The sequence below is a fragment of the Arthrobacter pascens genome (assembly GCF_030816475.1).
In the GTDB taxonomy this organism is placed as follows: domain Bacteria; phylum Actinomycetota; class Actinomycetes; order Actinomycetales; family Micrococcaceae; genus Arthrobacter; species Arthrobacter pascens_B.
On the sequence record NZ_JAUSXF010000001.1, the window covers coordinates 1311683 to 1427025 of the forward strand.

General features: G+C 62.8%; 101 protein-coding genes, 1 tRNA gene, 1 other RNA gene and 1 riboswitch (2 of these 104 running past the window's edge). Of the genes, 56 read left to right on the forward strand and 47 right to left on the reverse strand.

The window, feature by feature from the left end; all coding sequences use genetic code 11:
- Positions 1–3276 carry the 5' portion of an FtsK/SpoIIIE domain-containing protein gene (locus QFZ40_RS06100; protein WP_306903404.1) on the reverse strand. The gene continues 924 nt to the left of window position 1, outside the view, so the window shows 3276 of its 4200 coding nt (coding positions 1–3276); it begins with the start codon at positions 3274–3276; the stop codon falls past the left edge of the window.
- Between the two features lie 183 nt (positions 3277–3459).
- On the opposite strand from QFZ40_RS06100, the gene QFZ40_RS06105 reads away from it, so the two are divergent.
- From QFZ40_RS06105 to QFZ40_RS06140, 8 genes are all read left to right on the forward strand, one after another.
- Entirely contained in the window at positions 3460–4047 is a 588-nt protein-coding gene (locus QFZ40_RS06105; RefSeq protein ID WP_373427464.1) for an acyltransferase, read from the forward strand.
- Positions 4044–5135 (forward strand): DegT/DnrJ/EryC1/StrS family aminotransferase, encoded by a 1092-nt coding sequence (locus QFZ40_RS06110; protein ID WP_306903407.1) that lies wholly within the window; start codon positions 4044–4046, stop codon positions 5133–5135. Before QFZ40_RS06105 ends, QFZ40_RS06110 begins: the two co-directional genes overlap by 4 nt.
- Positions 5135–6151 (forward strand): Gfo/Idh/MocA family protein, encoded by a 1017-nt coding sequence (locus QFZ40_RS06115; RefSeq protein ID WP_306903409.1) that lies wholly within the window; start codon positions 5135–5137, stop codon positions 6149–6151. Before QFZ40_RS06110 ends, QFZ40_RS06115 begins: the two co-directional genes overlap by 1 nt.
- A 122-nt stretch (positions 6152–6273) precedes the next feature.
- Positions 6274–7494 carry a UDP-galactopyranose mutase gene (glf, locus tag QFZ40_RS06120; RefSeq protein ID WP_306903410.1) on the forward strand — a complete coding sequence of 407 codons (1221 nt, stop codon included), beginning with the start codon at positions 6274–6276 and terminating at the stop codon, positions 7492–7494.
- Entirely contained in the window at positions 7491–9482 is a 1992-nt protein-coding gene (locus QFZ40_RS06125; protein WP_306903411.1) for a glycosyltransferase, read from the forward strand. The genes glf and QFZ40_RS06125 overlap by 4 nt, the downstream gene beginning before the upstream one ends.
- Entirely contained in the window at positions 9483–10352 is an 870-nt protein-coding gene (locus QFZ40_RS06130) for an ABC transporter permease (RefSeq protein WP_306903412.1), read from the forward strand.
- A 1-nt stretch (position 10353) separates the two neighbouring features.
- A complete protein-coding gene (locus QFZ40_RS06135; RefSeq protein ID WP_306903413.1) occupies positions 10354–11124 on the forward strand; it encodes an ABC transporter ATP-binding protein in 771 nt (256 codons plus the stop codon).
- A complete protein-coding gene (locus QFZ40_RS06140; protein ID WP_306903415.1) occupies positions 11121–13340 on the forward strand; it encodes a hypothetical protein in 2220 nt (739 codons plus the stop codon). Before QFZ40_RS06135 ends, QFZ40_RS06140 begins: the two co-directional genes overlap by 4 nt.
- Before the next feature lie 75 nt (positions 13341–13415).
- Here QFZ40_RS06140 and QFZ40_RS06145 read toward each other — a convergent pair whose 3' ends face one another.
- The 4 genes from QFZ40_RS06145 to QFZ40_RS06160 form a co-directional block, all read right to left on the reverse strand.
- Positions 13416–14276: a glycosyltransferase family 2 protein gene (locus QFZ40_RS06145; RefSeq protein WP_306903416.1), complete on the reverse strand. Its 861-nt coding sequence runs from the start codon at positions 14274–14276 to the stop codon at positions 13416–13418.
- Positions 14273–14779: a GtrA family protein gene (locus QFZ40_RS06150; RefSeq protein WP_306903417.1), complete on the reverse strand. Its 507-nt coding sequence runs from the start codon at positions 14777–14779 to the stop codon at positions 14273–14275. The genes QFZ40_RS06145 and QFZ40_RS06150 overlap by 4 nt, the downstream gene beginning before the upstream one ends.
- A 119-nt stretch (positions 14780–14898) precedes the next feature.
- The gene (locus QFZ40_RS06155; RefSeq protein WP_306903418.1) at positions 14899–15855 is read right to left on the reverse strand and encodes an NAD-dependent epimerase/dehydratase family protein; all 957 of its coding nucleotides are present in this window, start codon (positions 15853–15855) and stop codon (positions 14899–14901) included.
- Positions 15845–16900, reverse strand: a complete 1056-nt coding sequence (locus tag QFZ40_RS06160) for a glycosyltransferase (protein ID WP_306903419.1) — start codon at positions 16898–16900, stop codon at positions 15845–15847. The genes QFZ40_RS06155 and QFZ40_RS06160 overlap by 11 nt, the downstream gene beginning before the upstream one ends.
- A gap of 176 nt (positions 16901–17076) precedes the next feature.
- Between QFZ40_RS06160 and QFZ40_RS06165 the strand changes: the two genes are divergently transcribed.
- Together QFZ40_RS06165 and QFZ40_RS06170 are read left to right on the forward strand one after the other, a co-directional pair.
- On the forward strand, positions 17077–19368 hold the full coding sequence (locus tag QFZ40_RS06165; protein WP_306903420.1) for a hypothetical protein: 2292 nt from the start codon (positions 17077–17079) through the stop codon (positions 19366–19368).
- Between the two features lie 117 nt (positions 19369–19485).
- A complete protein-coding gene (locus QFZ40_RS06170) occupies positions 19486–21435 on the forward strand; it encodes a DUF7657 domain-containing protein (RefSeq protein WP_306903421.1) in 1950 nt (649 codons plus the stop codon).
- Between the two features lie 24 nt (positions 21436–21459).
- Here the strand turns inward: QFZ40_RS06170 and rfbA are convergent, their stop codons facing one another.
- Entirely contained in the window at positions 21460–22329 is an 870-nt protein-coding gene (gene rfbA / locus QFZ40_RS06175; RefSeq protein WP_306903423.1) for a glucose-1-phosphate thymidylyltransferase RfbA, read from the reverse strand.
- 57 nt (positions 22330–22386) lie between these two features.
- Between rfbA and rfbB the strand changes: the two genes are divergently transcribed.
- Positions 22387–23385, forward strand: coding sequence for a dTDP-glucose 4,6-dehydratase (rfbB, locus tag QFZ40_RS06180; protein ID WP_306903424.1), 999 nt, complete (start codon positions 22387–22389; stop codon positions 23383–23385).
- Positions 23382–24791 carry a bifunctional dTDP-4-dehydrorhamnose 3,5-epimerase family protein/NAD(P)-dependent oxidoreductase gene (locus tag QFZ40_RS06185; RefSeq protein WP_306906840.1) on the forward strand — a complete coding sequence of 470 codons (1410 nt, stop codon included), beginning with the start codon at positions 23382–23384 and terminating at the stop codon, positions 24789–24791. Before rfbB ends, QFZ40_RS06185 begins: the two co-directional genes overlap by 4 nt.
- A 75-nt stretch (positions 24792–24866) precedes the next feature.
- Here the strand turns inward: QFZ40_RS06185 and QFZ40_RS06190 are convergent, their stop codons facing one another.
- The 5 genes from QFZ40_RS06190 to QFZ40_RS06210 form a co-directional block, all read right to left on the reverse strand.
- Positions 24867–25844 (reverse strand): glycosyltransferase family 2 protein, encoded by a 978-nt coding sequence (locus tag QFZ40_RS06190; RefSeq protein WP_306903425.1) that lies wholly within the window; start codon positions 25842–25844, stop codon positions 24867–24869.
- Positions 25837–26340, reverse strand: a complete 504-nt coding sequence (locus tag QFZ40_RS06195) for a GtrA family protein (RefSeq protein WP_306903426.1) — start codon at positions 26338–26340, stop codon at positions 25837–25839. Before QFZ40_RS06195 ends, QFZ40_RS06190 begins: the two co-directional genes overlap by 8 nt.
- The gene (locus QFZ40_RS06200; RefSeq protein ID WP_306903427.1) at positions 26337–27959 is read right to left on the reverse strand and encodes a DUF2142 domain-containing protein; all 1623 of its coding nucleotides are present in this window, start codon (positions 27957–27959) and stop codon (positions 26337–26339) included. The genes QFZ40_RS06195 and QFZ40_RS06200 overlap by 4 nt, the downstream gene beginning before the upstream one ends.
- Positions 27960–28148: 189 nt before the next feature.
- Positions 28149–30332: a GH25 family lysozyme gene (locus QFZ40_RS06205; protein ID WP_306906841.1), complete on the reverse strand. Its 2184-nt coding sequence runs from the start codon at positions 30330–30332 to the stop codon at positions 28149–28151.
- Between the two features lie 731 nt (positions 30333–31063).
- On the reverse strand, positions 31064–33613 hold the full coding sequence (locus QFZ40_RS06210; RefSeq protein WP_306903428.1) for a chitobiase/beta-hexosaminidase C-terminal domain-containing protein: 2550 nt from the start codon (positions 33611–33613) through the stop codon (positions 31064–31066).
- A 710-nt stretch (positions 33614–34323) separates the two neighbouring features.
- Here QFZ40_RS06210 and QFZ40_RS06215 point away from each other — a divergent pair.
- Positions 34324–35052, forward strand: coding sequence for a hypothetical protein (locus QFZ40_RS06215; protein WP_306903429.1), 729 nt, complete (start codon positions 34324–34326; stop codon positions 35050–35052).
- 620 nt (positions 35053–35672) lie between these two features.
- On the opposite strand, the gene QFZ40_RS06220 is transcribed toward QFZ40_RS06215, so the two are convergent.
- Complete coding sequence (locus tag QFZ40_RS06220) at positions 35673–37019, reverse strand: hypothetical protein (protein ID WP_306903430.1); 1347 nt, start codon at positions 37017–37019, stop codon at positions 35673–35675.
- Positions 37020–37212: 193 nt separating this feature from the next.
- Positions 37213–38871: an FG-GAP-like repeat-containing protein gene (locus QFZ40_RS06225; protein WP_306903431.1), complete on the reverse strand. Its 1659-nt coding sequence runs from the start codon at positions 38869–38871 to the stop codon at positions 37213–37215.
- Positions 38872–39218: 347 nt separating this feature from the next.
- Here QFZ40_RS06225 and QFZ40_RS06230 point away from each other — a divergent pair, with 347 nt between their 5' ends.
- The 5 genes from QFZ40_RS06230 (at position 39219) to QFZ40_RS21610 (ending at position 43801) form a co-directional block, all read left to right on the forward strand.
- Positions 39219–40442 (forward strand): CpaF family protein, encoded by a 1224-nt coding sequence (locus QFZ40_RS06230; RefSeq protein WP_306903432.1) that lies wholly within the window; start codon positions 39219–39221, stop codon positions 40440–40442.
- A complete protein-coding gene (locus QFZ40_RS06235; protein ID WP_306903433.1) occupies positions 40442–41296 on the forward strand; it encodes a type II secretion system F family protein in 855 nt (284 codons plus the stop codon). Before QFZ40_RS06230 ends, QFZ40_RS06235 begins: the two co-directional genes overlap by 1 nt.
- Positions 41293–42177 (forward strand): type II secretion system F family protein, encoded by an 885-nt coding sequence (locus QFZ40_RS06240; protein ID WP_306903434.1) that lies wholly within the window; start codon positions 41293–41295, stop codon positions 42175–42177. Before QFZ40_RS06235 ends, QFZ40_RS06240 begins: the two co-directional genes overlap by 4 nt.
- A 200-nt stretch (positions 42178–42377) precedes the next feature.
- A complete protein-coding gene (locus QFZ40_RS06245) occupies positions 42378–42899 on the forward strand; it encodes a DUF4145 domain-containing protein (RefSeq protein WP_306903435.1) in 522 nt (173 codons plus the stop codon).
- Positions 42896–43801, forward strand: a complete 906-nt coding sequence (locus tag QFZ40_RS21610) for a LuxR C-terminal-related transcriptional regulator (protein ID WP_373427399.1) — start codon at positions 42896–42898, stop codon at positions 43799–43801. The genes QFZ40_RS06245 and QFZ40_RS21610 overlap by 4 nt, the downstream gene beginning before the upstream one ends.
- 11 nt (positions 43802–43812) lie before the next feature.
- On the opposite strand, the gene QFZ40_RS06260 is transcribed toward QFZ40_RS21610, so the two are convergent.
- From QFZ40_RS06260 to QFZ40_RS06300, 9 genes are all read right to left on the reverse strand, one after another.
- Positions 43813–44103, reverse strand: a complete 291-nt coding sequence (locus QFZ40_RS06260) for a hypothetical protein (protein WP_306903436.1) — start codon at positions 44101–44103, stop codon at positions 43813–43815.
- Positions 44104–44396: 293 nt separating this feature from the next.
- A complete protein-coding gene (locus QFZ40_RS06265; protein WP_306903437.1) occupies positions 44397–45542 on the reverse strand; it encodes a phage major capsid protein in 1146 nt (381 codons plus the stop codon).
- 269 nt (positions 45543–45811) lie between these two features.
- Entirely contained in the window at positions 45812–46093 is a 282-nt protein-coding gene (locus QFZ40_RS06270; RefSeq protein WP_306903438.1) for a hypothetical protein, read from the reverse strand.
- 1 nt (position 46094) lies between these two features.
- Positions 46095–46433, reverse strand: coding sequence for a hypothetical protein (locus QFZ40_RS06275; protein WP_306903439.1), 339 nt, complete (start codon positions 46431–46433; stop codon positions 46095–46097).
- On the reverse strand, positions 46430–46756 hold the full coding sequence (locus tag QFZ40_RS06280) for a hypothetical protein (protein ID WP_306903440.1): 327 nt from the start codon (positions 46754–46756) through the stop codon (positions 46430–46432). Before QFZ40_RS06280 ends, QFZ40_RS06275 begins: the two co-directional genes overlap by 4 nt.
- A gap of 260 nt (positions 46757–47016) precedes the next feature.
- Positions 47017–49083: an AAA family ATPase gene (locus QFZ40_RS06285; protein ID WP_306903441.1), complete on the reverse strand. Its 2067-nt coding sequence runs from the start codon at positions 49081–49083 to the stop codon at positions 47017–47019.
- Entirely contained in the window at positions 49080–49292 is a 213-nt protein-coding gene (locus tag QFZ40_RS06290) for a hypothetical protein (protein ID WP_306903442.1), read from the reverse strand. Before QFZ40_RS06290 ends, QFZ40_RS06285 begins: the two co-directional genes overlap by 4 nt.
- Before the next feature lie 130 nt (positions 49293–49422).
- Positions 49423–49722, reverse strand: a complete 300-nt coding sequence (locus tag QFZ40_RS06295) for a hypothetical protein (RefSeq protein WP_306903443.1) — start codon at positions 49720–49722, stop codon at positions 49423–49425.
- Entirely contained in the window at positions 49719–51098 is a 1380-nt protein-coding gene (locus QFZ40_RS06300) for a recombinase family protein (protein WP_306903444.1), read from the reverse strand. The genes QFZ40_RS06295 and QFZ40_RS06300 overlap by 4 nt, the downstream gene beginning before the upstream one ends.
- Positions 51099–51340: 242 nt before the next feature.
- On the opposite strand from QFZ40_RS06300, the gene QFZ40_RS06310 reads away from it, so the two are divergent.
- From QFZ40_RS06310 to QFZ40_RS06360, 11 genes are all read left to right on the forward strand, one after another.
- A complete protein-coding gene (locus QFZ40_RS06310) occupies positions 51341–51607 on the forward strand; it encodes a hypothetical protein (protein ID WP_306903445.1) in 267 nt (88 codons plus the stop codon).
- A gap of 51 nt (positions 51608–51658) precedes the next feature.
- Positions 51659–52027 (forward strand): TadE family protein, encoded by a 369-nt coding sequence (locus QFZ40_RS06315; protein WP_306903446.1) that lies wholly within the window; start codon positions 51659–51661, stop codon positions 52025–52027.
- Positions 52028–52166: 139 nt separating this feature from the next.
- A complete protein-coding gene (locus tag QFZ40_RS06320) occupies positions 52167–52559 on the forward strand; it encodes a hypothetical protein (RefSeq protein ID WP_306903447.1) in 393 nt (130 codons plus the stop codon).
- A gap of 71 nt (positions 52560–52630) precedes the next feature.
- The gene (locus QFZ40_RS06325) at positions 52631–53062 is read left to right on the forward strand and encodes a pilus assembly protein TadG-related protein (protein WP_306903448.1); all 432 of its coding nucleotides are present in this window, start codon (positions 52631–52633) and stop codon (positions 53060–53062) included.
- 57 nt (positions 53063–53119) lie between these two features.
- Positions 53120–54235: a peptide chain release factor 2 gene (prfB, locus tag QFZ40_RS06330; RefSeq protein ID WP_306903449.1), complete on the forward strand. Its 1116-nt coding sequence runs from the start codon at positions 53120–53122 to the stop codon at positions 54233–54235.
- 177 nt (positions 54236–54412) lie between these two features.
- On the forward strand, positions 54413–55207 hold the full coding sequence (gene ftsE / locus QFZ40_RS06335) for a cell division ATP-binding protein FtsE (protein ID WP_306903450.1): 795 nt from the start codon (positions 54413–54415) through the stop codon (positions 55205–55207).
- Positions 55204–56118 carry a permease-like cell division protein FtsX gene (gene ftsX, locus QFZ40_RS06340; protein WP_306903451.1) on the forward strand — a complete coding sequence of 305 codons (915 nt, stop codon included), beginning with the start codon at positions 55204–55206 and terminating at the stop codon, positions 56116–56118. Before ftsE ends, ftsX begins: the two co-directional genes overlap by 4 nt.
- Before the next feature lie 27 nt (positions 56119–56145).
- Positions 56146–57546, forward strand: coding sequence for a peptidoglycan DD-metalloendopeptidase family protein (locus QFZ40_RS06345; RefSeq protein WP_306903452.1), 1401 nt, complete (start codon positions 56146–56148; stop codon positions 57544–57546).
- An 88-nt stretch (positions 57547–57634) separates the two neighbouring features.
- Positions 57635–58105, forward strand: coding sequence for an SsrA-binding protein SmpB (gene smpB, locus QFZ40_RS06350; RefSeq protein ID WP_306903453.1), 471 nt, complete (start codon positions 57635–57637; stop codon positions 58103–58105).
- Positions 58106–58198: 93 nt separating this feature from the next.
- Positions 58199–58567: a transfer-messenger RNA gene (ssrA, locus tag QFZ40_RS06355) on the forward strand.
- A 357-nt stretch (positions 58568–58924) separates the two neighbouring features.
- Positions 58925–59905, forward strand: coding sequence for a S1C family serine protease (locus QFZ40_RS06360; protein WP_306903454.1), 981 nt, complete (start codon positions 58925–58927; stop codon positions 59903–59905).
- Positions 59906–59914: 9 nt separating this feature from the next.
- On the opposite strand, the gene QFZ40_RS06365 is transcribed toward QFZ40_RS06360, so the two are convergent.
- The 9 genes from QFZ40_RS06365 to QFZ40_RS06405 all read right to left on the reverse strand — a co-directional run bounded on the left by QFZ40_RS06365 (position 59915) and on the right by QFZ40_RS06405 (position 67872).
- The gene (locus QFZ40_RS06365) at positions 59915–60049 is read right to left on the reverse strand and encodes a hypothetical protein (protein ID WP_306903455.1); all 135 of its coding nucleotides are present in this window, start codon (positions 60047–60049) and stop codon (positions 59915–59917) included.
- 81 nt (positions 60050–60130) lie between these two features.
- Positions 60131–60499 carry a hypothetical protein gene (locus QFZ40_RS06370; protein ID WP_306903456.1) on the reverse strand — a complete coding sequence of 123 codons (369 nt, stop codon included), beginning with the start codon at positions 60497–60499 and terminating at the stop codon, positions 60131–60133.
- Positions 60500–60586: 87 nt separating this feature from the next.
- Positions 60587–61297 carry a metal-dependent transcriptional regulator gene (locus tag QFZ40_RS06375; protein ID WP_306903457.1) on the reverse strand — a complete coding sequence of 237 codons (711 nt, stop codon included), beginning with the start codon at positions 61295–61297 and terminating at the stop codon, positions 60587–60589.
- Between the two features lie 31 nt (positions 61298–61328).
- Positions 61329–62087, reverse strand: a complete 759-nt coding sequence (locus QFZ40_RS06380) for a class I SAM-dependent methyltransferase (protein WP_306903458.1) — start codon at positions 62085–62087, stop codon at positions 61329–61331.
- A 90-nt stretch (positions 62088–62177) separates the two neighbouring features.
- A complete protein-coding gene (locus QFZ40_RS06385) occupies positions 62178–63584 on the reverse strand; it encodes an aminotransferase class V-fold PLP-dependent enzyme (protein WP_373427465.1) in 1407 nt (468 codons plus the stop codon).
- Between the two features lie 61 nt (positions 63585–63645).
- Positions 63646–63759, reverse strand: a riboswitch (SAM riboswitch).
- A 157-nt stretch (positions 63760–63916) separates the two neighbouring features.
- The gene (gene hisN / locus QFZ40_RS06390; protein ID WP_306903459.1) at positions 63917–64729 is read right to left on the reverse strand and encodes a histidinol-phosphatase; all 813 of its coding nucleotides are present in this window, start codon (positions 64727–64729) and stop codon (positions 63917–63919) included.
- 97 nt (positions 64730–64826) lie between these two features.
- Entirely contained in the window at positions 64827–65942 is a 1116-nt protein-coding gene (gene rsgA, locus QFZ40_RS06395) for a ribosome small subunit-dependent GTPase A (protein ID WP_306903460.1), read from the reverse strand.
- Positions 65926–67317, reverse strand: coding sequence for a 3-phosphoshikimate 1-carboxyvinyltransferase (gene aroA / locus QFZ40_RS06400; RefSeq protein ID WP_306903461.1), 1392 nt, complete (start codon positions 67315–67317; stop codon positions 65926–65928). The genes rsgA and aroA overlap by 17 nt, the downstream gene beginning before the upstream one ends.
- A 6-nt stretch (positions 67318–67323) precedes the next feature.
- Positions 67324–67872 (reverse strand): DoxX family protein, encoded by a 549-nt coding sequence (locus QFZ40_RS06405; protein WP_306903462.1) that lies wholly within the window; start codon positions 67870–67872, stop codon positions 67324–67326.
- A gap of 349 nt (positions 67873–68221) precedes the next feature.
- On the opposite strand from QFZ40_RS06405, the gene QFZ40_RS06410 reads away from it, so the two are divergent.
- Both QFZ40_RS06410 and rsrA read left to right on the forward strand, forming a co-directional pair.
- Complete coding sequence (locus tag QFZ40_RS06410) at positions 68222–68995, forward strand: sigma-70 family RNA polymerase sigma factor (protein ID WP_306903463.1); 774 nt, start codon at positions 68222–68224, stop codon at positions 68993–68995.
- Positions 68992–69252, forward strand: a complete 261-nt coding sequence (gene rsrA, locus QFZ40_RS06415) for a mycothiol system anti-sigma-R factor (RefSeq protein ID WP_306903464.1) — start codon at positions 68992–68994, stop codon at positions 69250–69252. Before QFZ40_RS06410 ends, rsrA begins: the two co-directional genes overlap by 4 nt.
- Before the next feature lie 114 nt (positions 69253–69366).
- Here rsrA and QFZ40_RS21615 read toward each other — a convergent pair whose 3' ends face one another.
- The 5 genes from QFZ40_RS21615 to QFZ40_RS06435 all read right to left on the reverse strand — a co-directional run bounded on the left by QFZ40_RS21615 (position 69367) and on the right by QFZ40_RS06435 (position 75717).
- Positions 69367–69441 carry a 50S ribosomal protein bL37 gene (locus tag QFZ40_RS21615; RefSeq protein ID WP_369299106.1) on the reverse strand — a complete coding sequence of 25 codons (75 nt, stop codon included), beginning with the start codon at positions 69439–69441 and terminating at the stop codon, positions 69367–69369.
- A gap of 123 nt (positions 69442–69564) precedes the next feature.
- Positions 69565–70173, reverse strand: coding sequence for a PadR family transcriptional regulator (locus QFZ40_RS06420; protein ID WP_306903465.1), 609 nt, complete (start codon positions 70171–70173; stop codon positions 69565–69567).
- Positions 70173–71030 (reverse strand): DUF4097 family beta strand repeat-containing protein, encoded by an 858-nt coding sequence (locus QFZ40_RS06425; protein ID WP_306903466.1) that lies wholly within the window; start codon positions 71028–71030, stop codon positions 70173–70175. Before QFZ40_RS06425 ends, QFZ40_RS06420 begins: the two co-directional genes overlap by 1 nt.
- 94 nt (positions 71031–71124) lie before the next feature.
- Positions 71125–71724, reverse strand: coding sequence for a GDSL-type esterase/lipase family protein (locus tag QFZ40_RS06430; protein WP_306903467.1), 600 nt, complete (start codon positions 71722–71724; stop codon positions 71125–71127).
- 153 nt (positions 71725–71877) lie between these two features.
- Positions 71878–75717, reverse strand: a complete 3840-nt coding sequence (locus QFZ40_RS06435; RefSeq protein WP_306903468.1) for a multifunctional oxoglutarate decarboxylase/oxoglutarate dehydrogenase thiamine pyrophosphate-binding subunit/dihydrolipoyllysine-residue succinyltransferase subunit — start codon at positions 75715–75717, stop codon at positions 71878–71880.
- Positions 75718–76295: 578 nt separating this feature from the next.
- Between QFZ40_RS06435 and QFZ40_RS06440 the strand changes: the two genes are divergently transcribed.
- The 5 genes from QFZ40_RS06440 (at position 76296) to QFZ40_RS06460 (ending at position 81447) form a co-directional block, all read left to right on the forward strand.
- The gene (locus QFZ40_RS06440) at positions 76296–77630 is read left to right on the forward strand and encodes a hemolysin family protein (protein WP_306903469.1); all 1335 of its coding nucleotides are present in this window, start codon (positions 76296–76298) and stop codon (positions 77628–77630) included.
- Entirely contained in the window at positions 77627–78709 is a 1083-nt protein-coding gene (locus QFZ40_RS06445) for a hemolysin family protein (protein ID WP_306903470.1), read from the forward strand. The genes QFZ40_RS06440 and QFZ40_RS06445 overlap by 4 nt, the downstream gene beginning before the upstream one ends.
- A gap of 70 nt (positions 78710–78779) precedes the next feature.
- On the forward strand, positions 78780–79766 hold the full coding sequence (locus QFZ40_RS06450; RefSeq protein ID WP_306903471.1) for a metal ABC transporter solute-binding protein, Zn/Mn family: 987 nt from the start codon (positions 78780–78782) through the stop codon (positions 79764–79766).
- A complete protein-coding gene (locus QFZ40_RS06455) occupies positions 79763–80572 on the forward strand; it encodes a metal ABC transporter ATP-binding protein (protein WP_306903472.1) in 810 nt (269 codons plus the stop codon). The genes QFZ40_RS06450 and QFZ40_RS06455 overlap by 4 nt, the downstream gene beginning before the upstream one ends.
- Positions 80572–81447, forward strand: coding sequence for a metal ABC transporter permease (locus QFZ40_RS06460; RefSeq protein ID WP_306903473.1), 876 nt, complete (start codon positions 80572–80574; stop codon positions 81445–81447). The genes QFZ40_RS06455 and QFZ40_RS06460 overlap by 1 nt, the downstream gene beginning before the upstream one ends.
- A gap of 63 nt (positions 81448–81510) precedes the next feature.
- On the opposite strand, the gene QFZ40_RS06465 is transcribed toward QFZ40_RS06460, so the two are convergent.
- Positions 81511–82017, reverse strand: a complete 507-nt coding sequence (locus QFZ40_RS06465) for a Fur family transcriptional regulator (protein ID WP_306903474.1) — start codon at positions 82015–82017, stop codon at positions 81511–81513.
- A gap of 123 nt (positions 82018–82140) precedes the next feature.
- Here QFZ40_RS06465 and QFZ40_RS06470 point away from each other — a divergent pair, with 123 nt between their 5' ends.
- Positions 82141–82797: an MBL fold metallo-hydrolase gene (locus QFZ40_RS06470; RefSeq protein ID WP_306903475.1), complete on the forward strand. Its 657-nt coding sequence runs from the start codon at positions 82141–82143 to the stop codon at positions 82795–82797.
- A 5-nt stretch (positions 82798–82802) separates the two neighbouring features.
- On the opposite strand, the gene QFZ40_RS06475 is transcribed toward QFZ40_RS06470, so the two are convergent.
- The gene (locus QFZ40_RS06475; protein ID WP_306903476.1) at positions 82803–83885 is read right to left on the reverse strand and encodes a PLP-dependent cysteine synthase family protein; all 1083 of its coding nucleotides are present in this window, start codon (positions 83883–83885) and stop codon (positions 82803–82805) included.
- A gap of 92 nt (positions 83886–83977) precedes the next feature.
- On the opposite strand from QFZ40_RS06475, the gene QFZ40_RS06480 reads away from it, so the two are divergent.
- The 3 genes from QFZ40_RS06480 (at position 83978) to QFZ40_RS06490 (ending at position 86529) form a co-directional block, all read left to right on the forward strand.
- Positions 83978–84832 carry a sulfurtransferase gene (locus QFZ40_RS06480; protein WP_306903477.1) on the forward strand — a complete coding sequence of 285 codons (855 nt, stop codon included), beginning with the start codon at positions 83978–83980 and terminating at the stop codon, positions 84830–84832.
- Positions 84833–84919: 87 nt separating this feature from the next.
- On the forward strand, positions 84920–86104 hold the full coding sequence (locus tag QFZ40_RS06485) for an NAD(P)-dependent alcohol dehydrogenase (protein ID WP_306903478.1): 1185 nt from the start codon (positions 84920–84922) through the stop codon (positions 86102–86104).
- Positions 86101–86529 carry an HIT family protein gene (locus tag QFZ40_RS06490; RefSeq protein ID WP_306903479.1) on the forward strand — a complete coding sequence of 143 codons (429 nt, stop codon included), beginning with the start codon at positions 86101–86103 and terminating at the stop codon, positions 86527–86529. The genes QFZ40_RS06485 and QFZ40_RS06490 overlap by 4 nt, the downstream gene beginning before the upstream one ends.
- Positions 86530–86547: 18 nt before the next feature.
- Here QFZ40_RS06490 and hrpA read toward each other — a convergent pair whose 3' ends face one another.
- On the reverse strand, positions 86548–90597 hold the full coding sequence (gene hrpA, locus QFZ40_RS06495; RefSeq protein ID WP_306903482.1) for an ATP-dependent RNA helicase HrpA: 4050 nt from the start codon (positions 90595–90597) through the stop codon (positions 86548–86550).
- A gap of 77 nt (positions 90598–90674) precedes the next feature.
- Positions 90675–90839, reverse strand: a complete 165-nt coding sequence (locus tag QFZ40_RS06500; protein WP_306903483.1) for a hypothetical protein — start codon at positions 90837–90839, stop codon at positions 90675–90677.
- An 81-nt stretch (positions 90840–90920) separates the two neighbouring features.
- Here QFZ40_RS06500 and QFZ40_RS06505 point away from each other — a divergent pair, with 81 nt between their 5' ends.
- Positions 90921–91889 (forward strand): GlxA family transcriptional regulator, encoded by a 969-nt coding sequence (locus tag QFZ40_RS06505; RefSeq protein ID WP_306903484.1) that lies wholly within the window; start codon positions 90921–90923, stop codon positions 91887–91889.
- Here the strand turns inward: QFZ40_RS06505 and QFZ40_RS06510 are convergent.
- A complete protein-coding gene (locus QFZ40_RS06510) occupies positions 91886–92221 on the reverse strand; it encodes a protealysin inhibitor emfourin (RefSeq protein WP_306903485.1) in 336 nt (111 codons plus the stop codon). The two genes, QFZ40_RS06505 and QFZ40_RS06510, sit on opposite strands and share 4 nt — an antisense overlap.
- A gap of 60 nt (positions 92222–92281) precedes the next feature.
- A complete protein-coding gene (locus QFZ40_RS06515) occupies positions 92282–93370 on the reverse strand; it encodes a M4 family metallopeptidase (protein WP_306903487.1) in 1089 nt (362 codons plus the stop codon).
- Positions 93371–93647: 277 nt separating this feature from the next.
- Between QFZ40_RS06515 and QFZ40_RS06520 the strand changes: the two genes are divergently transcribed.
- On the forward strand, positions 93648–95216 hold the full coding sequence (locus QFZ40_RS06520; RefSeq protein ID WP_306903489.1) for an HNH endonuclease signature motif containing protein: 1569 nt from the start codon (positions 93648–93650) through the stop codon (positions 95214–95216).
- A gap of 138 nt (positions 95217–95354) precedes the next feature.
- Here the strand turns inward: QFZ40_RS06520 and QFZ40_RS06525 are convergent.
- The 4 genes from QFZ40_RS06525 to QFZ40_RS06540 form a co-directional block, all read right to left on the reverse strand.
- Positions 95355–95427 (reverse strand) — tRNA-Arg (locus QFZ40_RS06525).
- Between the two features lie 80 nt (positions 95428–95507).
- Positions 95508–97076: a ferredoxin--NADP reductase gene (locus QFZ40_RS06530; RefSeq protein ID WP_306903491.1), complete on the reverse strand. Its 1569-nt coding sequence runs from the start codon at positions 97074–97076 to the stop codon at positions 95508–95510.
- Positions 97073–97945 (reverse strand): FAD:protein FMN transferase, encoded by an 873-nt coding sequence (locus QFZ40_RS06535; protein WP_306903493.1) that lies wholly within the window; start codon positions 97943–97945, stop codon positions 97073–97075. The genes QFZ40_RS06530 and QFZ40_RS06535 overlap by 4 nt, the downstream gene beginning before the upstream one ends.
- A 3-nt stretch (positions 97946–97948) precedes the next feature.
- Positions 97949–98428 (reverse strand): FMN-binding protein, encoded by a 480-nt coding sequence (locus QFZ40_RS06540; protein ID WP_306903494.1) that lies wholly within the window; start codon positions 98426–98428, stop codon positions 97949–97951.
- Between the two features lie 208 nt (positions 98429–98636).
- Between QFZ40_RS06540 and argS the strand changes: the two genes are divergently transcribed.
- From argS to QFZ40_RS06590, 10 genes are all read left to right on the forward strand, one after another.
- A complete protein-coding gene (gene argS, locus QFZ40_RS06545) occupies positions 98637–100286 on the forward strand; it encodes an arginine--tRNA ligase (RefSeq protein ID WP_306903496.1) in 1650 nt (549 codons plus the stop codon).
- A gap of 5 nt (positions 100287–100291) precedes the next feature.
- Entirely contained in the window at positions 100292–101776 is a 1485-nt protein-coding gene (lysA, locus tag QFZ40_RS06550) for a diaminopimelate decarboxylase (RefSeq protein ID WP_306903497.1), read from the forward strand.
- Positions 101777–103093 (forward strand): homoserine dehydrogenase, encoded by a 1317-nt coding sequence (locus QFZ40_RS06555; protein ID WP_306903498.1) that lies wholly within the window; start codon positions 101777–101779, stop codon positions 103091–103093.
- Positions 103094–104200: a threonine synthase gene (gene thrC / locus QFZ40_RS06560; RefSeq protein ID WP_306903499.1), complete on the forward strand. Its 1107-nt coding sequence runs from the start codon at positions 103094–103096 to the stop codon at positions 104198–104200.
- Position 104201: 1 nt separating this feature from the next.
- Entirely contained in the window at positions 104202–105176 is a 975-nt protein-coding gene (thrB, locus tag QFZ40_RS06565; RefSeq protein ID WP_306903500.1) for a homoserine kinase, read from the forward strand.
- Between the two features lie 297 nt (positions 105177–105473).
- The gene (gene rho / locus QFZ40_RS06570) at positions 105474–107717 is read left to right on the forward strand and encodes a transcription termination factor Rho (protein ID WP_306903501.1); all 2244 of its coding nucleotides are present in this window, start codon (positions 105474–105476) and stop codon (positions 107715–107717) included.
- Between the two features lie 186 nt (positions 107718–107903).
- Positions 107904–108977, forward strand: coding sequence for a peptide chain release factor 1 (gene prfA, locus QFZ40_RS06575; RefSeq protein ID WP_306903502.1), 1074 nt, complete (start codon positions 107904–107906; stop codon positions 108975–108977).
- A 12-nt stretch (positions 108978–108989) separates the two neighbouring features.
- Positions 108990–109859 carry a peptide chain release factor N(5)-glutamine methyltransferase gene (prmC, locus tag QFZ40_RS06580; protein ID WP_306903503.1) on the forward strand — a complete coding sequence of 290 codons (870 nt, stop codon included), beginning with the start codon at positions 108990–108992 and terminating at the stop codon, positions 109857–109859.
- A 15-nt stretch (positions 109860–109874) separates the two neighbouring features.
- Complete coding sequence (locus tag QFZ40_RS06585) at positions 109875–110684, forward strand: L-threonylcarbamoyladenylate synthase (RefSeq protein ID WP_306903505.1); 810 nt, start codon at positions 109875–109877, stop codon at positions 110682–110684.
- Entirely contained in the window at positions 110681–111436 is a 756-nt protein-coding gene (locus QFZ40_RS06590) for a WecB/TagA/CpsF family glycosyltransferase (protein WP_306903507.1), read from the forward strand. The genes QFZ40_RS06585 and QFZ40_RS06590 overlap by 4 nt, the downstream gene beginning before the upstream one ends.
- Positions 111437–111458: 22 nt before the next feature.
- Here QFZ40_RS06590 and QFZ40_RS06595 read toward each other — a convergent pair whose 3' ends face one another.
- On the reverse strand, positions 111459–112355 hold the full coding sequence (locus QFZ40_RS06595) for a glycosyltransferase (RefSeq protein WP_306906843.1): 897 nt from the start codon (positions 112353–112355) through the stop codon (positions 111459–111461).
- A 305-nt stretch (positions 112356–112660) separates the two neighbouring features.
- Here QFZ40_RS06595 and QFZ40_RS06600 point away from each other — a divergent pair, with 305 nt between their 5' ends.
- From QFZ40_RS06600 to atpB, 4 genes are all read left to right on the forward strand, one after another.
- A complete protein-coding gene (locus tag QFZ40_RS06600; RefSeq protein ID WP_306903508.1) occupies positions 112661–113773 on the forward strand; it encodes an MraY family glycosyltransferase in 1113 nt (370 codons plus the stop codon).
- Positions 113774–113867: 94 nt separating this feature from the next.
- Positions 113868–114350 carry a hypothetical protein gene (locus QFZ40_RS06605; protein ID WP_306903510.1) on the forward strand — a complete coding sequence of 161 codons (483 nt, stop codon included), beginning with the start codon at positions 113868–113870 and terminating at the stop codon, positions 114348–114350.
- Entirely contained in the window at positions 114343–114687 is a 345-nt protein-coding gene (locus tag QFZ40_RS06610) for a hypothetical protein (protein ID WP_306903512.1), read from the forward strand. The genes QFZ40_RS06605 and QFZ40_RS06610 overlap by 8 nt, the downstream gene beginning before the upstream one ends.
- A gap of 81 nt (positions 114688–114768) precedes the next feature.
- A protein-coding gene (atpB, locus tag QFZ40_RS06615; RefSeq protein WP_214960123.1) for a F0F1 ATP synthase subunit A crosses the window boundary here: on the forward strand, positions 114769–115343 show its 5' portion. The gene runs 226 nt beyond the window's last position; only the first 575 of its 801 coding nucleotides appear in the window; the start codon lies at positions 114769–114771; its stop codon lies beyond the right edge, outside the window.

Below are 115343 nucleotides of genomic sequence, written 5' to 3' on the forward strand. Positions count from 1 at the left end.
GGCCCGCCCCCGCACGCTGGCGGTCTCAGGCATTCGTGGCCAGGAGATGCGGCTGTCCTCGCTGGATCCGACCGGAAAATAGACACGGTTCGGGATCGACCCGAAGAATCTGGCGGATACCAGTTCGCGCTGTCCCGAAAGGAGCATGGTGAGCCCCGCCTTGCCACCGTCCCGGACAAGATCCTGGACCAGGTCCTCGGCCCAGGCCAGGGGACCGGAGCGGAAGGCCGAGACCCAGGACCCCCACCCCGTGATCACCACGACAAGAGGCGTTGTGTCATCGGGAAGGGGACGGGTGAGCCGTTCGGACTGCTCCCGGGCCAGGCGCTCCAGAATGCGTACCGCGCGCCGCAGTTCGTGCAGGCCGGCATGGGCGCCCGTTCTGCCGTGCCCGGCCATGGCGTTGAAGGTGTTGTCGGCGTCGAGAATGTAGAAATGCGATTCCATGGGGTGGCAGGCGAGAGCATCCACGGCGGACGCCAGGGTCTCGCGGGCACCCGACTCTGATCCTCCGATGAGTGCAAGGTGTCCATGGCGGGCGGGTGCCCACGCGACAGGAATTGTCCGCTGCTCGTCGGGTAGGTCCATCAGGCCAAGCCGGATCGACCGGCCGCCGAAGATGCCGTCCTGCTCCGCCGCTGGCAGGCCAGGATATGTCGAGGGCGATTCGCTGCTGGCCGATTCCATCACCTCCCTTTTTGACAGTACGGTCGGAAGCGGCGCCGCAACCGGCCGCCGGACGGCTCTTCCGCCCATAGCAGTCCACAGCCCGGTCATGGCCGTTACTAGGGGAGCTGCGGCCAGTGCAGGCGTGATGAGAGCAGGATCTGTTGCAGGATGCGGGCCGCCGGCCGGCGACTCCAGTGCTTCTGTGGCGAGCCTGACCTTGACTCCTACGCATCTGCGTTCAACCGCAGCGGTGCTGAGTGACGCAGCCTGGAACTCCTGGGGAGCTTCCGTCCCTCGCACAAGGTAGGCCCTCCCAGGTGTGTCCAGGCTGATCCCTGCCGCGGCCTTGGAATTGATGATGTCCAAGGATTCCATCTCCGACTGCACGCGCAGGGCGATGCTGGTGGTCACGTTCGCGCGGATATCCGCCGTCAGTGCACCCTGCGGGCGCTGTGTCGCCATGACCAGGTGAACACCCAGGGATCGTCCGATTGCGGCGATTCTCATCAGCTCACGCAGAGCCTCGGGCGCTTGCTCCACGAGCATGCGGAACTCGTCGATGACCAGGACGAGGTGTGGGAGCGGTGAGTCCTGTCCCGCCTGGGAGGCCCGGTATGACGCCAGGTCAGGTGCCTTGACCGCCGCGAGGAGTTCCTCCCGGAGCCTGATCTCAGCCCGCAGGGACGCCAGCGAGCGTTCGACTTCGTGGCTTGTCAGATCGGTAAGCATTCCAACACAGTGGGGGAGAGCCGTTAGCGGTCCCAGCCCGGACCCGCCTTTGAAATCCACAAACAGGAAGTTGACGCGGTCTGGCGGGTAGCAGAGAGCCAGCGCCATGGTCAGGCTGCGCAGGAGTTCGGACTTGCCGGAGCCGGTGGTGCCGGCGACCAGCAGGTGGGGGCCATCGCTTTGGAGGTCCAGGACCCGTTTTCCCTCAGCGCCCTGTCCAATAGGAACAGCGAGACCAGGGCTCAACTGGCTGCCTGCCCATCGTGAAGAGATGTCGGAAGGCGACAGGGAGAGCGTGGCGCCCAAGGAACACGTTGCCGGAATTGTTGCCTCTGTGTGACCCGGGAGGGCAGCTTCGCGGGCGAACTGACGGCAAAAACGACTGAAGACCTGATCAGGTACAAGATCGGGTACGAAGCGGATGCATTCCGTTGGCGTGTGCAGCAGCGACCGGTGTTCATCAAGTTCGACGTCGGCCGTCGTCGTCCCGCCGTCGCCTCGCCAGAGGCGGATAACCTGCCAGTTCTCCCGGAGAGCGCGTGCGATGTTCCCCGAGCCGGGGTCGGGGCCGTCCTCGCCGCCGTCGAGAAGCAGCACAGCATGGTGATAAGACGGCCCGTATCCCCTGAGCACCAATGCCTCCAGGGCCGCGTGGTCGGGCGCGAGAGTGACGCCGGGCAGGTATCGCCCGGCCAGCGGAAGATGTTCCACGGTGCCATGGACCACCACGAAGGTGTCGTGGCCTCGCGGATAACCGCGCAGTTGCATGAGGACCGACCGGACCAGGCCGTCGATGGCCATACTCGGGCCGCGGACTGTGGTCAGTGGTTTGGTTGGATCCAGCGTCAGCGGCATCAGCCCGGCAGAGGGGATGGCTTTGTCCGGAGTTGCCGGTTCGAACCGGACATTCGCTTCCTGTACGGCTTGGCCCAGCCGGAGCCAGATGCCCTGATCGCTGTCCTCCCGGGCACCCGGACGTTCGAGTGAAAGCCGCCCCGCGATGGCAACGTCAGAAAGCGGGGGCGCGGACCGTCGTCGTCGTTCCTTGTCCTCCCTGACCGCAGACGCAAGCGCTGCGGCGAACGCCCGGCGCTGCCGGCGCCCTGAAAAGACGGGCACCACGATGGAGATCGCCGAGACTGCACTGAACGCCAGGAACATCCACATGCCAGTGAAGACTGCCAACCCGACTCCAAGGACGAGGGGGAGCGCAGCCGTGAGCAGCAGGACCGAACGGTTTCCTGTATCTACATGGCGGCTGACAACCAGGGGCGTCTGGACACAGCTTCCTGCATCATCCAGGTTGGGGCCGGGTGATTCCAGGAAAATGAGTGACAAGGATGAGTTCCCGCAGCGGATGGTGGAGGCCGTCGAAACGACGGCCGTTTTTATCCGCTCACCGTCCACTTCTGTCCCGTTGGCACTGTCGAGATCAACGATCGTGATGGCAGTATCCGTCACAATCAGGCGTGCGTGCTCCCTGGAAAGCTCCGGATCGGGGATGAGGATGTCGGTGCCGCTCCGCCCGATGCTGTAGGTTCCGCGCCTCAGGGGAACCACAGTTCCTGCGCCGGCGCCACTGTGTACGGCCAAGGCAAGGGTAAAGGCGGACCCGGAGTCGGTTCGTCCTGACCGGGGAGAGAACCTGGTACCGGCGCCGTCGACGAGGATCGCACCGTGGACCAGGGGTGGTTCGCCGAGCTTCATCGCAGCCATTCGTAGCCCGTCCACCGCGAGCTGACTGGTTCCGAACCTGGCGGAAATCCCTGCCTCCAGGTCCGCGCCGGACGTCCCGGGCGGGGCATCGATGGTGAGTTCGACGGGCGGGCCCTGCAGCCTGGATCCCGGGCTGCCGGCCAAGGTGCAATGCAGTGGCATGTCACGAGTCCTCATGGTCAGCGTGAATCCACGCTAGCCATCGGACGTCCTGGTTGTCCCGGAGCCGTTGCCGCATGTGGATAATTCGCCAGCTCCGCTTCGCCTGTATGTCTGGGGCCCGCGTCCTGCCAGCTAGTATGAATGACGATGTCGTGAGTCTATGAGGAAGGACATTCACGCGTGATAGTAGTTGCGGACAACGCCGATGTTTCAGCTGAGGCGGTCATCGGTGACGGGTCCAGAATCTGGCATCTTGCCCAGATACGGGAAGAGGCGCGGCTCGGCATGAACTGCATCATCGGCCGGGGCGCCTACATTGGGACCGGAGTCACGATGGGGGACAACTGCAAGGTCCAGAACTATGCCCTGGTTTATGAGCCCGCCCAACTTGAAGACGGAGTCTTCATCGGCCCTGCGGTCGTACTAACGAATGATACTTATCCCCGCGCCATCACGCCGGAAGGCGGACTGAAAAGCGCGCATGACTGGGTTCCGGTCGGTGTCAACATCAAGCAGGGAGCATCCGTAGGTGCACGGGCGGTGTGCGTGGCGCCCCTGACAATCGGCCGGTGGGCAACAATCGCGGCCGGCGCTGTCGTGACGAAGGACGTCCCCGATTTTGCGCTCATGGCCGGAGTCCCGGCGAAGCGCCGCGGCTGGGTCGGAAAAGCCGGATTTCCGCTGACCAGGAGCGGCGGGCAGTGGGTGTGCCCCGAAACCGGTGCAAAGTATGTCGAACACGATGAAATTCTTCGAGAGGTAGAGGTATGAGCCAGGAATTCATCCCCCCAGCCAAGCCCATTATCGGCGACGACGAGCGCAAGGCCGTCGACGCCGTGCTCGCAACAGGTCAGCTGGCGCAGGGGACGGAGGTCGCCGCGTTTGAGCAGGAATTCTCTGACGTCCTGCTGGACGGGCGCGCTGCCGTGGCTGTCAACTCCGGAACGTCCGGCCTCCACCTCGGGCTTCTCGCCGCAGGCATCGGGCCAGGCGATGAGGTCATTGTTCCTTCCTTCACCTTTGCGGCCACAGCCAACTCTGTCGCACTCACAGGAGCAACGCCGGTCTTCGCGGATATCGAGCTGGAGCATTTCACCCTTGATCCGACGTCGGTCGAATCGAAGATCACCGGGAAGACCGCAGGCATCATGCCTGTCCACCTCTACGGCCACCCGTTCGACGTTCAGGCTATAGGTGCAGTTGCGTCAAAGCACGGCGTCAAGGTTTTTGAAGATGCGGCGCAGGCCCACGGCGCCGCCGTCAACGGACGGAAAGTCGGGACATTCGGCGACTTCGCCATGTTCAGCCTGTACCCGACCAAGAACATGACCTCAGGTGAAGGGGGAATGGTCAGCACGGGCCTCCCGGACGTCGAACGGAAACTCCGCCTGCTCCGGAACCAGGGAATGGAACGCCACTACGAAAACGAACTGGTTGGGTTTAATGCACGCATGACAAACATCCACGCCGCCATCGGGCGCGTCCAGCTGACCAAGGTGCTGGGCTGGACGAAGACCCGCCAGGAAAACGCCGCCTTCCTGACTGAAAACCTTGAGGGCGTCGTTACTCCCGTAGTCGCTGAGGGCTGCGAGCACGTTTATCACCAGTACACGATCCGGGTCGCCGATGACCGGGACGGCTTCGCCAAGGCCTTGCGGGCAGAGTACAACGTTGGCTGCGGAATTTATTACCCGATTCCAAACCACCGGCTGGCCCCGTTCCAGACAGAGGATGACCTGCCGGCCACTGATGAGGCGTCCAGGACTGTCCTCTCCCTGCCGGTCCACCCCTCTCTCACCCAGGAAGACCTCGAGCGCATCGTCTCGGCCGTAAATGCCATCGCAAAGGCAGGAAGCTAATGGCGAACTTGCGTGCCGGCCTTGTAGGACTCGGAATGATGGGCCGGCATCACGCCCGGGTCATCCGGGAGCTTGAGGGAGTGGACCTTGTCGCCGTGGCTGATTCTTTCGGCGACCAGCACGGCGCTGCCGATGGCCTGAAGGTATGCGGCAGTGTCGATGATTTGATCGCCCAGGGGATCGACATTGCCGTGGTGGCGGTGCCAACAAACCTCCACGAGGAGGTCGCAATGCAGCTGGCCGCGGCCGGCATCCATTGCCTCGTGGAAAAACCCATCGCTGCTGATTCGGAGTCGGGCGGCCGGATCGCGGCTGAGTTCGAACGCCGGGGGCTGATTGGTGCCGTCGGCCACATCGAACGGTTCAATCCCGCCCTGCAAAGCCTCCGGAAACGGCTGGAGTCGGGGGATCTAGGCGATGTCTACCACATTTCCACCCGTCGACAAGGCCCATTCCCGTCTCGAATCGCAGACGTCGGAGTAGTCAAAGACCTCGCGACGCACGACATCGACCTGACAGCATGGCTGGCTCAAAGTAACTACGTCGACGTGATGGCACACACGACCTCCCGCAGCGGACGCGAACACGAAGACATGGTGACTGCGATCGGACACCTGGGCGGCGGCATCGTCACCAACCACATCGTGAACTGGTTGTCTCCCATGAAAGAACGCACTGCGATTGTCCTGGGTGAACGGGGCGCTTTCGTGGCAGACACCATCTCGGCGGACCTTACGTTCGTAGAGAACGGGACCTTCCAGACCGAGTGGGAATCCATGGCGGCCTTCCGGGGTGTGTCTGAGGGCTCCAGCACCAGGTTCGCGCTGGCCAAGCGTGAACCGCTGAAAATGGAGCACGAGGCGTTTCGGGATGCGGTACTGGGCAAGTCCATGAATATCGTCACCATGGCCGAGGGGTTGGAGACGCTGCGTGTGGCAGAAGCCGTTTTGGAGTCTGCCAGGACCGGCGCCGTCGTTACCCTCCAGGTCCCGGAGAGGGAGCCCCGGAGGCAGTAAATATCAGCTGTTGGCCTGCACCCGGTTTGTTTGCCGCCGCCGGCCGGCCCCGATGTGGAATGCGGCCGGCAACCGTCGGGCGGCCACGTCAAGGTAACCTTGACCAGTAAACCCGGGCACTCGTGTGCCCTGCACCCCACCACACAGGAGAGTTTGTGACTGCTGACCTCGTCATCGTAGGGTCTGGCTTTTTTGGCCTGACAATCGCAGAACAGGCCGCCACCGAGCTTGGTCTGAAGGTTGTCGTCATGGACAGACGCCACCACATCGGTGGCAACGCCTACAGCGAGAACGAAGAGCAGACGGGCATCGAGGTGCACCGCTACGGGGCACACCTGTTCCACACCTCCAACGAGCGGGTCTGGGAGTACGTCAACCGTTTCACCACGTTCACAAACTACGTCCACAAGGTTTACGGGGTGCACAAGGGCGAGGTCTACTCGCTGCCCATCAACCTGGCGACCATCAACCAGTTCTTCCGGGCCAATCTGACTCCAGGCCAGGCCGAGGCCCTGATCCGGGAGCAGGCCGGCGAACTGGCAGGAACGGATCCCCAGAACCTCAACGACAAGGGAATCCAGCTTATTGGCCGTCCGCTGTACGAGGCCTTTATCAAGCACTACACCGGCAAGCAGTGGCAGACGGACCCCAAGGACCTGCCCGCGGGCATCATTTCCCGCCTCCCCGTGCGCTATAACTACGACAACCGCTACTTCAACGACAAGTACGAGGGCCTGCCCACGAACGGTTACACGGCCTGGATCGAAAAAATGGCGGAGCACCCGAATATCGAAGTGAGGCTCAATACGGACTTCTTCGACGAGTCCCACGAGTACAGCAGGAACAGGGTCGTCGGCAACATCCCGGTGATCTACACAGGGCCAGTGGACCGCTACTTCGACTTTGTCGAAGGCGACCTTTCCTGGCGCACGATCGACTTCGAAGAAGAAGTGCTCGACGTCGGCGACTTCCAAGGAACGTCGGTGGTCAACTACAACGACGCGGACGTGCCGTACACGCGCATCATTGAACCCCGGCATTTCCACCCCGAGCGCAATTACCAGACCGAAAAAACGGTCATCATGCGTGAATTTTCCCGCGCCGCCGAAAAGAACGACGAGCCTTACTACCCGATCAACACGCCGACAGACCGGGAACGGTTGCTCAAATACCGTGACCTGGCCGCAGGCGAGGAGAACGTCCTGTTTGGCGGGCGCCTTGGCACGTACAAGTACCTTGACATGCACATGGCCATCGGCTCGGCCCTGACCATGTTCGACAACAAAATCCGGCCGCACTTCGAAAGTGGCGCCAAGCTTGAAAGCGGAGGAGTGGACGCATGAGCCCACAAGAAGCAACTACGGACCGGGCAACAATCCAGCGTGTCATTCTGCCCTCGGCCGATCAGACCGACACGGTGTCCCTCTATGTGGATGCCGGCAGTGCACGCGGCGTACGGCTCCGGGAGACTGACGAACTCGCCCGAACTCCTAAGCTGCTCGAAGACAAGCTGCAGATGGTCAGTTCGGAGAGCCGTGAGGCGCACTTCGAAGACCTCCTGGACCGCCACTCAATGCGCGTCCGCTCGGGCGACCAGATTTCCTTCGGCACATACTTTAACGCCTTCCCGGCCAGCTATTGGCGCCGCTGGACCTCCGTGCGGGACGTCCGCCTGGTCGTTGAGACCAGCGGCCCGGGAACGGTGACCGTCTACAAGTCCAATGCCCGCGGATCGGTGCAGAGGGTCGACGGTAAGCACGTCGACGGCGAAGCCACCTCCGTGTTCGACCTGTCGCTCAAGCCCTTCGGCGACGGCGGCTGGTACTGGTTCGACCTGGCGGCCGGGACCGGGGATCTGTTCCTTAAGAACGGCCAGTGGGAGACGTCGGGCCTGCCTGCCAATAAAGGCCAGGTGACCCTCGAAATCACCACCATGAACAAGCCCGATTTCTGCCTGAACAATGCCCGTATCCTGGCGGAGAACCCTGACGTCCTTGAGAACGTCAAGGAAATTCTGATCGTGGACCAGGGAACGCAGAAGGTTGAGGACCAGGAGGGTTTCGCGGCGGTCCGGGATGCCCTCGACGGTAAGCTCCGGGTCATCAACCAGGCCAACCTCGGCGGCTCGGGAGGCTTCGCACGCGGCATGTTCGAGGCCGTCGAGAACGGCAGCGACTATGCTCTCCTGCTCGATGACGACATCGTCGTCGAACCCGAAAGCATCGTGCGGCTGCTGACTTTCGCTGACTACTGCCGCAAGCCAACAATTGTTGGCGGACACATGTTCGACCTCTACAACCGCAGCATTCTGCACACTTTCGGCGAGGTTGTGGACCCGTACCGGATCGTCCCGGCCTTGCCGCATGCCGACATGGAGACGAGGCACGATTTCAGTGTCTCCAACCTGCGCCAGACCCCGTGGCTGCACCGCCGGGTGGACGTGGACTACAACGGCTGGTGGATGTGCCTTATCCCGACGAAGGTGATCCGGGAAATCGGGCTGTCCCTGCCGCTGTTCATCAAGTGGGACGACGCCGAATATGGCCTGCGCGCCCGTGAAGCGGGCTTTGCCACTGTTTCGCTGCCAGGGGCTGCCGTCTGGCACGTGTCCTGGATCGACAAGGATGACCTCGTTGGCTGGCAGGCCTACTTCCACGCGCGCAACCGGCTGATCACCACCCTGATCCACAGCCCTTATCCCAAGGGCGGAAGGGTCTTGCGCGAGTCAGTACAGACCGACGTCAAACACCTCGTGTCAATGCAGTACTTTACCGAGCAGGGGCGCATCGATGCGCTGCGCGACCTCCTCAAGGGCCCGGATGACTTGCACAAGGTCCTATCGACGAAGCTGCCGGAAATCAATGCCCTGAAAGCACAGTATCCGGACGCGCAGCTGAAGGAAGACGTGGATGACTTCCCGTCACCGAAGCTGGGCCGCGGACCCATGGGCGGCACCGTCGTCGGACTGCCCAGCAAGAAGCAACTGATTCCGTGGGGCATCAAGACGGTCGCACGCCAGCTCATCAAGGCACCCGGACCTGAAAGTGCCGAAAGGCCCCAAGGCTATCTGGCCCACCGCGACAACCGCTGGTACCGGGTGGCGCACTATGACAGCGTCGTGGTCACCAATGCGGAGGGCACGGGCGCGTCGTGGTACCAGCGTGACCCAAAGAAACTCAAAGCGATGTTGACGGAAGCCACCATGCTGCACGCAAAGCTGTTCCGTGAATGGGACAACCTTGCCGGGCAATACCGCCGCGCGGTGGCTGAGATCAGCTCGATCGACGCGTGGAAGAAGACGTTCGAGGCGAATTCCGAGGGTGGCAGCTAAATGGCAGGCGAAGGCGACCAGCTGATCAGGCCGGGGAGCGGCCGTGGTCTCCTGGACGTTTACGGGGACCGGTTCCTTTTGAAGCTGCTGGTACGCAAGGAAATCAAGGTGCGCTACCGGGGCTCAGTACTCGGGCTCTTGTGGTCCTACGTAAAACCGCTGGTGCAGTTCCTCATCTACTTCGTGGCGCTGGGCATCTTCCTGAACCTTCAGCGCGGAACCCCCAACTATGCGATCTACCTTTTTGCGGGCATCGTGCTGGTCAACTTCTTCACGGAGTCGCTGTCCAACGCCACACGGTCGATCGTCGATAACCGCGATCTCATCCGGAAGATCTATCTGCCCCGTGAGCTTTTCCCGGTGGCCACAGTATGGGTGTCGGCGGCGCATTTTCTGCCGCAACTTCTCGTCCTGATCGGCGCGTGCCTTGTTGTGGGCTGGGCGCCGTCGATCTTGCAGCTGGCGGCTGTTGTCCTGATATTCCTGATGGTCTCGGTGCTCGCAACGGGGCTGGGCCTGATCTTCGGCGCGGTTAACGTCTATTTCCGGGATTCAGAGAACATTGTGGACATGATCGTGATGGTGGTGACGTGGGCTTCGCCGGTCCTCTACGTCTGGTCGATGGTTAAAAGCGTGATGGGACCGTGGTTCTGGCTGTATCAGCTGAACCCGATGACAGTCGCCGTCGAAGTCTTCCACTGGGCGTTTTGGGAACCCACGCTCAGAGCGGACCAACTTTCGATCGGACCCATTCCCCCTGACCTTCTGACGATCTGGCTTCCGGTCGCCATTCTCATCTCGCTGGTTGTGCTTTTCCTCGGACAGCTGACTTTCCGCCGCCTCGCCATCCATTTCGCACAGGAGCTCTGACATGACGCCGCATGGCCATGTAGCCATCAGTTGCATTGACCTCCGGAAGCAGTTCGTCCTGCGCCATACCAGATCCCTGAAGGAAGCCCTCGTATGGCTGGTGAAGGGACGTAAAGGGGACCTGTCCAAGAAGTTCCTGGCACTCAAGGATGTCTCCCTTGAAGTAAAACAGGGGGAAACGGTTGCCCTCCTCGGGCTGAACGGCTCGGGCAAGTCAACGCTCCTGAAACTCATTTCGGGCGTTCTGCAGCCTGACGGCGGGACGGTCCGCACCCGGGGACGAGTCGCGGGGCTGATTGAGGTGGGTGCCGGATTCCATCACGACCTCAGCGGCCGGGACAACGTGTACCTCAACGGCGCCATTCTCGGAATGACGGAAAAGCAAATCGACGAAATGTTCGACTCCATCGTTGAGTTTTCCGAGATCGGGGAATTCATTGACACGGAGGTGAAATTCTATTCGTCGGGCATGTACCTCCGGCTCGCATTCTCGATTGCCGTGCACACGGACCCGGAAGTGTTCCTGATCGATGAAATCCTTGCCGTCGGTGACGAACCGTTCCAGCGGAAATGCATCGCAAAGATCAAGGAGCTTTCCGCAAAAGGGAAGACGTTGTTCGTCGTCAGTCATGACCTGGATCTTGTTGCGACGGTGTGCGAGCGTGGCGTGCTCCTGGAACACGGCAACATCATCATGGACGGCGAAGTTCACGAGGTCGTCAGGGAACTGAGGCGGCGTTCCGAACACGCCGAATCCGAGGGCAGTTTGTGAGCCGTTTGAACAGAAGCCGCAGCTTCCTGTGGCTTGCAGGGACCGTAGGCGTCACGTTGCTGGGATCATTGATCCCGCTAACCACTAACAACAGGTTCTATTACTACGACGACACCCAGGCCGGGGCTTTCGGAATCTGGTTCGAAATTGGAACCAAGCTCAGTGCCGGCGAGTGGCCGCTCTTCAGCGACACTGCCTGGGGCGCAGGCAATTACGCTGCAGAGGGCCAATGGGGAATCTGGAATCCTCTCGTCCTCCTGATTGGATGGCTGGCAAGTACGTCCCCCAACATTGTGGTCTTTTCGACGGTTCTGAAGATCACCTGCCTTTGCGTCCTGGCGGCTGGCACTTTCCTGCTTGCCGGAAGCTACAAAGCAAGGCCGGAATGGGCCGCCATTGCAGGTGTGGCAGTCACTTTGACCGGCTTCACGGTGTATATCGACGCCGCCTCCTGGGTTACCGGGCTGATGGTGTTCAGCCTGCTTCCCCTTGCCTGGTTCGGTCTGCGCCGCATGGCGTTCGCTGGCGGTAACCCGATCCTGGCCCTGGTTGCGGCGTACGTGCTGATAACCATCGGCTATGTGCACGGAACGCTCATGCTGGCTGTCCTTTTCCTCGGCCTCTTCGCAGAGGCATGGCTGACGGCCAGGTCCCGGAACGTGATGTTCCGGCTCCTGCTTGCGGGCATGGTTTGCGGGTTTATTGCCCTGGCCGTCTATCTGCCGGGTGTCCTTACCGCTCCTGTAACGGCGCGGACCGGTGGAATCGCGAACAGCGGCTTCCTGACCCCTGACCTCACTGGACTCGCTACAGTCTGGGTTCCGGGAAGCCTGCCACAGATCACGGGCTGGTGGGGCGGTTTCGCGCCTGTTCCCCTTCTGTATGTGGCATGGTTCCTGCCAGTACTCGCAATCGTGGACTACGGGCGGATGTGGGCCGGCGGCAAGGAGCTCGCGGCAATCGGCGTTTTCGGGCTGCTGTCGTTAGGCCTGACACTTGCCCCGAGCGACCTTGGGCCGCTCCGTTTCCCCATCCGGCTCATGCCCTACGTCTCGCTGGCATTGCTGCTGGGGGCGGCTGTACTCCTTTCACGGTACAGAGTTGCCGTCCTGAGCCGGGGACGGCTGGCCGTTACCGCGGCCATCGTCATTTCCGGCCTGTACCTCGCCTGGAGCCAATACCCGTCAATCCGTATGGCTGCTGCTTTCGGACTGCTGTCTGTGGCGGGAATTGGCGGGCTGTACTTCCTGCTTTTCTCTCCCCGGGCCGCGCCGCGTCTTAAATCACCCGCGGCAACGGCCGCCGGCGTCATTCTTGTCAGTCTCGTAGTTGCTGCAGGACAGCACGCTGCATTCAAGGCCTCGCCGCTTCCGGATTACAGGATGCCGGACACCCCGCAAGCGTATTCCCGTCAACTTCCGGGTGCCGAGGGAGGAACTTTCGTGGTGGGGGATCCGACCAAGCTCGGCTCGCAGATATGGAACGAAACCCTGGCATCAAATGCCTGGTATCTGAATTCGGCCCAGGTGCAGAACCTGTATTCACCGATCATGTTCGCTAAATATGCTGAAGACCTCTGCATTACGAGCCACGGATGGACATGCTCCTCTGCAGGGAGAAAGCTTTTCGAGACGGATCCAGCCACCGGCAAAGTTCTGGCGGATCTCCTATCCCTGGATACGGTCCAGATACTGCGGGATCCAGCGGCCACGTCGGACGACATCTTTCGCGATGGCCCTCCGGCGGGATGGCACGAAAGCAGCAGGTCAGCTGATGCTGTCGTATGGATGCGTGACAGGCCGCTCTTAAATACGGGTCAGGTCGTCTGGGCTTCCGACGGCACCCGCCTCTCGCTGGTCTCCGAGAACAGCCAGGAAGTCGTTCTCCGGGTGGACGGACTGGACGGCGGTTCCGGGAAAGCAGTCCTCAGCAGGTTGGCATGGCCGGGGTACAGCGCCCAAGGGGCAAGCCTCGCGGCTCCCCTTCGCGGCTATCTTGTTGAACTGGACATACCCGCGAACTCAGTGGGCAAAAGCATCACCCTGCGTTTTGAACCGCCCGCCTGGCCGGCCGTCGTCGGAAGCATCATCATCGCTATTGTGGTCTCACTGGGCTGGAGCCTTGGCGAACTGGTCCTGTTACGACGCCGTCGTCCAGACAAGGCCTGGGCCGACAGGGCAATGGCAGAGCCAGTGAAAGCAGTGAGTCCCCAATAAAAAACGTTCGGAGGGGTACTGTACCCCTCCGAACGTTTAGCCCTCACTCTTTTCTGAGGGGTTCGAGCTTTCCGGTCAGACGGTGCTCTCTACCGCGTGCTGGTGGCCCATCCGATGATTCAGCCGAATATAGGCCAGACGCCGGGCATACGCGACCGCAATGGCTCGTGCGTTGCCGAGAATCACATCGAAACGGCTCAGCAGGGTGGGGTCGTCTTCCCTCAGCCTGTGGTGGAACGAGATCGCCTGGTCTGACTGCTGCCGGGCGAGACGGACGCTCCACTGGCTTGCGCTGATCCTGAAGGACGCCAGTGATTCCCGAAGTGCCACGAAGTCGCCATGACGGCAGATCCGCGCGAGGGTTGCTTCGTCAATGAGGTAGGGATGCGTGTTATCCCACCACCCCTCCTTGGCGAGGATGTCCCGCCTGAACAGCGAGCATGCGGGTTCGCCGAAAATGTTTGATCCCGCCCGCACTGTTGCCCGGATGGCCTGGCGACCGGACACCCTGCCGCTAACGCCTTGCAGCCCGCGTCCCTTGAGGAACAGCCTCCCGTCAGCATCAACCAGGTCACGAAGTGAAGAGACAATCACTGCGCCGGGATTCGATTCGAGGGCCTCCACCTGGTGGGCGAGTGCATCGCGGGCAATCAGGTCGTCACCGCAAACAAGCTTGAGGTACTCACCGGTTGCCGCCTGGCTGACGCGATTCCAGTTCGCCTGCGCTCCGCCACCAGTCGGAGTGGGGGACAAGACCCGAACTTTGGGATGATCCGCGAACCGGGCGATTACCTCCGCCGTTCCGTCGATCGAAGAGTGGTCAGCAATGACCACTTCATAGTCGTCGAAGGACTGGTTCAGGACAGACTCAAGGGTCTCTTCTATGTACTGGACGTTGTTATACGCCGGAATGACGATTGAGACTTTCGGGCTCATGTTGTACTTTCCTCGGTAGCTTTCGTGGGGGAAGCGGCATCAGGCCGCCTGCGGAAAGAGAAATACTTGTGACCGAAATAATTGATGACAACGGTCACGCAGGTGATGGCGATCTGCGCCGGAATTTTCGGATATCCAAGGATTTCGTGTGCCAGCAGGAGTAGCGCCATGTTCGTGAAGAACATTGTGAGATTGACCAGGGTGAAGCGACCCAGGTCGAGCCAGAAGTGGCCCTTGACCCTGAAGACAAGCTTCCGGTAGATGAAAAACACCGCGATGAGGGAGACGACGAACGCGATACTCAAAACCACTGGCGAGGGAAGGTCCGGGTACAGCCAGGCAATGGCGATAAATAAGCCTGTACTGAAGGCAGTGTTGATTCCGCCCACCAGCAGGAACGCCACTCGCTGGTCCTTGATGATTCTCAGCAGCGGTCCGGGGGGACCGTTGTGGATGCCCTTGACAGCATCCGCTGGGGAATCAGGGTGCTTCGTGGAAGCCACATATTCTCCGAACTTTAAGGCCGATAACCGGCGAACCCCACCCTCTAGACTACCGAAGCGGGGCAGGCGCGTCACAACGGGAGGGACGGTACCAGGACGGGACGCCGTTCCGGAGTAATTCAGAGCCGGCCCGAAAGAGCCAGCCGCTGCACTTCCTGGACCGTGTTGTTAATGCCGACGGCGAGCGGCGTCACAGGGTGTTCGTCCAGTTCAGGCCAAACGACAGAGCGCAACCGGAGGTCAGGCGCCTGGGCTTTGGCGAACGGCGAGGCGCCAAGGATAATCAGCGGACGGCGCTTGAAGATGGCCCGGCAGGCACCGATAAGATTACCGATCGTATCGGCCCGTTGGGAGGCGAGGATCTTCACCACCGTCTCGCCGGGAAGGACATCATCCAGGACGAGGCGGTTGAGTGCGTCCGTTACCAGCCGGCTCGCATCGTCCACGAACAGATAATCGCGCAGCGTGTCCAGGGACACATAGACCGAAACGGGCGCACCTGTCAGGTGTGCTTTTGCGAACACCGAGATGAGGCCTTGGGGCTTCTGGAGATTCTGGCCCGGGCCATAAAGGTTGCTGACCCGGCCGATCAGCGTGCGGACGCCTGTCCTCTTGGCGAACTCCGTGACGGCCGCCTCAGCACGCAGCTTGGCGAAACCGTAGGGTGCCAGAGGCTGGACGGGGCTGGCTTCAGTGAATGGAGGCGTGCTTGATCCGGCGTACACCCCGCCGGCGGAAGACGCGAGGAACATCGAGCCCCTTTGCCCGCCGTCACTGCACAGGACTTCTTCGAATGCCACCAGGGCCTCAGAGAACAACAGGAGTTCGGCTTCCAAATCGGCCTGCGATGTTCCGGTGACGCCGGCACCAGCGCACCAGGCAATGGTCCACAGACCTGAAGCGGCCGCATCACGCAACCGCTCAGCGCTCCTTCTGAATTCCTTGAGGGCAGCTTCGGGGTCGCTCCAGGGGATTTTGCTCGTCAGAACGGGGACATGGCGGGACTGAAGTTCCCTCACGACGGCTCGTCCGAGGAGACCGCCGGCACCGATGACCCAAGTGGGTCTAGCCTGCATCAGCCACCGGGCCGGAGGGCGACTGGACAGGCGCCTTCGGGCGGGTCTTACCCAGAGGACCCAGGGCAGGATCGCTCACAATCAGGTAGGCGGGTTTCCCCATAGCCATGTTCACATTGACGCCCACGTATTCGGCTATTACCCCGAGGGCGAAAAGAATCGCGCCGGTACTCACCAGGAGGACAACCATCGTCGACGTCCAGCCCTGCTGACCCGCCCCGTGGCCCGTCAGGTATGCAATGACGAAGTAAATGGCCAGTCCGATCCCGGCCAACGCGAATATCGCTCCTACGAGACTGACCATCCGAAGACCACGCGTCCCGCTTGAGATCACCATCCGCCAGAAATGCGAGAGCAGCGAGCGCAGGCGGTAACCGGAGCGGCGGTCCCCTTCTTCGCGAAGCACTACCGGACAGGTCGCCGTCTTATCCGCGATCCAGCCCATTGCAACATCAAGGTAGACGCCGTGCCCGGCGTAAGCGGCGACTGAACGGGCTACTTCGCCTGTGACCAGCCGGAAGCTCTGATAGCTCGTTGCGTCGTCGCTGGAGAGCAGGAACCGCACGGCACGTTTCGCGCCTCTTGAAGCTACGTTCCGCAGGAAGCCATGGGGTGCCGGGTTGCTGGGCATGGCATAGGTAACGGAAGCGTTCTGCTCCATCGCGGTGTCCAACAGGTCGCCGATGGCGGCGGGATCGTGCTGGCCGTCCTCGTCCATCGTGACAATCCAGTCGCCTCCGGCAGAGGCCATCCCGGCCAGGGTGGCCGCATGCTGGCCGAAGTTTCTGCTCAACCAGACACCGCGGACGATATCAATCGAGTGCGTCAGCGACCGGATAACCGAAGCCGAATCGTCCGGGCCATGATCGAAAACCAGGAGGACTTCGGAGATTACGTAGTCGTGGCCGCCCTTGCTTGTGGACATCTGCCGGTACGGGAGGAGTTCGTTGACGACGCCAACAAGGGTCTTCTCGCCTTGGTAAACGGGTATGACCACAGAAATGCGGTGGGGCGTGGAGTCAGTCTCCGGTTGAGCCAGTGTCATGTCAGGAGATTCTACCGGCTCCGACCAGCATTGTTGGTTCCGTAACCCGCTGCCGGGGCCGGACGGGAAGTGCGTGGCCGCTGGTGAAGCCCCGCGAAACTCCCCTCGGGTATTATGAACCTGTCCCTCGCGTGCTGTCCTGCGGCGGACGCATGCCCAACGGAACGGATCGTGAATTGCAGCCTGCCCTATCGTCCTCGTCACGCAACAGGAAGTGGCTACTGCTGACCGCCGGATCGGTTTTGGTGCTGAGCCTGATCCCGTTGATCTTCTACAGCCGTTTTTACTTCCAGGACGATACCGAGAACGGTGCCTACGGTGTGTGGTACCACCTTGGCGAAAGCCTCTTCCAAGGGAAGGTGCCGGTCCTGAATCCCTCGGTCTGGTCGAGCGGGAACTATATAGCCGAAGGGCAATGGGGCACCTGGAACCCCCTGGTAATGCTATTCGGCGTGCTCGCCTACCTGAGCCCGAACGCGGTAGTGCTCACCACCGTGTTGAAGGTCGCCATGCTGATCGTTGCGGGCATGGGGACTTTCGTCCTCGCCCGAAGCTATTCAGTGGCACCGGAATGGGCCTTTATTGCCGGGATCGCCGTGCCGCTGAACGGTTTCACGACGTACTTCGACGCACCGTCCTGGGTGACGGGAGCGCTGGTCTGGGCCATCTTCCCGTTCCTCTGGGCCGAATTGCGCAAACTCATGAGCGGCAAGCGAAACCCGTTCTGGGCCTTCATTACCGGGTACTTGATCGTGACTGTCGGTTACGTCGCCGGAACGGTGGCGATTGGCTTCATCCTCCTCGCTGTCGGTGTTGAGGCGTTGATCCGCAGGGCATGGCGGCCAGCAGTCAGGATTGCGGCAACAGGTGTGTCCATCGGGCTTGTCGCCGTCGTCGTCTTCCTTCCGGGGGTCCTGACAGCTGCCGTCACGACCCGCGGAACCACAGGCATCTGGAACGACGACTACATGAGCATCGATTTTACGAGCTTGCTCATGGCTCCCATCGCCACCGCCTATCCGCAGCTTCTCTCGTGGTGGTGGTCAGGCACGGCGTCAACGAGCCCAGCTGCCTATATCGCCTGGTTCCTGCCGGCCATCGCCTTCATCAGTTGGAGCGCATTCAAGAAACTGTCACCTGAACTGCGGGATCTGTTTTTCTTCCTTGCAGCCTCGGCCGCCTTCGTCCTGCTGCCGACGACGATCGGCCCGTTGCGCTATCCCGCCCGCTTTATGCCGTACGTGGCCATGGCTTCAGTTCTCTTTGTGGTTGTTGCGCTGGCCCGTGCGAGACGGGGATCGATCAGCCGTCCGTCGCTCTACCTGGCGCTTGGCCTGGTTGCACTTGGGGCATACCTGGCCTGGGCGCAGGTACCCGCGCGCTTCTTCACGATCACGGTGTGTGCTGTCCTCGTCAGTGTGGCGCTTTCAGCAATGTGGTGGCTCCTGAACCACCCTGAAGTCAAGAAGCATCCGTGGAACAAGCTTGGGCTCAGGGCACTCTCGTTGCTCGCGATCGGCGTGCTGCTTGCGACGACGGCTACTACCCTCCTCCAGCACCGCACGTCGGCCCGAAGCGGCCTGTCCATTGCAAACCAGCCCGCAGACGTGTCGACCTACAAGGGCGTGCTCCAGGGCGTCCAAAATGACACCATAGTCGTCGGTGACCCGTTGGACTACCCACAGGAGAAAAAGACCTGGGAGCAGACGCTGATGGCTAATGCCTGGTACCTCAGTGACGCCAACGTCCTGAACCGTTACCAGTTGGTCGGATTTTCCAAGCTCAACGACCTGCTCTGCCTCCGTTATCTGGGAGGAACATGCCCCGAACTCATCGACAAGCTTTTTGATCGCCGCGCCGAGACCGGGTTGTTGCTCGTTGACGAACTTCACATAGACAACATCCAGATCCTCAAGGAGTCATTTAACAAGCCGCAGGTGGCTATGGCTTCCAACAACTATGTGTCCCGCGACGAGGAAGTCGAGATTCCGAAGGTTCCGGAGGGATGGCACGTCGCTGCAGAGACAGACGGCACAATCCTGTGGAGCCGGAATGTGCCCTTGGGACCGGCTGGAGGCGTGACGTGGACTGATTCGGGAACCAAGCTCAGCGAAGTATCCCGCGACGACACCAAGGTTGTGCTGAAAGTTGATGACGTCCCCGAAAACGGCGGACGTGCGGCACTTAGCAGGCTTCCATGGCCCGGATACAGTGTGGAAGGCGCTCAAATGCTGCAGCGCCCGGTGGGCGGGTACCTGCTTGGCCTGAAAATCCCTGCCGATGCCAAGGGGAAGCTGATCACCATCAGCTTCGAACCGCCCGGGTGGAGGATCGGCATCCCTCTTTGGGGGGCATCGGTTGCGGGAATGCTCATCTGGAGTCTGCTCGCCGTACGACGACGGCGGTCCGTTGGCCCGCTGCGGCGGGAACCTGAATACGACGCGGCGCAACAGCCCGCACCGGTGTAGGGCGGAATAATGGAGGCCCGTACGTCTTGATCTCACCGTCGCCTGGCTAACTGCTTGCGGCCACCAGGTTGCATACATGCCTGAGTTGGTGGAGCGTTTGGAGGATATTAGTTGAAAGTGAAACTTCCTGCGCCGATTGCCGAGGCCAGCAGCCGGTTCAAGCAATGGGTCTGCGTCAACGATCGGGCCGCACGCGTGATCACACTAGTGGTCTTCGCCGTCCTCATCCTGCTCGGGATCACGACATCGTCTGTCGGCATTGCGGACCTCCGGCAAGACCCATCCAACCCCCTGGGGTGGCAATTCGGTATATCGAGGCCGATCCGGTCGGACGAGATCTATGCCTATTCAGCTATTGTGATCTCCATCCTCGCTACGCATGGCGCGCCGAGCCTGAGCCCGCTTGCCGCTCGTGCCGATCTGATCCACAGGTTTCCGACCGATGGCTTCTTCGAGCAATTCGTATTTTTCGATTCCACCATGCTTCGTGCCTCCGGGATCATTCCTGAGAGTATGCTCTTCGCGGCGCATTGGTGGCTGCCTTCGCTGATCCTGCTCCTGGCGCTGCCGACATGGTTCCATCAGCTTGGGCGCTCCCGCCGGTACGGGTGGTTTGCAGCGATCCTGATTGTATTGTCGCCGTCGAGCGCGTGGTGGTCTTTGATGCCGGTGGCTCTCATCGCCTACACACTGGGTGGCTGTGTGCTCATGATCGCCGCCTTCCAGCGCTTCGCACGCGGGCAACGCGTTCTTCCTGTTGCGATGGGAGTCGCCGGCGGAATCCTGATCGCAGGTCTTCCCACTTTCTATGCGCCGTGGTCCCTGATGCTTGGCCTTCCCGTTCTCGGCGCCTCCACTTTGTGGATTTTGCTTCAAAGCGGCGCCTGGGGACCTCGCCTGAAAGCCATCCTCGTCACCGGGGGAACGGCAGCGGTCTTTGGAACGGGCACGCTGGTCGAGAACAGGGAGGGACTCCAGGCCCTCTTGGGGACCGTCTATCCGGGCTTACGCCGGGTGGAAGCGGATCCCCAACCGTTCGGCCGCATCTTCGGCGCACCGGCCCTCGGGCAGCTGCAGTACAGCGAGCCCATCGGTGTCAACGCCAGTGAGCTCTCTTCATCGTTCACAGTCTTCTTCATATGGATGCTGGTCCTGATGCTGGCCGCACCGTGGCGGCTGAAGTTTCGGGAAAACATCGCCGAATGGACATTCGGAGCCTGGTCGGCGTTGTGGATCGTGTGGATCAGCATGGACCTTGGCGTTTCCACGCGGATCATTCCATTGCTGAACCTCGTCACCCCGCCCCGGGCGGCCCAAGTCATCGGCGTGCTCGCCGTCATACTCGTTTGCCTTCTGCTGAGCCGTTGGTCGCCGCCTGTCTCTTGGCGGGTACCTCTGCTGGCCGGAGCCGCCTGCGCCCTACCGACGGGCTACGCGGCCTCGCTTCTGAAAGCCTCGGATTTGCCGGCCATTTCCTCAGGTCTCATCGTTCTCGTCTCGGGAACGGTGGGCCTAATGGTTGCCGTCATAACGAAGTATCCCCAACGTTCCTGGCCCATGATAATCTGTGCCGTCTTCGCTGCGCTGCCCGTGGCCCGTGCAAATCCTATGCTCGCAGGGCTCGGAGATCTGCGCGCATCGGAGACAGCAAAGACCGTGGCTGCACAGGCCCCTGCGGCGAGAGCAGGTGGAAAGCTCTGGGCAGCAGACAACCCCGGGGTGAACACCCTGCTCCTCGCCAATGGCATGCCCTCGCTCTCGGGACTCCAGCGTTCCGGGCCAGACGCGGCCGCTTGGCAGAAGTTGGATCCGCAGTCTGCATTGTCAGATAAGTGGAACCGCGGGGGTGGCTACATCTTCTTCAGCTGGACTCCTGGCCAACCGACGACAATCGGCAGTAACGATTTCGATGCCGTCCTGGTGGGCATTGATCCCTGTACTTTGAAGACCGCCTGGCCAAACCTGGATAAGATCGTCGCTTCGATTCCCCTTAACGCCCCGTGCCTCGGTCTGGATTCAGAGGTGCAATGGCAGGGGAGACCGGCCTACATTTATGCCGTCAGCTGAGGCCGGCCACCGTGCGCGTGTGGATCAACGACCGTCTTCCAGGAGCCCCAGCAGATACGTTCCGTAGCCGCTCTTGCGAAGGGGCTCCGCACGCTGGCGAAGTTCGTCGTCACTGAGGAACCCAAGTCGCCAGGCGATCTCCTCAGGAGCCCCGATCTTCAGGCCCTGGCGGTTCTCTGTCGTGCGGACAAAATTGGACGCGTCGTTAAGGTCGTTGAAAGTTCCCGTGTCCAGCCATGCCGTTCCGCGGGGGAGGATCTCAACCTGAAGCTTTCCTTTTTCCAGATATGTCCGGTTGACGTCCGTGATCTCCAGCTCGCCGCGAGGGGAAGGCTTGAGGTTCCGCGCAATGTCAACGACGTCGTTGTCGTAGAAGTACAGCCCGGGGACGGCATAGTGGCTCTTGGGTTTCTCGGGCTTCTCCTCAAGGGAGATGGCTTTGCCGCTGGCGTCGAACTCCACCACACCGTACGATTTCGGGTCGGCAACCCAATAGCCGAAGACCGCGCCGCCGTCGATGTCCTCAAAACGACGAAGCTGGGTTCCCATACCCTGCCCGTAAAAAATGTTATCGCCCAGGACCAGCGCCACAGGCTCGCTGCCAATGTGGTCCGCTCCCAGGACGAATGCCTGGGCCAGACCATCCGGAGATGGTTGCTGGAGGTAGCTGAGGCTGACGCCGAACTGCGAGCCGTCCCCCAGAAGGCGCTGGAACTGCTCGGCGTCGTGGGGTGTGGTGATGATCAGGATGTCCCGGATGCCAGCCAGAATAAGCGTGGAGAGCGGGTAGTAGATCATTGGCTTATCGAAAACCGGCATCAGCTGCTTGCTGACACCAAGGGTGATCGGATGGAGCCTTGAGCCGGTACCGCCGGCCAGAATGATTCCGCGCATGTAACCCATCTTTCCTGCTGACTCGCGCATCGGCCAAATCCGGTAACCTTTGAAACTATGCAGCGACTTCTAGTAACCGGCGGCGCCGGCTTCATTGGCTCCAATTTCGTCCACTATGCCATGTCCTCGACAGACAACTACGTGACCGTCCTCGACAAAATGACGTACGCCGGTAATCTGGCTTCGCTCACGCAACTTCCCGCCGATCGCTTTCAGTTCGTTAAGGGCGACATCTGTGACCAGCCTCTGGTTGACGAGCTGGTCGCGGCTCATGACGTCGTGGTGCATTATGCAGCGGAATCGCATAACGACAATTCCCTGCATGACCCCCGCCCGTTCCTGGACACGAACATCATCGGCACTTATACGCTGATCGAGGCGGCACGTAAGCACGGCAAGCGGTTTCATCACATTTCCACGGATGAGGTCTATGGAGACCTGGAACTGGATGACCCCGAACGGTTCACCGAGAACACGCCTTACAATCCGTCGAGCCCGTACTCCTCCACGAAAGCCGGCTCCGACCTCCTGGTGCGTGCCTGGGTACGCTCCTTCGGGCTGCAGGCAACCATCAGCAACTGCTCAAACAACTACGGACCGTATCAGCATGTGGAGAAGTTCATTCCACGCCAGATCACTAACGTGATCGACGGGATCCGGCCCAAGCTGTACGGCAAGGGTGAGAATGTTCGCGACTGGATCCACGCCAACGATCACTCGTCCGCTGTTCTGGCGATTATCGCCAAGGGCCGGATCGGCGAAACGTACCTCATCGGCGCCGACGGGGAAAAGAATAACAAGGACGTTGTGGAGCTCATCCTTAAGCACATGGGACAGGCGCCGGACGCGTACGATCACGTCGTGGACAGGCCTGGCCACGACCTGCGCTACGCCATCGACTCGACCAAGCTCCGCGACGAGCTCGGCTGGGAGCCCCAGTTCTCCAACTTTGACGCGGGGATCGAGGACACGATCGCCTGGTACCGGGATAACGAGGACTGGTGGCGGCCGCAGAAGGCAGCAACCGAAGCAAAGTATCAAGAGCAGGGCCAATAGGCGTGGAGTTCCAAAAGAAGCTCGCTGCCACGGAAACACCGATCCCGGGCATGCTGCTTTTCGATCTCCCTGTTCATGGTGATAACCGGGGCTGGTTCAAGGAAAACTGGCAGCGGGAGAAGATGATGGCGCTGGGGCTGCCTGACTTCAGCCCCGTACAGAACAACATCTCATTCAACGATAAAGCCGGCACGACACGGGGAATCCACGCGGAACCCTGGGACAAGTTCGTGTCAGTTGCAACGGGCCGCATCTTTGGCGCCTGGGTGGATCTTCGTGAGGGTCCCACTTTCGGCTCCGTATTCACTGCCGAGCTGGATGCGGGAAAGGCGATTTTCATTCCGCGGGGTGTGGCCAACTCGTACCAGACCCTCGAGGACAATACGTCGTACGTTTACCTGGTCAATGACCATTGGTCTCCCGACGCGGAATATACTTTTCTGAATCTCGCCGACGAAACCGTGAACATCGCCTGGCCGATTCCGCTCGAGCAGGCGGAAGTGTCAGACAAGGACCTGGCGCATCCCCGCCTGGCCGACGTCACTCCGATGGCACCCAGGAAGATCCTTGTGTTGGGTGCCGATGGACAGCTTGGGAAGGCTCTTCGCGCTGAGTATTCGGACGATGCCAGTGTCGAGTTTGCGGATCGAAACACCTTTGACCTCCTCGATCCTGCTTCCTTCCGGACCCGCCATTGGCGGAAATACTCCACGATTATCAATGCCGCAGCCTTCACCGCTGTTGATGCTGCTGAGACGTCCGAAGGACGGCAGGCGGCGTGGGCGCTTAATGTCACCGCAGTTGCTGAGCTGGCAAGAATTGCCCTTGAAGCGGGCATAGTCCTGGTGCATGTCTCCAGCGACTACGTCTTCGACGGCTCCCGCGCGTCGCATGATGAGGCCGAAGGATTTACGCCGCTGGGTGTCTATGCGCAGACCAAGGCAGCGGGTGACGCCGTTGTGAGCGTGGTTCCCCGGCATTATGTCATCCGCACCAGCTGGGTCATCGGTGACGGTCCGAACTTTGTCCGTACGATGGCGTCACTCGCGGAAAAGGGTGTTTCGCCCACGGTTGTCAACGACCAGGTAGGCCGTCTGACCTTCGCAGAGGACCTGGCGGCCGGGATCAAGCATCTCCTGGACGTCGAGGCACCCTATGGCACCTACAATCTCACGAACGACGGCGATCCCCAGTCCTGGGCTGATATTGCTGCTGAGGTTTTTGAATTGTCGGGAAGGGCCCGTAGCAGTGTCACAGGCGTCTCCACGTCGGAGTACTTTCGCGGAAAGACGGCCGCGCCCCGGCCCTCGAACAGCGTGCTTGACCTCGCTAAGATCACCGACACCGGGTTCCGCCCCCAACTGGCGGCAACGCGCCTCAAGAACTACTTGGAGAACAGCAAGTAGAGCGCAGCCACGGCGGGGGACGCCCTCAAAGTGAGAAAGGTGGTCCGCCCGGAATCCGGGCGGACCACCTTTCTTTCAGCGGCCTGTCCTGCCGTGGTGTCTAATGTGGGGGAGACTGGGCGACGAGGGACTGGACTGTATGTCGAGCTGCAGCGCGCTAATCAATAACTGAGTGCCAAGCATCAACGGCAACGCGGCCAGCATGACGGTGGCAGCAGTTGCTACTGTACTGGCCAGAATCTGGAAGCAGACCCAGATACTGATGGCTGTACCCAGCCCGAACAGGATGATTCCCAAGAAGAGCATGAGCGCAACAGGAGAGAAGGACCAGAGGACGTACCGGTACCAGATCCTCTTCCAAAACCCTGTCCCAAGCATATGCAGGAGTTCAGGCACAACTTTCGTCAACCTGATACTGGATACTTCGTCACCATAAACCGCGGGGATGGGAACGTCCACAGCGGGTACCTGCAGGATATTCAGGTTCAGGAGCATATCGTTCTCGAAGCTGTAGCGCTTTGAGATGGAATCCAAGGGTAAGCGCCGGAGAATCTCGGTTCGCACGGCCGTATAACCGTTCTGCGGGTCAAAGAGATGCCAATAACCGGATGCAAGTTTGGTCATGAAGGAAAGCAGGATGTTTCCAAAAATGCGGTACTTGGGCATGCCGGAGAACGATCCAGCAGAGAAGAACCGGTTTGCTTTGGCAAATCCATAGCCGTCGTCCACTACCTTTTCCAATAGATCGGGAAGGTAGGCGGGATCCATCTGGGCATCGCCGGCCATGACTACATTGACATCCGCTCCCAGCTCCATTGCTTTGCGATGACCGGTGATGATGGCACCTCCAACGCCTTGGTTGACTTCGTGACGAATGAGTTCCACGCGTGAGTCTCCGGCTGCACGAACAGCGTCGGACGTGTTGTCCGGGCTGCAGTCATCCACGATGACAATGTGGTCCACGTAGTCGGGCATTGTTTCAATGACACGCCCGATCATTCGTTCCTCTTGATAAGCAGGAACCACAGCCGCGATCCGGGCGCCGTTATACATTGTTGACGAAATCCTTTCGATTATCCTCTACGCCGGGTTTGGTCAATGGGGGCCGTTTGCCTCCGAAAACCCAATGCCTGTAGAGGAAGTAATTCCATAAAGTGGTGGCAGCAGTCGAGACCACTTTTGCGCCGCCATACCCCAGGCCGGTGAGGGACAAAAGCTGAACAATAATGACAGTCGCTATCGTATTGGCGGCGACCAGGATGGCATAACGGACCAAACTTACATGCGTCCGGTGGCCGGATTTGAACGCAAACAGCTTTTGCACAGTGAAGCTGAACGCGAAGCTCAGCAGGAAGGCCGTGGCAGACGCCAGGGCCAGATTCCATCGGAACGCTTCACGGAATAGAACCAGGAGCCCGAAATCAACCAGAAAAGAGAGCCCGCCAAACAAAAGGTACCTGAAGGCACTGTTTCTTGTGGCCGTCAGTACGAGCTGCTTAAATGTACGTTCTTTAGTGCTCCCGACGGCCTCGTGATTATGCAAGGTCATAAGTCCTGTCTGATGGAATCATGACGGGAAGCCGTGGTCGCGCCTGAGGTGGGTTCCTCATTGGAGGCCCCGGAGGTGGGTTCCTCATTGGAGGCTGCGGATTCCCGGGGCGGCAATTCATCTGTATTGATGTGCCGCCGCAGGAGAAGAGCGCCGAGTGCAGTTACCACTGTGAAGATGGCCACCACGGCTAGAGTACCGAGTGGGGGCTGCCACTGGGGGTCAACGACCATCTCAATCCAGCGGACATCGAGGGCAAGACCTGTCGTGTATCTTCGGAGCACCCAAACGAACGTGGACACCTGGGCAACAAATACCATTCCGAGAACAATGGCGAGGGCTTTGCGACCGCCCGGCGGGATAGGATTGGTGGCCGATCTGTCTATCGCGACGCCAGCAAGAAGCATGAATGGTACGAAAACAGCGAGGACATATCGTCCCTGCCAGACAATTCCCTGTTGATTGATTATCTGGGCTTGGAGTATCACAGGCAACGCTACTAGGGAGAGCGACAACAGCAGGGCAGCGGTACGCGCGCGTCCACGCGTGAAGAACAAAACGCCCATTGAAACCGCGAAGATCATCCCCATCCAAAAGGAAATCACTGCAACAGGGGCATTCAGTTCCAGCCATCCGAACTGTCCGATCCAGCCGATCATGTAGGTAAAAGTCCTGTCGAGCATGATTTCAGCGCCGTCGGCAGGACTCATGCCCGCGCCTTCAAACGGCTTGCTGCTCAAACTGTCGTGACGAAGAATCCACATGATGGCCATGACGGAAGAGAGACCTATGAATGCCGCACCAGCCAAGACAGCGGGGTTGGTGACGAGCCGCCGCAACTGGGCGCTGGTGGCGGTGATGGCCACGGCCACGACAACCACCAAAAGCCATAGCAACGAAAGCGCTTTCGTGTTGGCCAGGAGGGCGGCCGCAGCGGTAGTGACCAGGATAGGTACCACCGGAAGCCTGTCCGAAGTGGTCCTCTCCAGCAGCAATAGGAGGTTTGCGGCTATCGCCGCAGTCGTTGCATATTCAAGACTGTTGGGGTTGACTGCCCCATTGAGGAACAGGACCATGGGGGTAATCGCGACCGAAAGTGTCACGAGCGCCCATTTGCGACGGGCCAACAGGCTGACGGCGCCAAAAGCTGACGCGAGGAAAAGACAGCTCAGGAAGGCGCTGCATATCCGCATCACGTAGAAGGCTTTGAGCCCGGAGGTGGTCAGCGACGGCCAACCGATGATTGCATAGTAAACGGGGTTGTACAGGCCCGCGGTTGTGACCGCTGTGACCATTTCATCTGAATTGCCACCCAGCTCTGAAGCGCAGCGGGGGGTCTTGTCGACTTCCCTCGCGAAACATGACATGTCATTGACTTGCGCGATGTAGCGCGGGACTTCCACAGCAAGGAGCGGCCCGTCCGTTCCCGTTTGCGTCCCCAGGAGCTGTCCCCGGGCGACGGCCGCTGCCTTGATGGAATGAGCGGGCTCATCCGGAACGGCACCAACGGGGGAAGCGAGAACCCACGAGAGGCTTAGGCCGAACAAGATCAGGAACGACGGCAAAAACCAAGATCGGCCTATGGCCCGGCGGAATCGGGCTATCCGGGCAGCGATCACTGAAGAAGCCTCCTGTTGGTTTGCGTCTCGAGCCGGAAGGCCCTGAGTGGATTCACCCGGTTTGCAAGTCTACAACAGACAAAAGCCACTTCATCCTGTCGGTCCTGACGCCGTTGGCGCACCGCGGCCCGGTGGAAGACGGCTACCTTCTGCAAAGGCACCCGTCTTCTACCGTGGTGGGGTCTTAGGCTACGGCCACCTGGCAGACCCGGCGATGGTCAACGGGGTCCAGCCGGAGCCGATCGTCATCGGTGTCCGCCACGTCCCGGCAACAATCGGATAGTAAGCAAGGGTGCCGTCTTTGAACCTGACGGTGAGACCTGTCGTGCCCGCTCCCAGGAATCCCGGATTCACTGTTGCGGCATCAACCGAGTTCCAGCCGCTGCCCACTACTTTGCGGTCCTCGCTGAGGAAGTTGGACGCTCCATCGGTGCGGTAGAGCAGAAGTTGACCGTCCGACCGCCGTGCCAGGAGGTCTTGGTTGCCATCGCCGTCGAAGTCAATCATGGTGATATCGAGGCCGCTCCATCCCCAGCCAATGGCGACCTGGGTGTTGAGAGTGTCGCCGCTCCCGCGGGGCAGGTAAAACAGGTCGCCGTTCGTTGCTTTGGCCACGATGGCCGGTCTCTGGTCGCTTTTGTTCCAGGGGCCCACGGTCAAGGTCTTATCCTGGAGCCCGATAGCAAGTCTTACCGGGGCTGCATACCCTCCACCGGTAAGGCCCTTGTAGAGGGTCAGACTGCCGTCCTTCCACTGGGCTAGAAGGTCCGGCTTCCCGTCCCGGTCCCAGTCCGTATTGAACAAGGCCTGGAGGTTCGTCCAGCCAGTCCCGGTCGTCCGGCCCGACAAAAGCGAGCCAGCGTCGGCGGGATAGAGAAGAAGGGTTCCTTCTGCAGTCACGGCCAGGGTGTCAGCGGGTGTGGCCCAGGGAAGCGGCCCCGTCTGGTCACCGGAGCCAAGGATCAAGAGTGGGCTCCATCCTGTTCCGATCGTGGTCGGATTTCCCCATGACCCGCTTTTGACTGGGAAATACTGCAAGGCGCCGCCGTCCCGTCGGACGACAAGACCCTCTGATCCGGATCCGTTAAAGCCGTTGCTGAGCGACACTGCGGTGATGGCCTTCCATCCTGTGCCCACTACGGTCCGTGACTCGGCAATGAACGAACCTGCACCGTTTGAGCGGTAGAGCTTCATTTCGCCGGCGCCGGTTTGGGCCAGGATGTCTTGCTTACCGTCACCGTCGAAGTCGAGCATGGTGATGTTGATGTTTCCCCAACCAGTGCCGGAAACGGTGCCGGATTGCAACCCGTCTCCCGACCTCCCGTAGTAGACCAGATCTCCTGAAGGTTTCCGTGCCATTACGCCGGGAAGTGAATCGGTGGACCGCCAGGCACCAAGAGTGATGAGGTCGCCCTGAAATCCCTGGCCAACCCGGATGGGAGCAGAGAACCCTCCTGTGGCAGTGCCCTTGTACACGAGGAGGTCACCGTTGTTCCACTGCGAAAAGATATCGCGGATGCCGTCACCGTCCCAGTCGGTCACGGTAGCGGACCGAAGATTTGTCCAGCCCGTGCCTATGGTTTTTGGTGCCATGAGGCCGCCCGCGCCGTTGGAGGCGTAATTCAGCAGGTTGCCCGAAGCGTCCGCGGCCAGAACATCAGCGTCTGACTTGATTGAGGGCCCGCTTGGCCAAAAGTCGCCTACCGTTGCGAATTCTTTGAGTTGGGCCGGAGTGCCATTCCACACGTTCGAGTCCCCTGCGAACGGCCCTGTGCTGCTGTATTGCCAGATGCTGTAGGTGCCCCAGCTCGAGGGAACAGGTCCGGCGTCGTTCGTTGCCGATCCCGGGTAGGAAGCCACCCATAACGGATAGTCGCCAAAGCCGGCAGGATCACCCAGGCACTGCCTCCACCAGCTGGTGTTGGTGTAGATGACAGGCAAGCGCCCGGTCAGTGACTGCATGGTGCTGCCGAAGTCTCGGACCCAGGACGCCAGCTGGGACGGTGACATGTCATAACAGGTGTTGCCGAAATAGAATCCGTTGATGGTTCTGCCCGCATAGGGATTGAACTCAAAGTCGAGCACGGGCGGCATCGTGTAACCGTCAGGGGACCAACCACCGCCGTTCTGGACGAAGAAGCGGGCCTGGTCCGAGCCTGAGGATCCGTTGGGGATTGCAAAGTGATAGGCGCCGCGGATCATTCCTACGTTACGGGATCCCTGATACTGGGAATTGAAAGAGTCGCTGGTGAAGTAGCTTCCTTCTGTGGCTTTGACGTAGGCGAATCTGGCCCCCATGTTCCACTGTTGTTGCCAGTCGACGCTGGGCTGATGGCCGCTCACGTCGAGTCCCTGGACACCAAAGGTGGGCATCCACGTACCTTGGGTTGCGGTGGATTCCGTCGTGGATTTCCTCAAGGGGTCAGAAGGAGCGGAGGCTGTCACCCGGGCGGAGCGCTGGCCCATTTCTGCTCCGCCGGTTCCGACGGCATCGGCCATCGATTCCTTGGTTGGCCTTGAGGCTGGCGCAGTAGTTGCTGCAGCGGTTGACGGCTGCGCAGCGGGCGGTGTTGGAGCAACAGTCGCCGGCGCGGATGCCCCCGGAGCCGAGGAGGAGGGCTGTGGAACCGGATCCACGGTGGCCGCCGGGGTGGGTGCAGGCGTCGGACTGGGTTCCACAGCAAAAGTCATTTCTGACAGCCCGGGCCCGGAGACAAGGGCCGCAGCCAAAGCGGCTGTCCCCAGGACTCGCAGAAGGGGACGATGGCTGATTAACGGGTTCCGCTTCATTTTGGCTCCGGTGACAATGTGCGCTCCCCAGCGCAACATCAAGGGTTGCAGTTCCAGTGAAATCCGGCGAGGAGACACCGAACTGGGTTGTCGAGACTTAACGCGCTCACACTAACACTGGAGTAGCTGGTGAAACCAGTGATTCTATTGTTACTCAAGTGAAAGATGCGCCACTGTTATCCGTGCTGTGCGCCATCAGCTAAAGAGCCCGCGCGAAAGGTGTTGAGCGTTCTGTGGTACGTTCCGGGTACGCGGGTTCAGCCTTGCAGCCTGAACCCGCGCAGGGGACCGAGGGAGTCGACGCGAAAACGGGGTTAGGGGATCAGATATCCTTTCCAGCCCGAACCGATTTGCTTCTGGGGCAGCCACCCTGCCGCGCCGTTGCCCGGGTAGAGCAATAGCTTCCCTGACGAATCGCGCGCCACAACGTCAACCTTTCCGTCGCCGTCGAAATCACCGGGACCCGTGATGGCATTCAAGGCATTCCAGCCGGTACCGACCTGTTGCCGGGGGAGCCACCCGCCGCTTCCATTGCCGGGGTATAGCCAAAGGATTCCATCGGAATCGCGCGCCAGTACGTCGTTCCTGCCGTCACCGTTGAAGTCTCCCGGGCTGAAGATGAGCGTCATGACGTTCCAGAGGCTGCCCACTTGAAGGCGGTTCAGGAAACCTCCATTACCGTTGCCCGGGTAAAGCCATAGGGCGCCGCCGGTGTCCCGCGCCAGGATGTCTGCCTTGCCGTCTCCATCGAAGTCGCCAGGGGCGAAAATCACTGACATTCCGTTCCATGTCCCGCCACTCTTGACCCGGGGCTGCCAGCCACCTGCGCCGTTGCCCGGGTAGAGCCACAATTCTCCTGCGGTATCCCGTGCCAGCAGATCGCTACGACCGTCGCCGGTCAAGTCCGGAGTCGGGACGATAGCAGACATGCCGTTCCAGCCAGTGCCGGCTTGTATCCGGGTCAAGAAACCGCCCGATCCAGTGCCGGGATAAATCCACAGAGTACCCCCGTTGTCCCGGGCGACAATGTCGGCCTTGGAGTCGCTGTTGAAGTCCTTCCAGAGTCCGGAAACTGACGGCGTGACTGTGTAGGCCTGGCTTCCCACGGGTGAGGAATTGTTTGAAGCATCAATGGCGAAGTACTTCAGGGTCATCGTGGCAATGAGCGTGATAGGCGCCGTGTACTTCATGCTGCTGCTGGTGGGCGCGGAACCGTTGGTTGTGTAGTAGATGGTTGACGGCTCACTAGCCGTCAGGGTGATCTGCTGTCCGGACGCGTAGGCCCCGGCGGGCGGCGAGACAACCAATCCGGGAGGCGTGGCGTCAAGCACATAGGACTGATTACCCACAAGGGAGGCATTGTTTGATGCGTCAATTGCGAAGTATTTCAAGGTCATTGTGGCCGAAAGGGTAATGGGCGCCGTGTACTTCGTACTGGCGGCTGTGGGAGTTGAACCGTCGGTCGTGTAATAGATTGACGCGGGTTCATTAGCCGTCAGTGTTATGCCCGTGCCCGGCCCGTATGTTCCGGACTGTGGTGAGACCGTCACCAGAGGCGGCGCGGTGTCAGCGGCCTGGACAATGAAGTTACGTGTAACGACAGTCTTGTTTCCGGCGACGTCCGATGCCTCAACATCAACGTGGTGCTGACCGTTCGCAAGCCCGCTATAAGCTTTCGGAGTGGTGCAGGCAGTCAGTGCGTTGCCATCAAGACTGCAGCGAAACCCGGCAATGTCAGGAGATACCGACGAGAACTCGACGGAAGTCGAATCGGCCACGGTCGCACCTTCCGCCGGTGACATGATGGTGACTGCCGGAGCGGTCAGATCGACAGTGACGTTGACTGCGGCGGCCTGGCCCACGTTCCCGGCCTGATCGACGGCTTTCACGCGAAGGGTCGCGGGCCCCTCTTTAGTGAGGGTGAGGGGCTGGCCGGAGGCGCAGGCCACGAAACTGGAGTCCAGCGTCGAATCAACAGAGCAGCGGAGTGAACTCCCTGGTTCCGATGTCGCCCCAAGTACCGGATTGCCATTGACGACTTGGGCTGCCGTTGGCGCCGTAATGGCCGGAAGTGCGGGGGGTGCGGTGTCTACGCGGAAATCGCGGGTCACTGCGACGCCGGGGACGGTGCGGGCTGCGAAGGAATAGGAGCCGTCAGCCAGTGGCGAGGCGGGCGCGTAACTTCCGGACGTGCAATCCTGCCAAACAGGAGCCAGACCTGCGGCCGTTAGGCTGCATTCAAGCTGGCCACCTGCCGGGGCGGTTGCGACCGTGAAGGTTGGAGTCGGGTCGTTGGTGAACCCGGGATCTGCGGCCTGCGTACCATCCGCGGCTGTGGGACCGGTCAGGATCTGTGCGGCGGCGTCCGACAAAAGGTAAAGCTTTCCCTGTCCTGCAGGTTGAGTAGCGTCCAACTGGCCGGAGTCTTCCATGACCAGTAGTTTTCCGGCTTTCACGCCGAGGCCGCTGACCATGCTGAAACCGATTGCCCACTGCGATTCCGTGACACCCGTCTGCAGATTTACGCGGGAAACTGTGTCGGCGCCGGCGTTAGCCGCTGAGGTTCCTCCAGCAGTTCCGGTGTAGAGCATCTTGGTGGCCATGTCGAAATGGACTCTTGTTGGCCTCCCCACGTTATAGGAGGAGTGGGGGACATAGTCGGTAAGGATTCCGTCGGCTGGAGCGGTAAAGGTGGTCAGCCCCGTGGCCTCGGCGACAAAGACGATGACTCTTCCCTGGCTATCAAACGTAGTAGCCGCAAGACTCAGTGAACTTGAGCTGACCGACGCAATTGATTCAAGACTTGGTTGTCCCGTTGCCGGTTTCGTGATTTTGATGATCGACCGGGCCCTGCCGAAAGACACGTAAATATTGTTGTCAGGGCCAGCGCTCGCAGCGTTGGGCCTAAGATCGCCACCGAGAACAGTAAGCTGGTCGAGGTATTCGAACTTACCAACTGCCGGGTTCCACTGTGCGCGAATCAGCTCCGAGCTTCCTGGAGCTGCGTCCGGAATGAAAACGAGTTCATCTCCGCTTCCCGGCGCGCTGGGTGTTGGGTCGAGTAAAGCAGGGCTGCCTGCCAGCGTCGGCCCTTTCCCGTGATCCGGCAAGGAGCCCCCGAGACAGGTTTTCGCAACCGGATCTGTTGAGTTCAGCGGGTGCTCGATCCTGCCAGTCGTGCTTCCCGAGGCCTCGAGAATGCGACAGAAACCTGCCTTGGCATCGGAGACCCAAATTCTGCCGAGTGGATCCAGGATCGAACCTGCAGGCCTGGTCAGGCCAACGGCCAACGTTTGGCGGGGCTGGTCTGCAGCCGCAGGCACAGAAGAAAACACCCCGGTCAGCATAGCCAGAGCCATGGCAACCGAAGCAATAATTGCCGTAGTCCGAGGCCGCTGAAATCGCCAATCAGTGCCGCTCGGCGAGCGGTATTCCTTCATGGGCTGAATGCTAGACCGCTGAGGAGCCCAGTTGAACAAGTAGGAGTACTCGTAAAAACCTTCTATCGATACTTGTTTGCGGGCTTTCGTTGACCCTTTTATGGCGGCGGCCGAAGATGGAAGAGGAGGCTGGAATGAAAAAATTTGTGGTGATGGGGACAATGGCGGTTCTCCTCGTGGCCTGCTCTCCGGGCACTCCTTTCCTGCAGCCGGCAAGCACACCCGGGTCGGCAGAAACCGAGCATGATCCCAGTGAACCGGCCCAACGGTATTCCTTCTTCTGCACGAGTCTGGATAGTTCGCCCGACGTTCAGCTTTCCAGCCTCGAAGAGGTGTGGGCAGCGAGCAACTACTTGCGCATGAAGTCGTGCAAGGTCAGGTACGTCGGTTCGCAACCCTTCCAGCCCACGGCGGAGGAATCGGCCGCCATTGAGATTGCGAACCCGGGAGGCGTTCAGGCTTCGGATGGGCTCGGTCCCTACTTGGCCGCCGTCGAGCTCTGCACTCGGGTAAGCGACGAAACCGCTCCGGGCGGCTTTGCTGACAGCAGGAAGGCTATTCTCCAGGCTGCTGTCCGGATTTGTCCGGAAGGCCCACAAGGAAAAATCATCCAGGCGTGGGCCGAGGGCAGGCGGGTAGGCGACGGTCCGCATGTCGTGGGTGACGCCATGGCACCGGGAAAGTTTGTTCTGATGAAGCCCGTCGGGACTGTTGAAGCTCAAGAATGCGCGTGGACTGTGGCCGGCGCTGACGGACAGGTTCGTGACCGGAACAGCTCGGTTGTGGCGCTGAATGAAGTGACTCTCCAACGCGGAGAAATATTTACTAGTGACAAATGCGGAATTTGGGGGAAGATTGACTAACTCGGCTTTACTGCCGAATTGAATGTGCATGCGGAGCTGGGGAGCATCCCGTTAAGTTGGGGGCTCCACTGTGGATATCCGCAGGCGTACTATTTTCCAGCTGGCTCTTGCCTCGGTAGTGCTGACCGGCTGTTCGACAGCGAATTCTCTTGAACCCGTCCCGCCGCCAGCTTCGGCCGGATTGGCCACCTCGGCCGCTAACCACACTCCGCCCGAGAAGCCAGAGCCAGTCGTTCGATATCAGTTCCGCTGTTCCGATCTGGACGGTTCAGGAACGGGCACGCTCACAAGCCTAGAGGAAGTGTGGGCCTCCACGAGGTATATGCGCATAGCGGATTGCGAGGTCGCCTACGTGGGCGCTGGTGCCCACGCCCTCACGGCAGACGAGGAATCCGCTGTGCAAGTTGCCATCGAGGCGGGCGCGCCCTCAGACGATAAGTGCGCCTTGTTCCTGCGCATTTTGAAGGCGTGTACCCGCACGAATCCGAGTGAACTGGACAAGCGTTTGTCAGCGATAGGAGTTCCGGTGATCAAGGGCGCGCTGGCCTTTGCCCCTTCAGCGCCACAGGCAGTCGTATTGGAAAGGTGGCTCCAGACGGCCTGATCAGCCGGAAAGATGCCTAGCCCAGCATGGCGTTCATAGCATTGATCACTGTGGCTTCCACACCGTTGCTTCCGCCCTTGAAGTGCGCCGGATACCCGTAGATAGTCATCGATCCGCCAGCGATGCCGGGGAAGTCCGGATCCCACCCACCTTCGTAGCTCCCAAAGGGCATGTAGGGGGGCAGGAACTCATTACTCGGAATGTAGCAGCACAGTTCATTGGCGTAGCCGCCCATGATGAGACCATTTGCCCCGCCTTGCCCGGCTCGGAAGTAGGCGGCGTAGCCGCTCACCAGCTCTCCTCCAATCATGGCTATCTTCAGCTGGGGACTGCCCGACAATTTCCACACTTGGAAGGGTGAAGGGACGGATGTTGGGAGGCTGTTGCTGTCGATTCGTGCAATCATTCCCTGCGCATGTCGCTGGTACCAGGGTGGCTGCCCTGCAGGATTGCCGAGCCTGGCCACAAACGCTGAGCGGACGTTGACGAGGTTCGCCGGGCTCAGGCTGATGTCGAGGGGGAGCTGTACTTCCTGATACATGGTCACCACGGGTCCGGTTACTGTTCTGCCCACGCCGGTGATTGCAGAAGTCACCGTGGCTCCCAAGGCATTCCCTTGCTGGTCCCGCAGCGCCCAGCCGCGGGCTCCGATTGGATCCTGATCACCTGCTGCTCCCTGAAGAAAGAGGGCGAAGCAGCCCGCCGTCTGATTTTCGACATAGTTACAGGCAGCGGCAGGAAAGTCGCCATCGAACAAGGTACGCAACCCGGCGCTTACCGGGTGACACCCGTAACTGAAAATGACAGCTCGCGGTACTCCGGTGCTGCGACGGGCTACAAGTACCGGGACTGCCGTCTCGGTGTATGGGAGTCCGACCCTGTTGACCGCAAAATTCTGGCTGGCTACTTTGTAATCAAGGGTGACAGCGGTCCGTTGAGCAGCCAGCGCGGTCTGGGCCAGTGCCACGATCTTGTCCTCCAGCGCAGCCGTGTAATCCCTTATCAACATGAGATCGGATAAGCCATAGGAGATGTGAGGCTGTAGCGAGTCGATCAGGGTGGGGCCATTGTGTGTGTGCGTTGCCTGGAGGAGTATGTCGCTGCTCTGCCACCCGGCCAGGGCCAGAATTCTGGACCGGATCCTCTGATGCATCGCGCGGGGGAACCCCAGGATGTCGGCGGTCAATATCAGATTCGGCCATATGTCATCCCAGAGGACGATAGCCCTGGCATACAGGGGCTGGTAGGGCGTGCTGCTGGTCGCAATTCGTCCTCCATCGACTGTGCCGTAGCCAGCCATGTAGGGATTGGTGCTGAGAGTCGGCGTGATGTCGACCTTGGCTGTTGAAACACTGAACGCCATATCAAGATCGCTCCCTGTGTGGCGCTCCGATCCCGGTGGACGTCTGTCCCTCTGCTCAGGATCAGGATCCAAGATGCGCAACGCTGGCCGGTACGTGAAATATGCTTCATTAGACCACGCAGGTAGCCCCACACTGGTAAATGGCTGGGAGGAAGGCTGAACGTTTGCACACCGCAGACTGAAGCCCGCAGAGTTACGAGCCTGGTGAGCCGAATAAAATGAAGCCCTTCCAACCGCGGCCCACTACAGTCGGAGTCGCCCACACGAGGTTGTCTCCCATCGCATAGTAGCGAAGGTCGCCCTCCGGCGTCCGCCCCATGATTCCGGTCGTGTTCGCACCGGAAAAACCCGTCGTGGGCAGGAATCCCGTCATGTCATTCCATCCGCTCCCGATGATTTTCCAGGGTTCATTAATCAACGTGCCATCACCGTTGGATCGATAGAGACTCAGGGCGCCGCTGGGGGTCTGAGCGACGATATCCGTCCGAGCGTCCTTATCGAGGTCACTCATCGCAATATCGAGGCCGGTCCAGCCGATCCCGATTTGTGTTCCTTCCGAGATGGAGCTGCCGCCCAAGTTCAGGAAACGAAAAAGCCTGCCTTGGTCGTCGTAGCCAAGAAGAGCCGGAAAGCGGTCGGAGTTGGCCCAGGACCCGACGGTCAGGGTCCAGTCTTTCCACTCGGAGCCCAGGCTTATTGGGCTGCTAAAGCCGCCGCCTTTGGCTCCGGCATACATGCTCAGACGACCATCCGACCAATGGGCCACAAGGTCCTGAACGCCGTCAACGTTCCAATCTGTCACGAAGCCAGCGCGAAGACCTGCCCAGCCGGTTCCGATCTGCTCCCCGTTGACCAGGCTCCCCGACCCCGTCGATCTGTAACGTAGGAGTTCGAAGTTCGGGTTTACGGCGATGATATCCGCCGGACTGAGTTCCGCGGAGGGTTCTGATGGGAGCGCGGCACCACTGATCAGTGCGGTGCTGTGCCACGCGTTTCCGACGCGACTAACTGAACCCCAGGCCCCCTTGTTGACGGGGTAGTAGAGGACTTCTCCGGCTCCGGTGCGGGCTATGACACCAGTAGTTCCTGCGCCAGCAAGCCCTTGGATGGAGCTGACGTGCGTCATCACGTTCCACCCGGATCCGATCACGGGGCGCGGTTCGTCGATGAAGTCACTTCTGCCGCTGGAACGGAAGAGGAGCATGGTGCCGCTGGCGTCCCGGGCAGCGATGTCCTGATTTCCATCGCCGTCAAAGTCAATCTGGCTAATTCGATAGCCGCTAAATCCTTGGCCCACCTGCCGACCTGAACCCAGCCTTGCCCCGCTGATGTTGGGGTAATAGGACAGTGCGCCCGCTTTGTCTTTAGCCAGGATCCCCGGGTACGGGTCAGCGTTGTTCCACCTGCCGACCGTTATTGATATCTCCTGCCATCCGGTCCCCACTTCGACCGGGAGACCGAAACCGGCATTGTCAGTCCCCGGATGGACCTTGAGGCGGCCATCGCTCCATTGCGACAGGATGTCCTGCAAACCGTCGGCGTTCCAGTCCACCACGTAAAGGGACTTGGCATTGGTCCAACCCGATCCGAGGGTCTCCGGAAAGCCCAGATGCCCTGCACCATCCGCATGGAAGACATTAAGTTGCCCGGCGGAATCAACGGTCACAACATCAGCGGCGGACTTGATAGGGGGATCAGAGGCTTCAGTAATGATGGTGGCGGGAATTGAGCCGAGGGACGGATTGGACACTGCTGGCGTCAAGGGAACGATAAGAATGCCCATCGCGACGGCGGCAACGCTGTGGTGCCAGATATCTGGAAGCGTACGGGGGATTCGGCTCTTCAGATTCATGATTTCCGCCTGCTTCATTGCGGCCACGCACCCCACAGCACGTGGCGATGTCTGCGGCGGCGAAATCCACTCACACTCTTCCCCAGCCAAGAGTTTCAGAGCCGCTCGCGCTAGATCTTCACGATAGCACCGGGCCGCAGCTGTAACCATTGATCCCCGTGCCTGACTCACGTGCACCTCTCAAATGTTGACGACTCAGCAGGAGCCGGCCCATAGGCCCGAATACGCCGCCTTTTTCAGAGTTTGTCCACAGCCCGCTCATATGACTTGGCAGCGTGTGGTAGCTCCTCTAGCTTTAAGCCAGTTGCACTGCCTCGGTCGGGGGCGGCAGTTGTATTGGGGAACTCATGGACGCTGTGCGAATCGTGGAGGACGAAGTCCGCGAGCTGATCCGTCGTCGGGGTCTGGACCCGTTGCGGCAGGCGAGTGAGGTGCGCCGTTTGGTTGAGGCAGCCGTCACTGATTATGACGAGCGGGCGCTGATGGGGCCGCTGCCGCCAATTGGTCCTTTGGAGGCGGCCCGGAGGTTTGTTTTTGACGCAGTTGCGGGCTTTGGCGTCCTCCAGCCGCTGTTGGACGATCCTTCCATCGAGGAAGTCTGGCTGAACTCACCCGACGAAATTTACGTGGCCCGGAACGGGGAATCCGAGCTGACCTCCCTAAGCCTCACGGATCAACAGGTACGCGATCTGGTGGAACGCATGCTGAAGAGCTCCGGCCGCCGCCTCGATATGTCATCGCCGTTTGTGGATGCGGCGTTGCCCGATGGCTCGCGGCTGCACGTGGTCATCCCGGACATAACCCGCCGTCACTGGGCCGTCAATATCCGCAAATTCGTCGTCAAGGCGAGCCGGCTGGAACACCTGGTGGAGCTGGGCACGCTGACGCCACAGTCCGCCCGGTTCCTTGGGGCAGCTGTAGCAAGCGGGCTGAATATCCTGGTCTCAGGGGCTACCCAGGCGGGCAAGACTACAATGCTCAACTGCCTCGCAGCCAGCATCGGCAGCCGCGAACGGGTTATCACCGTCGAGGAGATCTTTGAACTCCAGTTTCCATTGCGCGATGTGGTCGGTTTGCAATGCCGCCAGCCCAACCTTGAGGGAGAAGGCGAGATACCGCTTCGCAGACTGGTCAAAGAAGCGTTACGGATGCGGCCAGACCGGCTCGTGGTGGGCGAGGTCAGGGAAGCCGAGAGCCTTGACATGCTGATCGCCTTGAACTCTGGCCTCCCCGGGATGTGCACCGTCCACGCGAACTCGGCGCACGACGCCGTGACCAAGATCTGCACGCTTCCACTGCTCGCGGGGGAAAATATCTCAAGTGCCTTTGTGGTGCCAACCGTGGCCTCCTGCATCGACCTGGTGGTGCACTGCAACCGACAGGCCAACGGCCGCCGGCAGGTGACTGAGATCCTGTCCCTGGGCCGGCGGGTGGAGAACGGCATCATTGAATCATCGATGGTGTTCGCCATGGCGGAAGGGCAGCTGCAGCCCCGGGCGAGCTCGATGCCCTCAGCGGAGAAGTTCGCACGCGCAGGTTTCGACGTCGCGGCGCTGCTGGAGCCGCGCTAATGTCGGCTTTGGCCGGGGTACTCGCCGGAACCGGATTGTTTCTCATCTGGTGGTCCTGCTGGGAGCACCCCGAGCCCGTGAAAAGGCCTCCGAAGGTCAACCGGCTGGGAGACCTGCTCGCCTCGGCGGGAATAGAAAGAGTGACCGGAAGCGGCCTGATAGCCACCTGCCTCGGACTGGGCATCTTTGTGGCACTCGTCTTCTTTACAATCAGCCGGTCCTGGCCGATCTCTGCATGCTTCGGTCTCTTCGCTGCCTGGCTTCCCTTGAGTGCCGTGCGGTGGAGGGCCAAGAAAAGGACCGCAGTACTTCGCCAGCTGTGGCCTGACGTTGTTGATCACCTTCGGTCTGCTATCCGGGCAGGATTGTCCTTGCCCGAAGCCCTCATCCAACTGGGTGAGAAGGGTCCAGAGGAGCTTAGGCATGTATTCCGTGACTTCGGTGCTGACTATCGGGCCGGAGGACAGTTTGACGCGTCCCTGAACCAGCTCAAGGACAGGCTGGCGGATCCGGTGGCGGACAGGATCGTCGAAGCACTGCGGCTGACTCGTGAAGTGGGCGGCTCGGACCTTGGCAAACTGCTCGGAACCCTTGCTGAGTTTCTTCGTGAAAATGCCAGGACCCGAAGCGAACTTGAGGCCCGGCAGTCGTGGACAGTCAACGCAGCCAAGCTTGCTGTAGCTGCTCCTTGGATCGTCATGCTCCTTCTTGCAAGCCGGCCCGAGGCGGTCCAGGCATACAACACGCCTGTGGGCGCAGGCGTGCTGCTGGGCGGACTGGTGGTGTCACTCATCTGCTACTCCATCATGCTGCGGATCGGCGCTCTTCCCCAGGACGAGAGAGTGCTCCGATGACAGGAACTTCTGCTGCCATCGTTTGCGGCATAGTTCTGGGAGCAGGTCTCTGGTTGCTGCTGTTCAGGATTCCCTTTATGCGCCCCACCACTTTCACGGAGCGCATTGAACCGCAGCTGAAGTCCCAAAACTTGGAGTCCAGGCTCCTGCAGTCCGGAGAACAGAACGTCACCCCGTTTGGCCCGCTGGAACGGATTGCGCGCCCTTTGCTCCGCGACGGCAGGACAGCGCTGGGCAGGCTCAACCTAGGTTCCAAGGCGCTCTCCCGCAGGCTTGCGCAAGCGGGCATCGCCAAGTCGCCGATTGATTTCCGGGCCGAACAGCTCCTGTGGGCTGCTGCAGGATTTGCTGTCTCACTGGCGGCTGTCGTGACGGGTGCTGTGGCCGGGAGATTCAGTCCGTTCATGGCTGTGGTGGGGGTCCTGGGAACTGCCCTGGCAGGCTTCATGTTCCGTGATTACTGGCTTGGGGTCCAGATCCGCAGGCGGGAATCCCGGATGATGGCCGAGTTCCCCAGCCTTGCCGAACTCATGGCGCTGGCAGTCGGGGCTGGCGAAAGCGCGACGGGCGCCTTGGACCGGGTCTGTCGCAGTGCGCATGGGGAACTGTCCAAAGAGTTTTCCAAGATCCTCACCGAAACCAGGGCCGGAATACCGCTGGTGGAAGCGCTCCAGGAATTTTCCGCCCGGACAAATCTGGGCCCGCTAGTTCGGTTTGTTGACGGCATCATCGTGGCAGTGGAACGGGGCACGCCCCTGGCCGAGGTACTGAGGGCCCAGGCACAGGACGTCCGGGACACCGCCAAGCGGGATCTCATGGAATCAGCAGGCAAGAAGGAAATTGGCATGATGGTGCCGGTGGTGAATTGTTACCTGTTCTAAATTTTGGGCGCTTGACTGTCGGTCACGGTCGCTAAGCTGACTTGAACCACCAACGAGAATAGGACCCGATGACCGCGACCATTTGCGCCTGGTGCAAGGCACACTCCAACATGACCTTGACGTCACCTCCAACGGAAGGGAGTGCCGGAGGGAATCTCAAGTGGGCAATGGCTGCTTTTTCCTGCAATCAGTGCCACAAAATGAGCGTAGGGACCACTCTCATAACCGCAAATACCGGTGTCCCTACCAACTCCACAACGCGCTGGTGGGATGACAAAAGCATCCACTGGACGCCGGAGTCAGTCGGGGGCCGCGATTTCCCCGACGTGCCGCCGCACATTGCGGCCGCCGCCGATGAGGCGTTCCGTGACCGGAGTATTGGCACACTGCGGTCTGCGATCCTCATGGCGCGTTCCGTTATTGAGGCAACATGCAAGGACAAGGGCGTCATCAAGGGCCAGCTTGCCGCCAAGATCGACGAGATGAGCAAGCAGGGCCTAATTCGGTCATTCACCCAGGACGCGGCCCACGAGCTTAGGTTCCTCGGGAACGATATGGCCCACGGAGACTTTGTTGACCCAGTGGACGCTGATGACGCGGACGCTGTGCTGGACGTCATGGCGGAGATCCTCAACGAGGTTTACCAGGGGCCAGCCAGGGCGGGCCGTATGAAAGCCAAACGTGAGGCAAACAAGCAGGAGACCGGGGCAGGGACGCCTTGAAAATCTTCATCAGCTGGTCCGGCGAGGAAAGCCAGCAGGTTGCACGCGCGCTGAAAGCGTTCTTGAAAAAGTTACTCCAGGCTACTGAGCCCTGGATGAGCGAAGTGGACATACAGCCTGGAACTCGATGGTCCGAACGCATCGCGTCTGAACTCCAACTGTCGCAGTTCGGAATCATCTGTGTCACGCCTGAAAACCGTTCCTCAGAATGGATTAATTTTGAGGCTGGCGCCCTCTCCATAGCCATGGGCGACTTGGACCGGAAAGTGGTCCCGCTGCTGATTGGTTTTGAGGAACGCGGGGACCTGCACCGGGGACCGCTGGGGCTTTTCAACGCTGTCCGATTCATGGAGGACGACGTATGGAAACTCGTTCTCACCCTCAACGGCGAACTGGAGGTCGGTCTCGACGGAAACGACCTCCGGGAACTGTTCGACGTATTTTGGCCGAAACTGGAGGTCGAGGTTGCCAAGCTCCAAGAGCTCGCCGGAACTCCAAAGCTACCCAAGAAAAGCCAGTCTGAGCTTACTCAGGAGATATTGGATACAGTTCTTGAGATCCAGCGTCAGCTGCAACTGCAATCCAAAGGTGACGAAAGCATCCCTCTGGCCGCGCTCCTTGCGGCCGCCGGGCCTACTTGGCCAACAGCAAGCCCCACACAGCGAGTGTCGGACAGGTATGTGGTGTCTGAGCGGCGACCGGACAAAGCGTTGACCACTCGGGAGAGGGAAATTGCGAGACTGGCACAATCTGGGATGAGTATCCGCGAGATAGCACAGCTACTGACGTTATCGAGCCGAACCGTTGAGGGTCACCTGTACCAGATTTTCGCCAAACTTGGCATTACATCATTCAGTGACTTACCCACCGACCGTGAATCTGGATCCGACAAGGACGCGTGATTCCTCCGGGTTCATATTGTGCGTTTTGAGGACGGCCGCACACGCGGCGTCGCTGCAAACCGTTGGCGCAGTTCGTCCAGACTGTTGCTGCCCTTAGTAGGGGTTGCGGTGGCCATGACGCGGCCCAGGTCCTTGAGCGTGGAGAGGTAGGCCGCGGATAGGCGAGTAGAGGGGTCCGCTCCGGCGGCGTCCATCTGTCCGGCCAGGGTGCGTACCAGTTCCACGAGGGCCGTGTGGCGGCCGTTGAGGATGCTCCCGGCCGCGGTGATGGTCGCCTCGACGGCGTCCAGGTGCTTACTCATTTGCTTGCTCCTTGTGGGTGAAAAAGTGCGGGGGGAGGGAAACCACTCTCACGGTGGAGTGGCCCGCCGTTTCAAACGTGGCGATCCGAACCCCCTACCCCTCACGGTGCCCCGCGGGGGCGTGTGGGGGGGGTACGGGAGCGCCCGCCAGCGGGTGGGGTGCTGGCGGGCGCTTTCTTGTTCCCTGGTGGCGCTGGCGGGCGTTGACGCCGGGCTAGAAGATGTTCCCCGACTGGTCCCGCCATCCGTCCGCGCTCTCAACACGGTGCGGTTGACGCCGCCGTGGCGGGGGCTTAGACGGTGACGAACGTTCCCTTGAGGACGGCGGAGGGCCTGCGGCATTCGAGAGAGAACCTTCCCTCGGTCCGCGCCTGCACCTGGTTGCGGGTGAATGCGTCGCCGGGCGTTCCCCATTCGGTAACAATTCCGGCGTCGCGGCCGATGACGGCGGCGCCCTCGCCCAGCAGGTAGTAGGAGTTGGCGGCCAGTGAGTTGGACAGGGCAACGGGTACGCCCCACGCCTTCCGTGTTTCGGCGTTGATGGCGCTGCCGGTGTCGAACTCGCCGGAGGCGTTCCGCTTGATCGTCAGCGCCTCCCAGTCCGCCGGGTTGAGGATGAACTGGACCGGAACCTCCCCAGCCGTTTCCAGCTTGGTGAGGGCCTTACGGAGTTCCACCAGTTTGTCCGTGTTGCCCGCGGTGGACGTGAACGTCTGAATGCCGGATGTGTTGGCCAGGCCGGTGAGGTTGTCCCCGGTGCCGTTGCCGCTGAGGACCTGGGTTTCCAGGGCGGTGAGGACGGACTGGGTAAGCTCCTGGCCCACCCAAGTCTGGAGGGCCTCCCCATCCGAGAGGACAAACTTGTCCATAAGTTCGCTGAGCGTCGCAATGACGGACAGCTTGCCGTCCTTTTTGACCAGGGACAGGACGGACGTGGGCTTGACGGCGCCGTTGGAGACAACGGCCGCGTTCTCGGTCCTGACGGACTGGGCCAGGTAAGAGTAGGCGGCGGGCCGCTCCACGCTGGGGATGGCCTCCAGGAACGACCGGAGCGGGCGTCCCAGGGTTACCGGAGTCGTGTCAATCAGAGGCGTGCCCACCACAACGGACCCGTTGGTGACCAGGGCCTTGGCGCCCTCCGGGGTGGTGCCTTTCATGGCGTATGTCAATGTGATGGCATGGGCCTTGGAGCCAAGGTCAAGGTACTGGGTGCCGTCGCCGGATTCACCCATCGGTCCCGCTGCCTCGGCAATGGCCTGGGTGAGGGACTTCTGGCCGCCTACGCGGGCAATGCTGGCGTCATAGCCCTTGATTTCAGCGTGGAGGCCCTCAACCTGGGTAACCTCCTGGTCCGTGAGGTCCCGGCCGCCGGACTTGGCGGCGTCAATGATGGCCTGGGCGGACTTGAGGGCGGCGGCACGCTTTACGTGAATGGACATTGTTTGCTCGTTTCGATGAGTGCTGAGGCGCCGCGGTCCACGCGGGACGGGCTGGCGCCGATGAGGGGTGACGCGGTGGTGAGCGGGCGGGCTGGTTACCGCTGGCGTCTGCCTGGTGCGTCATGAAACGAGACGGGTTCCGGGAGCTACTTACTCGCTGGTTACCGGGTTGCCCCGGCCTCCACAGCTTTAGCGTGCTCCGCTATGTGGCCTCAGTAGAGAGGATAGCCCGCGGGCCGGACAATTAACAGCCAGGCCCGCGGCGCGTCCTAGGGTTGCGTTTCCAGTTGATAGAGGCGCTCCAGGACGACGTCCACCCGGGGCGTCAGGACGCTGACCAGGACCACACGTCCGCCCGCGTAGTGCGGGGCCTCCAGCCCGCGCTCCATGAGGAGGTCCTGTTCATCACAGGCCAGCGCGTGGAACACGTCCTCTGTGGTGCGGCTCCACTCCGGCGCCTCCCGCCGCTTGGTGATTTCGATCCGGGAGACTTCGGCTCCGGTGGAGACGGCGAGACGGTGACCGGCAGGCGTGAATCGCTTAGCGCCCATCTCAGAGGTCCCGGGGTCCGAGTTCGCGGCGGAGGGCCTCATAACGGGACTGGGCTACCCCATGGCGCTGCCGGGCCATAAGGTCAGCGGCCAGACACAACAGCGCCTCCGTGAACGGGTCCGCGGTCTGGTGGCCCAGGATCTTCTCCACGGCCTCGCCCATGGTCATGCCGTCCATGAGGCCGGAGGCGGCCAAATTCTCCATGTATTCGGCGCCGATGATCTGGACAACCCGTGTGTCCCCCTCCACCAGGGCGGTGACCGCCCGGACGGCCAGGGCGTGCTTGTCCGCCGGGATGGCGTTGTTGATGAGGGGAAATACTTCGTTGGGGGTGTTCATTTTGTGTTCCCGCTTTCGATTTTGAGGGTTGCCTCTGCGATTAGGTGCTGTAGGCCCTTGGTGCCCATGCCGCCCGTTTCCTCATCCAGGGCGCCAACGTGGAGTCCGAGAATACGGCCGAGTCCGAGAATGAGGCCCGTTGCGGCGGCGTCGTCCCCGGAGTCGTTGGCGGCCTGGAGGATGTTGTCCAGGACCGCGGCAACTCCCAGGCGGTCCTCCGCCCGGAATGCGAGTCCCAGGCGGGCCGCGTGGATGAGGTCCACGTGGCGGATTTTTACGGCCTCCGTGAACGTATTGGGTTGGCGGTTAGGAGTTGTTGTCATGGTGTCCTCCGTGGGTGTGTGTGGGGGTTGTTTTGTCGTCTGTGGTCCGCGGTGACCGGGACGCCGCTCCTATAGGGAGGAGGAGCGGCGGTCACCTGCCAGGGATTACCGGGTGCCGGGGGTGACCGGAGGGGCGCGGTCACCCTGCATCCCTGTATTGGCGCGGATTTTAGGGTGGGTGACCGGAGGTGACCGGAACGGGCGCGGTCACCTTTTTTGGACCCGTCCGGAGGGTAGGTGACCGCGGGGGGAGCGGTCACCTAAACCAGCCCCTCAAGGGAGTCCTGCATGGGCATCCCGTGGCGGTCCCGGCGGGCCTTGATGGCGGCGTCCAGGACGTTGTTTGAGGCGGTGATCCCGGACCCGGAGAGGGCGGCCCGCAACGTTTTGCGGCCGGTGTCCAGCGGGAGGTCCTCCTGGTCCATGAACGCCACCACCGCCGCCTCCTTGTGCCGGAACGCGGCCGCGGCTCCGGCGCCCTCTACCTTGTGCCGGAGCGGATCCTGGAGGCGCTCAAAGATGAGTGTTTTCTCCGTGATGGGCATCCGGGCCGCTTCACAGTCCAGGCGGAAAGTTTTGTCCTGGACTACGGTGGAGAGCCTCCACACGGCGTCCACGTCACCGCTCTTGGCGGACCCGCCGCGCTGGCCTTTCGTTTCGTCCTTGCCGGAGTGGTCCAGCCGGACCAGGGAAACGCCGCGCTGTTTGAGCTTGAGGCCGGTGTGCCTGTAGAAGTTGAGCCAGGTGTCATTCTCGTTTTCCAGGCCCTCCACGGCGCGGGAGACGGTGTCTACCACCACCACCTCAGACCGGTAAGTGTCCAGGGCCGCCATGAGTTCCAAGGATCCGCGCTCAGTGTCCAGCGCGGCCATGGACGGGAATGACAGGTAGTCAAGCCGCCCCAGGTCCGCCGCCTGGTATCCCATGGCCTTGAGCCGGGGGATGACGTCCGCGTCAATGTCGTTCTCAAAGTCCACGTAGAGGACCCGCCGGGGCGCTGGCACTGTGCCCAGGACTTCCCGGCCGGAGGCGACGGCGGCGGCTATCTCCAGCATGAGGAGGGACTTTCCCATCTTGGGCGGGGAGTACAGCGCCACCAGCCGCCGGGCCGGGAGGATCGGCTCCACAATCCACTCCTGGACGATGGGACGGTCCCAACGATCCGCCCAGTTCACCACCGGGAGGACCCGCTCCACCACGCCCTGGACGTCCGCCACGGCCGGGGCCGCCTCGGCTACGGGGGCAAGGACCGCGAGCGCCACCGGCCGGTCCTCCGGCATGATGAGGCCCTCCAGTTGGGCGAGCGGATCCGCGCAAGGATCCGCGGTGGCCACGGACCGGGCGGCGGCGATACTCACGGCGCCGTCCTGGAGGCGGTCCCATTCCGCGGCGGCCTCCTCCGGCGTACGGTCTCCGTCCACGGCGTCCAGGAACTCGGACCGGACCACGCCCAGGGCCTCCAGCGCCCCGTTGTGGCCCTCCGCCGCCAGGTGGCAAACACCCATCGCGGCATCCATGGCCGCGTCATGCCTGGAGCGTTGCCCCAACGCGAGCGCCGCGGCGTAACCCTGGGCGGCGTGGGCCATCCGGCGGCAAGATTCCCCGGCCCCGCGGTCCGCCAGCCAGGCGTTGACGGCGGCGGCGTCCAGTGCGGCGGCTGTGACGTGTTGCTCAGTCGCGCCGGACGTGAGGCCGTCAATCCACGGTTGGGGCAGGGGTACCAGGTCCGCCGGGGAGGGGACGCCGCTGGCGCGGATGACGCCGTCCGGCCCGGTCCAGCGGTAGGTCCCGCCGTTGGGGTGGATCGACGGCCACACCACGGCGTAGCGGTGCCTGGTCTGGATGACCTCTATCCCGTTGCCCAGGTCCCCGGGCCACCGGAGTCCCTCCGGCACGCAATAGAGGCGGATCCCGGACACGCCGTCCGCCCTGGACCCGGTCCGCCACGTTTCCGGCAACGGCCCATAGGCGTCCTGGAGGGCGGCAAGGGTCCCGCCGCCGTCCTTGCCGTCATAGTGGTCCACGTCGATCCCGATAACGCCCGGGGGCAGACGGAGGGCTATGTTTCCGTCCGGGAACTGTTCGGACCAGTCATAGACGTCCGAGTAGCTGGGCCACGCCCCGTCCCGTCCCGTGTACCCGGCGGGCACGGGCTTTTTCTGGCGGGCCGGGATGGGCAGGACACCCAGCCACCCGGCGTCCCGGTACAGGTCGAACGCCTCCCCGTAAACGGCGCCTCCGCTGGGTAAACTCTGGGGAGGTAAAGCTTGGACGCCTTGCTGGTGAATCGCCCCGGATCCCCCACCGGGGCTTTTCTCTGCCCTCACGCTGATCCACCGCCCGGGCGGAGCAGGACGGCGATACGTTCGGACTGTTCCGGGCTGAGCGGCGGCCACGTCTCAACCAGGCGGCGGACGTGCTCCTGGAGGGTGAGCGCCTTGAGGTCCCGCTGGAGTTCCGTGTGGTCGCCGTTGGGGTGGTGGCGCTTGGCGGCGGCCACCTTGGCCTTGGCTGTGGTGATATCTTTCCGCGACATAGAAAGAGCCCTTTCGGGGATGCAAAAATCTGCACCTCACCGGAAGGGCTCGGTCTAACTCTGTCGCTAACGGGCCTGACAGCCAACCCGCCCGATGTTCTGGGCTATTGCTTGGGACTCTAGCATCTGCTCAGCCCCCAAGCATGTAGGTTGCCGTGTGGCGTGTCCTGTCGGCCTCCACCTCATCCAGGAGGGCAAGCACCTTGACCCAGGAGCCGCGCAAGTCCAGTCGGCGGCCCGCCGCCAGACAGGACAGGCACGTGACCGCCAGCGGATGGTCCAGCGGATTATCACCCTCAAAGTCCCCGGCCGTCATGTGATAGCGGCCCACGGACTTCCGGACCGTTGCCACCGTGTGCTTGCTGGGGCATTGGAGGACCACCATTCCGTCCAGGTTGTCCACCTGGATCCCCTTACTTTTGCGGCTCATGCTGCCTGTCCTTTCGGTTCAATCCGGATCTGGTCCGGCGTGAACCGGATCCCCTTACCTGCCTTTTCCACGGTGACGTCCATGAGGGCGCGGATAATCTGCCGCTTGTTCTCAAGGGGGAGGGCAGCCCACTGTTCCGGGACGTTCGCCGCCCCCGCGATGGCAGCCATCGGGTTGAGCGTCTCGTGGGCGCCAATGGCCCCCTCCACCGTGGCCAGGTCCGCGCCCAGCTTGCCCGCCTGTTCCCGGACCGCGGCGGCGGACAGGAGCCCGTCCGCCAGCATCGCCGCGAGGGCGTCACGGCGTTCACGTAGCTCCACGGCCCGCGCTCGCAGGGCGCGGAGGTCATCGGACCGGGAGAACAGGCGGGCCGCGTCCGGCCGGGACAGGATGCCCATGACCACGTCCTCCACCACGCCGTCCACCAGATCCATACGGCGGGTGATGTGGTAGCCGAAGCACCGGTACACCATGTTGTTGACCTTGCCTTTGCCCATGGGGGAGGCGTACATCTTGTCACCGCAGACGGAACAGACGCATATTCCCGATAGCAGGTACTTAGTGTTGAGATCCTGGGGTGCGGTCCGGCGACGCGGGTCCGTCAGTTTCTCCTCAAGGCGGCGGTGGGTTTCCTCGTCCAGGATGGCGTCCCATTCCCCGGACCCCATGTCCTCGCCGTTGTATATCCGGCGGCCTGCCATGCGCGGGTTGATAAGGAGCCGCCGGACCTGGGTGACACCCCACGCACCGCCAGCCGTGGTGGTGTAGCCCAGGCCGTTCCACTGTTTGGCAACGGAGGCGACGGTGGCGCCCTCAAGGATGCTCACGGCGCCCTCCCGGATCAGCCGGGCCTCATCCTCCACCACAAAGACCCCGGACTCCCCGCGGTCATATCCGAACGGGCGGCGTGACCAGTAGGCGTTACCCTCCGACGCGCGTTTCCTGTTGGCGGTCCGCTGACGGTTTCCCTTGTGCTGGACCTCCATGGCGGCAATGGCGGCCAGGATGGTTGCCACGGCAATGCCGGTAGGGTCGCCCAGGTCGATGGAGACGCCATGCACGGACGCTATGTTCACGTTCCGCGCCTTACCGGCGTCGATGACGCGGGTAAGGTCCGCGATGGAACGAGTGAGGCGGTCCAGGTGCCACACCACCAGGGCGTCCACCTGCCCGCGCTCAATGTCACCCACCAGTTGCTCAAAGCTGGGCCGGTTCTTGCCGCTGGACGCACTGATGGAGTTGTCCCGGTAGACCTTGGCCACCTCCCAGCCCTTGGCCTCCGCTATTAGACGGCAATCCCGCTCTTGACGTTCAATCGCGGCACCCTCGCCGGTCTTGTCCTCGCTCTGCCTCACATACACCGCTACGCGTTTCATGAGTCCACAGTAAGGGGTAAAGGTCACCATTGTGGTGCCGCTGGTATTCGGTGTCCTTCCGCTGACAGTTGTCTTTGCGGTGTTTCCCGGTATTGCGGCCATCAGCCTGGGCCTCTAGTGGGTCCCCGTGTAACGATCCGGCTCCGGACAATTGAAAAAGAAACGCTGGCCGGCGGCCGGTATTCCGCGGCACATAGAGAACTGGCACATAGGGAACTGGAACATCAAGAAATGGGACGAAAATGAATAATCTGGGAATTCGGCGTCGCCTATTGATCCTGCTCATCATGGCAGCCCTCTGGACCTCGGCCACAGCCAGTGCGTGGAGTACCGCGAAGGGGCTGCCACTTCCGGATGGTCCGGCAGAGGACCACCCGGAGCGTGGTGATGTCCCGGGCTGGGTAATGATCACCCTCATGTCAGCTGTCTTGGTCGCAGCTTTGCTCGCGCTTGCCGGCCCGGCACTCGAAACGATGTTCAACCAGGCCATGGACAAGGTCGGAAAGTAGGCCATGCGACGGCAGGGCCGGTCCGGACACGCAAGGAGGGCCGGCCGGCCAATGGATGAACGCGGCTCCGCGGTAGTGGACTTCGTGATGGTGGGCGGCCTGCTCACCATGTTTTTCCTGGCCATTATCCAGCTCGCCCTGGTCCTGCACGTCCGGAACACCCTGATCGACGCCGCTGCTTCAGGGGCGCGGTATGGAACTCTCGCGGACCGCGGGGCAACGGATGCTGCGGAACGGGCGGCGGACCTGATCGTAACCGCACTGAATGCTGACTTCGCCCAGGACATCACCACCTCGGAAGTGACCTTTCAGGGGCTCAGAACACTGGAAGTGACGATCAGGGCCCCCATACCCGTGATTGGCCTCATCGGACCCCGGGAGATGCTGGAGGTCAAGGGACATGCTGCAATCCAGCCCTGAACCCAGGGGACAATCCCTGCCGGCCCTCCTGCACGAAAGGTTGGGGGAAGCGCTATGCCGTGGCTCCGGCGGCCCGCCTTCGAAAACCTGCCCGTCCACGAACCCCCGTCAGCTTCCCGAACCCGAACAGGGGAGTGCGGTGGTCGAATTTACATTCCTGGCATTGCTCCTGATGGTCCCGCTCGTGTACTTCATCATCACGTTGGGGCAAATCCAAGGTGGAGCCTTTGCCGTGACGGGCGCGGCTGACCAGGCCGCCAAGGTTTACGTGGGCCAGCCCGACGCCCGTTCAGCCCAAACGGCGGCGGAGCAGGCAGCCCTCATTGCCTTGGCGGACTACGGCCACAACGCGTCGGAAGCCCGGGTTTCAACCAGCTGTGACCAAGCCGACTGCCGGGCCGCGGGATCGGCCGTTACTGTCACCGTGCATCTGACCGTGAGCCTGCCCTTCGTCCCTTTCAGCGACGACTTCCGGCTCAACGTCAGCGAAGTCGAGGCATCCTCCACGCAATTGGTCGGGAGGTTCCGCTGACACCCGGACAAACCGGCCAACAGGCCGACAAACAGACTGCCGCAAGCACCGCTGGACACCCAGTCATACGCATGGACGAAGATGGCCAGATGATCGTCCTCATCATCGGCTATGTGCTGCTGGCACTCCTCGTGACCACCCTGGTTGTGGGCATCTCCAGCGTCTACCTCGAACACAAGCGGCTTCTGTCGTTGGCTGACGCTGCATCGCTCGCGGCCGCCGGCAGCTACACCCTGGGGGATGTCGACACTGCGAGAGGAAGCCCATCCGCCAGCCTTGACTCCGAACGTGTCAGGAATGTCGCCAACGACTTCATCACCAGGACACCTGCCTCCCGGCGGTTCGATGACCTGGCCGTCACCTCCGGGACGGGCACGCCGGACGGTTCCACCGCCGTCGTGGTCCTGCGAGCAGCGGTCCACCCGCCGGTGGTGAACTTCCTTGTTCCGGACGGGATCAGCATCGAGGCAACCTCCACCGCCCGGTCCAGGCTCACCCGATGACCTGGAAAGGCCATGGGGTCCGGGGGCCCGCGCCGGATGGCGTAGGGTTAAATAACCATGGCCAATATTGATTTTTCCGCAGAAATCCGCGCTCTTCGCGCCACCTACGCCTCCATCGAGCGAGTCTCCGATGTTGAGGCGCTGAAGGAAGACATCGCCGAGCTGAGCGAGCGGGCGGGGGAGCCGGACCTGTGGGACGACCCCGCGAAGGCCCAAAAAATCACCTCAAGGCTGTCACACCGGCAGTCTGAGCTGGAGCGGCTGAACACGCTGGCGTCGCGCATCGATGACCTGGAGGTCCTGGTCGAGCTTGGCCAGGATGAGGATGACGCCGATTCGATGGGGGAGGCCGCCAGCGAGCTTGAGTCCATCAGGAAATCCCTCAAGGAACTGGAAGTCGTGACCCTGCTGTCCGGGGAGTACGACGAACGTGAGGCCGTGGTTTCGATCCGGGCAGGAGCAGGCGGCGTGGATGCGGCAGACTTTGCCGAAATGCTGATGCGCATGTATCTGCGCTGGGCCGAACGGCACGGTTACCCCACCACCGTGATGGATACCTCCTACGCGGAAGAGGCGGGCCTCAAGTCGGCCACGTTCGAAGTCAAGGCACCGTACGCTTTCGGTACACTCAGCGTCGAGGCGGGAACGCACCGCCTCGTGAGGATCAGCCCCTTTGACAACCAGGGCCGCCGCCAGACGTCGTTCGCGGCTGTCGAGGTAATCCCGCTGATCGAACAGACTGACTCCATCGAGATCCCCGACAACGAAATCCGCGTTGATGTCTTCAGGTCATCGGGACCAGGCGGCCAGTCGGTCAACACCACGGACTCAGCTGTCCGGCTCACCCATATCCCTACGGGCACGGTGGTCTCCATGCAGAACGAAAAGTCCCAGCTGCAGAACCGTGCGGCTGCCATGCGCGTGCTGCAGTCCCGCCTCCTGCTCTTGAAAAAGGAGCAGGAGGACGCCGAAAAGAAGGCATTTGCCGGCGACGTCAAGGCCTCTTGGGGCGACCAGATGCGGTCCTACGTCCTCAACCCGTACCAGATGGTCAAGGACCTGCGCACCGATCACGAAGTGGGTAATACCTCGGCAGTGTTCGACGGCGAGATAGACGACTTCATCGACGCCGGCATCCGCTGGCGGACCGATAACCGGAACGCTGAGAAGTAGGCCGGACCTGCCTACCCGGTAGGCCTGATCGCGCGACACGCCCGGCGAACCCTCCCAGCCAGGCGAAAAGACTGCGTATAGTCGAGGGGCCGGAGCTCTACTTCCCCCAAACGAAAGCCCGCGCGCCGGTTGCAGATCTGGGCTGCATCAGCCATGTCCTGCAGGGTAATTAGGGCCATGATCCGATTCGAAAATGTCACCAAGGTCTACGACCAGAATGTCCGTCCTGCGCTGGACGACGTCAGCCTTGAAATTGACCGTGGTGAATTTGCCTTCCTTGTCGGCGCGTCCGGATCCGGCAAGTCGACCTTCCTGCGGCTTGTGCTCAAGGAAGACAGGGCAACATCGGGGGCCGTCTATGTCGCCGGCCAGAACGTAGCCAAGATCTCCAGTTGGCGCGTGCCCCGGCTGCGCCGCGGAATCGGCGTGGTCTTCCAGGACTTCCGGCTCCTTCCGCAGAAAAACGTCTTTGCCAACGTTGCCTTTGCCATGCAGGTCATCGGCAAGAGCCGCAGCGTCATCCGGGACACCGTTCCGGAAGTGCTCAAGACCGTTGGACTCGAAGGCAAAGAGCACCGGATGCCGCACGAACTCTCGGGCGGCGAGCAGCAGCGCGTGGCAATCGCCCGCGCCGTGGTGAACCGTCCCGGCATCCTTCTGGCCGACGAACCGACCGGAAACCTGGATCCCACGACATCCATGGGCATCATGGGAGTGCTGGACAAGATCAACCAGAACGGCACCACAGTGGTGATGGCCACCCACGACGACGACATCGTTAACGAGATGCGCAAGCGCGTTGTGGAGCTGAAGAACGGCGTGGTTATCCGCGACGAAGCCAGAGCGCTTTACACCTCCATGATTCCCATCGTGGGCCAGTCGCGCCGGCTCAAGGACGCCAGCGGCCGGGAAGAACCACCGCCCGCCGGCCCGGCAGACCAAGGGTCATCCGCAGGGGAGGAGCAGCGATGAGGCTCGCCTTTATCCTCAGTGAGATCGGGAGCGGACTTCGGCGGAACCTCTCCATGGTGGTATCAGTCATCCTGGTCACCTTCGTATCCCTGACGTTCGTGGGTGCCGCCGGCATGCTGCAGCTTCAGATCAACCAGATGAAGGGCTACTGGTATGACAAAGTCCAGGTAGCCATTTTCCTTTGCAGTGACGGTTCGACGGCGGCGGGCTGCGCCAGCGGGCCGATCACCCCCGAGCAGCAGGAGAATCTCAAGACGCTTCTCCAGTCGCCGGCTGTTGCCCAGTACATCAATGATTTCCAGTTCGAGTCCAAGGACGAGGCGTACAAGCACTTCAAGGACCAGTTTTCCAACTCGCCGATCGTGGACTCGGTGACGCCGGACCAGCTGCCAGCCTCCTTCCGCATCAACATGAAGGACCCGCAAAAATACCAGATCATCAGCGAGACATTCTCATCCCAGCCGGGCGTGGAAACTGTGATCGACCAGCGGCAACTCCTTGAACGCCTCTTCTCGGCCATGAACGCCGCGTCCCTCGTCGCCGTGAGCATCGCCGGCGTGATGATTGTGTGTGCCATCCTGCTGATCGCCACCACCATCAGGCTTTCGGCCTTTAGCCGCCGACGCGAGACAGGAATCATGCGGCTGGTGGGAGCGTCCAAGACAGTCATCCAGCTCCCGTTCATCCTCGAAGGCGTTATCGCGGCCGTGATCGGCGCTGCCCTGGCGTCCGGAACGTTGTGGGCGGTGGCCCACTTCTTCCTGGGTGAGTATCTGTCCAAGCAGTATCCGGACACGGCATTCATCTCCCCGGGGCAGACCCTGATTCTTGCGCCGGCGCTGCTAATCCTTGGCGGATCCTTGGCAGGAATTTCGTCTCTCTTGACCTTACGCAGATATTTGAGGGTTTAGGCTGTGCGAACCGACCAAGGGATGCTTATGACTGCAATGCACCGACCCTCGCCCCGGCAGGCCAGCCGCCGCCCCTCAGCGCGCCGCGCCAGCATCATCAGCGGCGTCCTGGCCCTCGTCCTGGCCGCCAGTTTTGGCGCGGCATCGCCGGCAGCATATGCCGATGATCTTGAGGACAAGAAGGCGGCGCTGGAGGCCGAGGCGGCCCGCGTGCAGCAGTCCTTGGAATTCGTTGACTCGCGGATCGCCAAGGCGGCGAGCGACCTGGTGATCTACCAGGGGCAGCTGCCTGGTGCCCAGCAGGCCCTGCTGGATGCCCAGGGGAGAGTTGCCAGCGCGGTCAAAGAGGTCGAGGCACTGTCGGCCAGGGTGGACCTCGCGCAGCAGAACAGAGCCAAGATCACCCAGCAGCTTGAATCGGACAAGCAGAAGATTGCGGACACCAAGAAGCTCATTGGCCAGATTGCCACCCAGGCGTACAAAGCCGGTGGAGTTCCTTCCAACCTGACGCTCTTTTTCGGGTCGAATGGCGGCGGAAGCCTGACGGACACCATGGACCTTGCCGATCAGGCCATGCGCAGCCAGAACTCCGCGATGGATAAGCTCTCTCAGCAGAACGCGACTAACGTCAACTCACAGGCCAGGCTCGAGGCTGTGGAAGCGGAGATCCAGGATCTGAAGGCCAAAGCCGACGCCGCGCTGGAAAAGGAAAAGGCTGCCAGGGACGAGGCTGCAAAGAAGAAGGCAGAGGTGGATCAGCTGATCGCTGACACCACCCGTCTCGACGCAGAGCTGCAGGCCGCCAAGCCCGGCATCCAGAGCCAGCTTGCTGCAGTCCAGGCAAGCCAGAATGCGGTGGCAAACGAAATTGCCGAGCGGGACCGCCGGCTCCGCGAAGCCTGGGAGGCTGAGCAGCGGCGCCTTGCCGAAGCTGCGGCTGCGGCCGCGCGCGCCAAAGGCCAGGCCGTGCAGCCCTATGCTCCGGTGACTGGCTCGCCGTCGGCCTTTGGCCTGAGGCACCCGTTCGCCAATGACGTTCCCATCACCTCAGGTTTCGGCTGGCGCCTGACGCCGCCTGGGACCATTGATTTCTACGGCACTGGCGGATACATGCACACAGGCATCGACTTTGGGGCAGCCTGCGGCACTCCCGTATATGCGGCTGCGGCCGGTGAGGTGTTTTCCTCAGGTTGGAACTCCGCCGATGGAGGCGGCTGGAGGGTCAAGCTTTCCCATGGTGTGGTGCAAGGCAACTCCCTGACCACCATTTATTACCACAACAGCAGCATTGTCGTATCCAACGGACAGCAGGTTTCCCAGGGGCAGCTGATTGCTTACTCCGGAAATACGGGCAACTCCACCGGTTGCCATGCCCACTTTGAAACCTGGCTCAACGGTGTGGCTGTGGACCCAATGCGCCTGTTGTAAGGCTTCTGCGCGGCTGCCGTACACTGGTATGACTCCGCGCCGGAACGGCCGGAGGCAACGAGGATTCAAGAACTGAGGAGTTCCAACCGTGCCCAAAGAAAGTGGCCGAAAAGTTGTGGCCACCAACCGCAAGGCCCGGCATGACTACCATGTGCTGGACACCTACGAGGCCGGCATTGCGTTGATGGGCACCGAGGTGAAGTCCCTGCGTGAGGGTCATGCATCCATGGTGGACGGCTTCTGCACGTTCTATAACGATGAGCTGTGGATGGAGGGCATCCATATCCCTGAGTACAATCAGGGCAGCTGGACCAACCACTCGGCCCGCCGGCGGCGCAAGCTGTTGCTGCACCGGGAGGAACTCATCAAAATCTCCCACAAGATCCGTGAATCCGGCTTCACGATTGTCCCGCTCCAGCTATATTTCCTCGACGGCAGGGCCAAAGTGGAAATCGGCGTCGCGAGAGGCAAGAAAGAATTCGACAAGCGCCAGAGCCTTCGGGAGCAGCAGGACAACAGGGAAGCGCTGCGCGAAGTCCGGGAGCGGAACAGGCGCTGAGGTGAGGCCGGCTGGAATCATTTCGTTCCGGCATGCGTTACTATAGGTAGTCCGGCAGCGGTTGGTTCCGACGCCGGTTTGGTAACAAAATATGGGGATGATCGGTTTCGACGATGTTAGTCGCGACAGGTGAAGCGGGCCGAGGATGCAGAATTATCTCGTAAACGCTGTCTGCAAACCAATAAGTGCCGAAAACAAGCGCACTGACTTCGCTCTTGCTGCCTAAGCAGTAAGACAGTCCGTCAGCCCGAGGTTGCTATTGCCCCGGATCCTGGCGTCATTTAGATAGCCACTGCTGTTTGCCTCCGTCATCGGGGTAAACGGGACTCTTAGATGACTGGGCCCGGATCAGCTACTTGTTTGCAAGATAGCTGGGGCCGAGAAAATCCGACGCAAACTGCGCCCGGAGAAGCCCTGACAACACGACATCGGACGGGGGTTCAATTCCCCCCATCTCCACATTTGTGATGAGTCGAGACATCCTTCAGGGATGAGTCGAGTCATCGGTTACACCCCGGTCTTCGGACCGGGGTGTTTTTCTTTGCCCGGGTTCGGGCTGGCCGGTGCAGGCAGAGTTGCGGGCCGCGGCCTGGCCGGAGGCGCGCGCGGATGCCTTGAGCCGCCGTCGTGCCTTGGCCAGGTGGCTTCGGATGGCAGCCGTAGCGAAAGCCTCGCCACTTGTACCGGGCCCCGGCCGTTCACCGTCGGCGTAGCGCGCCGGGGACTAGGACGGCCACGGGAACAGTTGATGCTGATAAGACCCGGTACGCCAACGCGTGTGGAAGCCGGGTGCCAGAAACACCCGGTAGGAGGTGCGCCATGAACCAGGCGCGGGAATACAGTTCATCAGCGTCCGACGACGATCCCCTGGACTCGTACTCCGAGACCGTCATGCGGGTGGCTGAGACAGTCACTCCGCACGTGGCGGCGATTGAAATGACCGGGAAGGGCCGGAACGGCCGCTTCCGGGTAGGTGCAGGATCTGCTGTGCTTTTCACCGAAGACGGCTACCTGCTGACAAACTCCCATGTCGTCGCGGGAACCCGTGAGGGCAACGCCGTCTTTGCCGACGGCAGCCGGACAGAGCTGGAACTTGTCGGTGCCGACCCCTTGTCAGACCTGGCGGTTGTACGCGGGCGTGCGCCGAAGGTTTCACCGGCCGAGTTCGGTGACGCGGAATCGCTCAGGGTGGGCCAATTGGTTATCGCCGTGGGCAACCCGCTGGGCCTGGCGGGGTCAGTAACGGCGGGTGTGGTCAGCGGCCTGGGACGCGCCATTCCGGTGTGGGCCGGCAGCAACCGCAGGGTGATTGAGGATGTCATCCAAACGGATGCTGCCCTTAACTCCGGGAGCTCGGGCGGCGCGCTGGCGGATAGCCACAGCAGGATCGTGGGAATCAACACAGCAGTAGCGGGCGCAGGACTAGGCCTTGCCGTGCCAATCAACGCCACCACCCGGCGGATCATCTCCGCGCTCCTGGCCGACGGTCGGGTCAGAAGGGCCTACCTCGGCGTCGTCAGCACCCCTATCAGGCTCAACGCCAGCGCCGTGGTCAGGACCGGGCAACACGACGGGCTCCGGGTAGTGGAGGTGCTGGCAGGTTCTCCCGCCGACAAGGCCGGCATCATGGCCGGGGATATTCTCCTCAGCGCTGGCGGCCGTTCCGTCAGCAACGCTGAAAGCCTGCAGAAGCTGCTCTTCGCCGACGCCATCGGCCAGCCGCTGCGCATAGCAGTGCTAAGGGATGGCAGGGAAAAGAACCTCGTGGCAGTACCCGAAGAAATGGCCGCGAACGCGTAGCGGCGTCAGTCAGCGCTTTTTCAGGTGGGCTACGGGATCGGGCGAACCGCTGCCGGGGGCTTTAGCCTTCTTTTCGGCGCGCTTTTCTTTGATGGTCTTGACCGGCTTCTTCGCCTGGCTCTGATGGGGTGCCTTGTCCGGCATGGCGTGCTCCTTACAACGAGGGACGACCTGCGTCCCTCTTCGTAAAATACGCCTGTTTCGCCGCGAATGTAATGCCCGGACTCAGTCCGGAACGGACACGTCCGCAATACCCACGAAGCGGGTCCCAACGCCGTCGAATTCGCTCCTGACGAAGCCGCGCCGGGGAGGCGGCAGTTCACCAGGCGCGTGGTGTCCGCAGACAACGTACGTGAACTCCGGCCACCACTTCTTGGGCCGGGCCGCTTCTTCATAGCCACACACAGCGCACTCCAGATGGACCCACACCGGGCGTTTGCCGGTCCGGTTGGCCCGTGACTGGACGAGCCAGGGCGGGGGGTTGTCCAGGATCGCGCCCAGTTCCGCTTCGGTCAGGCGTTTGGGGATACCGTGGCGCTGGGCCATTTCCATGGGGACATCAAGGGCTATTGCCGCGTCGCGTCTGCTAATCATCACAGTCAACGATACGGGACCCCGCCAAACCTCCAGGGCGCAAGCACCACCCGCAACAGCCGGCGTACGTCAACAGCCGGCGCTCTTTCAGTCGCCGAGGACGCAGCCCGGGTGGGACCGGTCGCTGTGCACCCAGAGCGCAGAGGTCACCTCGTCGGCCAGGTCGTACTCCCGCGTCCGGCCGGCGGACCGGATCCGCACTATCAGGGCACCGCCGAAGGGCTTGCGGCCGATCACCTCCACATCGGCGTCCAGATCGATTTCCTCAGCGGACAGGTAACGGAGCAGCTCCGGGTTCTCGTCGCTGATACGCGTGATCCGGCCGGTGTGCCCCCGGTCCAGTTCACTCATCCGGTGGGCGTGCGGCAGCAGGACCCTGCCCTCCGCCGTGGGGATCGGGTCCCCGTGGGGGTCCCGCTGGGGGTTACCCAGCTTGGCCGCCATGCGTTCAATGAAGGTGTCCGAGACTGCATGCTCGAGGAGTTCGGCCTCGTCGTGGACCTCGTCCCAGCTGTAGCCCAGCTGCTCAACCAGGTATGTCTCGATCAGGCGGTGCCGCCTCACCATGGACAGGGCCAGCCGGACGCCATCCTTGGTAAGGGTGATGGCACTGTAGGGCTTATGGTCAACCAGGCCCTGGTCCTTAAGTTTGCGGACCATCTCAGAGACGGACGAGTTGGCTACCCCCAGGCGCTGCGCCAGTTGCGAAGACGTGATGGGCTTGTCCTGCCACTCCGTAAAAGAGTAAATGACCTTGACGTAGTCCTCGATCGAGGAGGAGGGCGCGCTGGTCTTCACGTCACCAAGCCTACCGGGTGGTCCGCCGCCGTCATGCCTTTTCTGCCCGCCAGGTGAGGGTCAGGTAGGGCAGGCCGACTTCCTCGCCGGAGGCATGACCCAGATGGTCGTGGAGGTACCAGTCGAGGTTGGCAAGCACCTTGCTCCGGGCGGACTCGCCGGCGCGAAGGAAGTAGCTCCGGGACTTCGCCAGTTCCATGATGTCAAGGGTGGTGAGCTCGTCCTGCCAGCGTGTCAGATGGCTCTCGAGTCCTTTGAACTCCGTTCCCAGCAGGGGGCGGAAGCCGGGCTTGTACACGTCTCCCGCGTGCATGATCCGTGAGAGCCTGTGGACCCAGGGAACAGAGGTGTCGAGCTGGTTCCAGATCAGCCCCAGCCTTCCACCCGCACGAAGGATCCGGGAAAGCTCTGTGCTGGCCGCCAGGGGATCGCACCAGTGCCAGGCCTGCGCAACGCTGATGACGTCGAATGAAGCGGCCGGCAGCCCTGTGGCCTCGGCGGTGCCTTGAATCGCCGGCACCCCGGGATAGTGGAGCCGCAGCTGCTCCAGCATGTCTGCGGACGGATCGACGGCGGAGACGGAGAGTCCACGGTCCAGCAGCAGGGAAGTGAACTTCCCGGTGCCGGCACCGACGTCGACGGCGTCCCGCGCTCCGGTGGGAACGAGCCAGTCCGCTGACTCTTCCGGATAACCTGGGCGCACCCGCTGGTAGTGCTCGCCGCCGTCCCGGAAGCTCCCGCCAAGCTCCTGCCGCCGCCCGTGGTCGAGTTTGGGGCCACCCCGTCCCACGTCCGGCCTCCTTCGTCTGATGCCCTTGGGTATCCTTCGAATTTACCGCAAACGCCGCTGTTAGGTGTTCAGTGCTAAGCCAGCGGTAAGTCAGTCCTCGATGCAGGGCGCAGCGCCCGCGGTTCCGGGGGTGTTGGGTGCCCACTCCGGGTAGGTCCGGGTATCGTTCGCCGGAACCCACCGGCTGGAGTCCACGACGTAATCCCATCCCAGGCCCGTACGGCGGAGTTCCTCGATGCCGGCCAGCAGACGCTGGGCGTCTTCCAGCCGTGAACCCACGCCGAAGCTGGCGCGCAGGGAACCGGAGGGAAGGCCAAGGCGCTTGAGCAGCGGGTGCGCGCAGAAGCGTCCGTCGCGCAGGCCTACCCCATGTTCGGCAGACAGGTATGCGGCCACCAGGCCGGCATCGTAACCGGCTACGGAGAAGTTCACGACCCCGATGGTGTCCGTTTCGGGATCCGTGTCCTTGAAGATCTGATGTACGGTAACGCCCTCGATCCTCTGGAGTCCCTCCACCAGGAAAGACCTGATGGCCGACTCATGGGCGTGCCAGCGGTCCTGATCCAAAGCAGCGATCACCTGGGTGGCGCGGGCCAGGGTGGCAGCACCAAGGACGTTGGGTGAGCCGCCCTCGTGGCGAGCCGGCCCTGTGGTCCAGCTGACGCCGTCGAGCCTGGCTTCACGGACGGCTCCGCCGCCGGCGAGGTGAGGGGTTCCGAGATCGAGCCAGTCAGGCCTGCCCACCAGGACGCCCGCGCCGAAGGGCGCATAAAGCTTGTGACCGGAGAAGGCGAGGTAGTCGACGTCGTCGGTGCTGATGCTGATGCGCCGGTGCGGCGCCAGCTGGGCGGCGTCCACCACGATCCGGGCACCGTGTTCGTGCGCCAGCGTTGCAAGGGCCCGGATGGGCAGGATCTCACCGGTTACATTGGACGCACCGGTGACGGCCAGCAGGCTTACGCCGCCCTGCTCCAGTTCCGCCCGGAGTGCCTCGATGGTGCCGGCGATGGTGTCGGCGGCCACTACACTGCGGTGCGGCAGGCCCTGCCACGGCAGAAGGTTGGCGTGATGCTCGATGTCCAGATAAAGCACGTCGCCGTTCGGACGTCCGTCAGTACTCGGAAGACAGCCGGCCAGCAGGTTCAGCGAATCGGTGGTGTTGCGGGTAAAGACAACTGAGTCATCAGGGCGGCCACCCACAAAGTCACGGACGATGTTGCGTGCGTTCTCATAGACGGACGTGCTGATCTGCGATGCGTAGCCGGCACCACGATGGACGCTGGCGTAGAACGGCAGGATCTCATTGAGATAGGCCGACACAACGGAGAGGGCAGGAGCGGACGCGCCATAGTCAAGGTTGGCGTACCGGACGTGCCCGCCTTGGATCAGGGGCGCCTGAATCTCGGCACCGGTGACGGCGGACAGCGGACGGCCCGCAATGGCATTGCGTTCACTGAACAGCGTGGCCGGGCTGGTGGTGTGTACGGGGGCGGCGATGTTGGGGGAGACGGTGGCAGTTGTCACAGAGACCTCACTGTAAGAAGGACCCCTCCATGGGAATCCGCGCTTGCCGGGTCCGTTCCGGACCGGCCTGGTCGTCACCCGGGGCACCCCACCGCGAATGGAGGGTTGCCGGCCAGCAAACCGGGGTTTTGCGCTGGCACTCGTGACCTATTAAGAGCGTAGAACATGCTGCGGGCCAGGAAAAAGCGGGTTCCAATGTTAAGGGTTTTGTTACGCGGCGTTGTAAGAATCGGCTTTGCCCGAAGAATACGACGGCGGACGCACCCTAGTGGACGCGTCCGCCATCGAATATTCGGGTTTCCCGGTTAGAGGAGGTCGTCCAGATCCGGGTTGAGGCGCTTGAGAACCTCGGAGTGCAGGATCGAGTTGGTGGCCAGGGCGTTGCCTCCGAACGGGCCGTCCTCGCCGTCGAGGGACGTAAACCTGCCGCCGGCTTCAACCACGATGGGGACCAGGGCCGCCATGTCGTAGAGGTTCAGCTCAGGCTCGCAGGCAATGTCAACGGAACCCTCGGCCACCATGCAGTAGGACCAGAAGTCGCCGTATGCGCGCGTCCGCCAGACGTCCTCCGTCAGGCCGAGGAAGTCGTCCAGGCTCCCGCGTTCTTTCCATCCGCCGAGGCTGGAATAGGAGAGGGAGGCATCCGAAAGCTTCGACACGTCAGATACCCGGAGCCGGGTGGCGGCAGCAAGGGAGCGTCCCATGTATGCCCCGGCACCTTTGGCGGCCCACCAGCGTTTGCCCAGCGCAGGGGCGCTTACCACGCCAACGACGGGTTCGCCTTCATCGACCAGGGCAATCAGGGTGGCCCAGACGGGAACGCCGCGGACAAAGTTCTTGGTGCCGTCGATGGGATCGATGATCCAGCGCCGGGATCCATGCCCGGAACTGCCGAATTCCTCGCCCAGGACGGCGTCCCGTGGCCGGGAACGGGACAGCTGGCCGCGGATGGCTTCCTCGGCGGCCTTGTCCGCGTCGGTGACCGGCGTCAGGTCCGGCTTGGTCTCGACGTGCAAATCCAGGGCCTTGAAGCGGCTCATCGTCTGGTCATCCACGGAATCGGCCAGCACGTGGGCCAGGCGCAGGTCATCGTTGTAGCTCGAAGCGGATTGGATCATGGTTCCAAACTACCGTCAAAGCGCGGCCGGGGCGGGGACATTGGGGGTCCCGGGGTCATGAACCACTCTCAAGCCGTCGGGAAAAGAGTGGTTTCCGCTAGCTGATGCTGCCCAGTTCCTTGGTTTCCTGGCCTTCCAATCGCGGATCAGTGCCAAGGAGGCGCCGCAGCGACGCAAGCCGGGCTGGTCCGGTTGGACCGGCCTGGCCGTCAGCCACCCAGGCATCCAACCCGCAGTTCACCGCGGCCGCGGTGTGCTTGCAGCCACGTTCGCAGGCATCCGTGCCGGGCTCCAGATCAGGAAAGGAACGCAGGATCCGGTCCGGGTCAACATGGGCCAGGCCGAAGGAACGGATGCCGGGTGTGTCGATGATCCAGCTTCCTGCCGGCGCGTCAGTCAGCTTGAGGGCCAGAGCCGACGACGAGGTGTGACGCCCCCGCCCGGTCACCGCATTGACGCCGCCCGTCGCGCGTTCAGCCCCGGTCAGGGCGTTGACCATGGTGGACTTGCCGACGCCGGAGTGCCCCAGCATGACTGTGACCTTGCCGTCGAGGTGGGCGCGGAGCTGCGAAACGGCATCTATGTCGAGGCGGGCGGAGAGGCCGTCGTCGGAGCGGGCGTCGATGCCGGAGGCCTCTGAATCCGCTGTCCTGCTGATGATTACCGGGAAATCAAGGTGCTCATAATTGGACAACAGGTCCGCAGGATCCTTGACGTCCGCCTTGGTGACCAGCAGCAGCGGCTCGATCCCGGCGTCGTAAGCTGCCACCAGGGCCCGGTCGATGAACCCGGTGCGTGGCTCCGGATTCGCGGCTGCCACGACCACCACGAGCTGGTCCGCGTTGGCCACCACCGCCCGCTCTACCGGATCGGTGTCGTCCGCGCTGCGGCGCAGCAGTGTTTTACGGTCCTGGATCTTGACCAGGCGGGCGAGCGTGTTCGGGTCGCCGGAAACATCTCCCACCAGGGAAACGAAATCGCCGGCCACCACCGGGGAGCGGCGCAGTTCACGTGCCCTCGCAGCGATGATGACACGTTCCTCGCCCGAATCCTCACCAACCACAGCCGTGTAGCGGCCGCGGTCCACCGTGATGATGCGCCCGGTCACGGCGTCGTCATGGCTGGGCCTGTCCTTGGTGCGAGGACGCGAGCCCTTTTTGCTCGGACGGATCCGGACATCGGACTCGTCCCAGGAATCAGTGCTGCGGGCCAACGTCCGAACCTTCCGCCCCGTTGTCGGCGGACTGGCCCTGTGCCAGCATGTCTGCCCACAAGCGGGGGAAGTCCGGCATGGTCTTGGCGGTAGTGGCGATGTCCTGTACCTGGACGCCTTCCACCGCCAGACCAAGGATGGCACCTGCGGTTGCCATCCGGTGGTCCGCATAGCTATGGACGACGCCGGCGTGCAGCTTTGCCGGACGGATGACGAGGCCGTCGCTGGTCTCCTCCGCATCACCGCCGAGGCGGTTGATTTCGGTGACAAGCGCGGCCAGCCGGTCCGTCTCGTGGCCCCGCAAGTGCCCGATGCCGGTCAGCCGGGACGGCCCGCTGGCCAAGGCGCACAGGGCGGCAACTGTCGGGGCAAGCTCACTGGTTTCATCGAAGTCGCCGCTCTTGATCTCGGGCCCTCCGGTAACCGTCAGCACGCCGTCGGCCAGGCTCACATCCGCGCCCATGTCCGCCAGGATGCTGCGCCACTGGTCGCCCACCTGGGTGGTCCCGACGGGCCAGCCGGGAATACGGACCGTCCCCCCTGAGGCCAGCGCTGCCGCGAGGAACGGACCGGCGTTGGACAGATCCTGTTCAATACGCTGATCGAAGCCGCGGATGGGTCCCGGGGCCACCACCCAATGATTCGGGACTGAATCATCGACTGATACACCCACCTCCCGGAGCGCGGTGACTGTCATGTTGATGTGGTCAAGGCTTGGGACCGGCTTACCGACATGCTCCAGGCGGAGTCCTTCGGTAAACCGGGCTCCCACCAGCAGCAGGGCGGAGACGAACTGCGATGAGGCGCTGGCGTCGATCACCAGGTGGCCGCCCCGGACTTCGCCCGTTCCTTCAACGGTGAATGGCAGTGATGCAGGCGTTTCCCCGTCCTCCCCGGCCACGGCTACACCCAGCGCCCTGAGTGCCTCGATGATGGTTCCCATGGGGCGATTCCGGGCGTGGGGATCCCCATCAAAGACGCTACTTCCGTGGCGCAGCGCAGCGATGGGCGGAACGAACCGCATAACGGTTCCGGCGAGGCCGCAGTCGATCCGGGCCTGTGACGGAGTGGCCTCATGGCTTAGGGGAGAGATCTCAAGGTCGGGTCCGAACGCGCCGTCTCCGGGCACCTCGGTGATGGTGGCCCCCAACTGGCGGAGGGCCTGGATCATCAAGGCTGAGTCCCTGGAATGCAGGGGAGCCCGCAGCCGGGAGGGGCCGTCCGCGAGTGCCGCAAGAACCAGGAACCTGTTGGTCAGGGATTTCGAACCGGGAACGGTGATGGTGGCATTGACAGGCCGGGTGGCAAACGGTGCCGGCCAGTGCGGGGCGGCTTCGGAGGATTCAGGCAAAGCGGTTGCGGCGGATCCGGTCATTCTTCCCTATGCCCCCGTCGCCTGCTCCACGGCGCGGCGTACTGCCTTGTCCGCCTTGTGGAGCTTCTTGCCGGTCGTCTTTCGTGCGTCGGCGGCAAGGTGGGAAGCGCCTTTCTTCGCATCGGCGGCAAAGTGCTCGGCGCGCCATGCAAGGCCTGGCTTCCCTGCGGTATCCACGGAGGCGAGCAGGACGCCGCCGCTGAGGGACAGGTTCTTCAGGAGCTGGCTGCGGCGGGCATCGCGGCCCTCCTTGCTGCTGATGTCGGCGCTGCGCCATTCGACAAAAGTGTTGAGTGCCGAAATAACAGTGAGCAGTGTTGCCGAGAGACGGCTGAATTTGCCCAGGCCGAACAGCACTCCTGCGCCCACCTGCGTTCCGCCAATAACCCTTGCCAGTGTCTTGTCATCGGTGCGGAAGGGTAGCGAAGCGGTTGCCTTGCGCAGGAGGGGCGAGAGTTGCCGGGCTGTGTCATCTGCGTTCTTGAGCTTGTCGAGACCGGCGAGGACGAAACTGGATGCCAGCATGGGCCGGGCGAGCGTGCGGACAAAGGACATGGATTTCCTCCTGGATGGACGAACCGCGTCGAATGCGGCGAAGTCCGTTCTAGTCTTGCACTTTTGAGGAATATTTGCCTGCCGCCAGGGGTTATGGATTGCGGGTCCGGGAATCGAGCCCTGCCGGGACAAAAGCTCCCGGAACAAGACTGCCTGAAAAGTTTTGGGATGAGTCGGCCGCGACAAAACGACCGGCCAATGGACTGCCGGGAAAAAGAGTGGAGTGCCCTTGAGGTTGGTGAAGGACGGAATGGAAGCCGCGGGCCCCGCCGTATTCGAGAATCTGGAAGCTGATCCTCCGGAGTACGGCTCGCCGCGTTCGCGGAGCGTGACAGTAGACTTGAAGGCAATGAGTACCCTGGATCCGGCCGTTGAGGCCATGTATGAGGCCTCCGGAAGCGAAGCCAAAGGCAGTATCGACGCGCAGCCGGTCGTAGGCGCGGGACTCGATGCGGAGGCCGATTCTCCGGAAGCCGAATCTGTTGAGCTCTCCGTGGATGTGGCCACTGAGACTGCTGACGAGCGCCGCGTCCGTTTTGAGCGCGATGCCATGCAGTATGTGGACCAGCTGTATTCGGCTGCCATGCGCATGGCGCGCAACCCGGCTGACGCCGAGGACCTCGTCCAAGAGGCTTACACCAAGGCCTTTTCCGCGTTCCATCAGTACAAGCCGGGGACCAACCTCAAGGCATGGTTGTACCGGATCCTGACCAACACCTACATCAATCTGTACCGCAAACGGCAGCGCGAGCCGTTGCAGTCCAATTCGGACACCATCGAGGACTGGCAGCTGGCAAGGGCAGAGTCGCACACCTCAAGCGGCCTGCGGTCCGCGGAGGCAGAGGCGCTGGATCACCTTCCGGACTCCGACGTCAAGCGCGCGCTGCAGGACATTCCGGAGGAATTCCGTCTCGCCGTCTATTTTGCCGACGTCGAGGGCTTCGCGTATAAGGAAATTTCGGACATCATGAATACCCCTATCGGTACAGTGATGTCCCGGCTTCACCGCGGCCGGAAAATGTTGCGGGACATGCTGGCGGAGTATGCCGCCGATCGGGGATTCAAAGCCGCCGTCGAACCCGAGGACGCGGCCGCAAGTACAAAACAGGAGAACAGGAAATGAGCGAGTGCCAGGGATTGGGCGACTGCGACGACGCACGGATGCAGCGCATCTACGAGTACCTTGACGGGGCCCTGACCCGTGAGGACATCACGGAGATCAAGCACCACCTCAATGATTGCCCTGAGTGCACGCAGCAATACGACCTCGAGTGCGTAATCCGGAATATGGTGAAGCGCTCCTGCACGGAAGCCGCGCCGGAGAACCTGAAGAACGCCATCCTGGACCGCATCCATTCGATCCGGCCTGTTGACGCCTAAGCACGGGTAAAGTCGGGCAAAGGCAGCCGCCTGTCCGATGCCCGGAAAGACGAAGGACCCCGGAAGCCTTGTGGCTTCCGGGGTCCTTCGCTTAACCGTCAATCCAAGCTTTGCTTAGGTGTTGGGGCGCTTCCCGTGGTTCGCGCCGCCACGCTTACGGTCACGACGTTTACGTGCACGCTTGCTCATAGCTGGCCTCCTTAATGTTGGTACTCAAAAGAGCTGCCCTCAAGTCTCCCACATGATCCGACGGGCCGCGAACCCGGATCGGCCCGTGACCTGCGGGCCAATTCTCCGGCTCAACCGTGCGGCTTAACTGTGCAGCGAGTTCCTGATCGAGATGCGGGCCTGGTTCAAAACCGTCCTGACGGTTTCCAGCGCCACGGGGCTTAGCGGTTCCTTGCTCGCCTGAAGGCGCAGCTCCACGCGCAGATCGTCGCGGAACGCCTGGAGCAGCATCTCCGCCTCCTTGAGCATCCGGTGCCCTTCCTGCGACGGTCCCCTCGCCGTGAGATTGGCGGCCCGCGCTGTGGAACGTGCGGCTTCGGCCGTCGCAGCGAGGTCGGCCCGCAGTCCGCGCATGTTGCTGCGGATATCCTCGCGGAGATTGTCAGCAAGCCGGCGCACAGACTGCGAGATATCGTTCTCGACGCCGGCCAGCTCATCCCGGCGGCCGTTCAGTTCGGCGAGACCGGCCGCTGTGATTCGGTAGTTGGTGCGCCGTCCGGCCGACTCAGTGGCGACCAGCCCTTCTTCCTCCAGCTTCCCCAGCCGCGGGTATATGGTGCCGGCGCTGGGAGAGTATGTGCCGCCGAAACGTTCATTCAGCGCCTTGATGAGCTCGTATCCATGCTTCGGACCGGACTCGAGGAGGGCCAGCAGATACAGCCGCAGGGCCCCGTGCGCGAAGACAGGAGGCATCACTGCCCGGCTTCCGGGTTGCCGGCGTCGCCGTTCTTTCCTTCGTGGCTCCGCGCGGGCTGACTGTGGAAGATCGAGGTTTTGCCCGACACCGAGTTGGTCCGGACCAGCATCAGCTTGCCGTCCGGTCCGGCGATGGTTTCCACCTTGCCACCGGGCTGGGCATAGCGTTGGTCGTCGATCACCACCGTTCCGCCGGCGGACTTTGCCACGATGTCCACGCCGACGTCGTGCGGCAGGCGGATGGTGAGGTCTCCCGAGACGGAATTAGCGCCGAAGTCATGGGTGAATCCCAGCAGGTCGAAGCTCATGTCCCCGCTAACCGTGTTGGCGCGGATGTTGCTGAACCGGCCCGACGCCGTGACCTCGCCGGAGACGCTCTTGGCGGTCAGGACGCCGTCGTGGTTGCGTACGATCACTTCACCACTGATGGTCTTGACGTGGAGGTCGCCTGCGGTGCTGTCTGCGATGACGGAGCCGGAGACGGTACTAAGACGGGTGTGCCCGCTGATTCCGGACACCAGGCCGTCGCCACTCACCGTTCCGGCTTCAACCTCCACGCCCGCGGGGAGCGCGATGGTGATCACCGCTGAGTTGTTGCCGCCGTGGTTGACGGTCTCCATGAGGTTCTTGAACCAGCCTTGCGGGCCGTGGAGCTGATGCCGGATCTCGAGCCTGCCGGCTACGACGCTGACGGACACCGGATCTCCCTGGACGTCGGAGATTTCCACCCGGGCAACAGCCTCGGAGTGGGTGATGACATCGAACCTTCCGCGCACCATTCCCAGTTTCAGCGACCTGATGCCGTCAATGTCGATGGTTTGCGGTGAGGACACGGTCCAGCTGCGCTCCGTCATGATGATGTCTCCATTTCGCGATATATCTTGAGATTCCCAAGGTATATCCGGATGGAACTCACGTCAAGATATATCGCGTTCCCGCCCGGCCGGCCTACTCCGGGGCATCCATCCCAAGCCACTGGAACCAGCCCCGGTGCAGGACCAGCCACGCCATCAGGCCGTAGCCGGACTGGCCTGGCGTTCCGGTGTTGGCAGCCAGATCCTGACGCCATTGCTCATGGTTCAGGAGCGGGGAGAATGTATCGACGTAGGCGTGCTTGCGCCTGGTAGTGACATCGGCAAAAGCGGCGTTCAGCTCTCCCAGACGGCGATTCTGGGCAGGATCGAGAGTGGGCGGAGGGCCGACGACGAACACTTCGATCCGGTTCTGGGAAGCGGAGTCAAGGATGTTGGCGAGGTTCAGCCGGCTGCGGGCAGTGGAAAGGCCAAATTCTATGTCCCGCCCGGAGAGGCCGATGACCAGCCTGTTCTCATGCTGGTCACTGAAGCGGCGGCCGGCTTCCTCCAGCCAACGGGAGGCGAGTCCTTCCGTCCCTTCTTGGGGGCACGGCAAGGCGTAGCTTTCCAGGGTCAGCCCGTCCTGAGGAGTGCGCGCCAGGACGCGGCCCAGCCAGCCGAGCGCCCGGGGATCGCCCAGGCCGGCCAGCAGTTCATCTCCAACAGCTGCGATGCGCAGCTTCCTGTCTTCCACACGTTCCTCTTTACTTCCGTGCCGGATGGCTCCTCGTGCAGCCCCTCCGGGAATTAGCGCCGACCGGTCGTTCTTCGGCGGCTGTGATCCCATTAAACAGAACTGCCCGGCCGGAGTCTGGTATTTCGACGTCCGGCCGGGCAGCCCCCTGGATTACTTCCGTGCAAATGCCTGCTTCAGAAGCGCATCCTGCTCTGCTGCGTGGCGTTTCATGGAACCCGCAGCGGTGGAGGCCGACGCGGTACGTGACACGAGGCGGACGGAGCGGCCAAGCGCCTCCGGCAGGTTGAGGCCCATGAACGGCCACGGTCCCTGGTTGGCAGGTTCGTCCTGTGCCCAGACCACTTCGGCGTTCGGGTACTTCGCGAGCTCCGCCGCGATCTCGGCATGCGGCAGCGGGTAAAGCTGCTCCACGCGGACGATCGCCGTGGTCTGATCATCGGTCTTCTGCCGGGTGGACAGTAGATCGTAGTACAGGCGGCCGGATACCAGCAGGACGCGTTCGACGGCGTCACCCGCCAGCTGCTCATGGTCGCCTATGACAGGGCGGAAGCTGCCGGTGGTGAAGTCCTCGACAGGCGACGCTGCAGCCTTAAGCCGGAGCAGCTGCTTCGGAGTGAAGATGATCAGCGGCTTGCGCGGACGGCTGTAAGCCTGGCGGCGCAGCAGGTGGAAATGCGAGGCCGCCGTCGTGGGGTTCGCGACGACCATGTTCTCTTCCGCGCACATCTGCAGGAAACGCTCGATGCGTGCCGAAGAGTGGTCGGGGCCCTGGCCCTCGTAACCGTGCGGGAGCATCAGCACCAGCGAGGACCGCTGGCCCCACTTCTGCTCAGCCGAGGAGATGAACTCATCGATGATGGTCTGGGCGCCGTTGACGAAGTCACCAAACTGCGCTTCCCAAAGGACGAGGGCATCCGGACGCTCAACCGAGTAACCGTATTCGAAGCCCATCGCAGCGTATTCGGAGAGCAGGGAGTCATAGATCCACAGCTTCGCCTGGTTGTCCGAAAGATTGCCCAGGGGGAGCCACTCGTTGCCGTTCACGCGGTCGTGGAACACGGCGTGACGCTGAACGAACGTTCCGCGGCGTGAGTCCTGGCCAGCCAGGCGGACCGGGACACCCTCCATGATGAGTGAGCCGAAGGCCGCAATCTCGCCGAAGCCCCAGTCGATGCCGCCTTCACGGGACATCTGCTCGCGCTTCTCGAGAAGCTGCTTGAGCTTCGCGTGGACCGTGAAGCCCTCCGGAATTTCGACGTGCGCCTTGCCGATGCGGGCAAGCGTCTCGGGGGAGATGGCTGTGGACGCCGGGGCGTTGGTGCCGAAGTCGGCCTGCTGGGCGATGGGACGCTCGATGTCCGATACTGCGGCGGAGTCCGCCGTGATGATCGGGATCGGTGAGGTCTGGGCGGCGTGCGTCTCGGCGAAGACACGCTCCAGCCGTTCCTGGTAGTCGCGAAGCAGCTGCTCCGCTTCTTCCTCGGTGATGTCCCCGCGGCCGATCAGCGACTCGGTGTACAGCTTGCGGACGGAGCGTTTGGCTTCGATAAGGTTGTACATGAGCGGCTGGGTCATCGACGGGTCGTCACCCTCGTTGTGGCCGCGGCGGCGGTAGCACACCATGTCGATCACAACGTCCTTGTGGAAACGCTGGCGGAACTCGTAAGCGAGTTGGCCGATGCGGACCACTGCTTCCGGATCGTCGCCGTTCACGTGGAACACGGGTGCCTGGATCATCTTGGCAACGTCCGTGGAGTACGTGGAGGAGCGGGAGGAGGACGGCGCCGTCGTGAAGCCCACCTGGTTGTTGACCACCACGTGGATGGTGCCGCCGGTGCGGTAGCCGCGGAGCTGCGAAAGGTTCAGCGTCTCCGCAACCACGCCCTGGCCGGCAAAGGCGGCGTCGCCGTGGACCATGATGGGCAGCACCGGGAAGGCGACGCCCTGGTCCAGGCGGTCCTGCTTGGCGCGGACGATGCCTTCCAGCACGGAGTCGACGGCCTCAAGGTGGGACGGGTTGGCAGCGAGGTAGACCTTGGTCTCCTTGCCGTTGTCCGAGGTGAAGGTGCCTTCGGTCCCGAGGTGGTACTTCACGTCACCTGATCCCTGCACGGAGCGCGGGTCCTGGGTGCCTTCGAATTCACGGAAGACCTGGGCGTAGGTCTTGCCGGCGATGTTGGTGAGCACGTTCAGGCGGCCGCGGTGGGCCATGCCGATGGCCACTTCGTCCAGGCCGTCATCCGCGGCGTCGGACATGATGGCGTCCAGCAGCGGAATAAGGGATTCGCCGCCTTCGAGCGAGAAGCGCTTCTGGCCCACGAACTTCGTCTGCAGGAACGTCTCGAAGGCCTCCGCCGCGTTCAGCTTGGAGACGATACGGAGCTGTTCTTCCCGGGTGGGCTTGGAGTAGGGGTGCTCCAGCTGATCCTGGAACCATTTGCGCTCTTCAGGCTCCTGGATGTGCATGTATTCGATGCCTGTGGTGCGGCAGTAGGCGTCGCGAAGCACGGCCAGGATGTCGCGGAACTTCAGCACGGCCTTGCCGCCGAAGCCGCCGGTGGGCCACTCGCGGTCCAGGTCCCACAGGGTCAGTCCATAGGTCAGCACGTCAAGGTCGGGGTGCTTGCGCTGGACGTACTCCAGCGGATCGGTGTCCGCCATCAGGTGTCCGCGCACGCGGTAGGAGTGGATGAGCTGCTGGATCCGGGCGACCTTGTTGATCTGGTCTGACGGGTCGACCTGCAGGTCGGGGCTCCAGCGCACGGGCTCGTACGGAATGCGCAGGGCCTCGAAGATTTCGTCGTAGAAGTTCTGCGCGCCGAGCAGCAGCTGGTGGACGAGCTTCAGGAATTCGCCGCTGCCGGCACCCTGGATAACGCGGTGGTCGTAGGTCGAGGTCAGCGTCAGGACCTTGCTGATGGCGTTCTGCGCGATGATCTTTTCGCTGGCGCCCTGGAACTCGGCAGGGTAGTCCAGCGCACCAACGCCGATGATAGCGGCCTGTCCCTTGGAAAGGCGCGGCACGGAATGCACGGTGCCGATACCGCCCGGGTTGGTCAGGGAGACCGTGGTGCCGGAGTGGTCGTCCGCTGTCAGCTTGCCGGCACGGGCGCGCTTAATGAGGTCTTCGTAGGTGTGCCAGAACTCGGAGAAGTTGAGGGTCTCGGCCTTCTTGATGTTCGGCACCATGAGCAGGCGGGTGCCGTCAGGCTTGGGCATGTCGATGGCGATGCCGAAGTTGACGTGTGCCGGCTGGACAGCGACAGGCTTGCCGTCGACTTCGTCGTAGTAGACGTTCATCGACGGGAACTGGGACAGCGCCCGGATGACGGCGTAACCGATCAAGTGGGTGAACGAGACCTTGCCGCCGCGGGCCCGGGCCAGGTTGGAGTTGATAACCACGCGGTTGTCGATCAGCAGCTTGGCCGGGATGGCCCTGACGCTGGTGGCAGTGGGGACCTCAAGGCTCGTGATCATGTTCGAGGCGATGGCCTTGGCCGGTCCGCGCAGAACCGAGACGACATCCTCTTCAGGCGCCGTGGGGGCCTTGACGTTCTTGGGAAGCTGGGCAGGGATCGGCTGCGATCCGCTACCGGGATCGGCCTTCTTCGCGCCGTCGCGGGCGATCGTTGCGGGTGCCTTCGTGGCCGGTGCCGCAGCCGGGGGTACGGCAGGCGCCGCAGCAGAAGATGCAGGAGCTGCGGTCTGCGCCGCCGGTGACGGTACCTGTTCGGCAGGCGCCGGCGACGGTGCCGGTTCGGCAGGAGCCGGAGCCACGGCGGGCATTTCGCGGGTTGCGGGGTGGGCTATGGCGAGGGCTGTGTTCCCGTTGGAAGAAGAACCGCTGCCCGAGTCGAAGGATTCGAAGAGGGGCCACCACTTGGAATCCACAGCGTTCTTGTTCTGCTGGTACTGCTCGTACAGTTCGTCAACGAGCCACTCATTTCCGCCAAATTCCTCTGGTAGACGGTGGCTAGGCTGCTCTGGCACTTGAAATACGCCTCTTCCATGAGTTTGATTTCCCTCTGGCCGCCACGGTGCCGCAGCACAACATTCGGACCAGTCTCTGCGTCCTCTGAACCCAGACCTTTGCCAGTCTAATGAGCATTCTGCGTTAACTGCCAATAAGCGTGACCCAAATCATGAAGTGACGCGGCGAATGCCGAATGTGGCGTTCCGGACCCATATTCCGCCTGGCGTTTAATGCTCCGGTTGCAGGCCGGCACGGCCTGGCGCCGGGCGCTGACGGGGATCGGAAGCTGCTCCTGTAGACTGAAATTCTTATGGACAGTAAATCTAGGTGCCGGCCTGGGGGCTGTCAGCGGAGCACGAAGAACAGCGCCGCACAGTCCACCCGCAGAGCCGGCAAACCCCGAACACGCGCCCACCACCCTGCGTCGGTCCATCCCGCGGGAGCCCCCTCGGAAAGAACGTCGGCTACGGCTGACCATCCTCCGCCTGGCGGCCGCCCGAATAGTCACTCCACCTGTGTTAACAGCACCAGTATTAACTGCGCCATTATTCAGTGCGCGACTGTGCACGCCCTGTCCTCCAGGGCGGGATGCTGAATGGAGTGGTTGCTCCTCGCGGCAGGGTTCCTGCTGATCGCCGGCACCGGGTTTTTCGTCGCCGTCGAATTTTCCCTCATTGCCTTGGACCAGGCCACAGTCCAGCGCGCCATTGAGAACGGTGATTCCGGGGCCGTTCCGCTACTGAAGTGCCTGAAGTCCCTCTCCACCCAGCTTTCCAGCTGCCAGCTGGGCATTACCCTGACCACCCTGTTGACCGGGTACGTGATGGAACCATCTGTGGGGCGACTGCTGGAGGGCCCGCTGGCCGCCGTCGGAATCCCCGGGGTGGCAGCCGCCTCCATATCGCTGGTCATCGCGATGGCGCTGGCGACGTTGCTGTCGATGCTGCTGGGCGAACTGGTGCCCAAAAACATGGCGATCGCACTGTCCTTCCCGGTGGGTAGGGCCCTGGCCCGGCCGCAGCTGGTTTTTACTGCCATTTTCAGGCCTGCCATCGTGGTGCTCAACGGCTTCTCCAACAAGGTGCTGAACGTCTTCGGGCTCGAAGCCAAGGAGGAGATTTCAGGTGCCAGGACCCCGGCTGAGCTTGCCTCCCTGGTCCGGCGTTCAGCCGCGATGGGAACGCTCGACGCCGGAACCGCCAACTTTGTGGCGCGGACCCTGAACTTCTCAGCACGCACGGCCGCCGACGTCATGACGCCGCGGATCCGGGTGGAAACCATCGACGCCGACCAACCGGTGTCTGACGTCCTCGACGCCGCGCGGCGCACCGGATATTCGCGGTTCCCTGTCATTGGAGAGTCCGCGGACGATATCAGGGGACTCGTCCACGTCAAGAAGGCAGTGGCAGTGCCCTGGGACAGGCGGGCCAACCTGGAAGCCGGAGCGATCATGACCGACGTCCTGAGGGTGCCTGAGACGATCCACCTCGACGCCCTTCTGGCCGAACTGCGCGAGGGAAACCTTCAGCTCGCCGTCGTGCTTGATGAGTACGGCGGAACCGCGGGCATCGCCACCCTGGAAGACCTGGTTGAGGAGATCGTCGGTGAAGTGGCCGACGAGCATGACAAAGTCAGGCCAGGCCTCCTCCAGAGCGCGTCAGGGGACTGGTATTTCCCGGGACTCCTGCGGCCCGACGAACTGTCCGAACAGATTCCCGGACTCACAGTGCCGGACGAATCTGCGTACGAGACTGTGGGGGGCTACGTCATGAGCGAACTGGGCCGCATCGCCGCGGTGGGGGACATAGTGGTTGTGGGGGGCGGCACGCTGAGCGTGACCAGGATGGACGGACGGCGGATCGACAGGATCTGCTTCCGGCCCGAAGCTGCAGGCGCAGAGCATTCCGCTGATGACAGGACCGCGCAATGAGTGACTGGGCGGGCATTTTCTGGCTTGTAGTGCTCCTGCTGGGTAATGCGTTTTTTGTTGCGGCCGAGTTCGCCGTGATGTCGGCCAGGCGCAGCCAGATTGAACCCCTGGCGGACGCCGGGTCCCTGAGGGCGCAGACCACCTTGCGTGCCATGGAAAATGTCTCCCTTATGCTGGCCTGTGCCCAGTTGGGAATTACCGTCTGCTCCCTGCTGATCCTGCAGGTGGCGGAACCGGCCATCCATCACCTGATGGCCGCCCCCCTCGAGGCTCTCGGGGTGCCCGTGGAGATCGCCGACGTCGTGGCGTTCGGTGTTGCCCTGATGGCAGTGACCTTCCTGCATGTGACCTTCGGTGAGATGGTCCCCAAGAACATCTCGGTGTCCGTGGCAAACAAGGCCGCCTTGTTCCTCGCTCCTCCGCTGATGTTTGTAGCCCGCCTGGTGAGGCCTGCGATTGTGGCCCTGAACTGGTCTGCCAACCACATCCTGAAGCTCCTCCGGATTGAGCCCAAGGATGAAGTGAATTCGTCATTCACACTCGAAGAAGTCCAGTCAATCGTGCAGGAGTCCACCCGTCACGGACTCGTCGACGACGACGCCGGACTGATCACCGGCGCACTGGAATTCTCCGAACACACTGCATCCCACATCATGGTGCCGCTGGACAAACTGGTCATGCTGAAAGCGGCAACCACTCCAGTTGAGTTCGAGAAAGCCGTCAGCAGAACGGGGTTCTCAAGGTTTCCGATGCTGGACGATGACAGCATGCTCGCGGGCTATCTTCATGTGAAGGACGTACTGTCCATTCCGGAGACTGACTATCAGCACCCCATCGCTGAGAGCCGCATCCGCTCCCTGGCGAACCTTGCCCTGGATGACGAGATCGAAATGGCAATGTCCGTCATGCAGCGCACAGGCTCCCACCTTGCACGGGTTATCGGCCCCGACGGCCAGACGCACGGCGTGCTGTTCCTGGAAGACGTGATTGAACTGCTGGTTGGAGAGATCCGGGATGCAACCCAGGCCACCGGAATCAGGAGGCTGGGCCAGTCCAACGGTGCCGATACTTCTAAATAGGAATCATTCCTATTTACGGTTAGACTTCTGGGAAGTAAGAATCCCGTTTGCCGAAATGAGTTGAGGTTCCGTGCGTCGTCCTGCCGCCATTCATTCATCCCTTGCCGCCATCGCCGGCCTGGGCTTGCTGCTGACCGCATGCGCTCCAGCAGCAAGCGTGTCCAGCAACCCGTCCGCATCGTCTTCTGGCGGGAAGGTCCACGTTGTGGCTTCCACGAACGTCTATGGCGACATTGCCCACGCCATAGGCGGCGACAAGGTCAACGTTGATGCCCTCATCACTAAGTCCAGCCAGGACCCGCATTCCTATGAGGCCACCGCCCAGGACCGTTTGACGGTTTCCAAGGCAAACGTTGTGATCGAAAACGGCGGCGGCTACGACGACTTCATGCACAAGATCGCCGGCGACAGCAACATCGCGCCCGACAACATCATCACCGCCGTCGATGTCTCCGGGCTGGCCCCCGCTGCAGACGCGGAGCCGAGCGCCACGGCCAGTGCCCCCGCCGCCGGGCACGACCATGCCGAGTTCAACGAACACATCTGGTACAGCATGGATGCCATGAACAAACTGGCGGACGCATTGGCCGCCAAACTTGGAGAACTCGAGCCGGGGTCCGCCGCGACGTTCACGTCGAATGCGGCAACTTTCAAAGCCGGGATGGAGGGGCTCACTGCGAAGCTCGCTACCCTCAAAGCCAGCGCGACCGGATCGCCGGTAGCCATTACCGAACCCGTTCCGCTCTACATGCTTCAGGCCGCCGGACTGGAGAACAAGACCCCCGAAGAGTACAGTGCTGCGATTGAGGAAGGCACCGATGTCCCGCCTTCCGTGCTGAAGGCCGCCACAGACATCGCCGGATCCAAGGACACCCGGTTCCTCGCTTACAACACCCAGACGGAGGGACCGCAGACCGAAGCGCTCAAGAAGGCCGCCGAAGCTGCCGGCGTCCCGGTGATCGACTTCAGCGAAACACTCCCTGAGGGCAAGACGTACCTGCAGTGGATGACGGACAATGTTGACAACATCAGCAAAGCTTTGGAGAAAAATAGTTGAAACCCGTCGTGAGCCTCCGCGGAGCGTCCCTGCAATTTGGCAAGCGGGCGCTCTGGGAGGATCTCGACCTGGATATCAGGCCCGGCGAATTCTTCGCCGTCCTTGGGCCCAACGGAAGCGGAAAAACCAGCTTCCTCAAAGTCCTCCTCGGCCTCCAGGACCTTCATGCGGGCCGTGCCATGCTGGGAGGCGTCCCGGTTGAGCGGGGGAGTAACCTGATCGGCTACATTCCGCAGCAGAAGTCGTTTGCCCCGGATACCCCCATGCGCGCCCGCGACCTGGTGGGCCTTGGCGTGGACGGCCACCGCTGGGGAATGCGGCTGCGCATGTCCAACGCAAACCGCAGGATCGATGAACTCCTCGAAGTTGTCGGAGCCAGTGACTACGCCAAAGTGCCGGTGGGACTGCTTTCCGGCGGTGAGCAGCAGCGGCTCCGGGTTGCACAGGCCCTGGCCACGGACCCGGAGGTTCTCCTCTGCGATGAACCGCTCTTGTCCCTGGACATGCACCACCAGCAGGCAGTCAGTGCCCTGATCAACAAACAATGCCGCGAGAAGAACAGTGCCGTGGTTTTTGTCACGCACGAAATTAATCCCATCATCGACTACGTGGACCGCGTGCTGTACCTTGCCGGCGGAAGCTTCAGGGTGGGGACACCGGAAGAAGTCATGACAACCGAGGTTCTTTCGGAACTGTACGAGAGCCACGTGGAGGTCATCCACGCCAACGGACGCATCGTCGTCGTCGGTCTCCCGGACGCGACCACGCATCACCACGTCCATGCGACGGCGGGGGAGGCGGCCTGATGGACGCGGACAGCATCATCGGATCGATCTTCAGCTTCGAAAACTACGGCGAACTCCTGCTGCTGGTCCAGAACTCCATCTGGGCAGGGGCTGTACTTGGCCTGCTGGGCGGGCTGGTAGGCACTTTTGTCATGAAGCGGGACCTCGCCTTTGCCGTTCACGGCATTTCGGAACTGTCATTCGCCGGGGCGTCCTTTGCCCTGCTGATCGGGGCTGACATAGTTTTTGGCTCGCTCATCGGTTCCGTGGTGGCCGCGCTCCTGCTCGGGCTGATGGGAGTCAGGGCCCGGGACAAGAACTCGATCATCGGCGTGATCATGCCCTTCGGGTTGGGCCTGGGCATCCTTTTCCTGTCGCTCTACCAGGGCCGGGCCGCCAACAAATTCGGGCTCCTGACAGGACAGATCGTCTCCGTTGACACTGTCCAGCTCCAGGCCCTCGCCGGGACCGCGGTGGTGGTGATGGCGGCGTTGGTAGTCATCTGGAGGCCGCTGAATTTCGCCAGCGCTGATCCGGAACTGGCTGAGGCCCGCGGAGTACCCGTAAGGGCGCTCGCCCTCATTTTCATGGTGCTGCTGGGCGTGAGCGTGGCGCTGTCCATCCAGGTGGTCGGAGCACTCCTTGTTCTGGCACTGCTCATCACACCTGCTGCTGCGGCGCTGCGCGTGACGTCCTCCCCGGTGGCGGTGGTGATACTAAGCGTCACCTTTGCCATGACGGCCACGGTGGGCGGTATCCTCCTGGCCCTTGGCGGCCGCATCCCCATCAGCCCCTACGTCACCACGCTGTCATTCCTGATCTATGTGGTGTGCCGCGTCACGGGAAGCGTCCGGGCCAAGAAGGGGATGAACGGGCGCATCGTGCACGCACACTAACGCCTTCTGGCAACGGCCGGAAAGGTACGCCGGAAGCGTGTGTCCCGGGCAGCCCCCGTGCGGTCAGAGGTTGCCCGCGGCCTTACGTGCGGTGCAGTCCGGGCACAGCCCGAAGATCTCAACAGTGTGTGCCACGTCGGTGTAGCCGTATTCTGCCGCTGTCCGGGCCGCCCACGTTTCCACAGCCGGAGCCTCAACCTCAACCGCCTTGCCGCAGTTGCGGCACAGGAGATGGTGGTGGTGGTCGGTTACGGCGCATCGCCGGTAGACGGCCTCTCCATCGCTGTTGCGCAGTACGTCCACCAGTCCGTCGTCCGCCAGGGATTGCAGGATCCGGTATGCCGTCGCGAGCGACACCGAGACGCCCTGGTTCTGCAGGATACGGTAGAGCTCCTGCGTGCTCACGAAGTCATCGAGCTCATCCAGCGCAGCACTGACGGCCAGCCGTTGCTTGGTGACGCGCTGTTCCTTTCCGGGGGCGGTCGCAGGGCTGCCCGTCGCAGGGCCCGCGGCCGTGGCTGGCGAGGAAGTGGACGGCGTCGTTTCGTCAGCCTTTGTGCCGAACGGCATTGATGGCCTCGCTTCCCTGAGGTTGGTGACAAACATCCAGATTACCAGCGGGCCTCATGGACAGTGGCCGTAGAGGTCAGGGCTTCGTGGACATGGTCCCGGACCGGCCCCTAGGCTGGCGCTATGAAGCTGACGAAATACACCCACGCCTGCGTCCGGCTCGAGAAGGACGGCAGGGCCCTCGTGCTGGACCCCGGAACATTCTCTGAAACGAAGGAAGCACTGCAGGGCGCCCAGGCTGTCCTCATCACGCACGAGCACGGTGACCACGTGGATGTTCCCGCCATGGTGAATGCACTCAGGGGAATGGACGGCCTGGCGGTGTTTGCACCCGAGGGGGTGGCCGCCAACCTGCGGAAGGAAGCGCCCGAGGCGGCAGCGCGGATCCATACCGTTGAGCCCGGATCGTCCTTTGAGGCGGCCGGCTTCAGCGTCCGCAGCTTCGGCGGACAGCACGCCCTGATCCATCCGCAGATCCCCGTGGTCGCCAATATCGGCTATCTCGTGGATGAGAACGTCTATCACCCGGGGGACTCATTCATCATCCCCGACGGCATCAGCGTCCGGAACCTGCTGGTCCCGATCCACGCGCCGTGGAACAAGGCCAGTGAAGTGGTCGACTTTGTGATCGGCGTCCGTGCTCCGCGGGCGTTCCAGGTCCATGACGGGCTCCTGAACGAGATGGGCCTGAAAATGGTTGAAGCGCATGTAACCCGCATGGGTGCCAAATACGGCACCGAGTTCACCCATCTGTCCACGGGCGAAACAGTGGAGGTCTGACGGAGCTACCCGCTCCAGATGCCCGTGTCGAAGAACCGCGTAATGGCCGCCTCGTGCTGCTCCGGGGCCAGTCCCTGGCTGGCCAGCCAGGCAGGGTTGTAGTAGTTCCCGCCGTAACGCTCGCCGCCGTCGCACATCAGCGACACTATGCTGCCGCGCGTGCCTTCAGCGATCATTTCGGCGACGAGCTGCCACACTCCCCACAGGTTTGTTCCCGTGGACGGCCCGGCGTGAAGGCCCGCTACCGTGTGCAGATGCCGCATTGCTGCAACGGAAGCTGCATCGGGGACCTGGATCATGCGGTCGATGACCGAGGGGATGAAACTGGGCTCCATTTTCGGCCGTCCGATGCCTTCAATGCGTGAGGGTACCCCGGTGCTGAAGCCCGGCACGCCGGCACGCCAGCCCGGATAGAACGCCGAATTTTCCGGATCCACCACGGCCAGGGCTGTGTCATGGCAGTTGTAGCGGAGGTAGCGGCCGATGGTCGCGCTGGTTCCGCCGGTTCCGGCGCCCACCACGATCCAGCGCGGGACGGGGTGCTCTTCAAGCTCCAGCTGCTGGAAGATGGACTCAGCGATGTTGTTGTTCCCCCGCCAGTCCGTGGCGCGCTCCGCGTATGTGAACTGGTCCATGTAGTGGCCCTTGCTTGTCGCCGCCACTTCCTCGGCCACTGCGTAGACCTCTGATGCGTGGTCCACCAGCAGGCAGGCACCGCCAAACTGTTCGATCAGCGCGACTTTCTCCGGGCTCGTGGTGCGGGCCATGACGGCCACGAAGGGAAGGCCCAGGAGCCGGGCGAAATACGCCTCCGAGACAGCTGTGCTGCCGCTGGAAGCCTCCACGATCGTCGTGTCCTCCCGGATCCAGCCATTCACCAGGCCGAAGAGGAACAGCGAGCGGGCCAGCCGGTGCTTGAGGCTGCCGGAGCGGTGCGTTGATTCGTCTTTGAGGTAAAGCTGGACCCCCCAGTGTTCGGGCAGCGGCACCGCATAGAGATGGGTATCGGCTGAGCGGTTGTTTTCTGCGGTGATTTTGCGGATGGCCTGGTCTGCCCAGGTCCGGTCCGCACTGCGTGGGCTCTTCACCGCACCAGCCTACCGGCGGCCGTCCACCGACCCGGGCTAGAGTAAGCAGATCCGCTGCTCCGATCCGCTGCCCCGATCCGCCAAGGAGAATCATGGGTCCCCTGATGGACGTCGACTCACTGCAAGCCCGCCGTACGGTCGGCCTCCGCACCGTGCTGCTGGATGTGCGCTGGGTCCTGGGCGATCCCCATGGGCGGGAACACTACCTGGAGGGGCACCTCCCCGGTGCGGTTTTCGTGGACCTTGCCACCGAGCTCGCCGCGCCGCCTGTGCCCGCACGGGGAAGGCATCCCCTCCCGCCGGCGTCGGAATTCCAGGACGCCGCCAGGCGGTGGGGGATCAACGACGGCGATGTTGTGGTCGCTTACGACAACAGTGGCAACATGGCGGCCGCGCGGCTCTGGTGGATGCTGCGCAACGCAGGCTTCCGGGAGGTTTACCTGCTCGACGGCGGCCTGGCCGCCTGGAGCGCTGCCGGACTGCCCGTGGAGGACGGACCCGTAGACGTCGCCCCGGGCAATGTCTCCCTTGACGACGGCAGGATGCCGGTCATCGGCGTTGATGCGGCTGCGGGCTGGGCAGGAACAGGCATCCTCCTCGATGCCCGCGCCCCCGAAAGATACCGGGGCGAATTTGAACCCGTCGATCCCCGCGCCGGCCACATCCCGGGCGCCACCAGCGCACCAACGTCGGAGAACCTGGACGGGACCGGGCACTTCCTGCCGGCAGCCGACCTGCGCCAGCGGTTCGAGGGGCTTGGAATCAGCGGCGACATTCCGGTCGCGGTCTACTGCGGCTCGGGGGTGACCGCCGCCCACGAGGTAGCCGCGCTCCACATCGCCGGGTTCCGGGCAGCCCTGTATCCAGGGTCCTTTTCTGAATGGTCCAACAACCCGGCTTTGGCCGTGGTGACTGGCAGCGAGCCTGGCGGCGGGGACGGCCGATAGGCCCCAGGGGTTGTGGCCGGTGATGTGGGGACTCGTCGAGGAACCTTCGAGTGGAAATGCCGCGGCCCGCAGGGGTAGCGTCGCTGTATGACCCCTGGACGCCCCGTACCGCCACCCCTTGCCCACGCCGTGACGCCGGCCGACGACCATGACCTGGAGATTGCCCGCGATCCCGCCTCCCGGTCCGCCCGCACAGGTCTCCTGGCAGCAGCCTATGGCGCCGTTTCCAGTGACAGCGGGCTGGTGCCGCTGACCCTGGCCCGCCGCGCGCCAAAGGAGGACGACGTCGAGATCGCGATCGAATTCTGCGGTCTTTGCCACTCGGACGTCCACGCCACCCGTGGCGAGTGGGGTGCACAAAGCTATCCTTTGGTGCCCGGCCACGAAATCGTGGGGAGGGTCAGCCGGGTGGGTTCCGCCGTGGATGACTTCGCTCCGGGGGATCTCGTTGGCGTCGGATGCATGGTGGATTCCTGCCGGGAATGCGAGAGCTGCCTTGAGGGACTGGAACAGTACTGCGAAAACGGCATGACCGGGACCTACGGGGCCAAGGACGCGCGCAACGCCGGCTCCGTCACCCAGGGCGGCTATTCGTCGTCGGTGGTGGTGGACCGCCGCTACGTGGTCCGGGTCCCCGAAAGCCTGGACCCTGCTGCTGTGGCCCCGCTGCTCTGCGCGGGCGTCACCACCTTTTCCCCGCTCCGCCGCTTCGACGTGGAGGACGGCGACGTAGTGGGGGTTGTCGGGCTCGGCGGGCTCGGTCACATGGCCGTCAAGCTGGCCAAGGCCATGGGCGCACGGGTTGTGGTTTTCACCACCTCGGAATCCAAGGTTCCCGCGGCACTCGAACTCGGAGCAGATGAGGTCGTCCTCTCCCGGGACGAGGACGCCATGGCCGCAGCCGACCGGAGCATCGACGTGATCATTGATACCGTGGCCGCTCCGCACAACCTCAACCCGTTCTTCCGCACCCTCCGCCGGGACGGGGCCCTTTTCCAGCTGGGGCTGCCTTCCGAGGCTATGCCGCCGGTCAATCCGGGGGCTCTGATCCGCAGACGGATCTCCTACGCCGGCTCGCTCATCGGAGGCATCGCCGAGACGCAGGAGATGCTGGATTTCTGCGCCGAACACGGCGTGGCCGCCGATATCGAGGTGGTGCGGGCCGACCAGCTGAATGAGGCCTACGACCGTATGGTGGCAGGCGACGTGAAATACCGGTTTGTGCTGGACACCAGCACCCTGCAGGCCCCGGCCGAGGAGGCAGACGCATGAGCACTTTATTCACCAGGATCCTGAACGGCGAAATCCCCGGACGCTTCGTCTGGCGGGAACCGGACGTTGCCGCTTTCCTGACCACGGGCCCGCTCGCAGACGGGCACACCCTGGTAGTCCCTACGGAAGAGGTGGACCGCTGGACCGATGCGTCACCCGAGACGCTGGCGAAAGTAATGGAAGTGGCACGGCGGATCGGTGCCGTGCAGGTGGACATCTTCGCCGCAGCGCGTGCCGGACTGATCGTTGCAGGCTACGAAATCGACCACTTCCATGTGCACGTCTGGCCATCACGCAGCATGGCGGACTTCGACTTCGCCTCAGCTGACCAGAATCCGGACCCCGCCGTCCTGGATTCGAACGCCGAGAAGCTGCGCGGCGGACTGCGTGCCGCGGGATACGGCGAGTTCGTTCCGGGAAGCTGAACGGCCAGCGGGCCCGGCCTAGGCCGGAGCCAGGGCCTTGTTCAGCACTGCCCGGATCCGTTTTTCGGAGACCGAAAACGCAGTGCCGAGTTCGACGGCGAACAGGCTCACCCTGAGTTCTTCGATCATCCAGCGCACCTGTGCCAGCTCAGCGCCGGCCCGCCGGCCCGGGAGGAGTGCCGACACGGCGTCGTCGTAGTCGTCCTCCAGCCGCTGGATGGCTGCCATGTGCAGGGCGTCCCGCTGGACGTTGCCCGGAAGCCGTTCCAGCCGTTTTTCGATGGCGGCGAGGTAGCGGGGCAGCTGGCTTAACTGGGCATAGCCGGTTTTGGCGACGAAGCCCGGGTAGACCAGCTGTTCCAGCTGACTCTTCACGTCGTTCAGGGCGCTGATCAACGCCAGGCTGGTGGTTCCTTTGAGTTGTTTCTCGATGCGGCGCGTGCTGGACAGGATGCGCTCCACCACGGCCGTCACGCTGAACACGGTGTCGATAAGTTCGGCGCGGACCTGCTCGTAGAGGGCATCAAAGGCCTCGCGGTCCCACGGAAGTTCCGCGGGGGTCAGTTTATCTATTGCCGCGAGGGCGCAGTCTGCGATCAAGGCCGACACCGAGCCGTGCGGGTTCTGGCTGAACGTGAGCTTCTCGGCGTTGTTCAGGTGCTCGAGTACATACCGGTCAGGAGCGGGCACCCTCAGTGCCAGGAGCCTGATCACGCCGCCGCGCATGGCGTCCAGCTGCTCGCCGGATGTCTGGAACACGCGCAGCGACACCGAGGATCCTTCGTCGACCACAGCAGGGTAGCCAGTAACAGTGTGCCCGTTCACGGTGTTGCTCACGTGCCGCGGGACCGTGCCGAATGTCCATGCGGTAAGGCCGCTTTGCTCCCTGAAACCAGCCCTCGGCGAAAGTGCGGCAGCGGCGGCGTCGGCCGCTCCCGGGCCTGTCCTTGCCACCGTCCCTTGAGCACCCGTCCCTTGAGCCGCCGAACCTTGAGCGCCGGCGGCGGGTGCCGTTCCGCGTGCCGTCGTGCGGGGAGTGGCGCCCAGGGACTCCGCAATGGCGCGGCGGGTGGCCGGAGCCAGCCGCTCCTGGAGGGCTGGCAGGTCCTTGCCTTCATCCAGGACTTTGCCGTTGCTGTCCACGACGCGGAAGCTGACGCGCAGGTGGGCCGGCACGGCATCCCAGTTCCAGGAACCAGGCGGAATGATGTGCCCGCGGATCCGGCGAAGGGCAAGTTCCAGTGATGCTTCCAGATCATCGGTGGCTGGATCGAAATCCGCCTCAAGCGCTGCCACCGCCTGGCGCGCCACATCCGGCGCAGGCACGAAATTCTTGCGGATCTGCTTGGGCAGTGACTTGATGAGGGCAGTAACCAGCTCAACGCGCTGGCCGGGGATCAGCCAGCGGAAGGCCGCGTCATCCAGCTGGTTGAGGAACAGCGCCGGAACTTCCGCCGTGACGCCGTCGGACGGATTGGGCGGCGAGCCGGGAGCCACAGGATGGAACTCGTAGCTGAGCGGCAGCTCGAAACCCTTGTGCAGCCAGGTCTTCGGGTAGGCGGAATCGTCCAGTTCATCGGCGTCCTCAGCGAGCAGGAGCGACTTGTCGTAGTCCAGGAGGTCGGGGTTCTTCTGCCGGACTTCCTTCCACCATTTGTCGAAGTGCCGTTCGGAAACGACATCGGGGCCGATGCGCGCGTCGTAGAACTCAAAGAGCGTCTCGTCATCCACCAGGAGTCCGCGGCGCCGCATCCTGGCCTCAAGCTCCTCCACCTCCAGCAGCAGGGCGCGGTTGCGGTGGAAAAACTTATGGTGCGTCTTCCAGTCGCCTTCGACGAGGGCGTGGCGGATGAACAGCTCGCGGGCCAGGACGGCGTCAACGCGCCCGTAATTGATGCGGCGCTGCGGAATGATGGGCACGCCGTAGAGGGTGACCTTTTCGTAGGCCATCACCGAGCCCATTTTGGTTGACCAATGCGGTTCGCTGTAGCTCCGCTTCACGAGATCGGGCGCCACCTGTTCGGCCCATACGGGATCGAACTTAGCCGCCACCCTTGCCCAGAGCCTGCTGGTCTCCACCAGCTCGGCAGCCATCACGAACGTCGGTGACTTCTTGAACAGGGCAGAGCCTGGGAAAATCGCGAAGCGGCTGCCGCGTGCGCCCGCGTATTCGCGTTTGCGCTCGTCCAGGATGCCGATGTGGCTGAGCAGTCCGGAGAGCAGGCTGATGTGGATCCCGTCGTGGTTGCCCACCGGATCGGCCAGGCGCTTGTTGTCAAGGCTGATGCCAAGCGGCCTGGCCAGCTGGCGGAGCTGCGCGAACAGGTCCTGCCATTCCCTGACGCGCAGGTAGTTGATGAACTCGGTCCGGCACAGGCGCCGGAACTGCGTGGACGACAGTTCCTGCTGCTTTTCCTGCAGATAGTTCCAGAGGTTAAGGTAACCGGTAAAGTCCGAGTTCTCGTCCCGGAAACGGGCATGTTTCTCCGCGGCGAGCTGCTGCTTATCTGTCGGGCGTTCCCGCGGGTCCTGAATCGTGAGCGCCGCGGCCAGGATCATGACTTCCCGCACGCAACCACGTCTACCCGATTCGACAATCATCCGCCCGAGCCTCGGGTCTACAGGTAGTTGGGCAAGTTGCTGCCCGACGGCGGTGAGGCCGCTACCCCTGCGGCTGTCACCTCTGCCGCCGTCGTGATTGCCGCGGTCACCTTTGCTGCCGTCGCCTGTGCTGCCGTTGCCGGCGTGATCGGGCCTGGCAGCAGCCAGCGCGCCAAGTTCGCGGAGCAGCGTGACCCCGTCGTTGATTGCGCGCGAATCCGGGGGTTCCACGAAGGGGAAGTTCTCTACGTCCTTCGGCCCCCGGGCAACGCCCATGGCGGTCATCTGCAGGATGACGGCTGCAAGGTTGGTGCGCAGGATTTCCGGGTCTGTGTACAGCGGCCGGGACGCGAAGTCCTCTTCCGAGTACAGTCGGATGGCGATCCCGTCCGACACCCGCCCGCAGCGGCCTGAGCGCTGGTTGGCCGAAGCCTGGGACACGCGCTCGATGGGAAGGCGCTGGACCTTCGTCCGGTGGGAGTAGCGCGAGATGCGGGCCGTACCCGTGTCGATCACATATTTGATGCCGGGCACTGTGAGGGACGTTTCCGCCACATTCGTTGCCAGCACAATGCGGCGCTTGCTTCCCGGATGAAAGACCTTGTGCTGTTCCTGGAGGCTGAGGCGGGCGAAGAGGGGCAGAACCTCGCTCCCCGCAAGGCGACGGTTGGTTTGGATCCTTGCATTGAGGGCCTCGGCTGCATCCCGGATTTCGCGCTCGCCGGAAAAGAAGATGAGGATGTCGCCGGGGGCTTCGAGGGCCAGTTCGTCGACGGCGTCGCAAACGGCGTCGAGCGGGTCGCGGTCCTCCTCGAGCTCGTCGTCGGAGGCGTCCTCATCACTCGGGCCTCCGGCGGGCTGCGAAAGCGGCCGGTATCGGATCTCGACCGGGAAAGTCCGGCCGGAGACCTCGATGATGGGGGACGGGTCCTCCTCGCTGCCAAAATGTTTGGCGAAGCGCTCGGGATCAATCGTGGCCGACGTGATGATGATCTTCAGGTCCGGACGCTGCGGCAGGATCCGCTTGAGGTAGCCGAGGATGAAGTCGATATTGAGGCTGCGCTCGTGCGCTTCGTCGATGATGATCGCGTTGTACTTGCGCAGCAGCTTGTCCCGCTGGATTTCGGCCAGCAGGATTCCGTCAGTCATGAGCTTGACCTTGGTGGACCGGCCCACCTCGCCAGTGAAACGGACCTGGAAGCCCACCTCCTGGCCGATGTCCACGCCGAGTTCCTCGGCGATGCGTTCGGCCACGGTGCGGGCGGCCAGGCGCCGAGGCTGGGTATGGCCGATCAGTCCGTTCTCGCCCAGGCCCAGTTCCAGGCACATCTTGGGAATCTGGGTGGTCTTACCGGAGCCGGTCTCGCCGGCGATGATGGTCACCTGGTTGGCCGCGATCGCGGCCATCAGGTCCTCACGGCGCTCGGAGACCGGCAGCTCGGCGGGGTAGGAAATATGAAAAGTCATGGCTGCAGACAGTCTACTGGGATCCTGGCGGGCTCCCGGTGCCGGGCGCTGCTGCAGCCAGTCGTATGCCGCTCGTGTCAGAAGATCCGCAGCGTGTAGTTGGTGCTGGGTGGATCCAACGAGGACCAGGCCTGGTCAGAGGTAGGAGGAGGGGTGTGCCCCCGGCCTTCCCTCAGGAGTGCCGAGGTGGCTGCGAGGGCGACGAGGAGAAGGATAACGATGATGAGTCCGAAGATTTCCATGGCTTCATCCTGCTCTGCCAACAAGGCTGTCAGAAGTGGCAGAAATGCCCAAAAAGCTATAATTTCTGCCACAATGGAAGCATGCTGAAAACAGTGGCAGTGATCGTTGTTCCGAACTTTTCCATCTTTGAGTTCGGCACCGTGTATGAAATATTCGGGATCGACAGGGGAGGCCGTGGCGGCAACGTTCCCACGTTCGACTTCCGGGTCTGCACGCCGGAGCCCGGACATGTCAGGCTCAAATCAGGGCTCTCTATGGAGGTTGGCCTTGGTTTGGAGGCCACCGCTGATGCCGATCTGGTGATTATGGTCCCCTATGGCCGGGACGAGGATGTCCCCGAACCGGTCCTTGATGCGCTGCGTGCCGCTGATGCCAGGGGGGCTTGGGTGATGTCCATTTGTTCAGCAGCATTTGCGCTCGCCAGGGCCGGGCTGCTGAACGGCAGGCGTTGCACCACCCACTGGCACTATTCGCAGGAACTCGCCGACCGGTACCCGGACGTGCAGGTGGATGAGAACGTTCTGTACGTCCAGGACGGCAACGTGATCTCAAGTGCGGGTACGGCCGCCGGCATCGACGCCTGCCTCCACCTGGTGCGTGTGGAGCTCGGCGCCAATGTTGCGGCATCGATTGCCCGGGACATGGTGGTGCCGCCACACCGTGACGGAGGCCAGGCCCAGTACATCGACAGGCCCATGCCCACGTGCGGCTCGGCGCCAATGGAGGAACTGCTGCGTTGGATGGTGCAGAACCTGGACCGGGAGCATACTGTCGCTGATCTCGCGGCCCGGGTGCATATGTCGGCCAGGACCTTCGCCCGCCGCTTCCGCTCGGAGACAGGCGCCACACCGGCGGCCTGGCTCAACTCACAGCGGGTACTGCGGGCACAGGAGCTGCTCGAATCCACCGATCTCAACATCGACGAGATTGCCAGGGAATCCGGCTTTGGGCATCCGGTACTGCTCCGGCACCATTTCGCCAAGGTACTGGACACCAGCCCGCAGTCCTACCGGCGGACCTTCCGTGGCCAGCTCGTGGAGGCGGGCTAGCTCTGCTCCAGCCCGGATGCCTCGGCCTCGGAATCCTCCTGGGAATCCTCCGCCGCGGCGCGGGCACTGTCCACCAGGACGCGCCATGGACCGGTGACGGCCTGCTCCGGGAGTGCTGCCCTGCGCTGCCCCGCGCGGATGGCATAGATGAAACGATCCGGCTGGCTACCGGTGGTTTCCACGGCTGCCCGTACGGTCTTGGGCACGTCGTCCCACGGGCACGCCTCGACAATCGGCTGCCATTGGCTCTTGGCAGGTTCGTTCTGGGCGTCTACCGTCCACACACGGGTCAGGGCGGCGATTCCGCCACTACGCTCTACACTGATCTTCATAACCAGCTTCCCGGGCTTCCCTGCTGCCTGGCCGCTGATGCCCGGCGGCCAGGCGATCACTTAAAGCTTGACCTTCACAGTTTCCCACGCCTGCCGCACGGCGTCATGCTCTGCGGAATCCGACCCGTAAAGCTCAACCGCGGACGACGCCGTCGTCCTGGCAAAGACGCTGAAGGTCGCCGTGGACGGGAGGGAACCTCCGGTGAGGGCGTCATACCAGATCCTCCCTGGCGCCTCCCACGCGTAGCCGCCGACTGCCTCGGCCACCAGGTAGAAGGCTCGGTTGGGAATGCCTGAGTTGATGTGGACGCCGCCGTTGTCTGCGCTGGTTCGTACATACGAGTCCATGGAATCGGGCTGCGGATCCTTGCCCAGGACGTTGTCGTCGTACGCCGTGCCAGGGGCCCTTAGCGAACGGAGGGCCGCGCCTTGCACCTGTGGCGTGAACAATCCTTCGCCGATCAACCAGCTGGCGTCCCCGACGGACTGCTGTTTCAGATATTGCTCCACGAGGGCCCCGAAAACATCCGATATCGATTCGTTGATGGCTCCCGCCTGATTGCGGTACGCCAGCCCGGCCGAGTACTGGGTGACACCGTGGGCAAGTTCGTGGCCGATGACGCTCAGGGAACCGGTGAAGCGCTGGAAGACCTGGCCATCACCGTCGCCGAACACCATCTGCCGGCCGTCCCAGAAGGCGTTGTCATAGAGCTTGCTGAAATGCACGCTGGCATCAAGGCTCAGCCCCTCTCCGTCAATTGAGTTACGGCCAAAGACATCGGCGAAAAGCCGGTGGGTGTGGCCCAGGCCGTCGTACGCTTCGTCCGCAGAGGGATCCCCTGATGCAGCTTCGCCTTCCTTGCGCACCAGTTTGCCAGGCAGGTTTTCGCTGCCGCCTGCATCGTAGACAGTGCGGTTCGGCGGTCCTGGCTTAACCTCCCTGGCCCCGGGCTGGACGGCCGGCGCCGGAACGGCCCTGGCGGCCTGAACCGATCTGACGTGGACCAGGGCTTCCCTGGCTGCCCGTGCCGCCGCGGAAAACCGGGGCTCGTCCTGTCGTGCCAACCGACGGAGCAGATAGGGCGGAATGATGGAACAGCGTATGGCTGACGCGTGTTCGACCGATGGATCGGCGGTTTGAATTTTCATGGCGTACCCCCTGACGTTGGTGGAAACAGCCTACGAGGGAGCACTGACAATCCGTTGAAGGCACACACGCGGGCCAGCCGTATGGGTCACTTGGGGGACATCGCCCGTCCAAGGGCCGGGGCCGGGTCACTTGCGCGGTCGCTGGGCGCCCTTACGGCCCTGCTTTTTGCCAGCTACTCCGCCGTGAACGGACACTTGGGGCATGGTTGGTCGCGGGATTTCCACATAGGCCATCAACTGGGGTGTTAATGTCGGTGGCTGCTGGAATGCTTTGGGTATGAAGAACAGGGCGGCAGTGGAGGCGTTTGAGGCCATTGAGGCTTCTGTTGCTGCGCTTGCTGTCATTTTCCGTGAAGCAGATGCGGACGCAGAGTCAGGGGTGCCCGGGTCCTCTGATGCTGATCCGCTGCGGCAGATGGCTGATGATTGCCTGGACGGGCTTGCAGCGGTTGCCCGGGCGGAAGCCCAGCTGGCCGGGCTAAAGGTCTTGTTGGCCAAGGGGCTTGAGCAAGCAACCCAGGCCATGGCGCCGCCGCCCGCATCATCCCAGGAGCACACCGCCCAGGAGATGGCCGTGGTCGCTGAGGTTGCCTGTGTCCTGACCGTGAGCGAACGCGCCGCCAGTGCTTTGCTTGCCAGGTCCCAGGCTCTGACCAGTTCCCTGCCGCGGACGCTGGCCGCTTTGCAGGACGGGTCAATTTCGTGGCAGCACGCCCAGGTGATGGTCGATGAAACCACAGGCCTTGACGCGGCCGGGGCCGCTGCCTTGGAGTCACATTTCCTGGCCCCCGACCTGCTGGACCCCGAGACACCCGGCGCTGCGCGGAGCTGCCCCGCCGGGGAGCTGGTGCCGTCCCGGTTCCGGGCCAAAGCGCGGACCTGGCGCGAACGCCACCACGCCGAAAGCATCGAGATCCGCCATACCCGCAGCATTCTGGACCGGCGGGTCGAGTACGCCCCGGACCGGGACGGCATGGCCTGGCTCTCGGCCTACCTGCCCGCCGACACCGCATCCGGGATCTGGGACCGGACCACCACCGCCGTCCGCGCCATGCAAGGCCCGGACGAGGACAGGACCCTCCCCCAACTCCGCGCCGACACCATGGCCACCTGGCTCCTGGAAGGCGTCACCACAGGCACCGGCAGCACGACCACATTTACTGGCACCGGCACCAGGGCAGGCGGCACCTCGACCGACACTACTACCACCGGCGGGGTGCCCTCGCCCAAAGCCCAGGTCCTGGTCACTGTCCCGGTGTTCGCCCTGATGGGTCTGACTGATGAGCCCGCCACCCTGGACGGCTACGGCCCCATCCCTGCTTCCATGGCCCGCAAACTCGTTGCCGACGGCGCCGACTCCTTCCACCGGGTCCTGACAGACCCCCGCGACGGCGCACCCCTGGAAATAGGCCGCACCAGCTACCGCATCCCCACAGCCATGCGGCAATGGCTAAGGCTTCGGGACGGCAAATGCCCCTTCCCCGGCTGCAACAACCACTCCCTGGACAACGAAGCAGACCACCTCCTCGCCTGGCACAAAGGCGGAACCACCGGCATCACCAACCTCGGCCAACCCTGCCGCAAACACCACAGGTTGAAACACACCACCGCGTGGAAACCCACCCAAGCCACCAAAGACAAACCACCGGGCTGGACCTCACCCACCGGACGCCACTACCAAAGCGAACAACAAAACTGGGAACCACCCCACTGGCCCAAAAACATCGCGCATGAAATCCATAACCTAGACGAGCTCAACAACGATGTGGGCCTGCTCAAGGATCAAGAGCTGCGATCACAAGCTGCGCAGAGATCCCGTAGCACGGAAAGATCCGGTGTCACATAAAGATCAGGAGCTGTCCCGAGGCAGGGGGCGGGATGCCGTGGCTAGGCGGACGCGTTGAAAACATTGTGCAGGTGGGCGGGAAGTGTGGCGGAAAGCAGAAAACCCCGTCGCTTTTGCAAGCGACGGGGTTTCTTTCTGTGCCCTCGATAGGATTCGAACCTACGGCCTTCTGCTCCGGAGGCAGACGCTCTATCCCCTGAGCTACGAGGGCATTCCAGGGATCCTGCCGTTGCCGGTGGGACGTCCTAGAGCTTAGCAGGAAGGTGGCCTGCAATGGAAAATCGCGGCGTTTCAGTAGCCCGCAAATGAATCCACGTGCACGCGCTCTGCGCCCGCCTTCCGGGCTGCGCGCCGCAGTGACGCAACACTGGCCGGCGAACCGGAGATGAAGACCTCTCGGCCGGCAATGTCAGGAATAAGTGTCTTGAGGGAATTGGCGTCCAGTCTGGTGCCTGGCCCGGGTGAACCGCCTGATCCACCGGTGTTGGCCTCAGAGGCGAACGACGGCGCCAAGGAGCCGTCCGCCAGTCGGACCACGATCCGTGCACCGGACGTTCGTAGTTCTTCCGGGTAGGCAATCTCTTCAGCGTTCCTCGCCAGGAGCAGAAGGACAATGTCACGGTCATGAGCCGCACCTGAGGCGAGCTGCGCCAGATAAGGGGTGATGCCGATTCCGGCAGCGATAAGCAGTACCGGCCTGGTCTGATCCCGGGGGAGGACGAAGTCGCCGCCCACCGAGGTTGCCCTCACCTGATCGCCGGGTTGCAGGTCCAGCAGGACCTTCTTGGCCGCAGACAGGGGTTCAGCGGTGCGCACACCAAACTTCACCATGCCGGATCCCGGCGCGCTCGTGAGGCTGAAGACCCGGCGTCGGCCTTTGCCATCTGACTTGGCGTGCGGAAGGTCCAGTTCCATGTACTGCCCGGGAACGAACCGGACAGCCCGCGACGGCTTGAAAGCGAATTCGGTGGTGCTCGGCGTCAAGGCGCGTGAGCCGGTGAAGTGTAGTTTCAGACCGCCGCGCTGGCCCGCAAAGAACGCCAGAAGATTACCCACCAGCAGTGCCAGTTCGGGCGAATTGGCGACGAAGCCGAAGTTGTACGGAACCGCAAACAACACGCCCACTACGGCCGCCAAGGCAAGCTGTTGCCAGCGGCGCGGGGGCAGGGTGAGCGGTTCCGTCAGCATGAAGCCCACAAAAAACAGCAATGGGCGCTGCGCCAGCGGCTGCCACAGGGCCATGCCGGGAGACATGCCTGTGCGTAGCAGCTCGGAGGCCACAATCGATGTGGCCAGAACGGTGAACACGGCCGCCATCGGGAATTTCCGGGTGCGATAGAGGACGAGGAGGACACCCGGGACCAACAGCAGGAGCATAGGCGGGGTGGCTGCCCACCAGGTGGCGATGTTGAGTCCGGTCAGGCCCGCCGCAAAGGCGCCGGCGGCGGCCGGATTGAAGATGTGGCGGCCCCGCCAGGCCAGGGCGTACTTCGAGACCGTGGCGAGGACGCATGCTAACGCTACTCCCGCCATGTCGGTGGGAACCAAGGTGGGCCAGAAGAGGAAGTACAGGAGCAACCCGGTGATCAGCGAAGACTCTGAGTGCGGGCGGACGTGGAACAAAGCCGCCAGGGCACGGTTGGAGGCGTAGGTCAGGCCCAGGCACAACCCCAGGTGGACCAGCATCTCGGGAATGCCGAAAGTGAGCCAGCCAAGCGCATTGAGCAGGAGGCTGTATACGGCAAGCGAAGCCAGCACCAGGAGGATGAGCCGGTACATGGTGACCTTGCCGAGCAGAGTGTCCAACCGTGCACCAGGCGGCGCGAACGTGCTGGCTTTGGTAGCGTCAACGGGGCTCATGAGAAAAGTGTCCCTTCAAATCCTGCCGAATAGGCGGCGCTTCCATCGGAAAAAACTGTCAGCCAGGAGAATTCGAAAGTCCGCTCCAAATCGGCTCCCGGAACAAAAAACAATGCCGTGGCCAGGGCATCAGCCAGCATCGTGCTTTCCGCCATCGCCCACGTGGCCACCGAGGTCCTCACCGGACTGCCGGTGGTTCCGTCCAGCACATGGTGCAGGCCGTCGCCCCAAGCGCGCCGGTTCGCTGCCGACGCACATATTGCCCCGCCCTCCAAGGACACGGTGCCGATTGCCTTGGCGGGATCGTAGGGATGTTCCAGAGCCACTGTGACAGGCTCCGGACCGCTGTTGAGCAGGTCGCCGCTGGCATTGATGAGGAAGCCGGCCACATCGGAGGCGTGCAGCTCGGCAGCCAGGAGATCAACCAGTTGGCCCTTGCCCGCCGCGCCGATGTCCAGCACGACGGGAGCTGAGGTGGTCAGCACGGTCCCGTCCCAATCCAGGATGTCCTCCCAGCGCGGTGCCGGCAGGGCACTGCCGGCAGGGCGGAGGGAATAGGCCGCGTCATAGCCCAGCCGCTCCAGGCTTGCCCCGATGAGGGGAGTCATTGCTCCATTGGTGGTTCCATACAGCGTCCGATACAGGTCGCCCAGGGCGGCTGCCTCGGCGGGCAGCTCAAAGCGCCCGGGCTGCCGGGACATGGCAGTGACGATTGAGTCACTCCGGAACCGGGACCAGTCTGCGTCGTAGCGTTCCACGATAGCCAGGAGCCGTGAGCGGACGGAGGCGTCAAGCGGACGTGGTGTGGAGATGTCCCAACGTGTACCGATCCCGTCGAAAGTGAAGTCCTCCCACTCCGCGTGCGGCACTGCTTACTGCGCCTCGGACTTGATCTTTTCCACTGCCTGGTTGAAGCCGCCGCTAGTGAGCGATGACCCCGAAACCTTGGACACGTTGAGTTGGTCGATGCTTTTGCCCACCACCTGGGCCGCGATGCCGCCTGCGAATTCACCCTGGAATTTGCGGGTGTTCGGATTCGTCGGGTGCTGGGTGATTTTGACGTCCGTGACCGTCCCGGCGGCCAGGGTCAGCTCAACGCCCACGGTTTCGGTCCCGTTGGGCGAAACGTATGTTCCGTCAGCGCTGTAGGTGCCGTCTTTATAGCTTGATCCGCTGCTGGCCAGGGAGGAGGAAGCGCCCGACGGCGTGGCGGCGGAGCTTTCCGTGGATCCGCTTCCGGACGAGGGGGCAGCGGCACTCTGGGATGCGGAGGGGGCACAGCCGGCCACTGTCCCGATCAGGGACAGGCCTGCCATTCCGGCAAAAACACTCTTGCGGACTGACGGTCTCATAAAGGGGCTCGTTTCGTTGGCGGGGGGTGCTTACGCTGATCTCAACGTCGGATAGAGCGTAATGGTTCATCCTGTGTAACAGCTATGCGTGTTCTGTGTGGCAAGGAAGCAGATTCTGTACGCGGTAAACGGCCGCGGGTGCCGCTGGCCCGGCATTTCCAGCCGTCCTCAAATTCGTCCACGTCGCAGGCGCCGGTAGGCTAGGGGGGTGACTCCCGAAGAACTCTCCCTCGCCATATCCGCCTGCCTGAAAGATGCTGTCGCTGCAGGCGAGATTGCCATTTCTGCATCAGCCTTGCCTGATGAGGTGCGCGTGGAGCGACCGAAGAACCGGGAACACGGCGACTGGGCCACCAACGTCGCCCTCCAGCTCTCCAAGCAGGCCGGCACCAATCCCCGTGAATTGGCCACTATCCTCAGCGCGCGACTGAAGTCAATCTACGGCGTTTCGGCCGTGGATGTGGCTGGCCCCGGCTTCCTGAATATCACAGTGGATGCAGCGGCGGCCGGTGCCCTGGCCAAGGCCATCGTCGAGGCCGGCGCTGCCTACGGCACGACGTCTGTGCTGGCCGGCCACGTGGTCAACATGGAGTTCGTCTCGGCAAACCCCACGGGTCCGCTGCACATCGGCCATACCCGGTGGGCAGCCTTGGGCGACTCCATTGCCCGCGTCCTTCGCGCTTCCGGCGCTGAAGTGACGGCTGAGTACTACATCAACGACGCCGGCACACAGATGAACGTCTTCGCCAACTCCGTGTACTCCCGGCTGCACGGACTGCCCGTTCCCGACGGCGGCTACCCGGGCCAGTACATCGCCGACCTTGGCCACGACGTACTCACCGAGCACCCGGACATCCGCGAACTCACCGAAGCAGCGGCGATTCCCGTCATCCGCGCTGCTGCCTACAAGGCGCAGATGAAGGACATCAAGTCCACCCTTGCTGACTTCGGCGTCCACTTTGACGTGTATTTCTCTGAACAGGAACTGCACGACGCCGGTGCGATCGAAAATGCCGTTGCGCGCCTCCGCGAACAGGGACACGTCTACGACGAGGACGGTGCCGTCTGGCTGCGCACCACCGATTTCGGGGACGATAAGGACCGGGTCATGATCCGTGCCAACGGGGAGCCCACCTACTTCGCCGCCGATGCCGCCTACTACCTGTCGAAAAAGGACCGGGGCTTCACCGAGAAGATCTACCTGCTGGGAGCCGATCACCATGGCTACATCAACCGCCTCAAGGCCATCGCTGCCTGCGCGGGCGACGACCCGGACCGGAACATTGAGGTGCTGATCGGTCAGCTGGTTTCCGTCAACGGGGCCAAGCTGTCCAAGCGTGCCGGGAATATCATCGAGCTCAAGGACCTGATCGACTGGCTGGGCAAGGACGCCGTGCGGTACTCGCTGGCGCGTTTCCCGGCCGATTCCCCGTTGACGCTGGATCCGGACCTGCTGAAGAAGCACAGCAACGAGAATCCGGTGTTCTACGTGCAGTACGCTCACGCGCGCTCCCGCGGCACGGCACGGAACGCAGTTGCGGCCGGTGTGGACCGCAGCTCCTTCGACGCGGCGCTGCTTGACCATGCCACGGAGAACGAGCTGCTCTCCTACCTGGGCAGCTACCCGTCGATTGTGGCCATGGCTGCGGAGCTGCGCGAACCGCACCGCGTAGCCCGCCACCTCGAGGTGATCGCCGGCGCCTACCACCGCTGGTATGACGCCTGCCGCGTCGCCCCGCAGGGCGAAGAACCGGTCACCGACGTCAACCGCACCCGCCTTTGGCTCAACGACGCCACGAGCCAGGTACTGGCTAACGGCCTGGACCTCCTTGGCGTGTCCGCGCCGGAACGGATGTGAACCGGATGACACAGCAGACGAAGCGCGCAGCCTCCCCGCTCGCCCCCGCCTGGCTTGCGGTTCCCGAGGACCTGAATGCCCTCCCCGAACCCATCTGGGCCGGTGGTGTGGAGCGGGACAACGACGGCGTCCTCGCCGTTGACGGACTCTCCGTGACCGCGCTGAAGGAACAATTCGGCACCCCGCTCTTCGTGATGGACGAATCCGACTTCCGTTCCCGCGCGCGCGCCTTCAAGCACGCCTTCGACGAGGCCTTCGCAGACATCTGCGGGGGAGTGGATGTGTATTACGCCGGCAAATCCTTCCTCTGCACGGCCGTTGCCGCCTGGGTGGCCGAAGAAGGGCTGCGCCTGGACACCTGTTCCGGCGGAGAGCTGGCGGTGGCCGCCCGGGCCGGCATCAAGGGCGAAAACCTGGGCCTGCACGGCAATAACAAGTCAGACGCCGAGATCAGCCGTGCCCTGGACATGGAACTGGGTCGCATCGTTGTGGACAGCCTGGACGAGCTGGAGCGTGTCGCCAAAATCGCGTCGGCACGCGGCGGCAGGGCCAAGGTCATGCTGCGGCTGACTCCGGGCGTCCACGCACACACCCATGAATTCATTGCCACCGCGCATGAGGACCAGAAATTCGGCCTCTCCATGGCCGAGGATTCGACCGAGCAGGCCGGCCTGTCCGCAGCAGAGGAAGCGGTGGCGGCGGCCACGAGCTACTCAAGCATCGAACTGCTGGGCCTGCACTGCCACATTGGCTCGCAGATCTTCGAACCCGACGGCTTCGCCCTGGCCGCGCAGAAACTCCTGGTTTTTCTCGCCGCCATGCAGGAGAAATACTCCATCACGCTGCCGGAACTGGACCTGGGCGGCGGTTACGGGATTGCCTACACGCCTGTTGACACCCCCCGCCCTCCAGCGGAGATCGCGACGGCGATGGCCGCCGTCGTACGTTCCACCTGTGCGGAACTCGGCATCACCGCTCCCAGGATTTCAATCGAGCCGGGACGCGCAATCGTGGGCAGCACCACCTTCACGCTGTATGAGGTCGGCACACTGAAGACCGTCCGCGTTGACGCTCCGGCGTCCGGATCCGGAAAAACGGCCGAAACCGCTGACAAAAACGTTACGCACCCGCGCCGGTATGTGTCAGTCGACGGCGGCATGAGCGACAACGCCCGCCCGGTGCTCTACGACGCGGATTATTCGGCGATTCTTGCCTCCCGGACGTCCTCCGCGGCTCCGCAGTTGTCCCGAGTGGTGGGCAAACATTGCGAGAGCGGCGACATAGTTGTTAGAGATGTATATCTGCCCGAGGACGTGGCAGCCGGTGATCTGCTTGCTGTACCGGGTACCGGCGCCTACTGCTGGGCCCTGTCGAGTAACTACAACTATCTGGCCCGGCCGGGCGTTGTCGCGGTGCGCGACGGAAATGCCCGGCTGATTGTCCGCGGGGAAACCGAAGAAGATTTGCTCAACCGCGACATGGGAGTCTGAATGACGGAAATGCGAACCCTGAAAGTGGCCCTGCTGGGCTGTGGCAACGTTGGGGCCCAGGTAGCGCGGATTCTCATTGAGGACGCCGACGCCCTTGCCGCCCGGACCGGTGCCCGCCTGCAGCTCAGCGGCATTGCAGTGCGCAATGTCAACGGCCGCCGCGACGTGGACCTGCCCCAGGAACTGTTCACCACCGACGCCGACACCCTGGTCAAGGATGCCGACCTCGTCATCGAGCTGATGGGCGGCATCGAGCCTGCCCGCACGCTGATCCTCTCCGCGCTGAGCAACGGCGCCTGCGTTGTCACCGGCAACAAGGCGCTCCTGGCCCAGGACGGACCCACCCTCTACGAAGAGGCCGACAAAGCCGGGGTACAGCTGTCCTACGAAGCCGCCGTGGCCGGCGCCATCCCCATCCTGCGCCCCATCCGTGACAGCCTGTCCGGCGACCGCATCACCCGGGTACTGGGCATCGTCAACGGCACCACCAACTTCATCCTGGACCAGATGGACTCCACCGGGGCCCAGTTCGCCGACGCCCTGGCCGAGGCCCAGCGCCTGGGGTATGCGGAAGCAGACCCCACCGCTGACGTCGAGGGCCACGACGCCGCCGCCAAAGCTGCGATCCTTGCCTCGCTGTCCTTCCACACCCGCTTTGCCCTCGAGAACGTCCACTGCGAGGGCATCTCGTCCGTCAGCGCTGCCGACATCGCAGCGGCCAAGGACGCAGGCTTCGTGATCAAGCTGCTGGCGATCGCCGAAAAGCTCACGGATGCTGACGGCGGCGAAGGCGTTTCTGTCCGCGTCCACCCCACGCTCCTGCCGCGTGAGCACCCGCTGGCCGCCGTCCGTGGCGCCTTCAACGCCGTGTTCATTGAGGCTGAAAACGCCGGCGAGCTGATGTTCTACGGTCAGGGCGCCGGCGGAACCCCGACGGCGTCTGCCGTCCTGGGCGACCTCGTCTCCGCTGCCCGCCGCCTGGTCCTCGGTGGACCAGGCCGCACCGAAACCACCACCGGCCATGTTCCGGCACTGCCCATCGCCGCCGCCATCACCAGCTACTACATCGGCCTCGACGTGGCCGACCAGCCCGGCGTCCTCGCGAAGATCGCCCAGCTGTTCGCTGAGCACGGCGTCTCCATCGAAATCATGCGGCAAACCATCCACCGGGACGCCGAGTCCATGGTGGAGTCGGCCGAACTGCGGATCGTCACCCACCGCGCATCAGAGGCCGCCCTTGCGGCCACCGTCCAGGCCGTGAAGGGCCTGGACGTCATCAATTCAGTTACATCCGTTCTGCGGGTAGAAGGAGTCTAAGTGGCTCACCAATGGCGCGGCGTTATCCGCGAATACGCTGACCGTCTTCCCGTGACGGAATCCACCCGGGTCATCACCCTCGGCGAGGGCGGCACTCCGCTAGTGCACGCGCAGAAGCTCTCGGAACTGACAGGTTCGACCGTGTACCTGAAGGTCGAGGGAATGAACCCCACCGGCTCGTTCAAGGACCGCGGCATGACCATGGCCATGACGGCCGCCGTTGCCTCCGGCGCCCAGGCTGTCGTCTGTGCGTCCACCGGCAACACCTCCGCCTCCGCCGCGGCCTACGCAACAGCAGCCGGGCTGAAGTGCGCAGTCCTGGTGCCCGAAGGCAAGATCTCCATGGGCAAGCTCAGCCAGGCCATCGCGCACGGCGCCACGCTGCTCCAGGTTGATGGCAACTTCGACAACTGCCTGGACATTGCCCGGAAGCTGGGGGAGTCCTACCCGGTCTTCCTGGTCAACTCCGTTAACCCTGCCCGCATCCAGGGCCAGAAGACCGGAGCGTTCGAGATTGTCGATGCCCTCGGCGACGCTCCGGACATCCATGTGCTCCCCGTAGGTAACGCCGGCAACATCACGGCGTACTGGAAGGGGTACAAGGAGTACTCGGCACCGTTCGAATCCGAGACTGCCGGCATCCTGCCTGCGGTGTCGACCAAGACCCCGCAGATGTGGGGCTACCAGGCGGCCGGCGCGGCTCCGTTCGTGGCGGGGCACCCCATCACGGAACCTGACACCATCGCCACCGCCATCCGGATCGGCAACCCCGCATCCTGGGACGGTGCCATCGCCGCCCGCGACGAGTCCGGCGGCTTCATCGACGCCGTGACGGACGAGCAGATCCTGGACGCCCACCGCTGGCTTTCGTCCCGCGAAGGTGTCTTTGTGGAGCCCGGCTCCGCAGCCGGTGTCGCCGGGCTGCTCAAGAAGCACGCCGCCGGTGAGGTTCCTGCAGGCAAAACCATCGTCATCACGGTCACCGGCCACGGCCTCAAGGATCCCCAGTGGGCCCTTCGCACCGAAGACGGCAGCGACGTACAGCCGGTCAAGGTCTCCAACGACGTGGTGACGGTTGCGGCCGAATTGGGACTGGAAGAAAAATAGCGTGGACACCACCTCGCAGACCACTGTTGGGCTGCCACTTATCGACGCCGGACAGAGTGTAACGGTCCGGGTCCCGGCCACCAGTGCGAACCTCGGCCCGGGCTATGACAGCCTGGGCCTGGCGCTGGCGCTGCATGACACCCTGACGGTGGAAACGCTCCAGACGGACGAACTGTTGTTCGAGCTGAGCGGCGAGGGGGCCGATACCCTTCCCCGGGATGCAAGCCACCTGGTCATAAGAGCCATGGAAGCGGCCTTTGCGCGGCTGGGCTACCGCCATGGCGGCCTGAAGATCACGGCGGAAAACGTCAACCCCCACGGCCGGGGCCTGGGGTCTTCGGCAGCGGCCGTGGTGGCTGCTGTTTCCGCAGCCAATGTCCTGGTACCGCCTCACGTACGGCGGGACCTGGACTGGATCCTCCAGCTCACCAGTGAGCTGGAGGGGCATCCGGACAACGTCGCACCCGCGATTTTCGGTGGACTGGCGCTGTCCTGGCAGGACAGTGACCGGTACAGCAGCACCTGTGCGGCCGTAGTCAGTTCCGTGATCCCGGTGGTGGCAGTTCCCGATTTCGAGCTGTCCACTGAAGCCGCCCGCGCGTTGCTGCCGGCATCCGTGGGACACCACGCAGCCGCCATGAACTCCGGCCGCGCGGCCCTGCTGATCCACGCCCTGACGCAGAAACCGGAATTCCTGCACGCGGGAACGGAGGACTACCTCCACCAGAGTTACCGGGCGGCGGCCATGCGTCCCAGCGCTGCCCTCATTTCGGCATTGCGGAAATCCGGGCGTGCAGCTGTGGTCTCCGGTGCCGGACCCACGGTGCTGGTGCTGGCCAACGGGGAGGCCGAAGCCGCCGATGTGGCTGAGTTCATCGAAACGTTCACCGCGGCGAACACGCCCGACATCGCCTGGCGCGTGATGAAGCTGGCAGTCGACGTCGAAGGTGCTAAGGTGGACTTGCACCGGCGGTAATTCCGCCTATCTGATCTGCAACTGCATCAGTTGTTGATTGATCTCTTACTGCGCAATATTTTCCGGTGCCGCCTGCTTGGTCTGTCGCAGGAATCTGCAGCATTCATCTGTCTGCCCCTGAACCGTCAGTCCGGCGTTCCGTTAAGACGGAACGTAAGGTGAATCAACATCCGGCCCTGCTGGCCGAAATCCAACCGGCAAGGCCGAACATCGCGGCTGCAGATCTGAACTGCAGCCCAGATCAAATCATCGCGTCCAGCTCCCAGTCTGGACGCCGTCGAGGGGGAAGGATCCTTCGTGACCGAAACCACTGAGCTGTCTCCAGCTGTGGAACTATCATCTTCTGCTGCCGGAGCTTCAACGGCCGCACCCGCCAAGAGCAGCGGCCTCGCCGGCCTGAAGCTCGCCCAGCTGCAGGCGCTTGCCAGCCAGCTGGGTATTTCCGGCGGTTCCCGCATGCGTAAGGGAGACCTGGTCTCGGCCATTTCCGCCCACCGCGCGGGTACTCCAGCCACCAAGGCTCCGGCCAAGGGAGCTGAGAAGGCGAGCACGAACAACGCGGCTCCGGCAGCCTCCGCACCGTCGGCAGCAGCCAGCGAGACCCCGGAGGCCCCGGCCGCCGAAGGGACCCGGGCACGTGGCCGCGGCCGCAGCCGCAGGGCCGGAAGCGACGGCGTAGTCGCCGGCACCGCGTCGGACGCGGCACCCGCTGAGGCTCCCGTCGTCGAAGCCCCGGCAGCCGCAACCGCCGTCGAGGCGCCAGCCGACGGCGCGGGCGAGCGTCGCCAGCCCCGCACCCGCAACCGCCGTCGCGGTGAAGCGGCAGCCACCGAACTCCAGGCAACGGACGCCGTTGAGGCCCCGGCCGAGCAGCGTGCCGCCGGGACCGAGAACCAGCAGGGCGAGAGCCAGCCTGGTGAGGCACAGGCAACCGAGACCGTCGAGGCCGGTCAGCGTTCGGACCGCCGCGAAAGCGGCCGCACCCGTGGCATCCGTGACAACGGCGCACGGGACGGCTCCTCCCGCGACGCTGCTTCCTCCCGCGACGCTGCGTCCTCCCGCGACACTGCGGTGCGCGAAGAACCGGCCCGCGAGAACGCAGGCAGCCGCGAGGCCGGCCAGCGCGACGGCAACCGCCGCGAGGACACCCGCGAAATCGGCCGTGAGAGCCGCGACAGCGACGATTCAGACGGCGGCAGCCGCCGGAACCGCCGGAACCGGCGTGACCGGAACGACCGCAACGACCGCAATGACCGCTCCGGCGGCCAGGACAGCCGGGACAACAACTCCCGCAACGACCGTTTCCGTGACCGCAACGACCGTCGCCGCGGACGCGCCCAGGGGCCGGACGTCGACGACGTCGAGGTCACCGAGGACGACGTCCTGCTGCCCGTCGCAGGCATCCTGGACGTGCTGGAAAACTATGCGTTCATCCGCACCTCCGGCTACCTGCCGGGCCCGAATGACGTGTACGTATCCCTCGCACAGGTCAAGAAGTACAACCTGCGCAAGGGCGACGCCGTCGTCGGTGCCATCCGCGCCCCGCGGGACGGCGAAGACCGCAGCCAGCAGTCCGCCCGCCAGAAGTTCAACGCCCTGGTCCGCGTCACATCGGTGAACGGCAAGACCGGTGAGGAACTCAAGGACCGTGTCGAGTTCGCCAAGCTGGTCCCGCTCTACCCGTCCGAGCGCCTGCGCCTGGAGACTGACCCCAAGAAGATCGGCCCCCGCGTCATCGACCTGGTTGCCCCGATCGGCAAGGGCCAGCGCGGCCTGATCGTCTCGCCTCCCAAGGCTGGCAAAACGCTCATCCTGCAGTCCATCGCGAACGCCATCACCACCAACAATCCTGAGGTCCACCTCATGATGGTGCTGGTTGATGAACGCCCCGAAGAAGTTACGGACATGCAGCGCACCGTCAAGGGCGAGGTCATTGCCTCCACCTTCGACCGTCCCGCAGACGACCACACCACCGTGGCCGAGCTCTCGATCGAACGCGCCAAGCGCCTCGTGGAAATGGGCATGGACGTAGTCGTGCTCCTGGACTCCATGACCCGCCTGGGCCGGGCCTACAACCTGGCAGCCCCGGCTTCCGGCCGCATCCTGTCCGGTGGTGTCGACTCCGCAGCCCTGTACCCGCCCAAGCGGTTCTTCGGTGCAGCCCGCAACATCGAAAACGGCGGCTCGCTGACCATCCTGGCAACGGCGCTCGTCGAGACCGGATCCAAGATGGACGAGGTCATCTTCGAAGAGTTCAAGGGCACCGGCAACATGGAGCTCCGCCTGTCCCGCCAGCTGGCGGACAAGCGCATCTTCCCGGCCGTGGACGTCAACGCGTCCGGTACCCGTCGCGAAGAGAACCTGCTTTCCCCCGAGGAAGTCAAGATCATGTGGAAGCTGCGCCGCGTCCTCTCCGGACTCGAAACGCAGCAGAGCCTTGAGCTGCTGACCAACAAGATCCGGGAGACCCAGAGCAACGTCGAGTTCCTCATGCAGGTCCAGAAGACGACGCTTGGTGCAAAGTCGGATAACGACAAGTAGCTGAGCTCACCGCTCAAAGTGTGCCGGCCTATGGTCGGCACACTTTGAGCGGTTGCTGTTTAACCAATCTCTCCGCTTCAAAGCAACGCGGAGTCAGATAACGCCCGTCCCGGCGGTTTTTATGGGCTGTAAGTGACCCCGCGTTGCAGTTATTAGACTTGTATGAGTCGAAAGAGGTTTTGAAAAATGTTTGAGTCCGTACAGGGCCTGCTTGATGAGCATGATGCTATCCAGGCGCAGCTGGGGGATCCTGCTGTTTATGCTGACCAGCGGCTGGCGCGGAAGTTGGGCCGGCGTTCGGCGCAGCTGAACGGCATCGTGGAGGCTTACCACAAGTGGGAAGCGATCCGGGATGACCTTGCTGCCGCGAAGGAAATGGCAGGGGAGGATCCTGAGTTTGCTGCCGAGGTGCCGGAACTGGAGGCTGCGCTGGAGACCGCTTCCGCGAAGCTGCGCCGGCTGCTCATTCCCCGTGACCCTGACGATGCCCGCAACGTGATCCTCGAGGTCAAGGGCGGCGAAGGCGGCGACGAGGCCGCGCTGTTCGCCGGGGACTTGCTGCGGATGTACACCCGGTACGCGGAATCCCGCGGCTGGAAGACTGAACTTATCTCGGCCACCGAATCCGACCTCGGCGGCTACAAGGACGTCCAGATGGCCGTCAAGGGCAACTCGAACGATCCTGCCGAAGGCGTTTACGCGCGGCTGAAGTTCGAAGGCGGAGTGCACCGCGTCCAGCGTGTTCCCGTCACCGAATCCCAGGGCCGCATCCACACGTCGGCTGCGGGCGTGCTGGTGCTCCCCGAAGTGGATGAGCCTGAAGAGCTCGAGATCAACCAGAACGACCTCAAGATTGACGTCTACAGGTCATCGGGTCCCGGTGGCCAGTCCGTGAACACTACTGACTCGGCTGTCCGGATCACCCACCTTCCCACCGGGATCGTGGTGGCCATGCAGAACGAAAAGTCCCAGCTGCAGAACCGTGAAGCTGGCATGCGGGTCCTGCGCGCCCGCATCCTGGCGCATCAGCAGGAGCAGATCGACGCGGAGAACTCGGCCCAGCGGAAGTCCCAGATCCGGACCATGGACCGCTCGGAACGCATCCGCACCTACAACTACCCGGAAAACCGGATCGCTGACCACCGCACCGGCTACAAGGCGTACAACCTGGACCAGGTCATGAACGGCGACCTGGAACCGGTGATTCAGTCCGCCATCGAGATGGACGAACAGGCACGCCTGGACGCCATCGGCGAATAGCCGCGGGACCAGATGACAACCGGCTCGGGGCAGTCCCTGGCAGCTGCCATCAGCGAGGCCACGGCGATCCTGCGGGACGCCGGGGTTCCCAGCCCGCGCGTCGACGCCGAACTTCTGGCTGACCACCTGCTGGGAGTCGGCCTGGGCAGGTTGAGGGCCCTGATGCTTGGCGATACTCCCGCGCCGGAGGGGTATGGCGAACTGGTGGCCGAACGGGCGCGACGGATTCCCCTGCAGCACATCACCGGCGTCGCACATTTCCGCTACCTCGAGCTTGCCGTGGGGCCCGGCGTCTTCATTCCGCGCCCTGAGACGGAGTCCGTGGTCCAGCTCGTCATCGACCATGTCAAAGGGATGAGCCGCCCACGGATCGTGGATTTGGGCACCGGCTCGGGAGCAATTGCCGGTTCCATCGCCCGCGAGGTGCCCGGCGCCGAAGTCCACGCCGTGGAGTACAGCGCGTTCGCGCACGCCTGGGCCGCAAAGAATCTGGCGCCGCTGGGTGTCCACCTCGTCCTGGGGGACCTGCGGAACGCACTTCCGGAACTCAACGGAACGTTCGACGTCGTGGTTTCCAACCCGCCCTACATCCCCGCTGAAGCAGTCCCGATCGAGCCCGAAGTAGCGCTGCACGATCCGCCGGAGGCGTTATACGGCGGGGGAGCGGACGGCATGGAACTCCCGACGGCGGCAGCGGCCTCGGCTGCGCGGCTGCTGGTGCCCGGGGGCTACTTCGTCATGGAACATGCTGAAGTCCAGGCCGGGTGGATCGCCACCATGATGAAGCGGGCAGGTGTCTGGACCGGGATCTCCACCCACCTGGACCTCAACGGCAAGGAACGCGCCACCAGCGCTTTGCTTTCCGGTCCGGACCACGAGTGATGAAAGAATAGGCCAGTGACCACAACCTACGACTGCACGTCCGACGATCAGCGCGCCCTGGGACTGGAACATGCCCAGCGTGCCATCAGCGAAAAGAAGTGCGTGGTGTTCCCCACGGACACGGTGTACGGGATCGCCGCCGACGCCTTCTCGCCGCAGGCCGTGACCATGCTGCTGGTCTCGAAAGGACGGGGCCGCAGCATGCCCCCGCCCGTGCTGATCCCGCGGCTTAATGCCCTGGATGGACTGGCCACTGATGTCTCCGCGGACGCCCGCAAGCTCGCCGAAGCCTTCTGGCCAGGGGGCCTGACCCTGATCCTGCACGCCCAGCCCTCGCTGGACTGGGACCTTGGGGAGACCAAGGGCACGGTGGCCCTGCGCATGCCGGCGGATGAGGTGGCGCAGGAGCTGCTGACCCTTACCGGTCCGCTGGCAGTGTCGTCGGCAAACCGGACCGGCCAGGCGGCGGCGCAGACTGCCGAGGAGGCACGCGCACAGCTTGCCGAATCGGTTGAGGTCTACCTCGAGGGCGGTCTTCGCCCGCTCGGAGGAGCTGATGCACTGCCCTCCACCATTGTGGATGCCACCGGTCCCCACCTGCGCGTGGTCCGCGACGGCGCAGTGACACTGGAGCAGCTGCGCGAGCACGTGCCGGGTGTCCTGGGGATCGGCGAGGTCCCGCCGGCTGAGGAACTGCCTGCGGCAGCAGAGCCTGAAGATCAGCCTGTCGTGGAATCCCAGGCAGCAGAGCCCCAGGAACAGCCCGTGGTGGAATCCCAGGCAGCAGCGCGCCCCGCGCCTGTGAGGGACCCGGACGCCGGATGACCCTGGCCAGGCAGCACATCCCGGTCCTGGGCGTTGATGCCACTCCGCTGAAGGTTCCGGAGCTGATGGATGTACTGGAGGAGTTCGTTGCCGACGGAACCCTGCGTACCGTTGTCGGACATAACCTTCACAGCGTCACGCTGACGCATTCCGACGCCGGATTCCGCGCGCTGTATGAACAGAGTGATGTGGTGCTCCTGGACGGGGCGCCCGTGCTGTGGCTGTGGAGCAAGTCTGGGGCAGCGGCGGGACCGGTGATGGAATACAGGCTGGGCTCCACTGACTGGATACCCGCGCTGGGCCGGATCCGCGGCCTGGAACGGATCGCCATCCTCGGTGCCGGGCCTGAGGCGAATGCCGGTGCGGTCAGGAGGCTGGAAAGCATTGTGCCGTCCGCGCAGGTGGCGGGCCTGCCGGGTGAAGGCTGGAACCACGACGTCGAGAAAGCCGCCGTCGCTTGGCTTGAGGAAGTGCGCCCGCAGCTTGTGCTGCTGGGACTGGGCATGCCGCTGCAGGAATCCGTGCTCCGGCGCCAGCTGGATGTCCTGCCGCCGGCCATCTACTGCACTGTGGGCGGAGCCATCGAGCAGCTGGCGGGTATCCAGAAGCTGGCCCCGCGGTGGCTGGGGAGGCTTGGCTTTGAGTGGGCGTGGCGTCTGCTGTTGCATCCGCGCAGGGTCGCTTACAGGGTTTTCGTGGAGCCCTGGGTCCTGGCCGGGCTGCTGATTCGCCGCCGGCTCCAGCGGCGTTAGAACTTCCGGTCCTCCAGCCGCCCTAGAACTTCTGGTCCTCCAGCGGAGCGAAGCCTTTGGCCCGCAGGCCGGTAGTGAAGGACCTGGCCCAGCTGACAAGGCCGGGGAGATCGCGGCGCTGCAGGAAGTACCCCAGGTAGCCGCCGACGTCAGCAACCAGGGAGCGGACCCTGAAATAGCGCCGGATCAGGTAGCCGCGGTTGCGGTAATAGTAGTAGCGCTTGAAGGCCGATTCGGGCACGATGACGTGCCAGCGGGCACCGAAGACGTGCTTGGTCTCGGTGAAGGCGTGCGGGTGGGTGACGGCGGTGGTGGTTACGGTGCCGAAACGGATCCCCGCTTTGCGGAGCCTGATGGTGAAGTCCACTTCGTCGCCCCGGATGAACAGGCGTATGTCCGGCAGGCCCACCTTGAAAAACACGTCCGACCGGATGAGCGCACCGTTGAAGAAGTGTCCATCGTCCGGGAGGAATCCGACTCTCTCCAGTTCAGAGCGGTCGTGCGTGACTTTTCCATCGATCCGGAAGAAGAAGGAAAGACGGTCCGGGTGCCCGGGCGCCACCACCAGGGGGACCACCGCCTCCAGGTTGCGGCTTTCTGCTTCCCGCAGCAGCGTGGCGAGGCATTCAGGATCTCCGGGCTCGGCGTCGTCGTCCATCATCCAGATCCAGTCGGCACCGCTGGCGACGGCCTTTAATGCGGCAAGGGCAAAACCGCCGGCGCCGCCGAGATTGGCCTCAGAACGGACATAGTCCACGTTAGGGTGCCGCTCGGCAATGTCCCGGGCCGGGTTCGTGCCGCTGTCCACCAGGCAAATGGTGTCCACTGTGGCGGACTGGGCGTTGATGGAGTCCAGCAGGACGGCCAGCTCTTTGTGACGGTCAAACGTCACGGCAGCAACTGCAACGCGCATCGGTATGGGATTCCTTTCAGCGTGGCCTTCAGGGGATTCCCCGTTCGCGATGCGCCGTGTGGCGCGAAGCCATGGAGCCGTTGGCGCTAGTATCTTGACTAGAGTCCACTGTAATACAGCCCTGTAAGGCACTGCGTACAAGAAAAAACGTACTGCCTGCTGCGCGCCCGGCGACGGAGAAGTTTCATTTTTGGAAAGACAGATCCCCGGCAAGTGAGCCCACCGATAGAGTACCGACCGCTCCGGCGGCTACCCTGCACTGTCGCGATTCCCCCGGTTGAACCGGACACTGACGAAATGGCCGCCATCGCATGATTATGTATCTGCTCATGGGCCTGACGGCTGCCGTCGTGTCCTATGCCGCCACATGGGGTGCCCGGGTAATCGGGAACAGGCTTGAACTCCACATGCCCATTCGCAGCCGGGATATGCACTCCATCCCTGTAACGCGGCTCGGCGGAGTCGCCATCTTCCTGGGTGTCATGGTCGCGCTGATTGTGGCCAGCCAATCCTTTTTTGTGAAGGACATCTACCGGAACAATTTTTCCCCGTGGGGAATCCTCGCCGGAGCCGCGTTGATCGTGCTGGTAGGCGTGGCGGATGACCTGCTGGACATCCGTTGGTGGGTAAAGCTCATCGGCCAGAGTGCGGCTGCCCTGGTGGTGGCCATCTGGGGAGTCCAGATGACAATTGTCCCCTGGGTACCGGATCCTATCTCCCTGGAGAATGAGATGGTTCGGGTGGTCCTGACCGCCGGGCTGATCGTGACCACCATGAACGCCTTCAATTTCATCGACGGGCTGGACGGGCTGGCTGCAGGTGTGGCCGTCATTGGCGGCACGGCGTTCTTCTTCACTGCTTACTGGGTGCACCGTACATCAGTCATTCTCGATAAATCCGACCTGGCCACGCTGATTACGGTGGTCCTCGTGGGCAGCTGCGTCGGCTTCCTGCCGCACAACTGGTTCCCCTCCAAAATCTTCATGGGCGATTCCGGGGCAATGCTGATCGGGCTGCTGATGGCCTCCGCCGGCGTGGTGTCCACAGGCCAGATCACCTCAGGCCTGTACGACCGGGCCAACGGTATTTCCACCGTCATTCCGATCCTCCTGCCGTTCGCAGTGCTCTTCCTGCCGCTGCTTGACTTAGGCCTGGCTGTTGTCCGGCGCACCGCACGCGGACGTTCTCCCTGGTCTGCGGACCGCGGCCACCTCCATCACAAGCTGCTGGATATCGGCTATTCACACCGGACCGTCGTGATCCTGATGTACCTCTGGACCTGCGTGCTGTCCTTCGGGGGACTGGCCTTCGCGGTCTTCCCGTGGCAGATCGTGCTTGCGGTGGACATCTTTGCCACCTTGGTTATGGGCCTGGTGACGGCCTGGCCGTACCTCAGCCGCAGAAGTGAACAACCACTTACGTAACCGCTTCGGCAATTATTTCTATCTCGTGTAGAATTTGAGGGCAGCCACAGCTGCCCTCCACCCGCCCTCCCCAGGCACCGACGATTGGGATCCCATGACCTCCAACGCCGAGTCCGGACATGCGTCCGGCAACGGATCCGTTGGCGTTTCCGGTCCCACCCGGTCGTTGTGGCTCCGCCTGCTGCTGCTTAGCTCGGCGGCGGGTGCCGGCGCCATTATCCTGACCGGAATTCCGGCCGTGATCATGAACGGCGCCGAGGGGATTCTGTCCAGTACTTTTGGCGGCCTGCTGGTGATGCTGTTCTTCGCGATCAGTCTCCTGGTGGGTCACTTCATGGGACGCAACAACCCTTCCGGCGCCATCGGCATGTTCGTGGCGACATACTTCGTCAAGGTAGTCGGTTTCGCTGTGGTGCTTTTTGCCCTCGGGGCGCCTCCATGGCTTCACGGCCGATGGTTCCTAATCGGTGCCGTTGCCACAGTTGTGCTGTGGCAGGCAGCCGAGATATACGGGTTCAGCAAGTCCCGTCTCCAGATTTACAACGATCCCGAAGCCAAGGAGGTGCGCGATGTCTGAGCGGAAACGGTCCGGTAGAAGCGTTCCCTCCAAGTCCTCGGGAACCGGTTCCGCGCCAGGGGTGTCGGCAGAAAACAGCGACGGCGGATACAACGCCGGAATGGCCGTCTTCAGCTACATCATTGGCGGAATCATCGTCTGGAGTTTGATAGGGTGGGGTCTGGATAATCTGTGGGGAACCCGCTGGATCGTGCTCGCAGGCGCTCTGCTCGGAGCTGCCGGAGGATTTTATCTTTCCCACATGCACGGCCTTACCAGTCACAGAAACACAGCCGGTAAGAGCGGCGCGGGCGACGATAGCGGCCCGTCCGCGGACAGAAACACTAATGCCAAATAATTTCACACGGGGATCGGCGGAGCGCAAATCCGTACATCCCCAACCAACGCCCAATGACGGACACTGCAGAGAGGAAACGCGTTGATCGCGCTTGCGCTCCCGGCCCAAGATTCAGGAGAGTTCAATCCTCCTGGAATTGAACAATTGCACCTGCCGGCTATCTTGCCGTGGGGGGTGGCGGACGGATTCTCCAAGCAGATGCTGCTGGTCATCCTGTCTGTCGTCATTATCGCCACATTCTTTCTGCTAGCTGCGCGGAAGCAGCAGCTTGTCCCCGGGAAGCTCCAGTTCGCTGGTGAAATGGCCTATGGCTTCGTGCGTAACAGCATTGCCAAGGACATTATCGGCGGCAAGGACTTCATGAAGTACGTCCCGCTGCTGTTCAGCCTCTTTTTCTTTATCCTGGTGAACAACATTTACGGCGCTATCCCCGTAATCCAGCTTCCCAGCTTCTCGCATGTCGGCGGCGCCTACGTCCTCGCCGGCATCGTTTATGTCACCTGGATCGCGATTGGCGTCAAGAAGAACGGCATCAAGTACTTCAAGCTGGCCACCGTGCCGTCTGGCGTCCCGTTCTACATCCTGCCGATCGTGATCCCGATTGAGATCATCTCGAACTTCCTGGTCCGGCCCGTCACGCATAGCCTCCGTCTTTT

Excerpts from the sequence above, each read along its gene's own strand:
- prfB (WP_306903449.1), top strand. The coding sequence starts at position 53,120 with ATGGCCAATATTGATTTTTCCGCAGAAATCCGCGCTCTTCGCGCCACC.
- ftsX (WP_306903451.1), top strand. The coding sequence starts at position 55,204 with ATGAGGCTCGCCTTTATCCTCAGTGAGATCGGGAGCGGACTTCGGCGG.
- QFZ40_RS06310 (WP_306903445.1), top strand. The coding sequence starts at position 51,341 with ATGAATAATCTGGGAATTCGGCGTCGCCTATTGATCCTGCTCATCATG.
- QFZ40_RS06520 (WP_306903489.1), top strand. The coding sequence starts at position 93,648 with ATGAAGAACAGGGCGGCAGTGGAGGCGTTTGAGGCCATTGAGGCTTCT.
- QFZ40_RS06135 (WP_306903413.1), top strand. The coding sequence starts at position 10,354 with ATGACGCCGCATGGCCATGTAGCCATCAGTTGCATTGACCTCCGGAAG.
- QFZ40_RS06425 (WP_306903466.1), bottom strand. The coding sequence starts at position 71,030 with ATGACGGAGCGCAGCTGGACCGTGTCCTCACCGCAAACCATCGACATT.
- QFZ40_RS06610 (WP_306903512.1), top strand. The coding sequence starts at position 114,343 with ATGTCTGAGCGGAAACGGTCCGGTAGAAGCGTTCCCTCCAAGTCCTCG.
- QFZ40_RS06130 (WP_306903412.1), top strand. The coding sequence starts at position 9,483 with ATGGCAGGCGAAGGCGACCAGCTGATCAGGCCGGGGAGCGGCCGTGGT.
- QFZ40_RS06460 (WP_306903473.1), top strand. The coding sequence starts at position 80,572 with ATGGACGCGGACAGCATCATCGGATCGATCTTCAGCTTCGAAAACTAC.
- QFZ40_RS06215 (WP_306903429.1), top strand. The coding sequence starts at position 34,324 with ATGAAAAAATTTGTGGTGATGGGGACAATGGCGGTTCTCCTCGTGGCC.
- QFZ40_RS06195 (WP_306903426.1), bottom strand. The coding sequence starts at position 26,340 with ATGACCTTGCATAATCACGAGGCCGTCGGGAGCACTAAAGAACGTACA.
- QFZ40_RS06600 (WP_306903508.1), top strand. The coding sequence starts at position 112,661 with ATGATTATGTATCTGCTCATGGGCCTGACGGCTGCCGTCGTGTCCTAT.
- QFZ40_RS06510 (WP_306903485.1), bottom strand. The coding sequence starts at position 92,221 with ATGAAGATCAGTGTAGAGCGTAGTGGCGGAATCGCCGCCCTGACCCGT.
- QFZ40_RS06315 (WP_306903446.1), top strand. The coding sequence starts at position 51,659 with ATGGATGAACGCGGCTCCGCGGTAGTGGACTTCGTGATGGTGGGCGGC.
- QFZ40_RS06110 (WP_306903407.1), top strand. The coding sequence starts at position 4,044 with ATGAGCCAGGAATTCATCCCCCCAGCCAAGCCCATTATCGGCGACGAC.
- QFZ40_RS06205 (WP_306906841.1), bottom strand. The coding sequence starts at position 30,332 with ATGCCCACCTTTGGTGTCCAGGGACTCGACGTGAGCGGCCATCAGCCC.
- QFZ40_RS06260 (WP_306903436.1), bottom strand. The coding sequence starts at position 44,103 with ATGAGTAAGCACCTGGACGCCGTCGAGGCGACCATCACCGCGGCCGGG.
- QFZ40_RS06440 (WP_306903469.1), top strand. The coding sequence starts at position 76,296 with ATGGAGTGGTTGCTCCTCGCGGCAGGGTTCCTGCTGATCGCCGGCACC.
- QFZ40_RS06220 (WP_306903430.1), bottom strand. The coding sequence starts at position 37,019 with ATGGCGTTCAGTGTTTCAACAGCCAAGGTCGACATCACGCCGACTCTC.
- QFZ40_RS06530 (WP_306903491.1), bottom strand. The coding sequence starts at position 97,076 with ATGAGCCCCGTTGACGCTACCAAAGCCAGCACGTTCGCGCCGCCTGGT.
- rfbA (WP_306903423.1), bottom strand. The coding sequence starts at position 22,329 with ATGCGCGGAATCATTCTGGCCGGCGGTACCGGCTCAAGGCTCCATCCG.
- QFZ40_RS06410 (WP_306903463.1), top strand. The coding sequence starts at position 68,222 with ATGAGTACCCTGGATCCGGCCGTTGAGGCCATGTATGAGGCCTCCGGA.
- QFZ40_RS06345 (WP_306903452.1), top strand. The coding sequence starts at position 56,146 with ATGACTGCAATGCACCGACCCTCGCCCCGGCAGGCCAGCCGCCGCCCC.
- QFZ40_RS06605 (WP_306903510.1), top strand. The coding sequence starts at position 113,868 with ATGACCTCCAACGCCGAGTCCGGACATGCGTCCGGCAACGGATCCGTT.
- QFZ40_RS06300 (WP_306903444.1), bottom strand. The coding sequence starts at position 51,098 with ATGAAACGCGTAGCGGTGTATGTGAGGCAGAGCGAGGACAAGACCGGC.
- QFZ40_RS06540 (WP_306903494.1), bottom strand. The coding sequence starts at position 98,428 with ATGAGACCGTCAGTCCGCAAGAGTGTTTTTGCCGGAATGGCAGGCCTG.
- QFZ40_RS06465 (WP_306903474.1), bottom strand. The coding sequence starts at position 82,017 with ATGCCGTTCGGCACAAAGGCTGACGAAACGACGCCGTCCACTTCCTCG.
- QFZ40_RS06190 (WP_306903425.1), bottom strand. The coding sequence starts at position 25,844 with ATGTATAACGGCGCCCGGATCGCGGCTGTGGTTCCTGCTTATCAAGAG.
- prfA (WP_306903502.1), top strand. The coding sequence starts at position 107,904 with ATGTTTGAGTCCGTACAGGGCCTGCTTGATGAGCATGATGCTATCCAG.
- hisN (WP_306903459.1), bottom strand. The coding sequence starts at position 64,729 with ATGATCCAATCCGCTTCGAGCTACAACGATGACCTGCGCCTGGCCCAC.
- rsrA (WP_306903464.1), top strand. The coding sequence starts at position 68,992 with ATGAGCGAGTGCCAGGGATTGGGCGACTGCGACGACGCACGGATGCAG.
- QFZ40_RS06505 (WP_306903484.1), top strand. The coding sequence starts at position 90,921 with ATGCTGAAAACAGTGGCAGTGATCGTTGTTCCGAACTTTTCCATCTTT.
- QFZ40_RS06280 (WP_306903440.1), bottom strand. The coding sequence starts at position 46,756 with ATGACAACAACTCCTAACCGCCAACCCAATACGTTCACGGAGGCCGTA.
- QFZ40_RS06265 (WP_306903437.1), bottom strand. The coding sequence starts at position 45,542 with ATGTCCATTCACGTAAAGCGTGCCGCCGCCCTCAAGTCCGCCCAGGCC.
- QFZ40_RS06275 (WP_306903439.1), bottom strand. The coding sequence starts at position 46,433 with ATGAACACCCCCAACGAAGTATTTCCCCTCATCAACAACGCCATCCCG.
- QFZ40_RS06245 (WP_306903435.1), top strand. The coding sequence starts at position 42,378 with ATGAGCGTAGGGACCACTCTCATAACCGCAAATACCGGTGTCCCTACC.
- QFZ40_RS06370 (WP_306903456.1), bottom strand. The coding sequence starts at position 60,499 with ATGATTAGCAGACGCGACGCGGCAATAGCCCTTGATGTCCCCATGGAA.
- QFZ40_RS06420 (WP_306903465.1), bottom strand. The coding sequence starts at position 70,173 with ATGCCTCCTGTCTTCGCGCACGGGGCCCTGCGGCTGTATCTGCTGGCC.
- aroA (WP_306903461.1), bottom strand. The coding sequence starts at position 67,317 with ATGACCGGATCCGCCGCAACCGCTTTGCCTGAATCCTCCGAAGCCGCC.
- QFZ40_RS06290 (WP_306903442.1), bottom strand. The coding sequence starts at position 49,292 with ATGTCGCGGAAAGATATCACCACAGCCAAGGCCAAGGTGGCCGCCGCC.
- QFZ40_RS06485 (WP_306903478.1), top strand. The coding sequence starts at position 84,920 with ATGACCCCTGGACGCCCCGTACCGCCACCCCTTGCCCACGCCGTGACG.
- hrpA (WP_306903482.1), bottom strand. The coding sequence starts at position 90,597 with ATGACTTTTCATATTTCCTACCCCGCCGAGCTGCCGGTCTCCGAGCGC.
- rfbB (WP_306903424.1), top strand. The coding sequence starts at position 22,387 with ATGCAGCGACTTCTAGTAACCGGCGGCGCCGGCTTCATTGGCTCCAAT.
- ftsE (WP_306903450.1), top strand. The coding sequence starts at position 54,413 with ATGATCCGATTCGAAAATGTCACCAAGGTCTACGACCAGAATGTCCGT.
- QFZ40_RS06295 (WP_306903443.1), bottom strand. The coding sequence starts at position 49,722 with ATGAGCCGCAAAAGTAAGGGGATCCAGGTGGACAACCTGGACGGAATG.
- QFZ40_RS06125 (WP_306903411.1), top strand. The coding sequence starts at position 7,491 with ATGAGCCCACAAGAAGCAACTACGGACCGGGCAACAATCCAGCGTGTC.
- QFZ40_RS06145 (WP_306903416.1), bottom strand. The coding sequence starts at position 14,276 with ATGAGCCCGAAAGTCTCAATCGTCATTCCGGCGTATAACAACGTCCAG.
- QFZ40_RS06555 (WP_306903498.1), top strand. The coding sequence starts at position 101,777 with ATGACGGAAATGCGAACCCTGAAAGTGGCCCTGCTGGGCTGTGGCAAC.
- QFZ40_RS06225 (WP_306903431.1), bottom strand. The coding sequence starts at position 38,871 with ATGAATCTGAAGAGCCGAATCCCCCGTACGCTTCCAGATATCTGGCAC.
- QFZ40_RS06470 (WP_306903475.1), top strand. The coding sequence starts at position 82,141 with ATGAAGCTGACGAAATACACCCACGCCTGCGTCCGGCTCGAGAAGGAC.
- QFZ40_RS06365 (WP_306903455.1), bottom strand. The coding sequence starts at position 60,049 with ATGCCGGACAAGGCACCCCATCAGAGCCAGGCGAAGAAGCCGGTCAAG.
- QFZ40_RS06325 (WP_306903448.1), top strand. The coding sequence starts at position 52,631 with ATGGACGAAGATGGCCAGATGATCGTCCTCATCATCGGCTATGTGCTG.
- QFZ40_RS06590 (WP_306903507.1), top strand. The coding sequence starts at position 110,681 with ATGACCCTGGCCAGGCAGCACATCCCGGTCCTGGGCGTTGATGCCACT.
- QFZ40_RS06515 (WP_306903487.1), bottom strand. The coding sequence starts at position 93,370 with ATGAAAATTCAAACCGCCGATCCATCGGTCGAACACGCGTCAGCCATA.
- QFZ40_RS06360 (WP_306903454.1), top strand. The coding sequence starts at position 58,925 with ATGAACCAGGCGCGGGAATACAGTTCATCAGCGTCCGACGACGATCCC.
- QFZ40_RS06115 (WP_306903409.1), top strand. The coding sequence starts at position 5,135 with ATGGCGAACTTGCGTGCCGGCCTTGTAGGACTCGGAATGATGGGCCGG.
- QFZ40_RS06235 (WP_306903433.1), top strand. The coding sequence starts at position 40,442 with ATGTCGGCTTTGGCCGGGGTACTCGCCGGAACCGGATTGTTTCTCATC.
- QFZ40_RS06445 (WP_306903470.1), top strand. The coding sequence starts at position 77,627 with ATGAGTGACTGGGCGGGCATTTTCTGGCTTGTAGTGCTCCTGCTGGGT.
- lysA (WP_306903497.1), top strand. The coding sequence starts at position 100,292 with ATGACACAGCAGACGAAGCGCGCAGCCTCCCCGCTCGCCCCCGCCTGG.
- QFZ40_RS06500 (WP_306903483.1), bottom strand. The coding sequence starts at position 90,839 with ATGGAAATCTTCGGACTCATCATCGTTATCCTTCTCCTCGTCGCCCTC.
- QFZ40_RS06480 (WP_306903477.1), top strand. The coding sequence starts at position 83,978 with ATGGGTCCCCTGATGGACGTCGACTCACTGCAAGCCCGCCGTACGGTC.
- QFZ40_RS06160 (WP_306903419.1), bottom strand. The coding sequence starts at position 16,900 with ATGACACTGGCTCAACCGGAGACTGACTCCACGCCCCACCGCATTTCT.
- QFZ40_RS06270 (WP_306903438.1), bottom strand. The coding sequence starts at position 46,093 with ATGGGCGCTAAGCGATTCACGCCTGCCGGTCACCGTCTCGCCGTCTCC.
- prmC (WP_306903503.1), top strand. The coding sequence starts at position 108,990 with ATGACAACCGGCTCGGGGCAGTCCCTGGCAGCTGCCATCAGCGAGGCC.
- QFZ40_RS06230 (WP_306903432.1), top strand. The coding sequence starts at position 39,219 with ATGGACGCTGTGCGAATCGTGGAGGACGAAGTCCGCGAGCTGATCCGT.
- QFZ40_RS06240 (WP_306903434.1), top strand. The coding sequence starts at position 41,293 with ATGACAGGAACTTCTGCTGCCATCGTTTGCGGCATAGTTCTGGGAGCA.
- QFZ40_RS06405 (WP_306903462.1), bottom strand. The coding sequence starts at position 67,872 with ATGTCCTTTGTCCGCACGCTCGCCCGGCCCATGCTGGCATCCAGTTTC.
- QFZ40_RS06155 (WP_306903418.1), bottom strand. The coding sequence starts at position 15,855 with ATGCAGGCTAGACCCACTTGGGTCATCGGTGCCGGCGGTCTCCTCGGA.
- QFZ40_RS06490 (WP_306903479.1), top strand. The coding sequence starts at position 86,101 with ATGAGCACTTTATTCACCAGGATCCTGAACGGCGAAATCCCCGGACGC.